Annotated in this window: 113 protein-coding genes, 1 tRNA gene and 1 pseudogene (2 of these 115 cut by a window edge); 61 read left to right on the top strand and 54 right to left on the bottom strand. The window is 58.6% G+C overall.

What is annotated here, in order from left to right; genetic code table 11:
* The 3 genes from CLU84_RS08460 to CLU84_RS22165 all read right to left on the bottom strand — a co-directional run.
* On the bottom strand, positions 1-95 hold the 5' end (the start) of the coding sequence (locus CLU84_RS08460) for an FAD-dependent monooxygenase (protein ID WP_099736816.1). The gene continues 1,603 nt to the left of window position 1, outside the view; 95 of the gene's 1,698 nt are visible here — the first part of the coding sequence; it begins with the start codon at positions 93-95; its stop codon lies beyond the left edge, outside the window.
* A 185-nt stretch (positions 96-280) separates the two neighbouring features.
* Positions 281-1,180 (bottom strand): LuxR C-terminal-related transcriptional regulator, encoded by a 900-nt coding sequence (locus tag CLU84_RS08455; RefSeq protein ID WP_099736815.1) that lies wholly within the window; start codon positions 1,178-1,180, stop codon positions 281-283.
* A gap of 133 nt (positions 1,181-1,313) precedes the next feature.
* Positions 1,314-1,481, bottom strand: coding sequence for a hypothetical protein (locus CLU84_RS22165; RefSeq protein WP_199173707.1), 168 nt, complete (start codon positions 1,479-1,481; stop codon positions 1,314-1,316).
* Positions 1,482-1,670: 189 nt separating this feature from the next.
* Here CLU84_RS22165 and CLU84_RS08450 point away from each other — a divergent pair, with 189 nt between their 5' ends.
* On the top strand, positions 1,671-2,276 hold the full coding sequence (locus tag CLU84_RS08450; RefSeq protein ID WP_099737945.1) for a YigZ family protein: 606 nt from the start codon (positions 1,671-1,673) through the stop codon (positions 2,274-2,276).
* Positions 2,277-2,324: 48 nt separating this feature from the next.
* On the opposite strand, the gene CLU84_RS08445 is transcribed toward CLU84_RS08450, so the two are convergent.
* The gene (locus CLU84_RS08445; protein WP_099736814.1) at positions 2,325-2,831 is read right to left on the bottom strand and encodes a DUF6882 domain-containing protein; all 507 of its coding nucleotides are present in this window, start codon (positions 2,829-2,831) and stop codon (positions 2,325-2,327) included.
* 212 nt (positions 2,832-3,043) lie between these two features.
* On the opposite strand from CLU84_RS08445, the gene CLU84_RS08440 reads away from it, so the two are divergent.
* The 5 genes from CLU84_RS08440 (at position 3,044) to CLU84_RS08420 (ending at position 6,944) form a co-directional block, all read left to right on the top strand.
* The gene (locus CLU84_RS08440) at positions 3,044-4,186 is read left to right on the top strand and encodes a winged helix-turn-helix domain-containing protein (RefSeq protein ID WP_199173706.1); all 1,143 of its coding nucleotides are present in this window, start codon (positions 3,044-3,046) and stop codon (positions 4,184-4,186) included.
* Between the two features lie 189 nt (positions 4,187-4,375).
* Positions 4,376-4,957, top strand: coding sequence for a peroxidase-related enzyme (locus tag CLU84_RS08435; RefSeq protein ID WP_099736813.1), 582 nt, complete (start codon positions 4,376-4,378; stop codon positions 4,955-4,957).
* 195 nt (positions 4,958-5,152) lie between these two features.
* A complete protein-coding gene (locus CLU84_RS08430; protein ID WP_233209975.1) occupies positions 5,153-5,638 on the top strand; it encodes a YceI family protein in 486 nt (161 codons plus the stop codon).
* The gene (locus tag CLU84_RS08425; RefSeq protein ID WP_099736811.1) at positions 5,635-6,357 is read left to right on the top strand and encodes a YceI family protein; all 723 of its coding nucleotides are present in this window, start codon (positions 5,635-5,637) and stop codon (positions 6,355-6,357) included. Before CLU84_RS08430 ends, CLU84_RS08425 begins: the two co-directional genes overlap by 4 nt.
* Positions 6,354-6,944: an SRPBCC family protein gene (locus CLU84_RS08420; protein ID WP_233209974.1), complete on the top strand. Its 591-nt coding sequence runs from the start codon at positions 6,354-6,356 to the stop codon at positions 6,942-6,944. The genes CLU84_RS08425 and CLU84_RS08420 overlap by 4 nt, the downstream gene beginning before the upstream one ends.
* A 37-nt stretch (positions 6,945-6,981) precedes the next feature.
* On the opposite strand, the gene CLU84_RS08415 is transcribed toward CLU84_RS08420, so the two are convergent.
* From CLU84_RS08415 to CLU84_RS08400, 4 genes are all read right to left on the bottom strand, one after another.
* Complete coding sequence (locus CLU84_RS08415; protein ID WP_099736810.1) at positions 6,982-8,307, bottom strand: sigma-54 dependent transcriptional regulator; 1,326 nt, start codon at positions 8,305-8,307, stop codon at positions 6,982-6,984.
* A 12-nt stretch (positions 8,308-8,319) separates the two neighbouring features.
* Complete coding sequence (locus CLU84_RS08410) at positions 8,320-10,191, bottom strand: ATP-binding protein (protein ID WP_233209973.1); 1,872 nt, start codon at positions 10,189-10,191, stop codon at positions 8,320-8,322.
* 83 nt (positions 10,192-10,274) lie between these two features.
* Positions 10,275-11,558, bottom strand: coding sequence for a dicarboxylate/amino acid:cation symporter (locus CLU84_RS08405; protein WP_099736808.1), 1,284 nt, complete (start codon positions 11,556-11,558; stop codon positions 10,275-10,277).
* A gap of 329 nt (positions 11,559-11,887) precedes the next feature.
* Positions 11,888-12,322, bottom strand: coding sequence for a thioesterase family protein (locus CLU84_RS08400; protein WP_099736807.1), 435 nt, complete (start codon positions 12,320-12,322; stop codon positions 11,888-11,890).
* 260 nt (positions 12,323-12,582) lie between these two features.
* On the opposite strand from CLU84_RS08400, the gene CLU84_RS08395 reads away from it, so the two are divergent.
* The 10 genes from CLU84_RS08395 to CLU84_RS08350 all read left to right on the top strand — a co-directional run bounded on the left by CLU84_RS08395 (position 12,583) and on the right by CLU84_RS08350 (position 25,540).
* Positions 12,583-14,286: an electron transfer flavoprotein-ubiquinone oxidoreductase gene (locus CLU84_RS08395; RefSeq protein WP_099736806.1), complete on the top strand. Its 1,704-nt coding sequence runs from the start codon at positions 12,583-12,585 to the stop codon at positions 14,284-14,286.
* 514 nt (positions 14,287-14,800) lie between these two features.
* Entirely contained in the window at positions 14,801-15,769 is a 969-nt protein-coding gene (locus tag CLU84_RS08390; protein WP_099736805.1) for an ABC transporter substrate-binding protein, read from the top strand.
* Between the two features lie 121 nt (positions 15,770-15,890).
* Complete coding sequence (locus tag CLU84_RS08385; protein WP_099736804.1) at positions 15,891-16,775, top strand: ABC transporter permease; 885 nt, start codon at positions 15,891-15,893, stop codon at positions 16,773-16,775.
* Between the two features lie 24 nt (positions 16,776-16,799).
* Positions 16,800-17,594 carry an ABC transporter ATP-binding protein gene (locus CLU84_RS08380; RefSeq protein WP_099736803.1) on the top strand — a complete coding sequence of 265 codons (795 nt, stop codon included), beginning with the start codon at positions 16,800-16,802 and terminating at the stop codon, positions 17,592-17,594.
* A 538-nt stretch (positions 17,595-18,132) separates the two neighbouring features.
* The gene (locus CLU84_RS08375; protein WP_099736802.1) at positions 18,133-19,608 is read left to right on the top strand and encodes an amino acid permease; all 1,476 of its coding nucleotides are present in this window, start codon (positions 18,133-18,135) and stop codon (positions 19,606-19,608) included.
* A 177-nt stretch (positions 19,609-19,785) separates the two neighbouring features.
* On the top strand, positions 19,786-21,159 hold the full coding sequence (locus CLU84_RS08370) for a DUF1329 domain-containing protein (RefSeq protein WP_099736801.1): 1,374 nt from the start codon (positions 19,786-19,788) through the stop codon (positions 21,157-21,159).
* 147 nt (positions 21,160-21,306) lie between these two features.
* The gene (locus tag CLU84_RS08365; RefSeq protein ID WP_099737942.1) at positions 21,307-22,983 is read left to right on the top strand and encodes a SulP family inorganic anion transporter; all 1,677 of its coding nucleotides are present in this window, start codon (positions 21,307-21,309) and stop codon (positions 22,981-22,983) included.
* 79 nt (positions 22,984-23,062) lie between these two features.
* A complete protein-coding gene (locus CLU84_RS08360; RefSeq protein ID WP_099736800.1) occupies positions 23,063-23,860 on the top strand; it encodes a GGDEF domain-containing protein in 798 nt (265 codons plus the stop codon).
* Between the two features lie 4 nt (positions 23,861-23,864).
* Entirely contained in the window at positions 23,865-24,716 is an 852-nt protein-coding gene (locus CLU84_RS08355) for a MinD/ParA family protein (RefSeq protein ID WP_099736799.1), read from the top strand.
* A gap of 50 nt (positions 24,717-24,766) precedes the next feature.
* The gene (locus CLU84_RS08350; RefSeq protein WP_099736798.1) at positions 24,767-25,540 is read left to right on the top strand and encodes a sulfurtransferase; all 774 of its coding nucleotides are present in this window, start codon (positions 24,767-24,769) and stop codon (positions 25,538-25,540) included.
* A 137-nt stretch (positions 25,541-25,677) separates the two neighbouring features.
* Here the strand turns inward: CLU84_RS08350 and CLU84_RS08345 are convergent, their stop codons facing one another.
* The 3 genes from CLU84_RS08345 to CLU84_RS08335 form a co-directional block, all read right to left on the bottom strand.
* Entirely contained in the window at positions 25,678-26,232 is a 555-nt protein-coding gene (locus tag CLU84_RS08345; RefSeq protein ID WP_099736797.1) for a flavodoxin family protein, read from the bottom strand.
* Positions 26,233-26,402: 170 nt separating this feature from the next.
* Positions 26,403-26,810, bottom strand: a complete 408-nt coding sequence (locus CLU84_RS08340) for a DoxX family protein (protein WP_099737941.1) — start codon at positions 26,808-26,810, stop codon at positions 26,403-26,405.
* Between the two features lie 61 nt (positions 26,811-26,871).
* Positions 26,872-27,573 (bottom strand): pirin family protein, encoded by a 702-nt coding sequence (locus CLU84_RS08335; RefSeq protein ID WP_099736796.1) that lies wholly within the window; start codon positions 27,571-27,573, stop codon positions 26,872-26,874.
* Between the two features lie 123 nt (positions 27,574-27,696).
* Between CLU84_RS08335 and CLU84_RS08330 the strand changes: the two genes are divergently transcribed.
* The 4 genes from CLU84_RS08330 to trmB all read left to right on the top strand — a co-directional run bounded on the left by CLU84_RS08330 (position 27,697) and on the right by trmB (position 31,755).
* Positions 27,697-28,635 carry a LysR family transcriptional regulator gene (locus CLU84_RS08330; protein WP_099736795.1) on the top strand — a complete coding sequence of 313 codons (939 nt, stop codon included), beginning with the start codon at positions 27,697-27,699 and terminating at the stop codon, positions 28,633-28,635.
* Between the two features lie 133 nt (positions 28,636-28,768).
* Complete coding sequence (locus tag CLU84_RS08325; RefSeq protein ID WP_099736794.1) at positions 28,769-29,881, top strand: NAD(P)/FAD-dependent oxidoreductase; 1,113 nt, start codon at positions 28,769-28,771, stop codon at positions 29,879-29,881.
* Between the two features lie 33 nt (positions 29,882-29,914).
* Entirely contained in the window at positions 29,915-30,979 is a 1,065-nt protein-coding gene (gluQRS, locus tag CLU84_RS08320) for a tRNA glutamyl-Q(34) synthetase GluQRS (RefSeq protein ID WP_099736793.1), read from the top strand.
* A gap of 29 nt (positions 30,980-31,008) precedes the next feature.
* Positions 31,009-31,755: a tRNA (guanosine(46)-N7)-methyltransferase TrmB gene (gene trmB, locus CLU84_RS08315; protein ID WP_099736792.1), complete on the top strand. Its 747-nt coding sequence runs from the start codon at positions 31,009-31,011 to the stop codon at positions 31,753-31,755.
* A 206-nt stretch (positions 31,756-31,961) separates the two neighbouring features.
* Here the strand turns inward: trmB and alaS are convergent, their stop codons facing one another.
* The gene (alaS, locus tag CLU84_RS08310; protein ID WP_099736791.1) at positions 31,962-34,586 is read right to left on the bottom strand and encodes an alanine--tRNA ligase; all 2,625 of its coding nucleotides are present in this window, start codon (positions 34,584-34,586) and stop codon (positions 31,962-31,964) included.
* Between the two features lie 209 nt (positions 34,587-34,795).
* Between alaS and CLU84_RS08305 the strand changes: the two genes are divergently transcribed.
* Positions 34,796-35,089, top strand: a complete 294-nt coding sequence (locus CLU84_RS08305) for a hypothetical protein (protein ID WP_099736790.1) — start codon at positions 34,796-34,798, stop codon at positions 35,087-35,089.
* A gap of 72 nt (positions 35,090-35,161) precedes the next feature.
* Here the strand turns inward: CLU84_RS08305 and smpB are convergent, their stop codons facing one another.
* Positions 35,162-35,635 carry an SsrA-binding protein SmpB gene (smpB, locus tag CLU84_RS08300; protein ID WP_099736789.1) on the bottom strand — a complete coding sequence of 158 codons (474 nt, stop codon included), beginning with the start codon at positions 35,633-35,635 and terminating at the stop codon, positions 35,162-35,164.
* A gap of 159 nt (positions 35,636-35,794) precedes the next feature.
* Between smpB and CLU84_RS08295 the strand changes: the two genes are divergently transcribed.
* Both CLU84_RS08295 and CLU84_RS08290 read left to right on the top strand, forming a co-directional pair.
* Positions 35,795-36,247 carry a type II toxin-antitoxin system RatA family toxin gene (locus CLU84_RS08295; protein ID WP_099736788.1) on the top strand — a complete coding sequence of 151 codons (453 nt, stop codon included), beginning with the start codon at positions 35,795-35,797 and terminating at the stop codon, positions 36,245-36,247.
* A complete protein-coding gene (locus tag CLU84_RS08290) occupies positions 36,240-36,593 on the top strand; it encodes an RnfH family protein (protein ID WP_099736787.1) in 354 nt (117 codons plus the stop codon). Before CLU84_RS08295 ends, CLU84_RS08290 begins: the two co-directional genes overlap by 8 nt.
* A 62-nt stretch (positions 36,594-36,655) precedes the next feature.
* Here CLU84_RS08290 and CLU84_RS08285 read toward each other — a convergent pair whose 3' ends face one another.
* Entirely contained in the window at positions 36,656-37,174 is a 519-nt protein-coding gene (locus CLU84_RS08285) for a DUF4124 domain-containing protein (protein WP_099736786.1), read from the bottom strand.
* A 98-nt stretch (positions 37,175-37,272) separates the two neighbouring features.
* On the opposite strand from CLU84_RS08285, the gene guaB reads away from it, so the two are divergent.
* The 11 genes from guaB (at position 37,273) to CLU84_RS08230 (ending at position 46,689) form a co-directional block, all read left to right on the top strand.
* Positions 37,273-38,748 (top strand): IMP dehydrogenase, encoded by a 1,476-nt coding sequence (gene guaB, locus CLU84_RS08280; RefSeq protein ID WP_099736785.1) that lies wholly within the window; start codon positions 37,273-37,275, stop codon positions 38,746-38,748.
* 68 nt (positions 38,749-38,816) lie between these two features.
* Complete coding sequence (locus CLU84_RS08275; RefSeq protein WP_099736784.1) at positions 38,817-39,269, top strand: DIP1984 family protein; 453 nt, start codon at positions 38,817-38,819, stop codon at positions 39,267-39,269.
* A gap of 291 nt (positions 39,270-39,560) precedes the next feature.
* Positions 39,561-39,821, top strand: coding sequence for a type II toxin-antitoxin system Phd/YefM family antitoxin (locus CLU84_RS08270; RefSeq protein WP_099736783.1), 261 nt, complete (start codon positions 39,561-39,563; stop codon positions 39,819-39,821).
* On the top strand, positions 39,818-40,258 hold the full coding sequence (locus tag CLU84_RS08265) for a type II toxin-antitoxin system VapC family toxin (RefSeq protein ID WP_099736782.1): 441 nt from the start codon (positions 39,818-39,820) through the stop codon (positions 40,256-40,258). The genes CLU84_RS08270 and CLU84_RS08265 overlap by 4 nt, the downstream gene beginning before the upstream one ends.
* A 32-nt stretch (positions 40,259-40,290) precedes the next feature.
* The gene (gene guaA / locus CLU84_RS08260; RefSeq protein ID WP_099736781.1) at positions 40,291-41,907 is read left to right on the top strand and encodes a glutamine-hydrolyzing GMP synthase; all 1,617 of its coding nucleotides are present in this window, start codon (positions 40,291-40,293) and stop codon (positions 41,905-41,907) included.
* Positions 41,908-42,217: 310 nt separating this feature from the next.
* Entirely contained in the window at positions 42,218-43,447 is a 1,230-nt protein-coding gene (locus tag CLU84_RS08255) for a site-specific integrase (RefSeq protein ID WP_099737940.1), read from the top strand.
* Between the two features lie 223 nt (positions 43,448-43,670).
* Positions 43,671-43,979, top strand: a complete 309-nt coding sequence (locus tag CLU84_RS08250; RefSeq protein ID WP_099736780.1) for a hypothetical protein — start codon at positions 43,671-43,673, stop codon at positions 43,977-43,979.
* 97 nt (positions 43,980-44,076) lie between these two features.
* Positions 44,077-44,481 carry a DNA breaking-rejoining protein gene (locus CLU84_RS08245; protein ID WP_099736779.1) on the top strand — a complete coding sequence of 135 codons (405 nt, stop codon included), beginning with the start codon at positions 44,077-44,079 and terminating at the stop codon, positions 44,479-44,481.
* 116 nt (positions 44,482-44,597) lie between these two features.
* Entirely contained in the window at positions 44,598-45,251 is a 654-nt protein-coding gene (locus tag CLU84_RS08240) for an FABP family protein (protein WP_099736778.1), read from the top strand.
* 160 nt (positions 45,252-45,411) lie between these two features.
* Positions 45,412-45,723, top strand: a complete 312-nt coding sequence (locus CLU84_RS08235) for a hypothetical protein (RefSeq protein ID WP_099736777.1) — start codon at positions 45,412-45,414, stop codon at positions 45,721-45,723.
* Positions 45,724-46,008: 285 nt separating this feature from the next.
* A complete protein-coding gene (locus CLU84_RS08230; protein ID WP_099736776.1) occupies positions 46,009-46,689 on the top strand; it encodes a hypothetical protein in 681 nt (226 codons plus the stop codon).
* 402 nt (positions 46,690-47,091) lie between these two features.
* Here CLU84_RS08230 and CLU84_RS21845 read toward each other — a convergent pair whose 3' ends face one another.
* Positions 47,092-47,421 carry a hypothetical protein gene (locus CLU84_RS21845; protein ID WP_144445430.1) on the bottom strand — a complete coding sequence of 110 codons (330 nt, stop codon included), beginning with the start codon at positions 47,419-47,421 and terminating at the stop codon, positions 47,092-47,094.
* Positions 47,422-48,346: 925 nt separating this feature from the next.
* Complete coding sequence (locus CLU84_RS08215) at positions 48,347-48,880, bottom strand: Arc family DNA-binding protein (protein WP_099736774.1); 534 nt, start codon at positions 48,878-48,880, stop codon at positions 48,347-48,349.
* Positions 48,881-48,980: 100 nt separating this feature from the next.
* On the opposite strand from CLU84_RS08215, the gene CLU84_RS08210 reads away from it, so the two are divergent.
* From CLU84_RS08210 to CLU84_RS08185, 5 genes are all read left to right on the top strand, one after another.
* Positions 48,981-49,151 (top strand): Arc family DNA-binding protein, encoded by a 171-nt coding sequence (locus tag CLU84_RS08210; protein WP_099736773.1) that lies wholly within the window; start codon positions 48,981-48,983, stop codon positions 49,149-49,151.
* A 76-nt stretch (positions 49,152-49,227) separates the two neighbouring features.
* Positions 49,228-50,250: a KilA-N domain-containing protein gene (locus CLU84_RS22160; protein WP_199173705.1), complete on the top strand. Its 1,023-nt coding sequence runs from the start codon at positions 49,228-49,230 to the stop codon at positions 50,248-50,250.
* A gap of 183 nt (positions 50,251-50,433) precedes the next feature.
* Positions 50,434-50,892, top strand: a complete 459-nt coding sequence (locus tag CLU84_RS08195; protein WP_099736772.1) for a universal stress protein — start codon at positions 50,434-50,436, stop codon at positions 50,890-50,892.
* Positions 50,893-51,125: 233 nt separating this feature from the next.
* Entirely contained in the window at positions 51,126-51,575 is a 450-nt protein-coding gene (locus tag CLU84_RS08190) for a universal stress protein (RefSeq protein WP_099736771.1), read from the top strand.
* Positions 51,576-51,681: 106 nt separating this feature from the next.
* A complete protein-coding gene (locus CLU84_RS08185) occupies positions 51,682-52,131 on the top strand; it encodes a universal stress protein (RefSeq protein ID WP_099736770.1) in 450 nt (149 codons plus the stop codon).
* Between the two features lie 9 nt (positions 52,132-52,140).
* Here CLU84_RS08185 and CLU84_RS22015 read toward each other — a convergent pair whose 3' ends face one another.
* From CLU84_RS22015 to CLU84_RS08145, 9 genes are all read right to left on the bottom strand, one after another.
* Positions 52,141-52,293, bottom strand: a complete 153-nt coding sequence (locus CLU84_RS22015; RefSeq protein ID WP_158235174.1) for a hypothetical protein — start codon at positions 52,291-52,293, stop codon at positions 52,141-52,143.
* 89 nt (positions 52,294-52,382) lie between these two features.
* Positions 52,383-52,895, bottom strand: a complete 513-nt coding sequence (locus CLU84_RS08180) for a hypothetical protein (protein WP_099736769.1) — start codon at positions 52,893-52,895, stop codon at positions 52,383-52,385.
* Positions 52,892-53,362, bottom strand: coding sequence for a lysozyme (locus tag CLU84_RS08175; RefSeq protein ID WP_099736768.1), 471 nt, complete (start codon positions 53,360-53,362; stop codon positions 52,892-52,894). The genes CLU84_RS08180 and CLU84_RS08175 overlap by 4 nt, the downstream gene beginning before the upstream one ends.
* Positions 53,359-53,655: a hypothetical protein gene (locus CLU84_RS08170; RefSeq protein WP_099736767.1), complete on the bottom strand. Its 297-nt coding sequence runs from the start codon at positions 53,653-53,655 to the stop codon at positions 53,359-53,361. Before CLU84_RS08170 ends, CLU84_RS08175 begins: the two co-directional genes overlap by 4 nt.
* 37 nt (positions 53,656-53,692) lie before the next feature.
* The gene (locus CLU84_RS08165; protein WP_099736766.1) at positions 53,693-53,929 is read right to left on the bottom strand and encodes a hypothetical protein; all 237 of its coding nucleotides are present in this window, start codon (positions 53,927-53,929) and stop codon (positions 53,693-53,695) included.
* The gene (locus CLU84_RS08160; RefSeq protein ID WP_099736765.1) at positions 53,926-56,217 is read right to left on the bottom strand and encodes a hypothetical protein; all 2,292 of its coding nucleotides are present in this window, start codon (positions 56,215-56,217) and stop codon (positions 53,926-53,928) included. The genes CLU84_RS08165 and CLU84_RS08160 overlap by 4 nt, the downstream gene beginning before the upstream one ends.
* A 22-nt stretch (positions 56,218-56,239) precedes the next feature.
* Positions 56,240-59,035 (bottom strand): phage tail tape measure protein, encoded by a 2,796-nt coding sequence (locus CLU84_RS08155; RefSeq protein ID WP_099736764.1) that lies wholly within the window; start codon positions 59,033-59,035, stop codon positions 56,240-56,242.
* Complete coding sequence (locus tag CLU84_RS22350; protein ID WP_233209972.1) at positions 59,032-60,636, bottom strand: phage portal protein; 1,605 nt, start codon at positions 60,634-60,636, stop codon at positions 59,032-59,034. Before CLU84_RS22350 ends, CLU84_RS08155 begins: the two co-directional genes overlap by 4 nt.
* 2 nt (positions 60,637-60,638) lie before the next feature.
* Positions 60,639-60,881, bottom strand: coding sequence for a hypothetical protein (locus CLU84_RS08145; protein WP_099736763.1), 243 nt, complete (start codon positions 60,879-60,881; stop codon positions 60,639-60,641).
* Between the two features lie 86 nt (positions 60,882-60,967).
* On the opposite strand from CLU84_RS08145, the gene CLU84_RS08140 reads away from it, so the two are divergent.
* Complete coding sequence (locus tag CLU84_RS08140) at positions 60,968-61,546, top strand: hypothetical protein (RefSeq protein ID WP_144445429.1); 579 nt, start codon at positions 60,968-60,970, stop codon at positions 61,544-61,546.
* On the opposite strand, the gene CLU84_RS08135 is transcribed toward CLU84_RS08140, so the two are convergent.
* The 3 genes from CLU84_RS08135 to CLU84_RS21840 form a co-directional block, all read right to left on the bottom strand.
* Positions 61,547-62,332 (bottom strand): Rha family transcriptional regulator, encoded by a 786-nt coding sequence (locus tag CLU84_RS08135; protein ID WP_099736761.1) that lies wholly within the window; start codon positions 62,330-62,332, stop codon positions 61,547-61,549.
* A 322-nt stretch (positions 62,333-62,654) separates the two neighbouring features.
* Complete coding sequence (locus CLU84_RS08130) at positions 62,655-63,224, bottom strand: hypothetical protein (protein WP_233209971.1); 570 nt, start codon at positions 63,222-63,224, stop codon at positions 62,655-62,657.
* On the bottom strand, positions 63,215-63,850 hold the full coding sequence (locus tag CLU84_RS21840) for a hypothetical protein (RefSeq protein ID WP_144445428.1): 636 nt from the start codon (positions 63,848-63,850) through the stop codon (positions 63,215-63,217). The genes CLU84_RS08130 and CLU84_RS21840 overlap by 10 nt, the downstream gene beginning before the upstream one ends.
* A 205-nt stretch (positions 63,851-64,055) precedes the next feature.
* Here CLU84_RS21840 and CLU84_RS08120 point away from each other — a divergent pair, with 205 nt between their 5' ends.
* The 4 genes from CLU84_RS08120 (at position 64,056) to CLU84_RS08105 (ending at position 66,034) form a co-directional block, all read left to right on the top strand.
* The gene (locus CLU84_RS08120; RefSeq protein ID WP_099736759.1) at positions 64,056-64,250 is read left to right on the top strand and encodes a hypothetical protein; all 195 of its coding nucleotides are present in this window, start codon (positions 64,056-64,058) and stop codon (positions 64,248-64,250) included.
* A 68-nt stretch (positions 64,251-64,318) separates the two neighbouring features.
* Positions 64,319-64,666, top strand: coding sequence for a PRC-barrel domain-containing protein (locus CLU84_RS08115; RefSeq protein ID WP_099736758.1), 348 nt, complete (start codon positions 64,319-64,321; stop codon positions 64,664-64,666).
* 931 nt (positions 64,667-65,597) lie between these two features.
* Positions 65,598-65,777, top strand: coding sequence for a hypothetical protein (locus tag CLU84_RS08110; RefSeq protein WP_099736757.1), 180 nt, complete (start codon positions 65,598-65,600; stop codon positions 65,775-65,777).
* Positions 65,778-65,839: 62 nt separating this feature from the next.
* Entirely contained in the window at positions 65,840-66,034 is a 195-nt protein-coding gene (locus tag CLU84_RS08105; RefSeq protein WP_099736756.1) for a hypothetical protein, read from the top strand.
* Between the two features lie 778 nt (positions 66,035-66,812).
* Here CLU84_RS08105 and CLU84_RS22345 read toward each other — a convergent pair.
* Entirely contained in the window at positions 66,813-67,463 is a 651-nt protein-coding gene (locus CLU84_RS22345; RefSeq protein ID WP_233209970.1) for a DUF4145 domain-containing protein, read from the bottom strand.
* Here CLU84_RS22345 and CLU84_RS08085 point away from each other — a divergent pair.
* The 3 genes from CLU84_RS08085 to CLU84_RS08075 all read left to right on the top strand — a co-directional run bounded on the left by CLU84_RS08085 (position 67,462) and on the right by CLU84_RS08075 (position 70,146).
* A complete protein-coding gene (locus tag CLU84_RS08085; protein WP_144445427.1) occupies positions 67,462-67,683 on the top strand; it encodes a hypothetical protein in 222 nt (73 codons plus the stop codon). The genes CLU84_RS22345 and CLU84_RS08085 overlap by 2 nt on opposite strands.
* Before the next feature lie 73 nt (positions 67,684-67,756).
* Positions 67,757-69,067, top strand: a complete 1,311-nt coding sequence (locus CLU84_RS08080) for a tetratricopeptide repeat protein (RefSeq protein ID WP_099736752.1) — start codon at positions 67,757-67,759, stop codon at positions 69,065-69,067.
* Positions 69,068-69,429: 362 nt separating this feature from the next.
* Positions 69,430-70,146, top strand: a complete 717-nt coding sequence (locus tag CLU84_RS08075) for a Bro-N domain-containing protein (RefSeq protein WP_099736751.1) — start codon at positions 69,430-69,432, stop codon at positions 70,144-70,146.
* Between the two features lie 218 nt (positions 70,147-70,364).
* Here the strand turns inward: CLU84_RS08075 and CLU84_RS08070 are convergent, their stop codons facing one another.
* The 3 genes from CLU84_RS08070 to CLU84_RS08060 form a co-directional block, all read right to left on the bottom strand.
* A complete protein-coding gene (locus CLU84_RS08070) occupies positions 70,365-70,616 on the bottom strand; it encodes an RNA-binding protein (RefSeq protein WP_099736750.1) in 252 nt (83 codons plus the stop codon).
* Positions 70,617-70,677: 61 nt separating this feature from the next.
* Entirely contained in the window at positions 70,678-70,938 is a 261-nt protein-coding gene (infA, locus tag CLU84_RS08065; RefSeq protein WP_099736749.1) for a translation initiation factor IF-1, read from the bottom strand.
* Positions 70,939-70,969: 31 nt separating this feature from the next.
* Positions 70,970-71,188, bottom strand: a complete 219-nt coding sequence (locus CLU84_RS08060) for a hypothetical protein (RefSeq protein WP_099736748.1) — start codon at positions 71,186-71,188, stop codon at positions 70,970-70,972.
* A 676-nt stretch (positions 71,189-71,864) separates the two neighbouring features.
* Between CLU84_RS08060 and CLU84_RS08050 the strand changes: the two genes are divergently transcribed.
* The 3 genes from CLU84_RS08050 to CLU84_RS08040 all read left to right on the top strand — a co-directional run bounded on the left by CLU84_RS08050 (position 71,865) and on the right by CLU84_RS08040 (position 73,310).
* The gene (locus tag CLU84_RS08050) at positions 71,865-72,194 is read left to right on the top strand and encodes a hypothetical protein (RefSeq protein ID WP_099736746.1); all 330 of its coding nucleotides are present in this window, start codon (positions 71,865-71,867) and stop codon (positions 72,192-72,194) included.
* A gap of 272 nt (positions 72,195-72,466) precedes the next feature.
* Positions 72,467-72,721 carry an AlpA family transcriptional regulator gene (locus CLU84_RS08045; RefSeq protein WP_099736745.1) on the top strand — a complete coding sequence of 85 codons (255 nt, stop codon included), beginning with the start codon at positions 72,467-72,469 and terminating at the stop codon, positions 72,719-72,721.
* 286 nt (positions 72,722-73,007) lie between these two features.
* Positions 73,008-73,310, top strand: a complete 303-nt coding sequence (locus tag CLU84_RS08040; RefSeq protein WP_099736744.1) for a hypothetical protein — start codon at positions 73,008-73,010, stop codon at positions 73,308-73,310.
* Between the two features lie 130 nt (positions 73,311-73,440).
* Here the strand turns inward: CLU84_RS08040 and CLU84_RS08035 are convergent, their stop codons facing one another.
* The 3 genes from CLU84_RS08035 to CLU84_RS08030 form a co-directional block, all read right to left on the bottom strand.
* Positions 73,441-73,641, bottom strand: a complete 201-nt coding sequence (locus CLU84_RS08035; protein ID WP_144445426.1) for a hypothetical protein — start codon at positions 73,639-73,641, stop codon at positions 73,441-73,443.
* Positions 73,642-73,713: 72 nt separating this feature from the next.
* Positions 73,714-73,941, bottom strand: a complete 228-nt coding sequence (locus tag CLU84_RS21835; RefSeq protein WP_144445425.1) for a hypothetical protein — start codon at positions 73,939-73,941, stop codon at positions 73,714-73,716.
* Positions 73,914-73,987 (bottom strand) — tRNA-Gly (locus tag CLU84_RS08030). Before CLU84_RS08030 ends, CLU84_RS21835 begins: the two co-directional genes overlap by 28 nt.
* 491 nt (positions 73,988-74,478) lie before the next feature.
* Between CLU84_RS08030 and CLU84_RS08025 the strand changes: the two genes are divergently transcribed.
* Both CLU84_RS08025 and cyoE read left to right on the top strand, forming a co-directional pair.
* A complete protein-coding gene (locus CLU84_RS08025) occupies positions 74,479-75,657 on the top strand; it encodes a heme A synthase (RefSeq protein WP_099736742.1) in 1,179 nt (392 codons plus the stop codon).
* Positions 75,658-75,682: 25 nt separating this feature from the next.
* Complete coding sequence (gene cyoE, locus CLU84_RS08020; RefSeq protein ID WP_099736741.1) at positions 75,683-76,588, top strand: heme o synthase; 906 nt, start codon at positions 75,683-75,685, stop codon at positions 76,586-76,588.
* Positions 76,589-76,786: 198 nt separating this feature from the next.
* Here cyoE and CLU84_RS08015 read toward each other — a convergent pair whose 3' ends face one another.
* From CLU84_RS08015 to CLU84_RS08000, 4 genes are all read right to left on the bottom strand, one after another.
* Positions 76,787-77,764, bottom strand: a complete 978-nt coding sequence (locus tag CLU84_RS08015; protein ID WP_099736740.1) for a c-type cytochrome — start codon at positions 77,762-77,764, stop codon at positions 76,787-76,789.
* A gap of 16 nt (positions 77,765-77,780) precedes the next feature.
* A complete protein-coding gene (locus CLU84_RS08010) occupies positions 77,781-78,506 on the bottom strand; it encodes a c-type cytochrome (protein ID WP_099737937.1) in 726 nt (241 codons plus the stop codon).
* Positions 78,507-78,685: 179 nt separating this feature from the next.
* A complete protein-coding gene (locus CLU84_RS08005) occupies positions 78,686-80,536 on the bottom strand; it encodes an ATP-binding protein (protein ID WP_099736739.1) in 1,851 nt (616 codons plus the stop codon).
* Positions 80,536-81,207 carry a response regulator gene (locus CLU84_RS08000; protein WP_099736738.1) on the bottom strand — a complete coding sequence of 224 codons (672 nt, stop codon included), beginning with the start codon at positions 81,205-81,207 and terminating at the stop codon, positions 80,536-80,538. Before CLU84_RS08000 ends, CLU84_RS08005 begins: the two co-directional genes overlap by 1 nt.
* Positions 81,208-81,389: 182 nt before the next feature.
* Between CLU84_RS08000 and CLU84_RS07995 the strand changes: the two genes are divergently transcribed.
* From CLU84_RS07995 to CLU84_RS07985, 3 genes are all read left to right on the top strand, one after another.
* Positions 81,390-82,817: a prolipoprotein diacylglyceryl transferase family protein gene (locus CLU84_RS07995; RefSeq protein ID WP_099736737.1), complete on the top strand. Its 1,428-nt coding sequence runs from the start codon at positions 81,390-81,392 to the stop codon at positions 82,815-82,817.
* Between the two features lie 21 nt (positions 82,818-82,838).
* Entirely contained in the window at positions 82,839-83,723 is an 885-nt protein-coding gene (dsbG, locus tag CLU84_RS07990; RefSeq protein WP_233209969.1) for a thiol:disulfide interchange protein DsbG, read from the top strand.
* Positions 83,724-83,800: 77 nt separating this feature from the next.
* A complete protein-coding gene (locus CLU84_RS07985; RefSeq protein WP_099736736.1) occupies positions 83,801-84,151 on the top strand; it encodes a hypothetical protein in 351 nt (116 codons plus the stop codon).
* Positions 84,152-84,321: 170 nt separating this feature from the next.
* Here the strand turns inward: CLU84_RS07985 and CLU84_RS07980 are convergent, their stop codons facing one another.
* From CLU84_RS07980 to CLU84_RS07955, 6 genes and pseudogenes are all read right to left on the bottom strand, one after another.
* The gene (locus tag CLU84_RS07980) at positions 84,322-85,371 is read right to left on the bottom strand and encodes a patatin-like phospholipase family protein (RefSeq protein ID WP_099736735.1); all 1,050 of its coding nucleotides are present in this window, start codon (positions 85,369-85,371) and stop codon (positions 84,322-84,324) included.
* 28 nt (positions 85,372-85,399) lie between these two features.
* Positions 85,400-87,531 (bottom strand): annotated as a pseudogene (gene ligA, locus CLU84_RS07975) (NAD-dependent DNA ligase LigA).
* A gap of 61 nt (positions 87,532-87,592) precedes the next feature.
* On the bottom strand, positions 87,593-88,951 hold the full coding sequence (locus tag CLU84_RS07970) for a cell division protein FtsZ (protein WP_099736734.1): 1,359 nt from the start codon (positions 88,949-88,951) through the stop codon (positions 87,593-87,595).
* Between the two features lie 37 nt (positions 88,952-88,988).
* Entirely contained in the window at positions 88,989-92,516 is a 3,528-nt protein-coding gene (smc, locus tag CLU84_RS07965) for a chromosome segregation protein SMC (RefSeq protein ID WP_099736733.1), read from the bottom strand.
* 254 nt (positions 92,517-92,770) lie between these two features.
* A complete protein-coding gene (locus CLU84_RS07960) occupies positions 92,771-93,100 on the bottom strand; it encodes a YnfA family protein (RefSeq protein ID WP_099736732.1) in 330 nt (109 codons plus the stop codon).
* 49 nt (positions 93,101-93,149) lie between these two features.
* On the bottom strand, positions 93,150-96,278 hold the full coding sequence (locus CLU84_RS07955) for an EAL domain-containing protein (protein WP_099737935.1): 3,129 nt from the start codon (positions 96,276-96,278) through the stop codon (positions 93,150-93,152).
* 305 nt (positions 96,279-96,583) lie between these two features.
* On the opposite strand from CLU84_RS07955, the gene CLU84_RS21830 reads away from it, so the two are divergent.
* Complete coding sequence (locus CLU84_RS21830; protein ID WP_144445424.1) at positions 96,584-96,811, top strand: hypothetical protein; 228 nt, start codon at positions 96,584-96,586, stop codon at positions 96,809-96,811.
* Between the two features lie 14 nt (positions 96,812-96,825).
* Entirely contained in the window at positions 96,826-97,326 is a 501-nt protein-coding gene (locus tag CLU84_RS07950) for a flavodoxin family protein (protein ID WP_099736731.1), read from the top strand.
* Positions 97,327-97,448: 122 nt separating this feature from the next.
* Here the strand turns inward: CLU84_RS07950 and CLU84_RS07945 are convergent, their stop codons facing one another.
* The 3 genes from CLU84_RS07945 to CLU84_RS07935 form a co-directional block, all read right to left on the bottom strand.
* Positions 97,449-97,781 (bottom strand): hypothetical protein, encoded by a 333-nt coding sequence (locus CLU84_RS07945; RefSeq protein ID WP_099736730.1) that lies wholly within the window; start codon positions 97,779-97,781, stop codon positions 97,449-97,451.
* A 30-nt stretch (positions 97,782-97,811) separates the two neighbouring features.
* The gene (locus CLU84_RS07940) at positions 97,812-98,357 is read right to left on the bottom strand and encodes a hypothetical protein (RefSeq protein WP_233209967.1); all 546 of its coding nucleotides are present in this window, start codon (positions 98,355-98,357) and stop codon (positions 97,812-97,814) included.
* 256 nt (positions 98,358-98,613) lie between these two features.
* On the bottom strand, positions 98,614-99,276 hold the full coding sequence (locus CLU84_RS07935) for a hypothetical protein (protein WP_233209966.1): 663 nt from the start codon (positions 99,274-99,276) through the stop codon (positions 98,614-98,616).
* Between the two features lie 701 nt (positions 99,277-99,977).
* Here CLU84_RS07935 and CLU84_RS07930 point away from each other — a divergent pair.
* The 3 genes from CLU84_RS07930 (at position 99,978) to CLU84_RS07920 (ending at position 102,496) form a co-directional block, all read left to right on the top strand.
* Complete coding sequence (locus CLU84_RS07930) at positions 99,978-100,742, top strand: response regulator transcription factor (RefSeq protein ID WP_233209965.1); 765 nt, start codon at positions 99,978-99,980, stop codon at positions 100,740-100,742.
* A gap of 228 nt (positions 100,743-100,970) precedes the next feature.
* Positions 100,971-101,669 carry a sensor histidine kinase gene (locus tag CLU84_RS07925; protein WP_233209964.1) on the top strand — a complete coding sequence of 233 codons (699 nt, stop codon included), beginning with the start codon at positions 100,971-100,973 and terminating at the stop codon, positions 101,667-101,669.
* 188 nt (positions 101,670-101,857) lie between these two features.
* Positions 101,858-102,496: a TetR/AcrR family transcriptional regulator gene (locus tag CLU84_RS07920; protein ID WP_099736726.1), complete on the top strand. Its 639-nt coding sequence runs from the start codon at positions 101,858-101,860 to the stop codon at positions 102,494-102,496.
* Positions 102,497-102,607: 111 nt separating this feature from the next.
* On the opposite strand, the gene CLU84_RS07915 is transcribed toward CLU84_RS07920, so the two are convergent.
* The 5 genes from CLU84_RS07915 to CLU84_RS07895 form a co-directional block, all read right to left on the bottom strand.
* Positions 102,608-104,032, bottom strand: a complete 1,425-nt coding sequence (locus tag CLU84_RS07915; RefSeq protein ID WP_369826817.1) for an efflux transporter outer membrane subunit — start codon at positions 104,030-104,032, stop codon at positions 102,608-102,610.
* Between the two features lie 11 nt (positions 104,033-104,043).
* Complete coding sequence (locus tag CLU84_RS07910; protein ID WP_099736724.1) at positions 104,044-107,208, bottom strand: efflux RND transporter permease subunit; 3,165 nt, start codon at positions 107,206-107,208, stop codon at positions 104,044-104,046.
* A gap of 15 nt (positions 107,209-107,223) precedes the next feature.
* On the bottom strand, positions 107,224-108,534 hold the full coding sequence (locus tag CLU84_RS07905) for an efflux RND transporter periplasmic adaptor subunit (protein ID WP_099736723.1): 1,311 nt from the start codon (positions 108,532-108,534) through the stop codon (positions 107,224-107,226).
* A gap of 285 nt (positions 108,535-108,819) precedes the next feature.
* Positions 108,820-110,268 (bottom strand): MFS transporter, encoded by a 1,449-nt coding sequence (locus CLU84_RS07900; RefSeq protein ID WP_099736722.1) that lies wholly within the window; start codon positions 110,266-110,268, stop codon positions 108,820-108,822.
* Positions 110,261-111,466 (bottom strand): multidrug effflux MFS transporter, encoded by a 1,206-nt coding sequence (locus tag CLU84_RS07895; protein ID WP_099736721.1) that lies wholly within the window; start codon positions 111,464-111,466, stop codon positions 110,261-110,263. The genes CLU84_RS07900 and CLU84_RS07895 overlap by 8 nt, the downstream gene beginning before the upstream one ends.
* A 196-nt stretch (positions 111,467-111,662) precedes the next feature.
* Between CLU84_RS07895 and CLU84_RS07890 the strand changes: the two genes are divergently transcribed.
* Positions 111,663-112,265: a DUF1566 domain-containing protein gene (locus CLU84_RS07890; RefSeq protein ID WP_233209963.1), complete on the top strand. Its 603-nt coding sequence runs from the start codon at positions 111,663-111,665 to the stop codon at positions 112,263-112,265.
* Between the two features lie 46 nt (positions 112,266-112,311).
* On the opposite strand, the gene CLU84_RS07885 is transcribed toward CLU84_RS07890, so the two are convergent.
* A protein-coding gene (locus tag CLU84_RS07885) for an SDR family oxidoreductase (protein WP_099736720.1) crosses the window boundary here: on the bottom strand, positions 112,312-112,362 show its 3' end. The gene runs 855 nt beyond the window's last position; only the last 51 of its 906 coding nucleotides appear in the window; its start codon lies off the right edge, out of view; it ends in the stop codon at positions 112,312-112,314.

The raw sequence follows: 112,362 nt of genomic DNA, 5'->3' as shown, positions 1-112,362 counted from the left end.
TTCTGCTCACCCGGATGCTGGGACGCCAGCCATGGTTGATGAACCTGGTACTGGTAGTAGATAGAGCGACGTGGCTTTGCGTAAGGCTGATGCATTTTTTTGTCTCCGGGGGCGCTGTTTTGATCCGACCAGTGCACTCGGCACCCAAGTCACTGGCTTTGAGCTGCAGTGTAGAAAAGCGCCGGACCGCCCATGTCACCAAATGAGGACAAGTTCTTGCATTCGCGTAGCTTCAAGCCAAATCAGCCTCTAGCCCTTGAGGAATAAGCGCAGGCAGCTATCAAAACTGAAAATCTACGGCTTCCGCCGGCTCCATCAGCAAGGCAAATAGCTCTCGCTGGCCTTGTACGCCCAGCTTGGCGCAAACCCGCTTTACGTAGGTGCGTGCACTGCTGACGGTAATGCCCAGCCGCTGTGCCAGCGCCTCTGCATCAAGCCCCTGCGCCAGCGCCCTGACAACATCCAGGTCTCGCGGCGTCAATTGCTCAAAGCGCCGCTGCAGCCGGGCCAGCACGAGCCCGACCAAATCATCCTGCAGCGTCTGCCCTGCGTAATGCAGCCGCATGGCCTGCATGACCAGCGGCGCAAAGGCTTCAATCTGTGCAATGGCGGCAGCATCAAAGCGGCCATGCTCCTCACCCCGGTACAGGTTCACGGAGAGCCAGCGCGCGTTTTCCTGCAGCATCAGCAGCGACAGCCGCTCGGCAATGTGCGGCTGGGTGTAGCAAACATGGCGGTATTCAGGGTGCTGCACGTCTTCCGGGGCTTGCCTGTGCAGCCAGACACGAGGCTTGGCATACGGGTCTTTGGCCAACCGCGCCAGCTCGGTTTTCATAATGCGCTGCGAGCCATCCAGCGGGTAAAAGCGCTCGCTATAGTCCTGCGAAATCATGGGCAGCGCGCCTGTTCGCGCCCTGTCGCCCATGCCCACCACGCGCGGCCGCGCCATGCCTTGAAATGAAAAAATGGTGCATTGCGCCAGCGGCACCTGGCGGCCGAGCAGATGCAATATCTGTTCCGCCACCGCATCGCTGCTGCCACCGCTCAAGCTGCTGCGCCCCACCTTCTCCATCATCGCCGTCACATCGGCCAGTGCCACGGGCAGCACCGCCGTCTGCGCAACGGCGGGCAGCAGCATCCAATGGGAAGGATCAGAAAACGGTGTGGTCGAGGCAGTCATGTGCGAAAAACGGGGACAAGCGGTGATTTTGACTGCGGAAACTGGTGCGTGGCCGCAGATGCAAAAAACCGGCTGTCCTTGCAAGGATCAGCCGGTTTGCCGAGGTTAAATCAGTTCAGATGAGTTCTGTGGCTTACCACTCGCCTACATTGCGTATGCGTTGCAGCAGGTCCCACTCATCTTCAGGCGTGCTGGCCTGTAGAGGCTGAGCCTCCATCAGCTCCTGCGCCAGGGGCGGAGGGGTGAAATGCTCATGGCCAAAAGTGTGTTCGCTCAGGGTCTGTGGCTGGGGAATGTTCATGACCGCCTCCTTTGCAAGTAGCTTAATCATGGGCGCTGCGCCAGCTTGTAGGAACCGGATTAACACCACTGTCGATCAAACCCCACAAGCCGCGTCGTCGTGTCATTAAAGCGTCATGACTGAAGCAATCAAGCAAACTGCTTTGTATCGGCAAGCGACCCAATCTTTGCGGTTATGCTGCCGCACGCTATGCCCCAGACTCTTCGTGCCCCCGTCTCCAGTGAACTGATCATCAAGAAAAGCCGTTTCATCGGCTGTGTGCAACCGATGACGGACCGGGCCAGCGCGCAGGCTGTGGTCGATGCGCTGTGGTGCCAGCACCCGGGCGCCGCCCATGTCTGCTGGGCCTTGCTGGCGGGCGGGCAGTCCGCTGCGGTGGATGACGGCGAACCCAGCGGAACAGCTGGCCGCCCCATGCTGGATGTGCTGCGCCATCAGGACCTTGAAGGCGTGCTGGCCACCGTGGTGCGCTACTTTGGCGGCGTCAAACTGGGCGCTGGCGGGCTGGTGCGTGCCTATACCGATGCGGTGGCGCAAGCGCTGCTGCAGGCCGAAAAAGTCACCATTCAGCGCATGCAGATATTGCAGTGCACAGCGCCCTATCAGCTGGAGGGGCTGATTCGCCGCATGGTGGATGCTGCGGAAGGTGCCGAGCTGCTGCAGGTCGATCACGGCAGCCTAGTCACCTTCAAGATGCAGATGCCGCAATCGGCTGCAGACGCCTTTGTCAGCGCGCTCAACGAAAGCGGTCAGGGGCGTATTGGATGGATCAAGCCAGACGAGCTTGAAGATTGACGCCAAGCCTGTAACCCACCTTGCCCCCACTCCTGCTTCAAGCGAGTCTTAGTTCGCCAGTGAGGACTGATCAACCGCCGCCTGCAAATGCAGCAGCGTGAAATACAGCGTCACATCGCCTTGCTGATCAATAAAAGTGCCCACGGCGCGCTGCAGGCGGGCGGCGATGCACAGGCATTCCAGAGCCTCGGGGCGACCGCCGGGAATACGGGCCGTCGTCAGCAGCGACAGATGGTTTTCACGCCCAAAGTCGTGAACCACCTCCAACGCCTCGCCATGCTGGCGGGGAATCCCCTCATTGGCCCAGCTCCAGACAAAGCTGCCCTCTTCCTCGCTGCTAGTACCTACTAGGCAGATAGTGGCGATCACCTCGTGCAACGGGCCTTGCAGCTCCAGCAGGGCGCGGTCCAGGTCCCAGCGGTACTGGGGGTTCGCCTGCAGACCGAATTGCTGGGGCCATTCGGCATTGCGGGCCTGCATCATTTCAACGGCCTCGCGGCTCCAGGCGGCCCAGTCAGTGGTCTGTCCTGCTGAAGGTTTTCCTTGTTCGCTCATCACATATCCCCTGCTGTCAATAGGCAGCATTGTCGGGCAAGTGCGCCTGCCATGAAGCCTGCCTCTGCGTTTCTACCCACGTCATTCGGACGATTCAGCGCCCGCAACGGCAGCCCGATAAATACGCAGGCTTTTGGGGCACGATTTCACAGGATTGCACAAATAACTGTATTTATATACAGTTAAATGCTTTCAGCTAACCCAACCCTGCCGTGCCCCACCCTATTGCGCTCACTTTTTTACAGCAGCTGGCGCTTTCGCAGCAAGGGCTGGGGGCTCAATATGCCTTTGGTAGCGGGCTGGATGGCACGCTGCACGCCATCGCGCATCTGGGCTATGTGCAGATTGACACCCTGTCCGTCATCGAACGTGCCCACCACCATGTGCTCTGGAGCCGGGTGCCCGGCTATGCCCCTGAGCATCTCAACCAACTCTGCGCGCAGGGGCAGATTTTTGAATACTGGTTCCATGCTGCCGCCTACCTGCCCATGCGCGACTACCGCTTCGCCTTGCCGCGCATGCAGTCCTTCAGGCGTGGTGAGAGCCCGTATTACAAAAGCGTTGAGCCCAGTCTGATGGCCGAGATTCTGGCCCGCGTGAGCGGTGAAGGTGAGCTGCGCAGCCGCGACCTCAAAGACCGCAGCCAAGGCGCATGGTGGAACCAGGGCCCGGGCCGCCGCGCACTGGACAAGCTCTTCATGCAGGGCGATGTCATGATCCGCGAGCGCAAAGGCATGGAAAAAGTCTATGTGCTGCCCGAGCAATTGCTGCCAGCCGATACAGACTTGAGCGAGCCCAGCGCACAAGAAATGGCAGCCCATCTGCTGGAACAAGCCATGCGCGCGCATGGCGTGGTGACCTGGGCGCAACTCGTGCACCTGCGCACAGGCAAAGCACTGCGCGCCGCCATGCGTGAATTGCTGGATGCTCAGGTTGCAGCAGGCCAGCTGATAAGCCTCGCTGATTCGGCGCAGCCTGACACCTATCTTCAGCCCTCTGCACTGGCACCCAGCAGCAGTCGTAAACCGGCCGACAAGGTGCAGCTGCTCTCACCTTTCGACAATGCGGTCATTCACCGTGATCGCTTGCAGCAGCTGTTTGGCTTTAACTACCGGCTGGAGAGCTACACGCCCGCAGAAAAGCGCATCTACGGCTACTTTTGCCTGCCTATCCTGTGGCGCGGGCGGTTTGTGGGCCGAGTGGACTGCAAGGCCAACCGCTCAGCCGGGCGGCTGGTGGTGCTGAGTCTGCATCTGGAAAATGGCATCAAGGCAAATACTCAATTTTCAGAGCAACTGACGCAGACACTGCAACAGCTGGCGCAGTTTTGCGGCTGCAATCAGGTTCAGCAATAAGCGCCGCCAAGCCTTCGACTAGCACCTCTGCGCTGAAGGAAATACTCTCAATTCAATAGCTGCTTGCGCTTTACATATAAGGGCTAGCAGTCAAAAACAATCAGATTGCAGCATCTGCAACACAAACGACAGCTTTGGAGTACTCACTCATGCCATGCTTGGCGCATCACAGCCAAGGAGAGAGACACCATGAAACAGCGCTACCCCTTTCCCGATCTGAACAGCCTGCCCCAGGACATCCAGCAGCGCATTACCGAGGTGCAGCAAAAATCCGGCTTTGTGCCCAATGTGTTCCTGGCCTTTGCCCGACGCCCCGCCGAATGGCGCGCCTTCTTTGCCTATCACGATGCCTTGATGCTCAAGGAAGAAGGCAGCCTGACCAAGGGCGAGCGCGAGATGATCGTCACCACCACCAGCGCTGCCAACCAGTGCCTGTATTGCGTGGTGGCCCATGGCGCCATCTTGCGCATCTACGAGAAAAAGCCGCTGATTGCCGACCAGGTCGCCGTCAACTACCGCAAAGCCGACATCAGTCCCCGCGAGCGCGCCATGCTGGACTTTGCGATGAAGGTCTGCCAGCGCAGCCAGGAAATCGACGACGCCGACTATGAAGCTCTCTATCCCCACGGCTTTGATGACGAGGATATCTGGGACATCGCCGCCATCACGGCTTTCTTCGGCCTCTCCAACCGCATGGCCAGTTTTGCGGGCATGACACCCAACCCCGAGTTCTATCTGATGGGGCGTGTTCCGCGCGAGAAAAAAGCCTGAGAAAACAAGCAGTCCTGCATGGCAAGTCACTGATGCAGCTTGCATCGACTTGCGGCATCATCTCCTCCATAGCAGCGTGTTATTCAGACTCAGGCTGTCCTTTGGAGATACATCGAGATGCGAAAAACTGCTTTCTGCCTCGCTGGACTAGGGGCCGCGTTCTGCCTGACAAGCGCTAGTGCCGCCGAATGGCAGATGGACTCCAGTGCAAGCAACCGTCTGGAATTCACGGCCAGCTTCGAAAAAGCGCCGGTCACCGGGGTCTTCAAAGACTTCGAGGTGCGCTTTGGCTTCGACCCCATGAAGCCTGCCGGCAACCACCTGGACGTCATCATTCGCACAAGCAGTGCGGATATGGCCAACCCGGACATCAACCAGGCCATTGCAGGCATGGAATGGTTCGACTTCATGCGCTACCGTCAGGCGGAATTCCGTGCCAGCGACATACGGCGCGGGCCAGGCGAGGCCAGTTATCTGGCGCGCGGCGCACTCTCGCTCAAAGGCGTGCAGCAACCGCAGGAGTTCGCTTTTACCTGGAACCCCGCTGACGGCAAGATGGTGGGAGAGTTCGTTACCCAACGCTCGATCTTTGGCATAGGCACAGGCGAGTGGAAGAACACCGATATCGTGGGTGACGCGGTGAAAGTGAAATTTCGCATCCGACTGAGACCTCTGCCATGAAATGCCACCGACATCTGATTGCGGCCCTGGTGGCGCTGATCGCGGCCTGCTCCCAGCCTGCGCAAGAGCCAGTGTCGCTATCGGCGAGTGACTCATCACCGACGGATTTCCCCGCCGCTGCCTATGCAGAGGCTGCCGCCCGGGGCCAGCGCGTGCTGCAGATCGATCCCGCGCATTCGCTGCTTGCCATCACCGTGCGTCGCGGCGGCACTCTGGCCAGACTGGGGCACGACCATGTGGTTGCCAGCCATACGCTGCAAGGCTATGTGTCGCCGGAGCTGGGCCGAGCCGATCTCTACATCGCACTGGACCAGTTAACCGTTGACGAGCCGGCTTTGCGTGCTCAGGCTGGCTTCGACACCCAGCCCAGCGCCGCCGATATCGCCGCCACCCGCGCCAATATGCTGGGCAAGGTACTGCAGACCTCACAGTTTCCATTGGCACGCATCCAAGTCAGAACGCCCCCCAACGCGAGTGGAGAGGTGATGCTTGCGCTGGATCTCACCCTTCGCGGTGTCACACGCAGCTTGAGCGTACCGGCACGAATCAAAGACGAGCGCGACGGATTGCATATCGCTGGCGAGCTGAGCTTTGATCAATCGAGCTTTGGTATCGCGCCCTTCTCCATCCTTGGCGGCGCGATTCAGGTACAGGACAAGCTTGATTTGCGCTTCGAGGTGCAAGCCAGCAAACGTCAGCCACGGAAGTCCCCATCATGATGCTCAGCCCCCTGATCGCTCGCTGGACATTTCTCGGCCTGATGTGCAGCAGCCTGAGCGCCTTGGCGCAAGAGCTGAGCATCGAAACCTCAGAGCAGCATGAAGCCTTCACGGTGAACGCCACAGCCACCATGCCAGTCCGCCTAGCCACGGTCTGGAGCGTGATTTCCGACTACGACCACCTGGCCGACTTCGTACCCGGCATGCACAGCTCGCGGGTGCTGGAGCGCAGCGGCAACCAGGTACTGCTGGAGCAGACCGGAAGCCTGGGATTTCTTTTCTTTCAGCAGCCCATAGCGGTCAAGCTGGCCGTGACCGAATCGCCGCCTGAACGCATCGTCGCCCATGCGGTGGGCGGCAACCTCAAGCAAATGGATGGCCGCTACACCCTGGAAGCAATGCCCGAAGGCAAAGTCCGGCTGTCGTACAGCGCCAGCCTGCTGCCCGATTTTTCCGTCCCCCCGGTCATCGGCAGGCTGGCGGTGCGTCAGGTGCTGGCGCGACAGTTCAGGGCGCTGGTTCAGGAAATCCTGCGACGCGATGCCATGCATCTCTCGCCAGCCACCGAAGAAGCTCAAAAACAATAGCTGTAACCCATTGACAGTATTGCGCCCGAGACATATTTCACTTCAAGTTGTACTTGCGTATCTTGTCGTGCAGCGTGGTCTTGGGCGTGTTCAGCGCCGCTGCTGTACGACTCAGGTTTCCAGCATTAGCGCGCAGGGCTTCGGCGATCAGGGCGCGCTCTATGGATTCAACGGTGGCGGAGAGTGAGCTCTGCGAGTCAGGGGCAGCCGCCGCCTCGCCCAGTCCCATCTCTATACCCAGCGTCATGCGCTCAGCCATGTTGCGCAGCTCGCGCACGTTGCCCGGCCAGTCATGGGCCATCAGCGTCTGCAGGCGCTGCGGAGTCAGCTCAGCCACGGGCCTTTGGTGGCGTGCAGCGGCTTGCAGGGCAAAATATTCAAACAGGCGGGGAATGTCTTCGCGGCGCTCGCGCAGCGTGGGGAGTGTGACGGTGACGACGTTGAGGCGGTAATACAGATCGGCGCGAAACAGCCCTTGTCGACTGAGTTCGAGCAAATCGACCTTGGTGGCGGCGATGACCCGGCAATCCACCGCAATGCTGGCGTTGGAACCCAGCCGCTCCAGTACGCGCTCTTGCAGCACGCGCAGCAGCTTGATCTGCATGGCCATGGGCATGCTCTCGATTTCGTCGAGAAACAGCGTGCCGCCGCTGGCATATTCGATCTTGCCAATGCGTTTTTTGCCTGCGCCGGTAAAGGCACCGGCTTCGCTGCCGAACATTTCGCTATCGAAGAGGGTCTCGGGCAGGCCACCGCAGTTGATGGCGACAAAGTTGCCACTCTTGCGCCTACTGGCTTCATGCAGGCTGCGCGCCACGCGCTCTTTGCCGGTACCGGTTTCGCCCCAGACCAGCACATCGGCCTCGCTGGCCGCCAGGCTCTGCACCGTGCGCCGCAGCTGCTGCATGGGCAGGGATTGACCCAGCAACTGGTGCTGCACGACCTCTCGGTTTTGCAGTTGCTGGCGCAGGCTGCGCACTTCCAGCACCAGTCGGCGGCGCTCCAGTGCACGGCCCACGGTCTTGACGAGACGCTCGGGGGCAAAGGGCTTTTCCAGAAAATCGGCGGCACCATCCTTCATGGCCTGCACGGCCATGGAAATATCGCCATGGCCGGTGATGAGTATCACCGGCAGCTCGTCATCCATGGCACGGATGACGCCAAGCAATTCCAGCCCGCTCATCTGCGGCAGGCGGATGTCGCTGACCACCACGCCCGCGAAACCCGCTGACAAGCGCTGCTGCGCCAGCTCGGCCGTACCTACGCAGCTGCACTCCATGCCCTCCAGCCGCAAGGTCTGCTCGCAGGCCATGGCGACATCGGCATCGTCTTCAACGATCAGGACTTGGAGGGTGTGGTTCATGGGCTGCGGCAATCAGGAGAGCGGCAGAGTATCCACTAACGGCAGGCTCAGCGTAAAGATGGCCCCGCCTTCGGGATGGTTGCCGCCCGTCAGGCTGCCGCCACTGGCCCGCGCAATATCGGCTGACAGTGACAGGCCCAGCCCCAGCCCCTGACTTTCGGGCTTGGTCGTGAAAAACGGCTCGAACAGATGGGTCAGCACCTGCTCGCTTAGGCCTGGGCCATGGTCGCGCACCGTAATCTGCGCCCAGTCACCGGTCTGCAGGCAGGCTATCTCGATAAGGGGGTGGCTGCTGCCCTGCATGGCATCCAGCGCATTGCCAATCAGGTTGACCAGTACTTGCTGCACGCGATTCGCGTCACAGCGGGCCCGCAAACCCGGCACCGAAGGCTGGCGGAGCACCGCAGCACCAGTGCGAGCAATGCGCGGCTCAAGCAGGGCCAGAGCCCCGTCAATCACCGCCTCCAGATCGACAGACTGGGGCTGACCCACGGATTTGCGCGCAAAGTTGCGCAGCTGGCCGGTCATCTGGCCCATGCGGTCGGCCAGATCGGCCATGCGCTGCAGATTGCTTTGCACCATCTCGGGCTGGCCACGTTCCAGAAAGCGCTGGCTGTTGCCAGCCAGTGCCCGCAGGGCCGCCAGAGGCTGGTTGAGTTCATGCGCCACCTCGGTTGAAAGCTGCCCAATCACGGCCAGCTTGCCCGCCTGCACCAGCTCATCTTGCGCAGCGCGCAGCGTGGCTTCGGCCTGAATGCGCTCTGCCACTTCTTGCTGCAGCGACTGGTTGGCGGTTTGCAGATCGGTGGTGCGCTGCTGCACCTTGTGCTCCAGCGCCTCGTTGGCCTGCTTCAGCGCCTGTTGCGCCGCCAGTTGCTCACGCACATGCTTGCGGCGCTGGTAAAGCAAGGCCGCCAGCAGCAAAGCCAAGGCAATGAGCACCCCCGCAACCCAGGCGCGGCTGGTCGCAAGCTGCAGTGCTGCGGTCAGTGGCGATAGCACGGTGATCTGCCATGGCGTGCCCGCCAGCGGACGCGACTGGATCAGAAAGCGCCCTGTGCGCTGGTCTGCGGCTGCACCCTTGGCCGCCCCAATGCGCACTTGCTTAAAGGCGTCGTCGCTACTCAAAGGCTTCAAGGTTTGCCAGCCCAGCGGGTTCAGGCTCAGGCGGTTATATTTTTGCGAGGCTTCCAGCGCGCTGCGCCGCTCTTCATCCAGCGGCTGCAAGGTGGAAAAGCGCCAAGCCGGCACGTTGCTGAGAATGACCACGCTGTTTTCATCGCTGACCAGCACCGGAGACTCCACGCTGGCCCAGGACTCTTCAAGCTGCGCCAGCCCGACCTTGACCACAACCACACCCTGCTGGGCGCCCTGCCCCAGCGTACTGGTGAGGTAGTAGCCCGGCTCGCCGCGCGTGGTGCCAATGCCGAAGTAACGGCCACGCCCCTCGCGCAATGCCTGCTGTACATAGGGCCTGAAGCTTAGATCTTCACCCACATAGCTGTCGGCACGCTGCCAGTTGCTGGCAGCCAGCACATGGCCATCGTGCCCAATCAGATAGACGGTCAGCGTGCCCGCGCGGCGGTTGATTTCTTGCAGATAGAGATTGGCGCGGGATTGCAGCAGCGCATCGCCGGGCGACTGCAGCAGAGCCTTGACCTCGGGCTGCAGCGCCGCCACATCGGGCAAAAAGGCGAATTTGTCGATTTCTCGCTGCAGGCTGGCCACATAGCGGTCAAGCCGGTTGTTGCCTGCGGTGGTCACGGTCTCCAGCCCCGCTCGCACAAAGGCCTGATACCCCAGCCAGCCGCCCAGGCTGCTTGCCGCCAGCCAGAGCAGGAGCAGCAGGCTGGCGCGCAGGCGAGGTGGCAAAAAAGCTAGCATGGTGCGAGCCATGGTAGCAGCGCCCTGCGCTATCTGGCACCTGAGGCAGCTATCCCAGCACCAGCGCACAGGGCGAATCAGGCTCAGGCGTGGCTGGCTTGCGCCAGAGGCTGCGCAGCGCCATCCGACGCAGGCTCATCGCCCTCATCACCTTCCCACTTGGCGACCACTGCAGTGGCAATGGCGTTGCCCAGCACATTGGTCAGCGTGCGGCCCATATCCAGGAAGTGGTCGATACCCAGAATCAGCAAAATGCCGGCTTCCGGTAAACCGAACATGGGCAAAACAGCCGCCACCACCACCAGCGATGCGCGCGGCACACCCGCAATCCCCTTGCTGGAGATCATCAGCACCGCGAGCATGGTGAACTGCGCGGCCAGCGACATCTCAATGCCATAGGCCTGAGAAATAAAGATGGCCAGGAAGGTGGTGTAAATCATCGAGCCATCAAGATTGAACGAGTAGCCCAGCGGCAGCACAAAGCCGGTGATACGGGGCTTGATGCCGAATTTTTCCAGCTGCTCCATGAGCTTGGGCAGGGTCGACTCACTGCTGGCAGTGAAAAAGCCCACCAGCACCGGGCCGCGAATCAGGGACAGCAGGCGGAACACGTCCTTGCCCAGCACCAGATAACCGGCGCCAATCAGCAGCAGCCACAGTGCGGCCAGGGCAATGTAGAAACCCAGCAGGAACTTGCCGAACACCATCAGCATGCCCAGACCATGGGTGGCGATAGTGCCTGCCACCGAGCCAAACACGCCCAGGGGTGCAAAGCGCATCACGTACTCAGTCACGCGCAGCATGACGTGCGAGGTTTCTTCCATCAGGTCCACCAGCATGTGCTTTTTCTGGTGGTTCAGGTAACCCAGAGCAATGCCGAAGAACAGCGCAAACACGAGGATTTGCAGCACTTCATTGGCCGCCATGGCTTCAAAAATGTTCTTGGGGAAGACGTGGGTGATGAAATCCTTGAAGTTCAAGGCCGAAGTCTTGAGCCCCAGCCCCTCGGCGCTGGTCGGTAATTCCACATGCAGGCCATAGCCGGGCTTGAGCACATTGGCAAAAAACAGGCCCAGAAACAGCGAGCACACGGACGCGCCGATAAACCAGCCTAAAGCACGACCGCCCACTCGGCCCACGGACTGGGCGTCGCCCATATTGGCAAGGCCAGCCACCAGCGTGGCGAACACCAGAGGCGCAATGATCATCTTGATCATGCGCAAAAATACATCGGTGAGTATGCCTAGATAGCCGGCGATCTCTTTGGCAGCCTCGGGGCTCGCAGCATTGGCGTGGACCAGATAGCCCACCACAACGCCCAGGACCATTGCCAGCAAAACCATGATGGTCAGGCGATTGGATTTCATTCTTGGATTCTTGGTATGTGTTGTCTTCACTGCTGGCAGAAGCCCGGCCCTGAAAGCGGCTGACGCGCCCCGTTCAAGTCCGAAGTTCTGCTAGCGACAACAGGAGCTGGCCGCTTGCCGGGCTGAATCCTTATCAGCCGTACAAGCGCCCACACTCTTGTCATCTCACAACCGCGCACGCGCGGCCTGGCTGTCTTAAAGCACATACCGTGCCAATGAAATATTGCCTGCTAAACCTTTGATTTAATTATTTTCAGCATACTTTTTTGCATAACCTTGACCGAATTTCCGAACATGCCAACGTCAATCATCCGGATTTCCGAACAGCCTTAGCCGCTGACCTTGCTGCGAATCCAGTTCGGCAAATCCGTCGCTTTCTGTTTTGAAAAGTCCACCCAGATCACCGTACCGCCGCCTGCTGCGCAGATCACACCGGGCTGGGCCACCCGCTCCATCGTGGCCCAGGTTTCAAACGTGGTGCGAGCAGGATCACTCACGAACATTTTGAGAAGCACCTCGTCCGGATAGGCGAGTTGCTGATAAAAATTGCAGAAAGCGTTGACGACTACCGGGCCTTGACCCTGTCCTTCCCGGTTCAGTCCTGGCTTGAGGCCAAAGCCGCTCATCCAGTCAATACGCGCCGTCTCCAGGTAGCGAAAGTACTGGGCATTGTTCACGTGGCCCATGGCATCCATATCGCCCCAGCGCACGCCAAAGCGTGTTTCATAGACCCGCGTTTTTTGCTCGGGCAGCTCAATTCTCATGACTCTGGCACTCCTCAATGGCGGTATTGGCAGGCGGCTCATAGTCACCCTGCTCTAGTTTCTTTGGGGGATGGCGCCCACCGGGGCGAGCACTAGCCTATGGACTTTGCCGCAATACAGATTGATACGCTGTCACCTTCTCTGCACGGCCATGGGAAGTGCTCAGCATAGAATCGCCCGCATCGCGGTATTTGTGACAGGACATAAGCAAAGCCGCGCAAGTTAGTTTTCCCATTCAATATTCAAGCGAGACTATCCCGATGACGAACGATGAAATCCTGGCCCAATACGGCCCGCGCGAGGCCATGGAATATGACGTGGTGGTGGTTGGTGGAGGCCCCGGCGGCCTAGCCACCGCCATCCGCCTCAAGCAGTTGGCGGCTGAAAAAGGTCAGGATGTTTCGGTTGTCGTTCTGGAAAAAGGCTCCGAGCCCGGCGCGCACACACTATCGGGTGCCATCATGGACCCCCGTGCCCTGACCGAGCTGATTCCCGACTGGAAGGCCAAGGGCGCCCCCCTGAATCAGCCCGTGACCGAGGACGCCATGGTGTTCCTGGGCGAGAAGGCATCGCTGCGCACGCCCAACTGGCTGCTGCCCAAGTGCTTCCACAACGAAGGCAACTATATTGTTCGCCTGGGCTTTGTCACCAAGTGGCTGGCTGAACAGGCTGAAGCGCTGGGCGTGGAAATCTTCCCCGGCTTCACCGCCGCTGAAGTGCTCTACAACGAAGACGGCTCTGTCAAGGGCGTGGCCACCGGCAATATGGGCATCAGCAAGGAAGGCGAGCCCACGGGCGACTTCCAGCTGGGCATGGAGCTGCACGGCAAGTACACGATTTTTGCCGAAGGCGCACGCGGCCATCTGGGCAAACAGATCATCGCCAAGTACTCGCTGGACGCCAATCGTGACCCGCAGACTTACGGTCTGGGCATTAAGGAACTGTGGGAAATCGACCCCGCCCGCCATAAGCCCGGCATGGTGGTGCACACCGCTGGCTGGCCCATGAAGAGCGACACCTACGGCGGCGCCTTCCTGTACCACCTGGAAGACAATCTGGTCACGCTGGGCTTCATCACGGGTCTGGATTACTCCAACCCTTATCTGTCTCCTTTCGAGGAAATGCAGCGCTGGAAGACCCACCCCAACATCCGCTACTACCTGGAAGGCGACGAAGCCAAGGGCATCAAGCCTGGCAAGCGCATCTCCTACGGTGCCCGCGCCATCACGGCCGGCGGTATCTCCAGCCTGCCCCGCTTCGTGTTCCCCGGTGGCGCACTGGTGGGCTGTGAAGCGGGTTTTCTCAACGTCAGCCGTATCAAGGGCAGCCACGCTGCCATCAAGACGGGCATGCTGGCCGCTGAAGCCGCGTATGCCGCGCTGGTGGCGGGTCGTCAGCACGACGAACTCAACTCCTACACTCATGCGTTTGAAAACAGCTGGCTGTATGAAGAGCTGTGGAAGGCGCGTAACTTCAAGGCCTGGTTCAAGAAGGGCCTGACCACCGCTTCGATCATGAACGGCCTGGAGCAATTTGTGCTGCGCGGCAACATCCCATGGACGCTGCACCGCAACAAGCCCGACCATGCTTACCTGAAGCCCGCTGCCGAATGCACCCCCATCGAGTACCCCAAACCCGATGGCAAGCTGACCTTTGACCGCCTCTCCAGCGTGTTCATCAGCAACACCAACCATGCGGAAAACCAGCCAGCGCACTTGACGCTCAAGGACGCAAGCGTCCCCGTCAACGTGAATCTGACCAAGTTTGCCGGCCCCGAGCAGCGTTACTGCCCCGCTGGCGTGTACGAGTTTGTGGAAGATGTGGCCGACGCTGGCAAGCAGCGCCTGCAGATCAACGCCCAGAACTGCGTGCACTGCAAGACCTGCGATATCAAGGACCCGACCCAGAACATCGTCTGGGTGACACCGGAAGGCGGCGGCGGCCCTAACTATTCGGGCATGTAAGCCGCTCTGAATTTCATCAAAAAAGCCTGCACGGGTCATCCCGTGCAGGCTTTTTTGTGGCTAAAACAGGGTTCAGAGCAGATCAACAACGAATTTACATGCGCCAAGGCACTGGCCTGCCAAAGTTTTACATTCAGCCAAAACCGTAGCACTCGCTGCTTGCTGCGGCGATGAAGGCACTGCTGCGCAATCCTCAAATCCAGACCTTCCGCGCAGATTTCAGCAGCCAGGCCACCTTCAGCGCAGGAAAAATGCAGCAAATGAAGCCATAAAAGGCACAGGCGACGCAATATTGCGCGCCTTTCAACTTCATTACCGCACTCTTAATCTAATCATTTAGTGCTTTGCGCAGCTTTCATGCCATTTTTTCGCAATCCACGTATAGGGATAAACAGGGTTATCGCAAGCGAGAAGACAGGCAGGTCAGTGAAGTAGACTTTCCCGCGAGGCGCTGTGTCTTCAAGCACTGCTGCCTTAATTCATCTGAAACTTACAACAAACGCTGGAGATACACATGAAGCAGCTGTCCTTGGCACGCATGGGCGCACTGGCCCTGGCAATTTCCGCCATGACGGGCGCCTACGCCGCCGACACCAAGTCCGTGGCCGTGACCGCCATTGTTGAGCACCCTGCTCTGGATGCAGTGCGTGACGGCGTCAAGGACGCCCTGAAGGCCGCCGGCTACGAAGACGGCAAGACCCTGAAGTGGCAATACCAGAGCGCTCAAGGCAACACCGGCACGGCCGCCCAGATCGCCCGCAAGTTTGTGGGTGACAAGCCGGATGCCATCGTTGCCATCGCCACGCCTTCCGCTCAGGCCGTGATCGCTTCGACAAAGACGGTGCCCGTGGTGTTCTCCGCCGTGACCGACCCCGTAGCCGCCAAGCTGGTGCCTAGCTGGGAAGCTTCCAAGAACAACGTCACCGGCGTGTCCGACCTGCTGGCTCTGGACAAGCAGATGGACCTGGTCAAGCAGGTCGTGCCCAATGCCAAGCGCATCGGCATGGTCTACAACCCCGGTGAAGCCAACTCCGCCGTGGTCGTGAAGGAGCTCCAGGCTCTGCTGCCCAAGCTGGGCTGGACACTGGTGACTGCCGCAGCGCCCCGCTCGGTGGACGTTTCCAGCGCAGCCCGCTCGCTGGTTGGCAAGGTCGATGTGATCTATACCAACACCGACAACAACGTGGTGTCGGCCTACGAGTCGCTGGTCAAGGTCGGCCAGGACGCCAAGATTCCTCTGGTGGCTTCGGACACTGACTCCGTCAAGCGCGGTGCTGTGGCGGCCTACGGCATCAACTACCGCGACCTGGGCGAGCAAACCGGCCGCATGGTCGTGCGTATTCTGAAGGGCGAGAAGGCTGGCGACATCAAGCCTGAAGTCTCCACCAAGATGGAACTGTTCGTGAACCCCGGCGCTGCTGAAAAGCAAGGCGTGAAGCTGTCTGACGCTCTGGTCAAGGCTGCAGCCACCGTGGTCAAGTAAATCCCGGTCTGTGACTTGCGCTGCAGCCACCATGGCTTGCAGTGCCAGCACAGCGGCAGGTGCCGTGGCGACATGGCCCTGCCGATTTTTTTAGACGTCTGCCGCGCCTGTCGCTTTCTTTATGTCTTTATTTTCCATTCTCGGTGCCATTGAAATTGGCCTGATCTTCAGCCTGGTGGCGCTGGGCGTCTTCATCTCTTTCCGGTTGCTGCGCTTCCCCGATCTGACGGTCGATGGCAGCTTCCCGCTGGGTGGTGCCGTCTGCGCCATTCTGATTTCCACGGGCACCAACCCCTGGCTGGCCACGCTGGCCGGTACGGCTGCGGGCGCTGTGGCAGGCTTCATTACGGGCTGGCTCAACGTCAAGCTCAAAATCATGGACCTGCTGGCCTCCATCCTGATGATGATTGGCCTGTACTCGATCAACCTGCGCGTCATGGGCGGCCCCAATGTGCCGCTGATCAATGAGCCCACGCTGTTCACCATGCTGCAGCCCGAGAGCATTGAAGACTATGTGATGCGCCCCATCATCTTGCTGGGCTTTGTCATCGTGGCCAAGCTGGCACTGGACTGGTTCTTTGCCACCGAGCGTGGCCTGGCCATTCGCTCCACGGGCTCTAACGCCCGCATGGCACGCGCGCAGGGCGTCAACACCGGTGCCATGATTTTGCTGGGCATGGCGATCTCCAACGGCCTCGTCGGACTGGCTGGCGCGCTGTTTGTACAGACACAGGGCGGCTCTGACATCTCCATGGGCATCGGCACCATCGTGATTGGTCTGGCTGCAGTGATCGTGGGCGAAACCATTCTGCCTTCGCGCAAGATCATCTGGGCGACGCTCGCCGTGGTGATTGGCGCCGTGGTCTACCGCTTCTTCATCGCCGCCGCGCTCAATATCGACGCGATTGGCCTGAAGGCACAGGACTTGAACTTGGTGACGGCGGTGCTGGTCACCATCGCTCTGATCATTCCGCAAATCAAGAAAAAGCTGAGCAAGCGTAAATAAAGAAGAAGGACTGCGGAGAACACCATGCTGAACGCACAAAACCTCGAACTCACCTTCAACCCCGGCACGCCGATTGAGACGCGCGCCCTGCGCGGCCTGTCGCTGTCCATTCCTGATGGCCAGTTTGTCACCGTCATCGGCTCCAATGGCGCGGGCAAGTCCACATTTTTGAACTGCGTCTCTGGCGACCAGAGCGTGGACAAAGGCAAGATTGAAATCGCCGGCATCGACATGACGCGCATGCCCGTCTGGTCCCGCTCCAAGCAGGTCGCCCGCGTGTTTCAGGACCCTATGGCCGGTACTTGCGAAGACCTGTCCATCGAAGAAAACATGGCGCTGGCGCATGAGCGTGGCAACTTTCGCGGCCTGTCCAAGGCCGTAAAGGCCGCCAACCGCGATCTATACCGCGAACGCCTGTCCACGCTGGGCCTGGGCCTCGAAAATCGCCTGTCCGACCGCATCGGCCTGCTGTCTGGCGGCCAGCGCCAGGCCGTGAGCCTGCTGATGGCTGCGCTGCAGCCCTCGCGCATTCTGCTGCTCGATGAGCACACGGCCGCGCTGGACCCGCGCACCGCAGACTTTGTGCTGCGACTGACCGACCGCATCGTGCAGGAAACCAAACTGACCACCATGATGGTCACGCACAGCATGCGTCAGGCGCTGGATGTGGGCACGCGCACCGTCATGCTGCACCAGGGCAATGTGGTGCTGGATGTGAGCGGCGAAGAGCGCGCCAAGATGGATGTGCCTGACCTGCTGCACATGTTCGAGAAGGTTCGCGGCGAAAAGCTGTCGGATGATGCATTGCTGCTGAGCTGACCGAACAGCGGATCGCAATTCACCGCAATCCATTTGCTATCAAAACAGAAGCTGCTAGCGCTTTATCCATAAGCGCTAGCAGCTTTTTCATTCAAAACCGACAATTATTGCCCGGTGATAAAGTTAATTTAACTTTATAAATTGACGAAATGACTAACAAATCAGCCTAAACATCAACATTCAAGAACTTCAGCAGCCAAAGACCCGCCCAACAAAGACTACGAATTGACGAAGGTTTAAGGATATTTGAGAAAACCGCTAAATTCTCAGTTATTCGATAAAAATCAATAACTTAGGAATTCAAACAAGTGGCAAACACCAACATCCCCCGCGCCTGCTGCACAGTGCAGGCGCAAATCGCTCACAATCGGCACCCTGTCGGCAGCCTCTGAGGACGATGCATGTCATCGCGCATCACGCTGACCGCGTTGATATCCGGGTCAACCGGGCATCACAACGCCACTCAAAACATGAAGCAACGGCTTGTACGCAAGCCACTTTCCACCTGCTTCGTGCGCTGCAAAAATCAGAATCTCTCATGAGCGATAGCCAAGCAAAAACTGACAACGGTGGTTTGCACCGTTCCCTCAAGGCCCGCCATATGTCGATGATCGCCATCGGCGGCTCCATCGGCACAGGGCTCTTCGTGGCCTCCGGTGCCACCATCTCGCAAGCCGGCCCTGGCGGCGCCCTGCTGGCCTATATGGTCGTCGGCCTGATGGTCTACTTTTTGATGACCAGTCTGGGCGAAATGGCCGCGCACATGCCCGTGTCCGGCTCGTTTGCCACCTATGGTGCCAAGTATGTGGACGAAGGCTTTGGCTTCGCCCTGGGCTGGAACTACTGGTACAACTGGGCCGTGACCATTGCGGTCGATCTGGTGGCCGCACAGCTGGTCATGGCCTACTGGTTCCCCGGCACCAACGGCATGCTCTGGAGCGCCCTGTTTCTGGCGCTGATGTTTGGACTCAACGCTCTCTCAGCCAAAGGCTTTGGCGAGTCAGAGTTCTGGTTCGCTGCCATCAAGGTCACTACGGTACTGGTCTTCATCGGCATTGGTGTGCTGATGATTTTTGGCATTTTGCAAGGCGGTGCGCCCGAGGGTTTCTGGGGCAATGTCGCCAACTTCACCGCCGGTGATGCGCCTTTTGCAGGCGGCTTTGCCGCACTGATTGGCGTAGCCATGGTGGTGGGCTTTTCGTTTCAGGGCACCGAGCTGATCGGTATCGCCGCAGGCGAATCGGAAGACCCGAGCAAGAACGTGCCCAAGGCCGTGCGCAAGGTGTTCTGGCGCATTTTGCTGTTCTACGTTTTCGCCATTCTCATCATCGGCCTGCTGATTCCATACACCGACCCCAAGCTGCTGCGCAACGATCTGGGCGACATTGCTGTCAGCCCCTTCACCCTGGTTTTCGAACGTGCAGGTCTGCTGGGCGCTGCTGCCGTGATGAATGCCGTGGTGCTGACTTCTGTGCTGTCCGCCGGTAACTCGGGCATGTATGCCTCGACCCGCATGCTGTACGCCATGGCAACACAAGGCATGGCACCCAAGCTGTTTGCCAGAGTGAATTCTCGCGGCGTGCCTGTGATGGCTCTGATTGCCACCACGCTGATCGCCGCCATGTGCTTCTTCACCAATGTCTTCAGCCCCGAAGTGGTCTATATCTGGCTGCTGAACCTGTCAGGCATGTGCGGCTTTGTGGCCTGGCTGGGCATTGCGATCAGCCACTACCGCTTCCGCAAGGGCTGCGAAGCACAGAACTTCGACTTGAACCAGCTGCCCTACAAGGCGGCGGCCTTCCCTTTCGGCCCCATCTTTGCCTTTGTGCTGTGCCTGGTCATCACGCTGGGCCAGAACTATGAAAACCTGATCAAGGACCAGATCGACTGGATCGGCGCCATCGCCACCTATATCGGCCTGCCTTTGTTCCTGGCCATCTGGTTTGGCTACAAGTGGGTCAAGGGCACCAAGATCGTCAAATACGAAGAGATGGATCTGCGCGGCTCGGATTAATTTTCAGCCCGCTCTTTCTTCAAAAGGCAGCTCCGGCAACGGCGCTGCCTTTTTTATTGACACAGATATGAACCTTTTGATTAGTCTTATCAGACGATTCATGACATGACAAATATCCCTAGAATTGATCCATCACAGGCAACGACCTGCATGGATTTTTAGAGGGGGAAGAGAGCGATGCAAGATAAAAAAATGAGCGCAGCCCTGATGCTTTGCATGGGTTTGATGGCCGGAGCCGCCTTTGCCAAGGTGCCCGCCGCAGAAGCCGACAAGCTGGGCAAGGAGCTGACCTGCACCGGTGCCATCAAGGCCGGCAATGCGGATGGCAGCATTCCCGCCTTTACCGGAAAAATTCTGGGCGTGCCGCCCGGCGTGAAGTTCACCAAGTCGGTGGGCAAGTTCCAGCCTGATATCTACGCCAATGAAAAGCCTGTCGTAGAAATCACGGCGGCCAATATGGCCCAGTACGCGGACAAGCTCAGCGACGGCCAAAAGGCCCTGCTCAAGCGCTTCCCCACCACCATGCGCATCCCCGTTTATCCGGGTCACCGCGACTTTCGCTATGACGACGAAATCTGCGCGGTGATCAAGCGCAACGCACTGGAAGCCGAAGTCGTCAATGAAGGCAATGGCGTCAAGGGCTTCATGGGTGCACTGCCCTTCCCCATTCCCAAGACTGGCCTTGAGCTGTTCTGGAACAACCTGATCCCCAGCCGTGCCAGCACCGAAGAGGTGGAGCGTGACATGGCTCTGGTGGGTGCAGGGGGCGATATTGCCTGGGGCCGCACCAGCTACATTCAGCTCAGCCGCTATGACTCCAAGGAAAATCTGGGCAAGCCCAACGATGGCAAATACGCGTATGTGACCAACTTCTCGATGCTGCCCGAGCGCGAGAAAGGGGGCGTGATTCTGTCGATTGAGCCCATGAACTTCGGCACAGACAAGCGTCTGGCCTGGGCCTATGACCCCGGCACACGCCGCGTGCGCCAGCTGCCCGAGTTCGGCTATGACCAGCCCTCCCCCGGCACCAGTGGCAAGGCCACCATCGACTCAGAGCGCCTGTTCAACGGCGGCTCCGAGCGCTATGAGTGGTCCATGCAAGGCAAGCGCGAGATGTACATCCCTGCGAATACCTTCCGTATCAACCAGCAAATCAAGTACGCTGACCTACTCAAGCCCGGTCACCCCAATCCGGCCTACACCCGCTACGAGCTGCGCCGCGTCTGGGTGCTGGAAGGCAAGCTCAAGCCCGGCTACCGCCATGTTTACTCCAAGCGCGTGATGTTCATTGATGAGGACACAGGCCACGCCGTCTCGGGTGACTTCTACGATGCACGCGGCCAGCTGTGGCAGCACGGCGAGATCAACTACTACTATGCCTACGACATTAAGAAGTGGCATGCAGGCACCTCGTTCTACTACGACTTGAATGCGGGCTCTTATGTCAGCATGAATCTGGTGCAGGAACGCCCCAAGGCTCCGATTCTGGGCAAGGACAACCTCAAGCCCAGCCAGTACACCCCCGAAGCGATTCGCAATCTGGGTAACTAAAAATAGACCGGTGGATCAACCACTGCGCGCACCACACCGAAAGGTGGGAAGAGAGGCCTTGAGCCTCTCTTTTTTTAATCTCATCAAAACAATCAGCGGCTAAGCTTCAGGGGTCTTTCGTGATTTCATTCGCGGACAATGACCCCCATGCAATCTTTGGCCCGCTGGCTCCCTTTTCTCAATTGGCCCAAACCCACATCCGCCCTGCTGCGCGGTGAATTCTGGGCGGGCCTGACTGTCGGTCTGATGCTGCTGCCGCAAGGCGTGGCCTATGCAGCGCTGGCCGGCATGCCGCTGATTACGGGCATTTACGCCTCCATCATTCCGGCGGCCATTGCCGTGCTGTTCAGCCCCTCGCCCCGTTTGGGCGTGGGTCCCACCGCTCTCAGCGCGCTGCTGATTGGTGCATCGCTGACAGGTATGGCCGAACCCGGCTCCACCCAATGGGTGGCTCTGGCGGCATGGATGGCCATTCTTTCGGGCCTGCTGCAGTGGAGCCTTGGCATGGTGCGCGCGGGCTGGCTGCTCAACCTCGTCACCTCGCCCGTGCTGGCGGGCTTTACGCAAGCGGCGGCTTTGCTGATTCTGGCCTCACAGCTACCCACGCTGCTGGGCATGCGCTCGGACTGGAGCACGGTCTGGCATTCACCCTCGATTTATCTGTTCAGCGGGCAATCTATCGCCTATGGCCTGTGCAGCATGGCCTTGCTGATGCTGGCCAAAAAATGGCGACCTGCTTTCCCCTCGGCCATTTTCATCATCGGGCTGACCGGCCTCATCAGTTGGGCAACAGGCTTTGCCGATGGCGGTGGCTCCGTCATCGGCCACCTGCCAGCTGGTCTGCCGCACTTTCAGTGGCCGGGCATACTGGAATGGGAGCAGTTTGCCGGACTCATCATGCCGGTTCTGGTCATTTCTCTGGTCAGCTTTCTGGAGACCGCCTCCAGTGCGCAGGTCGAGCACCAACAGGCAGGTACGCGCTGGAATGAAAATCAGGATTTGATTGCACAGGGGCTGTCCAAAATCAGTGCAGGCCTGTTTGGCAGCTTTGCCACCAGCGCTTCATTCTCGCGCTCGGCCGTCAACCTGCTGGCCGGCGCCAAGACGGGCTATGCCAATGTCTTTTCCATTTTGCTGGTCATTGTGGTGGTGCTCTGGTTCATTCCATGGCTGTACCACGTGCCCCAGTCGGCGCTGGCAGCCATTGTGATCACGGCGGTGCTCAATCTGGTCAAGCCCAGTGCCATTCTCAAGCTGTTCAAAATTTCAAGAGTCGAGGCCTGCATCAGCGTCGCTACGCTGGTGCTGACCATTGTCACCGCGCCGCGCATGTACTGGGGCGTGTTCGCCGGCATCATGCTCAGCCAGGCCTATTACCTCTACCAGCACCTGCATCCACGCATTATTGAGGTCGGCCTGCACCCCGATGGCAGCCTGCGCAGCCGCCAGCTCTGGCAGTTGCCGGTGCTCGCACCCCAGCTCATCGCCCTGCGCATGGATGCCGATCTGGACTTTGCCACCGCCACCGCGCTGGAGCGCTATGCCGCCGACGCCTTGCAGCAGTCCCCCCAGACCCAGGACCTGGCGCTGCTGATGCAATCCATCAACAGTATCGACATTACGGGTGTGGAAACTTTTGCCAGACTGGAGCGGCTCGTCGCTCTACGCGGCGGCTTGCTGCATGTGGTGGGACTGAAGCTGCCCGCAGAGCAACGCCTTCAGCGCGCAGGCCTGCTGGGCAGAAAAGGCAGTCCTGTGAGGCTGTACCGAACTGATGCCGAGTTTTTGCAAAGCCTTGGCAATTTCCCCACAAAGCTGACCTAAATCAACGCTACGGATAAACCTGCAGTTACAGAAAATCAAGGCGCACTGCTACACTAATAGCCATCATTGATAGCAAGTTGTGACCTCATCCGCACCTCATCAATCCGTGTTTCTGCGTGATCTGCGCCTTGCCACCGCCCATAATCTGGTGACACGCACAGGCGGCGACGAGATTCGCCTGCCCACGGACACTCCTACCCATTACCTGCAAGCACTGATTGACGGTCTGTGCGAGCTGTCTTTGCGCGACCCCCTCACGGGGCTTGCTAACCGCCGCCACTTCCGCACCGTCATCGAGCGTGAGATGGACCGCGTGGCACGCTCCGGCGAAACGGCTCTGCTGCTCATGCTGGACATTGATCACTTCAAGCAGATCAATGACACGCATGGCCACATCGCGGGCGACATGGTGCTGCAGTCTGTGGCGCAGACCCTTTCCGAAGGCATACGCCCCATGGACACGCTGTCCCGCTATGGCGGCGAAGAATTTGCCATTGTTCTGCCTGCCTGCCCCGCCCATCAGGGCCATGCAGTGGCTGAACGCCTGCGCCAGACCATTGAGTCCACGCCCGTCCGCATCTCCTCCGGCCAGGACCTGCACATGACTGTGAGCATTGGCGGTGTCTACGCCCAGCAATGGATTCGCAGCACGACCCAGCTATGGACAGAACGTGCCGACCGGCAGCTGTATCTGGCCAAATCAGCAGGCCGCAACTGCGTATTCATGGAAGATCCACCCGACAGTACCGTGAGTGCCGAGGAAAAAAGCCTGCTTTTCAGCCCTTTGCCTGCCGCCACCTTCGAGGAAAATGGCTCAGAGCACAACACAGCACCAGACGTATACACCGACGCCGAGCGCCAGGTCATAACGCCTTGAGACGATGGATACCTTGGTCACACTCCCCACACTGCCCGCACATATTTCCATGGAAGATGCATTACGGGCACCCAGCCGATCCAAACTGGCCCACATCATCGCTGTCACCAGTGGCAAAGGCGGTGTAGGCAAAACATTTGTTTCCGCCAACCTGGCTGCAGCCCTCACGCGCCACGGCTTCAATGTACTGGTGCTGGATGCAGACCTGGGCCTTGCCAACCTGGATGTGGTGCTCAACCTCTACCCCAAGGTCACGCTGCACGACGTATTCACGGGTCGTGCCTCGCTGGATGAAGCCATTCTGACCACCTCCGGCGGCTACTCCGTACTGCTGGCAGGCTCTGGAATGATCGAATACTCGCGCCTTACGCCCGAGATTCGCGCCCAGTTCATGCGCACCATAGAGACGCTGCGCCCCCGCTACGACATCATCTTGCTCGACACCGGTGCTGGCATCTCTGATGTCGTGCTGTTCTCGGTCTCCTTAGCCACCGAAGTGCTGGTCGTGGCCACGCCCGAGCCCACCTCGCTGACCGATGCCTACGCCGCCATCAAGGTTTTGGCGCTGCAGCAAAAGCGCCAGCAGGTGCGGCTGGTTATCAACCAGGCCCAGCGCCCCGGCGATGGCCGGGCCATTACCAGCCAGCTGCAACAGGTGCTCAACCGCTTTGTGACCACCGAGTCAGGCGAGCCGCTGCAGCTCACTCACTGGGGCGATATTCCGGTCGATTCTGCCGTGCGCGAAGCCGTGATGCGCCGGCAGCTGCTGCTGCAATCCATGCCCGGAGCACCCGCTTCTCTCGCAGTGGCACAGCTGTCCAATAAAATCAAGACAGCACTGACGGCCCCGGTCTGAGCTGCGTCACCCTCGACACAGCCGCCGAGCGGCCGCACCCGGATACCGACGTGGCCGACATACTCAACATTTCCTGCTACAAATTCACCCCCCTGCCCGATGCTGCTCAGCTACGCGAGACGCTGCATGAGCGCGCCCAAGCCCTGAACCTCAAAGGTACGGTGCTGCTGGCCGAAGAGGGCATCAACTTCTTTCTGGCTGGCCCGGCCGAAGCCGTCCACAGCTTTGTCGATGCACTGCGCCAGGATGAGCGCTTTGCCGACCTCGCACCTAAGGAAAGCTGGTCCGAGACCGTGCCGTTTCGCAAGATGCTGGTCAAGGTCAAGAATGAAATCATTCGCATGGACCACCCTACCATTCGTCCCGCTAATGGCCGCGCCCCATCGGTTGCTCCTGCCACGCTGCGCCGCTGGCTGGAGCAAGGCCACGACGACGATGGCCGCGAAGTGGTAACGCTGGACACTCGCAACGACTACGAAGTGGACGAAGGCGCGTTTGCCGGCACCGTGGACTGGCGCCTGACCAAGTTCACAGAATTCCCCCCGGCCCTGCGCGAGCACAAGGCCGAATTTGCTGGAAAAACCGTAGTCAGCTACTGCACGGGTGGCATTCGCTGCGAAAAAGCCGCCATTCTGATGCGCGATGAAGGTCTTGAAAACGTCTACCAGCTAGAAGGCGGCATCCTCAAATACTTCGAGGAAACCGATGGAAAGTTCTACGACGGCGGCTGCTTTGTCTTCGACGGCCGCGACTCGCTGAGCACCGATCTGGCGCGAACTGATCTGGTGCACCCTCGCCCCATCAAAAAACATCTGATGGAATAAGAGTCACGAGCACTCCGCAATCCACTATCAAAAACAAAGCAGCCAGCGCCTGTTCATACTCAGCTTCAGAGCTATTTCGCTCTGAAGCTCTTGCATGATAGGCGCTGGCCGCTTTGAATTAAATAGCGGATTAAAGCTTACTTGGCCCAGCGTGCAGCCGACTTGGCGACGCGGTCGCCAAACTGGCGTGCGGTTTCCAGATCACCCGCCGCCATTTCACCGGCCGATGCATCGGAAGGTGATTGCGCCATGGCACCGCTGAAGCTGCCCATCCAGTTCAAATCGTTGCGTTGCGCCGCCTTGGTGTTCGATGGCAACAGACCCAGACCCACCCACACGCCGCCATGCTGCATGGACAAATGGTAGAAATAATCCAGCGTTACCTGCTTGTCGCCCTGCACGCTGGCACTGTTGGTGAAACCGGCGAACAGCTTGTCCTTCCAGGCCTGCACAAACCAGGCCTTGGACGAGGCATCGGCAAACTTCTTGAACTGCCAGCTCGGTGCGCCCATATAGGTAGGTGCACCGAACACGATGGCGTCTGCCGCTGCCAGCAGCTCCCAGCCACCTTCAGGCAGATTGCCGTCGGCATCAATGGCCAGCAGTTGCGCGCCAGCGCCCTGCGCCACGGATTGCGCCATGCGCTGGGTATGGCCGTAGCCCGAGTGGTAGACCACAACGATATTGCTCATGATTTTTACTTTCTTACTCGCTTGAACTGGCGCGGGCATACCACCCTTCGCCGTAAATCTGTCTGCAACAAGGCCCGCCGGATTTTCACCCGACAGGCCTTGTTTACCTTGCGCAATAGCGTATCAAATTTATAGCTGCTTGCGCTCTCTGCATATGGGCTACAAGCTATTTATGCCTTGCGGCCATCCACGCTCCAGGCACCTGCACCATGGGCTGCATAGCCCAGCAAACCGCCGACGACGGCAATGTTCTTCCAGAACAGCAGCTGCTGCATCATGGCCGCCTCGGCGGGAACGCCCCAGAAGTTGTGGAAAAAGAAGCTGGCCACCAGCGTGAAGAAGCCCAGAATCAAAGCCGCCCAGCGGGTATGCCAACCCAGCAAGATGGCCAGGCCACCGGCAATTTCAATTACCAGCCCCAGACCGACAGCGACTGTCGGCATGGGCATGCCCACCGACGTGGCATAGCCCACGGCGCCGCCAAAGCCACTGATTTTTTGAATGCCAGCCGGCAAAAACAGCAAGGCAATCAGAATACGGCCTACGAGATCCAGCGGGTTCTTCAGTTGATTCAGCATTTCAAACTCCATTTCTTACGGCTCTGGGCCGCATTGATTTACTTTTGCACAAGCCCTGTGATCAGGGTTCCAGATCAAACACCAGAACTTCCGCAGCCCGGCCATTGGCAAGGCGCAGTTGCTCCTCATTTTCAATAAGCGCAGCGTCACCGCCTGTCAGGGTTTGTCCATTCACATCCAACTCCCCGCGAATCAGGTGTACATAGGTCTTGCGACCAGCGGGCAAAGCCATGTCGGCAGATTCAGCGCCGTCAAACAGACCAGCGAACAGTCGGGCATCCGCATTCATGGACACCGAGCCCTCTGCCCCGTCAGGCGAAGCCACCAGACATAGACGGCCGCGCTTTTCAGCGTCACTGAACGCTTTTTGCGCATAACCGGGCTCAACACCATTGCGGGCGGGCAGCAGCCAGATCTGCAAAAAGTGCGTGGTCTTGTCTTGGGCGTAGTTCTGCTCGCTATGCACCACACCCGTGCCTGCGCTCATGCGCTGCACTTCGCCGGGCAAAATGGGTTTTTCATGCCCCATGCTGTCTTTGTGCGAGAGCGCACCTTCGAGCACATAGCTGATGATTTCCATGTCGCGGTGGCCGTGAGCGCCAAAGCCGGTGCCGGGGGCAATGCGGTCTTCATTGATCACCCGCAGGTTGCCGAAGCCCATATACCGTGGATCGTGATAGCCGGCAAACGAAAAGCTGTGATAGGACTTCAGCCAGCCGTGGTCGGCATAGCCGCGTTCCTGGGATTTGCGCAGAGTCATCATGGTGCGTTCCTTTCGTTCAGATGGTTCGGTTTCTGTATGGCTCAACTGTAGAAGTTGCCGCCCGCGCTGTGGCTGAAGCCTGTTGATGGCATCATTCAAACTCTTTGAACCCTCTACCACCCCATGCCCAGCTCCCGCGATGTGCTCACCCCCGACAGCCTGGCCATGCTGCAGGCCATTGCTGAAACCGGCAGTTTTGCCGCTGCCGCCCGCTCTCTGGGTCTGGTGCCCAGTGCGCTGACGTACCGGGTGCGGCAGATTGAAGATGCGCTGGATGTGCTACTGTTTGACCGCAGCTCGCGCCATGCACAGGCCACCGAGGCCGGTCAGACCCTGCTGCACGAGGGCGCGCGCCTGCTACAGGAGATTGATGCCGTGGCCCACCGCGTCAAACGCGTGGCCACCGGCTGGGAGCCACAGCTGACCCTTGTGATTGATGGGGCCGTGGCTCGCACACCCATCTTTGAGCTGGTCGAAGCCTTCTACGCCCTCAACCCGCCCACCAGCCTCAAGCTGAAAGACGCCATTCTCAACGGCACGCTGGAGGTGTTGACCAGCGGCCAGGCCGATCTGGCCATTGGCGTGGCAGTCAACACCAGCAATGTCTCAGAGCTACAGACGCGCGAGCTGGGCGAAGTGGACTTTGTCTTTGCCATGGCCCCGCACCACCCGCTGGCCCAGTACGATGAACCGCTGTCTGATGAAGTGCTGCTGCAGCACCGCATGATTGCCGTGGCAGATTCTGGCGTGCGCAGCAAGACCAGCTACGGCCTTGTCAGCGGGCAGGATGTGCTGACGGTGGACAGCATGCACGCCAAGGTCGAGGCCCAGGTGCGCGGCATTGGCGCAGGTTTTTTGCCGCGCGGCATGGTGCAGACCTATCTCGATGCGGGCCTGCTCATCACGCGCCAGGTGCAGCGCGCAAGCCGCAATCTGCGCCTGCATTACGCCTGGCAGGGTGCCGCTCACCGCACGCCCGGCCGCGCCCTGCAATGGTGGCTGGAACAGCTGGAAAGCCCCACCACGCGCAAGGCGCTTATGGAAAACCATCACCGCCAATAAGTGCTGACTTGCTTGCAGCCCCGGCGCGCCGATGTAGAGTGAATTGCGATGCAACAATTCAGCAAAAGCAGCACTTGCTATCTTTAAAGTAGCTGCTACGCTAGAAGTCAAACGGTGTTGAAAAGGCTTTTACATGAACGCTTCCCGTACTCCTGCTTCCGCAACGGCCTCCGCTTCTTCTTCAACCACCTCCCGGCCTCGGCGCATCGCCGTCATCGGCGCGGGTATTGCAGGTCTGGCATGCGCCCGCACGCTGCTACAAGCCGGGCACGAGGTCCATGTCTACGAGCGCCTGACACAGGCCGGTGGGCGCATGCGATCGGTCAGCGGCCCTTATGGTAGCTTTGACATCGGAGCACAGTTCTTCACCGTGCGCGACCCGCGCTTTCAGAAAGTGCTGGACACCACTCCCGGCAATCTGCGCGCCTGGAGCCTGAACAACATACAGACGCGCAACGCCCATGGCCGCCGCATCGACAAACTGACCCCCGTGCGTGAGACCCATTGGGTCGGCATACCTGACATGCAATCTCTGCCACTGGCATGGGCCACACCGCTGTGGGAAGCCGGGAAGCTGCATCTTGGCCAGTCTGTCCGGGCCATGAGCCACCATATCGCCAACGGCAAAGGCCAAAGCCACCACCAGTGGTCTTTGATGCTGGACACCGAAGACCACGGCCCGCAAATTGCCGATGGCTTTGACTGCGTGGTGCTGGCTGTGCCCGCCCCAGTGGCCGTGCAACTGCTGCAGACCGCCCCGCAAGGCGCGGCGCTGGCCAGATCACTGGCCACCGTAGAAATGGCACCTTGCTGGGCCATGACTCTCTCTTACCCCATGGCCGCACAAGCGGGCCTGAGCACGCTGGGCCCGCAGTGGAATGCCTCGCGCAGCACACATGAGCGTATTTCATGGGTGGCCCGCGAATCGTCCAAGCCCGGCCGCGCACAAACCGAGCGCTGGACGATTCACGCCAACCCGCTGTGGTCTAACGAGCACCGCCATGACGACGCCACGCGCGTGCTCTCCAAGCTGCAAAAGGCCTTTGGCGAAATCACGGGCATTCGCGTCGCTCCCCGCCATGCCAGCGTCTACCTCTGGCAGAACGCTCAGACGCTGGCCCCGCTGGGCCAGTCCTTTGCCTATGACCGATCGGCTGGCCTGGCCCTGTGCGGCGACTGGTGCACAGGCGCGCGGGTGGAAGACGCTTTTATCTCCGGTCTGGAAATGGCTCTGGCACTGGTTTGAGAGCCGCATGAGGGGCGTAAGATTGCGTCCCTCATGACTTCGGCCACAGCTCCCACTTTCCCCTCTCAAAGCGCCTCTTCTTCAGGGCGCTATATTGGCAGATTTGCGCCATCCCCCACCGGCCCGCTGCATGCGGGCTCGCTGGTCGCAGCACTGGCCAGCTGGCTAGATGCCCGTGCGCATCAGGGCTGCTGGCTGATTCGCATTGAAGACATAGACCCGCCACGCTGCCAGGTCGGTGCCGATCAGGAAATTTTGCGCCAGCTGGCCACCTGCGGTCTGCATTCCGATGCGCCTGTGGTCTGGCAGTCGCAGCGCCATGCGCTATACGAGCAAGCACTGCAGCAGCTACAAAATCACCAGCTGGCCTACCCCTGCGGCTGCACGCGTAAAGACATTGAGGCCGCTTGGCAAGCTCAGGGGCTCACGCACGAGCGCCATGTAGAACGCCCCTACCCCGGCACCTGTCGCAACGGCCTGCATGGCAAACCTGCCAGAGCCTGGCGCTTTGCGCTTGAGAAGCAGATTGCTGATTTACATAAAAATAGGCCTCTAGTCCTTTCACATCAAGCGCAAGAAGCTACGCAAACCATAGCAATCGGCCAGCAGCAACTCGAATGCCATGCTCCCGTGCTGCACTGGCTTGATCGCAGGCTCGGTGCCCAGCAGCAAAATGTGCAGACCAGCGTGGGCGACTTTGTGCTGCGCCGGGCCGATGGGCTCTGGGCATATCAATTGGCCGTCGTCGTGGACGATGCAGAGCAAGGCATCACCGACGTTGTGCGCGGCGAAGACCTGACGGATAACACGCCGCGCCAGTTGCTGCTGCAGCAGGCGCTGGGCCTGCCCCAGCCGCGCTATCTGCACACACCGCTGGTGCGCATGGAAAGCGGCGAAAAGCTCTCCAAACAACATGGTGCGCCTGCGGTCGATGTCAGCCAGCCCTTGCGCGCCTTGAGCGACGCTGCCATGCAGCTAGGCCTGCCACAAGCGCCCATGACCACATCCCTCCATGACGAAAGCCCCGCAAGCGCCTTGCCTTTGGCACTGAGCTTCTGGGTCAACTGCTGGCGTCAAACCTACAATATTGCCCCGTGACTTCATCTATTCCAACCCCTACCTCCGATATGGCCGAAAACGTGCCCGCCGCTGACGCTTCTGCAGCACCAGCGCCCAAAGACCAGGGCCAGGCGCCTGAGGGCGTGGCCTACCCCAAGGTCATCAAAAGCTTTGTGCGCCGCGCCGGCCGCACCACCACTGGTCAAGCCAAGGCTTTTGAAGACCTGGGCCCGCGCTTTTTGCTGCAATACCAGCAAGCCCCTCTGGACGCCGCTGCCGCTTATGGCCGCGATGGCAAGCTGATTCTTGAAATCGGCTTTGGCATGGGTGAAGCCACAGCCCATATCGCCCGCGTGCGCCCCGACGACAACTTCCTGTGCTGCGAAGTGCACGAACCCGGCGTGGGCGCGCTGCTCAAGCGCATTGGCGAGCAAGATATCTCGAACATCCGCATCCTGCAGCACGACGCCGTGGAAGTCATAGACAACATGCTGCCCGAAGCATCGATTGATGGCGTGCACATCTTTTTCCCCGACCCCTGGCACAAGAAGAAGCACAACAAGCGCCGCCTGATCCAGAGCCCACTGATCGCCAAGCTGGCCGCCCGTATCAAGCCCGGTGGCTATATCCACTGCGCTACCGACTGGGAGCCCTATGCGGTGCAGATTCTGGAAGTGCTGAGCGCCGAGTCCACACTGCAAAACACGGCCGAAGCCTATGCTGAAAAGCCAGACTACCGCCCACTGACCAAGTTTGAGAACCGCGGCATTCGCCTGGGTCATGGCGTCTGGGATCTGGTGTTCAAGAAGAAGTAACCCCCTGAGGCGCTTTGCGCCTTCCCCCTTTCTCTACGCGCTGCGCGCTATGGAAGGGGGACAACATCATCGCTGCGGGGCGGCCCTTGCTCGATGTTGCTGGTTGAGGCTCGCTGCGGCATATTGCATGCTGGGCATAAAAACGCTCCTCATTGAGGAGCGTTTTGCTTTGGGGCAAGGCAGTTTCGCTGCCTTTTCCATCGCGCTTACAGGCGCTCTGTCACCCAGGCTTGCACGCTGGCCAGCGCTGCGGGCACGGCCGCTGCGTCTGTACCACCGGCCATGGCCATATCAGGCTTGCCGCCGCCCTTGCCGCCCACTTGCTGGGCCACAAAGTTCACCAGCTCACCGGCCTTGACCTTGGCGGTTTCAGCCTTGGTCACGCCTGCGGCCAGTTGCACCTTGTCGCCATCCACCGCAGCCAGCACGATCACGGCAGCACCCAGCTTGTCTTTAAGCTTGTCCATGGTGTCGCGCAGGGTCTTGGCGTCAGCGCCTTCCAGCTTGGCAGCCAGAACCTTCACGCCGTTGATCACGGCCGCTTGTGTCGCCAGTTCGTCGCCTTGGTTGGAAGCCAGCTTGCCCTTGAGCGCAGCGATTTCCTTTTCCAGCGCCTTGATCTGATCCAGAGCGCCGCCAATGCGGTTGTTCAGCTCGGCTGCAGGTGCCTTGAAGGCTGCAGCAGCCTGATCCACAGTGGATTCCAGCGACTGCAGATAGGCCAGCGCGTTGATGCCGGTGATGGCTTCAATACGGCGCACGCCAGCGGCCACGCCAGATTCGCCCACCACCTTGAACAGGCCAATGTCGCCCGTGCGGTGCACGTGGGTGCCGCCGCACAGTTCACGGCTGGAGCCGATGTCGAGCACGCGCACGGTTTCGCCGTACTTTTCGCCGAACAGCATCATGGCACCGGTCTGCTGAGCGCTTTCGATGTCCATCACGCGGGCTTCAGTGCTGGTGTTGGCCAGAATTTCAGCGTTCACGCGGGCTTCAATTTCGAGGATCTGCTCTGCGGTGACGGGGTTGTTGTGCGCAAAGTCAAAACGGGTGCGGTCAGCGTTGACCAGCGAGCCCTTTTGCTGCACATGGCTGCCCAGCACTTCGCGCAGGGCTTTGTGCATGATGTGGGTGACCGAGTGGTTGCGCATGACGGCAGCGCGCACGGCGGTGTCCACTTGCGCCTCAACGGCATCGCCCACCTTCAGGCTGCCAGACTCCAGCTGGCCGTGGTGGCCGAATACATCAGCCTTGATCTTGAGTGTGTCTTCCACCGCAAAGCGCGCAGCGCCAGCCGTGATCACACCCTGGTCACCCACCTGACCGCCGGACTCAGCGTAGAAAGGAGTGGTGTCCAGCACGACTACGCCGTTCTGGCCAGCCTTCAGCTCGTTCACGCTTACACCATCTGCGTACAGCGCTACGATTTTTGCAGCTTCAGCCAGCTTTTCGTAGCCTACAAAGATGTTGGCATCGCCCGTGTATTCCAGCGCGCGGTCCATCTTGAACTTGCCGGCAGCACGGGCCGTGCTCTTCTGGTGCTCCATGGCGGCCTTGAAACCGGCCTCGTCCACACTCACGCCACGCTCACGCGCCACGTCGTTGGACAGGTCGAGCGGGAAGCCGTAGGTGTCGTGCAGCTTGAAGGCCACATCGCCGGGCAGCACTTTGACGTCGCCCGCCAGTGCGCTGTCCAGAATTTCCATGCCGTTGGCCAGAGTCTCGAAGAAGCGCTCTTCTTCAGCCTTGAGCACGCTGGTGATATGCGCTTCTTGCTCCTTGAGCTTGGGGTATGCATCGCCCATTTGCACGACCAGGTCTGCCACCATTTTGTGGAAGAACGGGGTCTTCTGGCCCAGCTTGTAGCCGTGGCGAATCGCGCGGCGAATAATGCGGCGCTGCACATAACCACGGCCTTCGTTGGAAGGGATCACGCCGTCAGCCACCAGGAAGGAGGTTGCGCGAATGTGGTCGGCAATCACCTTGAGCGATGGGGTGCTCAGGTCTTCAATGTGCGTCTCGCGGCCAGCGGCCTTGATCAAGGCCTGGAACAGGTCGATCTCATAGTTGCTGTGCACGTGCTGCAGGATGGCAGCCAGACGCTCCAGACCCATGCCGGTGTCCACGCAAGGTGCGGGCAGCTTGACGATGGAGCCGTCTTCCTTCATGTCGAACTGCATGAACACGTGGTTCCAGATCTCGATGAAGCGGTCGCCGTCTTCATCGGGCGAGCCGGGAGGGCCGCCGGCAATGTGTGCGCCGTGGTCGTAGAAGATTTCCGAGCAAGGACCGCATGGGCCGGTGTCGGCCATCATCCAGAAGTTGTCGCTCTTGTACTTGCCACCCTTGTTGTCGGCAATGCGGATGATGCGCTCTGCAGGCAGACCGATAACGTTCTTCCAGATGTCATAGGCTTCATCGTCTTCGTAGTAGACGGTGGCCAGCAGCTTTTCAGCAGGCAGGCCGAAGACCTTGGTCAACAACTCCCAGCCCCACTCGATCGACTCTTTCTTGAAGTAATCGCCAAAGGACCAGTTGCCCAGCATTTCAAAGAAAGTGTGGTGACGCGCGGTGTAACCCACGTTTTCCAGATCGTTGTGCTTGCCGCCAGCGCGCAGGCAGGCCTGCACCGACGTGGCGCGGTTGTAGGGGCGCTTGTCCGTGCCGAGGAACACGTCCTTGAACTGCACCATGCCCGAGTTGGTGAACATCAGCGTCGGGTCATTGCCGGGAACCAGCGAGCTGGACGCGACAACGGCGTGGCCCTTGGAAGCGTAAAAATCCAGGAACGTCTTGCGGATGTCCGCTACGGAAAAAGTGGGTGTGCTCATGGTGTTTTGTATGAAGACGCCTGCATGACGCCTGCGATCAGTACGGCCCGGTGCAACTTTTCAAGTGCTGCACGCACAGGCAAATCAGCCGAACATTATAGGTTTGCGACTACAGTCCCGCGCGACGGTGTGCCGTTATGGCAAATCAGCACTTTTCATGCGCTGCATTAATCCCGCCATCATCGGCTTGCGGATAATCAGTCCTTCATATGAGCGATACACCCCAAACCGAAGCCGGCAAGCCCGCCGCCCCCGCCAAAAACCGCATTGTGGTCTGGATGATTGCCCTGCCCGTCGTCATTTTTGGCGCACTGATGCTGGTCGGCCAGTTCATGGATGATCCAGAAAGCACACAGCGCTGGACGGACAACGAAACCATCAAAATCTGCTGGAAGCAGACGGCCAAGCCTGAGGCGGAGCGCAAGACGAATGAATTCAAGTCCTCACAGGACTGCGAACGACTCGAATTTGATTTCAAGACTCGCTACGGCGCAAACCCCTGAACGGGGAGACGATGAAATCGCGAAGGTGATCATCGCCCGACCTCATCCGGTTGAGCAGGCGCTGATATTTCATCAACGGTTGCGGCTCTTCAAGGCGCGCTCAACCTCGCGCTTGCCTTCGCGATCCTTGATCACATCCCGCTTGTCGTGCTCTGCCTTGCCCTTGGCAAGCGCAATGTCGCACTTCACATAACCATTTTTCCAGTGCAGGTTGATGGGCACCAGCGTGTAGCCTTTTTGCTCCACTTTAATGGTCAAGCGCTCGATATCCGCTTTTTTGAGCAGCAGCTTTTTAATGCGAGCGCTATCTGGATTGACGTGAGTCGATGCCGTTTTAAGCGGATTGATCTGGCAGCCCAGCAGGTACATCTCTCCCTCTTTGATGAGGACATAGCCGTCGGTCAGCTGAACCTTGCCTTCGCGCAAGGCCTTCACTTCCCAGCCGTGCAGGACAACTCCTGCCTCGTGACGTTCCTCGAAGAAATAGTTGAATGCTGCTTTTTTATTGTCGGCAATGCGCGACGATGTTTCTGGTTTCTTGGCCATGGAATATTAGTTGCAGGCAGACCGGAGATGAAAGCTCTCCCTACAATACTGGATTGCCGTCTCGCCTCTGAGCGATGATTTTAGTTTCGCATGGACTCACTGAGGACATTGGCGACCGCCAATTCCCTGCTCTTGCACCATGCTGATTGTTCTTTGTTCATGAAAAACGTCAACAAGTCCGTCCTGATCTGGTACAGCCCCGAAGAAATGTTTGCCCTCGTGACGGACGTGGCCCACTATGCCGATTTTCTGCCCTGGTGCGATCATGCCAAGGTTGTGGAACAGGACTCCACAGGCATGACCGCCGAGGTCGGCATCTCGTTCAGCGGACTACGCAAATCTTTTGTGACGCGCAACACGAACAGTACCATGGACAGCGGTGGCAAACAGGTTGCCATGCGACTGGTCAAAGGTCCTTTCTCCCGTCTTGAAGGCCAGTGGCGCTTTCACCCCGTCGGCGACGGCTCCCAGCGCGCCTGCAAGGTAGAGCTGCAACTGGACTACGGTTTCGACAACGCCGCAGTCGCCGCCATCATCGGCCCCGTGTTCGATCGCATCGCTGGCTCCATGGTCGACGCGTTCATCAAACGCGCCGAGCAAGTCTATGGCTGAGCTGGCCCATTTGCAGATCACCATCTGCACATCCCCCAAAGCAGGCACCACGCATGAAGCCAGCCTGCAACTGCCTGCGGGCAGCACTGTGGCACAAGCCTTGGCTGAAGCCGCCAAATTGCCTGAGCTGGCAGTAAACCTTGATCAACTCGCCCCGGCCATGATCGGCATCTGGGGAAAGACCGCGCGTGCCGAACAATTGCTGAAACACGGCGACCGCCTTGAAATCTACCGCCCTCTGACAGTGGACCCCAAAGTTGCGCGCCGTGAACGCTTTGCACGCCAAGGTGCACGCAGCAGCGGTCTTTTCAAGCGTCAGAGGCCCGGAGCCAAGGCTGGGTATTAGGTAATAGCTACAAAAAAAGAAGCGCCTTCAACAGGCGCTTCTTGCATTGCATCTCTCGAAACTTACTGATCGCTCTCTGGCGCGGGCCCGCATTCAGAAGCGATCACAGAATCAGCACGCTTGACCTCAGTTTCACGCGATGCTTCATCCATGAACCCACGTTCGCCATTCGCATTGACGTTTGAAAGCATGCGCCCCGACGTCAGCGTCGCCTTGGCCTGCTTGGCACGGTTGCAGTTCTCAACGCGTGCCTTTTGCTTTTTGACTTTTTCTGCTTGAGCCTTGGCCGCTTCCTGCTCTTCCTGTTTGCGCTTTTGCTCTTCAAGGCCCTTGTCTACGCCTTTATCGGCCGCAGGCTTGGCAAGCACTGATGGAGCAGGTGCCGCTTCAGCTGCAGCAGTCGCTTTAGACAAAGATGCACCACTGGGGCTGCGAAGCACATTCTTGGCAGGAATTTCGGCGGGTGGCGCCCTGTCGCTGAACACTTTGCGACCCTGTCCATCAATCCATTGCCACTGGGCCATAGCGGAAACCGAGCAGCAGCTAATGGCAGCAAACAAAGCGATCTTGGTGATATTCATGGAGTCAATAAGTCTTGGGCAGTGGTTAGGGGTTCTGGGCCACGAGCCTGCATTGTGCGGCAAGTCACAGCTACAATCTTTCTTTTGGAGCCTTCACAATGCGCCTTCTCGGAAAAGCACTGACCTTCGACGACGTTCTGCTCGTCCCAGCCTACTCCGAAGTCCTGCCCAAGGACGTTACTCTCGCCACCCAATTCACTCGCAATATTCGCCTGAACCTGCCCCTGGTGTCTGCCGCCATGGACACGGTGACGGAAGCTCGCCTGGCCATTGCCATTGCGCAAGAAGGCGGTATTGGCGTGATCCACAAGAACATGACAGCCGAGCAACAAGCCGCTGAAGTGTCCAAGGTCAAGCGCCACGAATCCGGTGTAGTGCACGACCCCGTAGTCATCACCCCCGAACACACTGTGCTGCAAGTATTGCAGCTGTCTGAAGAGCGCGGTATCTCGGGCTTTCCCGTGTGTGACGGCGGCAAGGTGGTTGGCATTGTGACCAGCCGCGACGTGCGCTTTGAAACGCGCTACGACGTCAAGGTCAGCCAGATCATGACACCCCGCGAGAAGCTGATTACCGTCAATGAAAAAGACGGCACCACGCCCGCTGAAGCCAAGGCGCTGCTTAACAAGCACAAGCTCGAACGTATTCTGGTGGTGAACGATGCCTTTGAACTCAAGGGCCTGATCACCGTCAAGGACATCAACAAGCAAACCACCTTCCCCAACGCTGCGCGCGATGCCGCTGGCCGCCTGCGCGTAGCCGCTGCTGTCGGCGTGGGCGCTGGCACCGAGGAACGTGTGGACCTGCTGGTCAAGGCCGGCGTGGATGCGCTGGTGGTGGACACTGCCCACGGTCACAGCAAGGGCGTGATTGATCGCGTGCGCTGGGTCAAGCAAAACTACCCACAAGTAGACGTGATCGGCGGCAACATTGCCACCGGCGCTGCAGCTCTGGCTCTGGTCGAAGCAGGCGCTGACGCCGTCAAGGTCGGTATCGGCCCAGGCTCGATATGCACCACCCGTATCGTGGCCGGTGTAGGCGTGCCCCAGATCATGGCCATCGATGGCGTGGCTCAAGCCCTGAAGGGCACGGGCGTGCCCCTGATCGGTGACGGCGGCATCCGCTTCTCCGGCGACATCTCCAAGGCTCTGGCCGCTGGCGCATCCACCATCATGATGGGCGGCATGTTCGCAGGCACCGAAGAAGCTCCCGGTGAAGTGATTCTGTACCAGGGCCGTTCGTACAAGAGCTACCGCGGCATGGGCTCCATCGGTGCCATGCAGCAAGGCTCCGCCGACCGCTACTTCCAGGAATCGTCCACCGGCAACCCCAATGCCGACAAGCTGGTTCCCGAAGGCATCGAAGGCCGCGTGCCCTACAAAGGCTCCATGGTTTCCATCGTGTACCAAATGGCTGGCGGCGTGCGCGCCTCCATGGGCTACTGCGGTTGCGCAACGATTGCCGAAATGAACGAGAAGGCCGAGTTTGTGGAAATCACTTCCGCCGGCATCCGTGAATCTCACGTGCATGATGTGCAGATCACCAAGGAAGCGCCTAACTACCGCGCTGACTGATTGATCGGTTGACAAGTCATAGCAGGGTCGGCATTGCCTACCCTGCTATTGTTTTTTAAGGAGGCACAATGAAACTTGCCGAAGCCTTGTTGCTCAGAGCCGATCTGAATAAAAAGCTGGCCTCGCTGCGCGAGCGCATCAACCGCAATGCCATCGTGCAAGAGGGCGAAACGCCCAAGGAAAAAGTGGAAGACTTGCTGGCCGAAGCAACGTCAGCGCTTGAAGAACAGCAAAAACTGGTGCGCACCATCAACACCGCCAACGAATCCACCCGACTGGCAGATGGCCGCCTGCTTGCCGATGTACTAGCACTGCGCGATACCTTGATTGCGCGGCATTCACTGTTGACCGCCACCATCGCGGCCACCCACAAAGACGTAGACCGCTACAGCCAGCGCGAAATCAAATGGATTGCCCAAATCGATGTAGCCAACCTGCAAAAGCAGGCCGATGATTTGTCGCGCAAGATTCGCGAAGTGAATGTTACCGTTCAAGCGGCCAACTGGCAGATCGAGATTTAGATTGAGTTTTTGAGCGCTGCGGGCGAGTGCAAAGACCTCGGTGAGGCCAGGAGGTCGAAAACAAGCTGGTCTCTCATGTAAAGCGTGGCGGGCAACGCTGGTGCTAAAACCACCTGACTATTCAGCCCCTTACTGCTTACTACATACCTGTCAGACCTTACCCCGCACTACCTTGCACTGACGCAGCGCTCACCTTACCCACAACATTTTGACCAGAATTTTTATTTCTAGTCAGAGTGTTAAAATCTGGTCTGATTCAAATATCGGCCCAGACTTTTCAATTTCCACTCCATGCAATCCGTCGGCATCTACGAAGCGAAAACACGGTTCTCCGCCCTGATCGAAATGGTCGAGCAAGGCGAGGAAGTGCGCATCACGCGTCACGGCAAAGAAGTCGTGCGCATGCTGCCCGTACGCCGCAAGCCCGTCATTACCGATGAGCAGATCGCCCGCGAGTTAGAACAGATTTCGGCTCTACAGAAGACAGTCAAAGCGCAAGCAGCTACTGATTCCGTAGCAAGTCTGCGTCACACCGGCCGGTGTCAGGCATGAGCGCCAGCGCTTTCATTCTTGATGCATCCGTCACCGCTGCCTGGCTGCTGCCTGATGACGCTAGCGTTCACACCCAGCGCCTCTACACCCGCATCCGCCGCGATGAAGTGGATCCTCATTCCCCCAACGTCTGGCAGTGGGAATGCGGCAACCTGATTGCCTCGGGCGTGAATAATGGCCGCATCCCGCAAAGCTCGGTTGAAGGCCTGTGGGGCGTACTGGAAGCCATTCGCCACCGCGTAGAGCTGCACGACCTGGCCCCCGCCCAGCACAAAGCGGTGCTGGATGTAGCACTGGTCACCGGCCTGCCCACCTACGACGCCGCTTATCTGTGGCTGGCGCAGTCGCTGCGCCTGCCCTTAGCCACTTTCGACTCAGCCCAGATGGCTGCTGCCCGCAAAAGCGGCGTGCAGTTGCTGGCACCGGAAAATTTCTGATCCCTTTTGTCACCCTCTTGCCCTTGAATACCATGCAACACGACAAGATTCTCATTCTGGACTTCGGCTCGCAAGTCACCCAACTGATTGCCCGCCGCGTGCGCGAAGCCAATGTGTACTGCGAAGTGCATCCCTGCGATGTGAGCAGCGACTGGGTGCGCGAATTCGCCGCCGACGGCAAGCTCAAGGGCATTATCCTGTCCGGCAGCCACGCTTCGGTCTACGAAGTGGACGACCGCGCGCCTGACGCCGTGTTCGAGCTGAACCTGCCCGTGCTGGGCATTTGCTACGGTATGCAGACCATGGCCACCCAGCTGGGCGGCAAGGTCGAAGGCTCCAACACCCGCGAATTCGGCTACGCAGAAGTGCGCGCCCATGGCCACACCAAGCTGCTGGAAGGTATTGAAGACTTCGCGACGGCTGAAGGTCACGGCATGCTCAAGGTCTGGATGAGCCACGGCGACAAGGTCACCGAGCTGCCACCCGGCTTCAAGGTCATGGCATCCACACCATCGTGCCCCATCGCCGGCATGGCCGACGAAGCACGCAGCTACTACGCCGTGCAGTTCCACCCCGAAGTCACGCACACTGTGCAGGGCGCAGCCATGCTCAACCGCTTTGTCAAAGACATCTGCGGCACGCAAGCCGACTGGATCATGGGTGACTACATCGAAGAAGCCGTTGCCAAGATCCGCGAGCAAGTGGGTGACGAAGAAGTGATTCTGGGCCTGTCCGGTGGCGTGGATTCCTCCGTCGCAGCGGCGCTGATCCACCGCGCCATTGGCGACCAGCTGACCTGCGTGTTCGTCGATCACGGCCTGCTGCGCCTGAACGAAGGCGATGCGGTCATGGATATGTTTGAAGGCAAGCTGCACGCCAAGGTCATCCGCGTCGATGCTGCCGACCTGTTCCTGGGCAAGCTGGCCGGCGTGAACGAGCCCGAAGCCAAGCGCAAGATCATCGGCGGCCTGTTTGTCGATGTGTTCAAGGCCGAAGCCTCCAAGCTCAAGGCGGCCAACGCCGGCAGCAAGGGCGCAACCTTCCTGGCCCAGGGCACGATTTACCCCGACGTGATCGAATCCGGCGGTGCTAAATCCAAGAAAGCTGTGGTCATCAAGAGCCACCACAACGTGGGTGGCCTGCCTGAGCAACTGGGCCTGAAGCTGCTGGAACCCCTGCGCGACTTGTTCAAGGACGAAGTGCGCGAACTGGGTGTGGCCCTGGGCCTGCCCCGTGGCATGGTCTACCGCCACCCCTTCCCCGGCCCAGGCCTGGGCGTGCGCATTCTGGGTGAAGTGAAGAAGGAATACGCCGACCTGCTGCGCCGTGCCGACGCCATCTTCATCGAAGAGCTGAACAACTGGATCGACGAAGCCACTGGCAAGAGCTGGTACGAACTGACCAGCCAGGCGTTCACCGTGTTCCTGCCCGTCAAGAGCGTGGGCGTGATGGGCGACGGCCGCACCTACGACTACGTCGTGGCACTGCGCGCCGTGGTCACCAGCGACTTCATGACTGCCGACTGGGCTGAGCTGCCTTACGGCCTGCTCAAGAAGGTGTCCGGCCGCATCATCAACGAAGTACGAGGCATCAACCGCGTAACTTACGATGTGAGCACCAAGCCTCCAGCGACCATCGAGTGGGAATAAAAGCACGTCGCGAAGCAACTCGCGACCTTTAGACTTTTTTCTCATGTAAGCCCGCGATTTCGCGGGCTTTTTTCATTTTGGTTGGGCTTTATCCGGAACTAGCCGGTCGCATGGAGTCGACGAGATTTATTGGTACTTTGCATGGTACGGCACCGGCCTCATACCATCCGCCTCACCGATACCATTCAATCGCTTTATCAGGAGCGCATGGTACGGAATTCATCTAAGTCATTGATTTCAATGAAGATACCATGCCTGAAAATGGACTTTTTTTGCGCATGGTATCGCCAGCATGAAAAGAGGCCATCCCGTGCTCACCGACACCAAAATCCGCTCACTCAAAGCCACCGGCAAGCTCTACAAAGTCACCGACCGCGATGGCCTCTATGTGGCCGTAACCCCAAGCGGCACAATAAGTTTCCGCTACAACTATAAGATCAACAATCGCCAGGAAACGCTCACCATCGGCGCGTATGGTATCGGCGGAATCACGCTTGCCGAGGCACGCGCCAAACAGCTGCTCGCCAAGAAGCTGGTTCAAGAGGGTGTGAGCCCGGCGCGTGAAAAGATTCGCACCAAAGCCCGAGAGGTGTCGGCCGGCACCTTGGGCGAATGGGGCATCAAATGGCTCAAGGGCCACAAGATGGCAGACAGCACCCGCGACATGCGCCGATCTGTCTATGAGCGCGAGGTGCAGACACGCTTTGGCAAGCTCCAGCTACGCGAGATCTCGGGCGAAGACGTGCGCAGCATGGCCGATGCCATCGTGGCCCGTGGCGCACCAGCCACCGCCATCCACGCACGCGAGATCATTCTGATGATCTTTCGCTACGCCATCGAGCGCGGCCAGAAGGTCAGCAACCCTGCCGAAGAAGTCGCACCCAGCACCATTGCCACCTTCGAGCCCAAAGACCGCGCCCTCTCCAAAGAAGAAATCGGGCTGTTCTACCGCGGCCTTGAGAAAGTAGGCACCACGCCCAGCATTCGCGCGGCCTGCAAACTGCTGCTGCTGACCTTGCTGCGCAAAGGCGAGCTCACCAATGCCAAATGGGCGGATGTGAACTTCACCGACGGCACGCTCACCATTCCAGCAGCAAGAATGAAGGCCCGCCGCCCTCACATCGTCTTTTTGGCCCAGCAGGCCATTGACCTGCTGACAGCGCTCAAAATGTTTGCCGGCGGCTCGGACTATGTCTTCCCCAGCCGCTACGAAACCCACAGGCCCATGAGTTCAGCCACGCTGAACCGCGTCATGACCCTGTGCTGGGAATACGCGCAAAAAGACGGCCACGCGCTTGCCAAATTCGGCCCGCACGACTTGCGGCGCACCGGCTCCACCATCCTGCATGAAGCTGGCTACAACTCCGACTGGATTGAGAAAACCCTCGCCCACGAGCAAAAAGGCGTTCGCGCCGTCTACAACAAGGCCGAATACCGCGATCAACGCAAAGCCATGCTGCAAGACTGGGCCAACATGATCGACAGCTGGACCTCCCCCTCTCCAAGCCCCCACATTTATCAAAACGCTCTTCATAGATAAGTTGTTCGTGTGTTCACAACATCACCAAAAGATGACAGCTGCACCGACAAATTGACTTCTTTGCACTTCATGCAAGCGCACTCCAGCCGTATCAAGCAAGGAAATGGGCAAGCCGTGAGCGTCTACACACCATGCAACTCAATTGATACAACATCGCTCAAATGCAAAAGAATGTGAGCTCGCAGGTTCTGCGGCAAGTGGTTCTGCAACAGGGAGCGTCATCATGAGAAGCATCAACCCCGCCGCCAAGAACGCCAACCGCGCGTTCGTTCGCCTGCATACCTATGTCGCCAAAGTGCAAGACTGGGATCTCTTCACCCAGTCCTACCGCGTCGTACTCAACACTAACGGCAGTGAAGACTTAACGCTCTTCATCGTCCAGGTTTTTGACAAAAACGGCCAGCCCGCTGCACTGGGGTCAAAGATCCCTAACCAGATTACGTTTTCTTACCGCAAGGCCCCCGTCATGTCGGTATGGACAGAGTTTTTTAACGACGGAAAATTCAACTGGCGCAATGTCTCCTGCCGCTAGGGCGCAGCGACGGGATATGGTGGTCCGGCTGTCGGCATAGACACCCGCCGCCGCGCCAAGGGGCGCCATCCTGTCCAACACAACCAGGAGATGTTGCATGACCCGCTTCCAACCGATGCTTGCAACTGCTGCCCTGCTCAGTCTCTTGACCCTGCACCTCAGCAGCATCTCAATGGCACAGGTCGCCTTCACCAGGCCGGGCGACTACACCAGCTCCTACAGCGGCCAGGTCACTGGAAATGGCGTCGTGCAATACGGGCTTGAAACGCGGCCCTTCCAGCGCATCATCGTCACATTCAACACCAACAACCCATCCAGCCGGATGAACGTCCTCAAGGGCGGCAGTGCCGAGTCGCTGTGTCACGGCTCGGCTGATAGCAACACCTGCACCTTCCTCGTCGAACGGGGCACCAGCTACCGCGTGATGATCTACCTCACGCGTGAAGCCGCCCAGCGCGGCGAAAGCGCACGCTTTACGCTCACCACCGAAGAGAGCACCTGACGAGCGGCAGATCCTGCAGCAGCGCACCCTGACAGCTTGATAGCTGTCAAGCTCGCCTCAGCCAACGGCTTGTAAACTGGGCCGCACCAGATTCAACGAGAAAGCCCGTTCAAGCTATGGAAAACTACCCCAAAGACATTTACACAGAGCCCGAGCCCGATGTGAACACCCTGGCCAACCTCGGCCCCTTCACCGGCATGGCCGGCATCTGGACCGGCAAACGCGGGCTGGACATCAACCCCAAGGCCGACGGCCCGGAAAAGCAGGCCTTCATCGAGCACATGGAATGCCAGCCCATCGATGCCCAGACCAACGGCCCCCAGCTCTTCTACGGCCTGCGCTACCACACGCGCATCGTCAAACCCGATGACCCCGAAACCTTTCACGACCAGGTCGGCTACTGGCTGTGGGAGCCCGCCACCGGCAACATCATCCAGACACTGACCATTCCGCGTGGGCAAACCGCCATGGCCACGGGCAAAACCACGGCGGACGCCACCACCTTTACCCTCAAAGCCGTACGTGGCTCTACCGTGAACGGCATCTCAAGCAACCCGTTTCTGGAGTACGCGTTCAGAACCGATGCCTACACCATCACCGTCACCAAAAACCCAGACGGCACCTGGTCGTATGAGCAGGAAACAACGCTGACCATCCCCGGCCAGAGCGAGCCCTTTGCCCACACTGACCGCAACACCCTGCACAAGATCGGCGAACCCACACCCAACCCCACGGCCCAAGCTGCCGAAGCATCGGCCAGCGCCATATAACCGACACAGCCTACAGCGCGGCCCCTAAGCCCTATCCCCTCACGGCCAAGACCCCTACGCTTGTTACACAAACTGTTCGGTACAAAGAAGTTGCGATTGCAAAAATGTGTCAATCGATCGATCTCCACCGAATCTTTTCGAACAAGCAGGAGTCTTGATCATGAATAAACCCAACCTCACGAGCAGAAATCCCAATCGGGCTTACGTGCGCTTGCACAGCTACGTGATCAAGCAGCATCACCTGTGGGATGACTTCGCCAGCGCGTACTGCGTGATTCTGAACTCAAGCGGCAGTGAAGAGGCCAAGCAATACGGAGTGCAAGTTCTTGACCGGATAGGCAGACCCGCCGCCCTGGGCAACAAAATCCCCAACCAGATCACCTTCTCTTCGCGCAAAGCACCTGCCATGGCAGTCTGGACAGAGAGCTTTAACGACGGCAAATTCAGCTGGCGCAATGTGTCTTGCCGCTAAGGCAAAACACAGCATAGGCATGCGACGGCCCAGAACCCTCTGAAGGCTGGCCCCAGCAAAAAGGCAACGCATTCAACCGCGTTGCCTTTTTGGCTTAGTCAATCCATATTCCGGTTTTTTCTCTGGCGATGTCCAACAATCTACTTGTAACTGGATTTACAGATAACGCTCGGCAGGCATTTTCAGCTTGCCTTGGCGGTGGGTCCAACTCGCACAACTACCCATATTGCCGCTGACACAACGTTACGGTAGCCTGCGGGCTCCACTATTGCTCAGGAGCCTGCCATGTCCCGTCGTTTGGTTCTTTCCGCCAGCACCGCCATTGCGGCTGTTGCTTTGGTCGTTGGTTGCGGCACCATGGGGTCATCGGGCGGCAACCCCATGAGCTTCTTCATCACCAGCACCAACCCCGGCAAGGGCGGCGACCTCGGTAGCCTGGCCGGCGCTGACCGCTACTGCCAATCGCTGGCCGCAAGCGTGGGGGCAGGCAACAAAACCTGGCGCGCCTACCTGAGCAATGCGGCCCTGAACGGACAGCCGGCTGTGAATGCGCGCGACCGCATCGGCAACGGACCATGGCGCAACGCCAAGGGCGTGGTCATAGCCACCAACGTGGCCGACCTGCACAGCGCCAATGCCAAGGTCGGCAAAGACACCTCGCTGACTGAGAAGGGCGAGATCGTCTCGGGCTTTGGCGATGAGGTCAACCGCCACGACATCCTCACCGGCTCGCGCCCTGACGGCACCGTGGCCGTGCCCGAGCCCGGCAAGGACACCACCTGCGGCAACTGGACCAAGAGCGATGGAGGCTCTGCCATCGTGGGCCACCACGACCACAAGGGCACCAACCCCGACCCTGTGGCCAACGCCTCGTGGAACTCATCGCACGGCACGCGCGGCTGCAGCATCGACCAGCTCCAACAAAGCGGCAGCGCAGGGCTGATGTACTGCTTTGCTGCCAACTGACCTAGAGGAAAGCGCGGGCCTCGGCCCGCTTAGTTTCGAGCAGGGCTTCCCTGCCCTGCCTGAACACGGGATATAGGTCACCACGATCATCGGTCACACCGCACGGGATATCGCTACTCAATTTGGCGACAAACACCCAGGAGGTACCTGGTCGACCACACTGACCATTCCTGCCCAGAGGAAACCCTTTGCCCATACAGACCGCAGACCATGCACAAAATCGACGATCCCACGTCCGCCTCCCGCAGCAAGGGCTGCCAGTTGAAATCTGATTAGAGCGTATTCCGGTTGAACTGCCCGCCTGTGCCGGTTACGGCTGACTAGGCTTCTGGTAGTGACCGGTTGAATCCACAGCCAATTCCAGACATTGAGTCGATAGGTGTAGATGTCGATGCCTTGGTTTTAAGGCCACTTAGTTTTGCCAAATGATGTTCGAACTTGGTTGCACGTATCTGGACTTCGCCCTTCAGTTTGAGCTTTCGAATTGTCCATCACCCCCTGAACAAAAATAGGAAGAAGAACCTTCTGATCTTCTGAACCCGGCGGAAATACCTTGTCCATCCAAGCACCAACCCTCTCCATTGGCTTTTTGACCTCGATCCCACAACCTATTGCACGACCAAGAAGAACAGCATAGGTTGTCATTTTGTCAATATTCGCGTTTGCACTTACCTCCCCACTAACAAGGACGAAGAAAAGAGCAAATCCGGGAAGAATTTTTTTTGAATACAAGGTTTTCCCCTAAAAATTACCGAGTGATCTTAAGCAACACATCATCAAGATTCCCCTGAGGGAGCGTTAGCTTAAAAAACACTTCCGCCTGCGGCTGCTTTTTGCACTTATATAACTGCTCAGGGTCGAGCTCCAACAGCCTCAGTCAGCAAAAAGTGGCCGATGACCATAAGAGACAGCGGTCACTCCAATATGAATCAAGCGACGGCGAAATCATCGCTTGAATAAAATGTTAAGTCCCGATGCTTACTTCATTTGGAGACTATCGATCGTATTTAAACTTGACGTTGTAATTTATGTATGCGTTAAGACCGTCACCAGATTGAGCAAGTTGTTTCATTTTTTCAACATGGCTCTGCCCAGCGACGCCGTAACTATAGGTGTATGGTCTAGCTGTACCATCAAACCAAACAGTTATGGAGGCAGATGAAATCTCGTAGCCAATAACGCCAGAATCGTTATTTATATCTGCATATCTTTGCATTGCTATTTCCTTTTTTTGATTGAAAAGACTGATGAAACATAGCGATACACATACTATAAGCTGCAAACCGAATATGTCTATATGCAATGCATGCGCATGTTTATGGCTTTGAGGAATCCGCGACATACGGTGCAAAAATAGATTGAATTTTTTTCCCGATGAGGGTCGGGTTTCGTGGATATGAATGCCTGTTTTTCAGCTTTTGTTGAACGACTGCTCAGGGTCGCTGCAGCCGCTGGTCGACTCAAGCATGAAGGTCACTTCCGAGCGGTATGGAGGTCAACGATGGCTGCACCCGCAATTAGCGATAAAAATGGCAATATAGTTCTTTACATTGCCGATTAGGGCTAGAAGCGTTACTTACTCAAATAAAAAGGCCCGCATTTCGCGGGCTTTTTTTGCAGCAAAAGTCAGTCACCTGTGACTGATCATGTGCATGAATTAATGATCACTAGCTTTTTTTGAAGCCTGATCTTTAAAGCGTACATCAACCGATGCGCTAACAGACTGAACATCGCGAAGCTCCTTGAGTCCATTCAATTTTCGATCAAAGTGGACTCGACCGATCTGCTCCTCAAGTTGGGCAATTTCTGCACTTAGCTCGTTCATTTTTACCTGCAATTCAGAGCACTTTTCGCTGGCGTCTTCCTGCGCATCCTTATCGCCGGAACCTAGTGCCTTCTGAAGCACGGCGTAAGCACTGCTGAATTGCAGTTTGGCAGTATCCATGCGGTAGTTGGCTCGCTGCAGCTCATAGTTCAGCGTGCCCAACTGCTGCAAAGACTCCAGCTCTTGCACCGTACGTGACAGATCTACCGCCGGGCTGGCGGCAGTTTTGGAGAACGTGCCTTCCAGTCGAGCAATGATTTCTGCATGCAGGCTTCGCGCACCGAGTTTGGCCGACTCTTCGAGCTGTGCACGAAGCTCATCGGGCATGCGAAGCGGATACGGGGTGGTACGCGGTTTTTCTTCCATCGCTCAATTGTGGCAGCAAAGTGACTCATCTCAACGAGTCCTATTGACTCCATCAACCCCATGGAGTCAAATGGAGTCCACCTCAACCAAAGGAAATCCCATGAAAGAACACAAAGCAATTGCTCCGACTCCGGTACGCCTTCCCGAGGAGCTTAAGCAGTGGCTCAAGCACAAGGCTGTTGACAATTTCCGATCCTTGAACAGCGAGATCGCGTCACGGCTAGAGGCAAGTCGCAAAGCCGAAGAGGCCAATCATGAAAAGCAGGCCTGAAAAAGGTGAAGCCCCGACGGCGGCAACCGGCAGGGCTTCGAGTGAAGTGTCCCAAAGCATCAACAAAGGAACAATCTTGTCAAATTCTACAGCACTGTCCGTTGCAGGCACCAAGGTTCGACTTGCCGATGACCTGTACTCTCTCAACGACTTGCACAAAGCCGCAGGCGGAGAAGCCAAGCATCAACCCGCGTTATTCATGCGTCTGGAGCAAACGCAAGCGCTCATTCATGAAATCGGAAACTCTACAGATTTGCAGAGTTTCAAAACCAAGGAAGGCCGCAACGGAGGCACCTATGCCTGCAAGGAACTGGTCATCGCCTACGCAGCGTGGATCAGCGCAGCATTCCAGCTCAAAGTCATTCGCGTGTTCCTAGATGCTGTGCAGCCCGCAGCACCTGCAATCGACTACACCCGTCTAAACCCGACTCAAAAGCAAGACCTGCGCGAGATTGTTCAGGCTATTGTCGATGCCGGTATTCAGAAGCATGGCGAGACCTGGGCACGCTTTCAAAAGAAATTTCGAGTCAACAAGTACGAGGAGCTACCAGCCAGCCGCTACGAGGAAGCGCGCAGCTATCTGATCAGCAAACTGCCTATGGGTTATGAAGGCCAAGTTGTGGAAACGACTTCAACGCTTGAGCTTTCGGATCCGAAGCGCATGGAGCTTGCTTTCGCCACTGCATGCGAGGCGTCCGCCCTGGTGCAGCGCACGGTATTCAACGCGATGATGCAAGGTGATGCGGAAGAGTGGCAGCACAGCCGCTATTTGCTGAACCTGAACTACGACAGCCAGGGCCGCCCCACCCTGCCCCATGCCCAGCCGATTGCGACGGATCAGATGGTGGTCTCCTTCAACAGCCTGCCGCAGCGCATTGCCGACGGCGAGATCATCGGCGCGACCGATGCCCAGCTGGCCACGCTGGCAACGGCCTGCACCCAGCGGCTGACCCAGCGCGCCCAGCACCGCGAAAAGCAGGTGACGCTGCCGCTGTACCCCAGTAATCCCCCCGGCAAGCGCCCTGCTTCTGCCCCATCCCTTTCAGCCAAGCAGCCCCCTGCACCCGATGAAGGCACTCTGCGCATGCTGTTCCGGTAGTCTGCTTTTGATAGCTGTCAGCGCTTGATGGTCAAGGGCTGACAGCTGTTTTGGCTGCATACGCAGAATTTGCGTCTTTATGCCAATCGCGATTCGCTGCCATGATGGGCAGTTCCGCCGCCAGTCAGAGGGGGCTGGGGCTTTTGCCACAACAGATGCGCGACCGCGCAGGGAGAGAGACCGTTGTTCAAACACATTTTGATTCCGACAGATGGCTCCAAGTTGTCCGAAGCGGCCGTACGCGCGGGGATTGAGCTGGCCGGCGAGAAGGCCGCCAAGTTGACGGTGCTGTATGTGATGCCGGATTACCGTGCGTTGATCTATGGGTCGCGCTCGATGACCGCTTATGACACGACCGAGCTGACGAAAAATGCCAACGCCGAAGCAGATGCCGTGCTGAAATTTGCCGAGGAGCTGGCTGGCGCGCGCGGGCTGGCGATTCAGAGCGTGCGCACCACTAGTCCTTCGGTGGCCGAGGCCATCATCCTGCAGGCGCAGGAAGGCGGGTGCGATCTGATCTGCATGGCTTCGCACGGTCGCAAGGGGCTCAGCGGCATTTTGCTGGGCAGCGAAACCCAGAAGGTGCTGACCAACAGCAGCATCCCGGTGCTGGTGCACCGCGCAGACCCCGTCAGCGGCTGACAGCAGGTGGCGCATGGCGTTCAGCGCATGTTTTGATAGCTACAAGCGCTTGATGGGTATGGGCTTGAGGCCATTTTTTCTTGAACTTCAAGATTTTGATTTCCATCAAGAAACCGCCTGAATACTTACTTCGGGGTGTTGCATTAGCCGCCCCGGGGTGTGAGTATGGGTGAGGCAATCGTTCGGATTGACTGGCAACTACACACACGCGCAGACGCGCAAGGAGGCTGTATATGTTCAAGCACATTTTGATTCCTACGGATGGCTCGAAGCTCTCGGAGGCTGCACTGCGCGCAGGCCTGCAACTGGCCAAGGAACAAGGTGCACAAGTGACGGCGCTGTATGTGATGCCGGATTACGCCACCATGATCTACGGCTCTGAGGCCCTGATGGCCTACAACGCAACAGAAATGACCAAAAGCGCCGAGAAGGAAGCCGACAAGGTACTCAAGGTCGCGACCGATATTGCCGCAGCCGAAGGCGTGATTTGCAAGACGGTGCGGGCGACGGATTTCTCCGTCAACCAGGCCATCATCAAGACCGCGCAGGACAGCAACTGCGACCTGATCTGCATGGCATCGCACGGCCGCAAGGGCATTGCCGGCATTTTGCTGGGCAGCGAAACCCAGCGCGTGCTGGTCAACAGCCGCATTCCGGTGCTGGTGCACCGCCCGGTGGTGTAAGGCGGGTTTCGGGGTGTTGCATTCGCCGCAGCGGAGTGTGAGTATGAGGCGGCAATGGTTCTGATTCATTGACAACCACAGGCGCTGGCGCGCAAGGAGGCTGAATATGTTCAAGCACATTTTGATTCCTACAGACGGCTCGAAACTCTCTGAGGCCGCGCTGCACGCGGGCCTGCAACTGGCCAAGGAGCAAGGCGCCGAAGTGACGGTGCTGTATGTGATGCCGGATTATTCCGCCTTGATGTATGCCAGCGAGGGGATGGTGACTTACAACCCCAGCGAGCTACGCAAAGACGCCGAAAAAACGGCCGACAAGGTGCTGCAGGCGGTGCAGGACATGGCCAAGGCCGAGGGCGTGGAGTGCAAGACGGCAAGGACCATGAACTTCTCGGTGCACCAGGCCATCATCCAGCAAGCCAAGGACAGCAATTGCGACCTGATCTGCATGGCTTCGCACGGACGCAAGGGCATTGCCGGGATTCTGCTGGGCAGCGAAACACAGCGCGTGCTGGTGAACAGCAGCATTCCGGTGCTGGTGCACCGGCCTGTGGTGTAGGGCGGCGCTTCACCACCAGCGGATAGCCAGCAGCAGGCCCGCCAGCCCTGCGGAAGTGATGCCCAGTGCGACCTGCACGTAGGCCACAGCAATACGGCGGGCAAAGCGGTCGGCCGCGGCTGCGTCCAAAGGTGCGGTGACGGTCACTTTGAAAAACATCATCAACGCTCTGATTCTTGGTCTTGCAAGGGTTGGGAAAGAAAGCCTCAGGCGGTCGTAACGCTTGGGGCTTTCGCCTTTTCTGGGTGAGCTCAATGGCTGGCCAGCAACTGCCTGTCCACCTGCACCTGCCCCATCAGGGCGTTAACCTGGGCGTCTCTGCGCTCGACCAATCCGACAAGCTGGCCAACCACGCCCGCGCCTTCGCCAGCAAGGGCTGCGAGTCGCTGGTGTTGATCTGCGAGACTTCTGCAGGCAGCGGCGTCACCGGCAAGCTGGGCGTTGCGAGTAGCGGCACTGCGGATGTCGTGCTGCAGGCCTGCAATGCGGGAAGCGTCAGCAGCGCGAGCAGTTTCCAGCACTGCCAGTTTTTGTGTGTAGTCATGGGTGTTGTCCTGTTGGGCCGCGCCATGCCCAAGCACGGCAGACGCTTTCTTTTCTGTAGCTGCTAGCGCTTGTTGTGCTTGGGATTGAGCCTGTTTTGATTGAGAAACCTCAACCTTGGCCAGCTCCAGCTGAGCGTTGGCCAGCCTGAGCGACTGCAGGGCCAGCAGCCCCGCAAGGGCCAAGGCCAGCCACGGCCAGAGACGGGATGCGCCTGTCATGCCAGCCCCGCCTCACACAATTGGCGCTCTGCCGCGCGACGTTTGATGAGGCCGGGCAACTGCTTGCCACCGGCATAGGTCCAGCGCGATAGCTCGGCACACGCGCCATCGATGTCGCCCGCATTGGCCTTGCGCACCAGGGTGCTGCCGCAAAACGCACCCTCGCCCACGTTAAAAGCAAAGCTCACAAAGGCGGCGCGTTGGCCATCGGTCAAGGGCTGACGAATGCAATCCAGCGCATCGGCATGCTTGGCCAAGTCTTTGTAGAGTATTTCCTCGCACTGCTGGCGGGTGTAGGTCTGGCCCATCTTGAGCTCGGGACCGGTATGGCCGGTGCATGCCGTGACGATGCCCACCGGATCGGGGTAGCTGCGCAGCACGGTGCCTTCGTACTTCTGCACCAGCGGCACAGCCAAAGCAAAGGCAGCGCCACCGATGGCGGCCAAGAGTTTTTCTTTCCAGTTCATCGGCTTGCTCCTCCCTTGATAGCCGTCCAGAAACCTACACAGGCGCCGCCCAGCATGACGATGGCCGCCAGCGGCTTGGCCACCTTGCCCACCCAGTTCAGCACCTTGAAGGCACCTTTCATGGCGGTAAAAAATTCCAGTAGATCCGCCAGCTGCTGCTTGAGCTCATAGAGCTCCTGCGTCGCAGCCTTCAGATCGCGCTCGATGGCGGCCATGCGCTCACTCCCTTTGTCGAATCGTTCATTGATCTGCTGGTGCGATACCACCGGCAACTCATCCCCGTAGTCATCCATTCCCTCTCCTTTCGTATGTCGCTTTCCTATTTCGTTTTCAGACTTCGATCAGCACATAGGGCATGGCGGGCGCGGGGCCGGTGATGGCGCCGCCTTGCGCATAGACGCGCACGCCATTAGCCGTGCCCAGCGGGTTGCGCACACGCAGCAGGCCTGCGGCACCTTCAAGGGCGACCAGCGCGGTGCCGTCGGCAAACACGGCGCTGATCTGCCCGGTCATGACGGGGTCATCAGGCAGCAGAGCCTTGAGGCGCTTGTAAAGGTTGGTGCTCATGCGGCGACCCTTTCGACGGTGACTTGCTGGCGCACGCGGGGCATAGCGGCAGTGACGCTGACACCGCGCACCAGGCCGCGCCAGGTGCCGTCGGTATCTGCAACCTCCAGCAGCTGGCCGGGGTTCAAGATGCCGGGGTTGGTGCCGCCGGTAAGCACAGGCATGCTGATGCTGTGCTGCAGCTTGTTGCCGCTGGCCGCCAGCGCCCAGCTGCCGCGCATGCGGGCTGCGTCGGCATTGGTGATGAGGTCGTCCTGAATCTGCGGAGCCAGCTTGTCGCGCGCGCTGAGGCTGCGAACCACATGGCCGAGCACGCCCCCCACGCTGCCGCCCGCAACATAGACGGCGTTGTATTCGGCACGCGGATCTGGCCGCAGTTCGTCGGTCACGATGACGGCCGCAGGCATTTGCACATCGGGCACGGCCGCACCCCATTCCCACGGCAGCACCGGGTAGCGCGGCGCAACGATGAGCTGCTCTGCCGTGCGGTGGCTGCGCACCACGGCATTGACCGACTCGGCCATGCGCAGCACGGCCTGCAGGGGCGTGCCCTGAAAACTCCACGCGCCGGCAGGCACCTGCCAGTCCGGGATCTGCCAATCCAGACCTACCCCGCTGAACTCCAACGTGCTCACCGCCAGCTGCTGCGCCGTGGCCACCGAGGTGGAAAGCCAAGACTGCTTGGGCATATACGGATTGCCCAGCATGGCCGTAACGCTGATGCCCTGCACCGCTACGCGGCGGCGATCAAAGGAACGGCTGCGCGCAGTGCTGGTGACCGCAAAGACAAACTGCATTCCATCAATACCGACCTGCAGACGCTGCGGCAGTCCGCCCACAGGCGCGAGCTGGTCCAGCAAATGCTCAGGCCCGTTGGCCGACAGGCTCCAGCAATAGCTGTCATCGTCTGCAGAAATAGTGACGTCAGTGAGCACAACAGGCTCAAGGCTTGGCAGCAAATGCGCAGTGAGATGGTGGACTTGCATATAGACGGGCAACAGGGGAATGAAGAACTGGGGCTGCGGCTCAGGCCCAATGGACCTGCAGCACATGAACAGCAGATTTGCCGATACCGCCCAGGAGCGGCAGAACAGCAATGGGATGGGGCCACCCACCAGTTGCTCATAGCAGCCGGGCTTTTCAGGCTCGGGAGGCTTGGGCACCGACTTTCCCGCTGGTGGCTTCATGGCCTGCTGGTAGCGAGCCAAGTAAGCCGTGTAAAGCGGCACCGCTGAACCAGCTCCATCAGTGACGAGGTGCTGCAGCCCCATCGCATCCTGAGCCACGGCCTCCAGCAGCAAGCGACGGTCGCGCAGGCTTTCCTCATACCGCACTACCCAACCCGCACGCACGGGCGTGGCATCCTGGACATTGGCCTGCAGAGCCACGCGCACACCTTGCGACTCTTGCCAGTTGACCTGCATGGTTGCGCCAGGCAGAGGCCACGCCTTCTGAAACCGCCCCTGCAGGGCCACCCCTTGCCGCTGGCCGTCCTGCCAGGCCACGCCGAACTGCTCCTGCAAAGGCTTGGCGTCTTGCGCGGTCGACGTCCATCCAGAGGGCAACGCATCACCGCTGCGGTAACTGTTGAGATCGCCTGCGTAATACGAACACCCCGCGTAGTTGTTGCCACTAGCAGCGGTCGGTGAGTTATGCGGGAACAGTACGGCAAAGAAGCCCCGAGAATCTCCGGCGAGCATCCAGTAGTTACCGGCACCTCCCGACGAAACCCGCTTGTGCCAGTAATACCCGCCTGCCACAGTCAGCGGTGCCACCGCAACACCTGTGTCCACATCAGTCATGGACTCATACATTTGCACGCGGGCATACAGGGCATTGCTGTCATCGACCCGGTAGTAAGTACGAGTCGAAGCTGGATCAGTCTGTCGATACACCGCCTTGTTGGTGCCGGTAAAAACCTTCTCCCAGCCCAGCGGTGCCATCTTGAAACTGATGGAGCCTGTGACCGAACCATCGGGCAAAGCGGTCTTGAACTCCACCCAGCCGCTGGCAACGGCAGTGACCTTCTGCTCACCACTTAGCGCGGCAGGCGAAGCGCCTGCCACCAAAATGACGGTATGGGCCTCGGCAGCGCTCTTGCCGCTGGCAAAGTTCAAGCGGCAAACGCCGTTGCTGATGACCGCCGAATCCACGGCCTTGGTTCCCCAGCCTGTGACCAGGAAAGCGTCAAGTGCGGAGATCAGTGAGCCCGCCGCGCCGTTGATAGCGGGCGCTCCGGCCATGGAGCTGTATGCGTGTTTGACGCCGGTGTCTACGATGGATGCCATATCTCTCTCCAGAGTTCGGAAATCAGTTTGTCTGCGGGCGGTTCACATCACCGCGCGCCAGGATAGAAAAGCTGTGCTCGATGCCGGTTTCCGGCCCCGGCTGGATGGTGCGCACCACCCAGAACGGGTAGATGGCCCCCACGGTGTTGATGCGCAGAATGTTTCCGATCGCCCAGCCACTGCCCCAGCCCAGCGGATCGATCGTGAAATAAGGCTTGCCCGTGGCCGGGTTGACGGGCGAGCAAATCGTGTTGATATCGCCGATGGCGATCACACCCACATGCTCGCCAATCACCCGAAACTGCGTGGTAGTGGTGAACTGCAGCACCCAGCGCTCGGTGCTGCCGCCGGCATTGGTGATTGCTATGGGCGAGACGCTCTGGTCGTACTTGGCTGCAATCCCTGGCCCATTGGGGGCATCGGCCCAGACGTTATCAATCCAGGTCTGCTGCTCAAAGGCCAGACTCACGCGGGCACGCCGGTCGCTGGCCTGCAAGGCGCTGGAGACATAGGTGCAGTCCTTGGGATAGTCATGGGTCAGCGCCCGGTTAAAGGTGATCTCGCCGGAGATCTGCACATCTGTGGCCGTGGCCATGTCTTCGATACGGTCCTCGATGGTGACCGGCATGGTCATGGCGGACACGTCGGTAAAAGTGACCTGCCCGGCCTCCAGGTCCACGGAAAAACCTGCATTCAGGGTCTTGCCATTGGCATCGCGCACCACCACGCGGGACAGGCGCACACGGGCCAGGTTGATGGTCTGGCCGTTGCTCGCCACCAACTGGCTGCTGGTCTTGGTGTGACCCACCACGCACAGAGTGCCGGGCCGGAAGATAGGCACCTTGCCATCGCTGGGCAGGCGCACCGGGTCGATGCCGATGATGTCGGCATTCATGGGCAGATAGGCATAGGCCACCGCCGCATAGCGCAAGGCGCTGGCCACAATGGGCTGAGGTTTAAAGATCTTGCCGTCCGGCTGGACGTTGGCGGCGTCGTACCAGGGCTCAGTCTCATTGCCAGCGGCCACGACCAGAGCCCCAAAGCCCAGACGCACCAAGCCGGTTTCGTAGTCCACAGTGCCGACCACACCGGGAGCTGAGATGGTGCCGTCAATGCCAGCGGTGACGTTCTGCGAGCCACCCGAGGCACGGGGAATCTGCACCGTAAGGGAGCCAGGACGCAGAGGAGCAGCAGCCGTTCTGAACACATAGGCACTGGAAATCGCATCACCCAATGTGGTGATGCAAGCCGCACGGCGCAGCGAGTTGGCATTGCCCGCCGTCCAGGATGTGAGTGCCACCCGGCCCGTGGCGTAGTTCAGAGTGCCTCGATTTACAAATCCCGCAGCCGTCAGCACCCGCAGCACACCCCTGCCGTCATCGCTCCAGGGCTGACCGCTGGCAGGCATCAGCAGGACCGAACCCGGCACCACCGGAGCCTGCACGCCCGTGACCAGGTCAAACTCAGGCGCAAACGTGACCTGCAGCGTGCGGCGGGTCGCGCTTCCCGTGGTGCGAAACCGGATCTTGACGTAGCCGCTCTCATCGTTAGGGTAGATCGAGGGAGCGCTCAGGTAATCGATGCCCTCATAGTTCAGGCGGTACTTGGCGACCTCTCCAGAAAAGCCCCCGCCGCTGACCTGGCTGGACGAGTAAACCGGCTTGGGAATCTTGATCGTGACATCGGGGTTGAAGTCCACCGCGCCCGTCGCATAGGTCACGGTGCCTACCTGTGCGCCATTGAGCATCAGCTTGCCCGCCCCGTCATCGCGGGCGATCTGGGTGGGGTCGACCAGCGTCACCCCCATCTCGGTGAGCTGCTCGCGCGTGTAAGTGCCCAGCACGGCCTGATCGGTCAGCCCCCCAAAAGTGACAGACGCCAGGCCGCTGCGCAGCATGGCCACGCCCGCCATCACCTTGGAGGCAACCTGTGCAAACGCCGCGCCCAGGCCGTAGATGGCAGTCAGCACGCCATTGACCCCGGCCGTCATCACGCCCCAGGCCAACTGCACCGTGTTGCCGGCATTGGTGGCGTATTGGCCGATGCGCTGCAGCGTCTCGCCCGTTTCGCTGGCAAAGACCTGCAGGCGCAACACCACGACGTCAAAGTTGACGTTGGCTGCAAACGCGCGGAAGAACTTCAGGCCGTTCTCGAAGGCCGTCGCAAGGGTCTGACCGAAGCGCTCCACCAGGCCGTTATCGACCGCCTTGCGCAGTGCGCCGGTCAGCTCGTCCACGCCTTTGCGCACCACTGGCAGCACGGGCTTGCCCAGCACCTGGGTCACGGTCTCCCACATGCTGCTCAGGCCCTTGAGAGAGCCATTGAGGTTGTCGGCCATGGTCTTGGCCGTGGCTTCGGCACTGCCGCCCGCCTCCCGCAACTTGCCCGTCAGTTCGTCCAACGCACCCATGCCTTGGTTGAGCAAGGCGCGCAGCGCGGGCCCGGCCTCCAAGCCCACCGCATTGATGGCACGCTCGCCGTCTTTGCCCTTGGCTGCCAGCTGGTGCAGAGCTTCTTCAAAATTGGTGGTGACGATGCCGGCAGCGCCCAGTTCCTTGCGGAAGCTGGAGAGCGGGTTGGCAAACTGACTCATGATGGAGTTCAGCGCCGTGCCCGCGCGGCTGGCGTCAATGCCCGCATCGGCAAACTTGCCGATGATGGCGACGGTGCTCTCCAGACTCACGCCCAGGGTATTGGCAACCGGTGCGGCATAGCTCAGGGCCTGGGCCAGGCCTTCCACGCTGGTATTGGTCGCGTTGGCGCCCTTGGCCAGCACATCAGCCAGGTGCGGGTAGGGTCGATTCATCTGGCGGCTCATGGCGCATCCTTTTTCGGGGCTGCGCCCTCTTCCTTGTCGCCAGTGCTGTCGGCGGTGTTGGCAATCCAGGTGGTGGCCATGGGGCTGACCAAGCCCAGCTCGGCACGGCGCTCGGCTTCAATCTTTTGCTGGTGCAGCACCTCTTCCCAGTCCAGGCCTTGCTCTGCGCATTCCTGCTCCAGGGTGGAAACGCCAATCTCCAGCCGCAGCTTGGCCGCGGTGATTTCCTTCACCGGGTCCACCCAGCCCTTGCCGCCAAACACAAAGCGGCAGCGGGTATAGGCATAGCGGTTGGCGTAAAAACCGGGCGCATCAATCACGCCAGCGTTCACCGCCTCTTCCAACCACAGCTCAAAAATGGGCTTGAGCCAGGTAGTGGTCAGCCAGCGGCGGCGGCCGTGAAAGTAGCGCCATGCCTCCAGCAGCGCAGCGCGGGCGCTGCTGTAGTTCACTTTGCTGAAGTCTTTGGCAAACAGCTCATAAGGCAGGTTCATGCCTGCGGCAATGCGCCGCTCCACCGACTGCATGAAAGCCTCAAACGCCACATTGGGGCGGCCTGGCGTAAACGACTGCAGGCGCGCGCCCACGGGCAGCGGAATCACCGCCCCGGCCTGCAGCTTGCCAATGCTGCGCGACTGCTTGACGGAGTCCTTCCACGCATCGCGCGGCTGGTCACCAAACAAGGCGGCAGATGATTCCTGGTCCAGATCCGACTCCAGAAACGCCGCCACCAGCGAATTGGCCAGGCTGGCCTGCAGCTCGTTCTGGGCGTACTTGCCCGCCATATGAAACTCGCGCATCACGGCGCTGACGATGGGCTTGCCCCGGCTCTGGCCCGTGCGCTCTTTGGAATGCAGATGCACCACACGGCGGCGGCCCCAGGGCGTGAAGGCAGGCACACGCTCCCACCGGTTCAGGTCCATAGCTTCATCGCCGCGCAAATACAGCGCATCGCCCGGGTGCGCCGCCTGAAAGTGATAGGCAATGGGCGCGCCCTCGCGGTCAAACTCCACACCCCGGCGAATGCTGGCAATACCCTGCAGGTGGGGCGGCGTTTCCAGCCGGTCAGCCTCAATCACGCTGATGCGCGTAGCCCAGGGGCTGTCTGGCCGGGGCAACCATTTGGGAATGGCCACCGCATCGCCGTTGACCATCTCGCCGCCCAAGGCCAGCACCGTCAGGCCCAGCAAATCCAGCGTGCGCGCGGCATCGCAATCCGTCGTGTCGGCCCAGCTGCGAAAGTGCGCCTCCACCTTGTTGCCCCACTCGCGGGCTTGCTCGGGGGTCCAGCCCAGCAGGCGGTAATCGGGCAAGGCCGACAAGCGCAGCACCGCGCCCACCACGTTATCGCGGTGGGTTTGAATGCCGCCGGCCATCAGCCCGTCATTGCGCACCAGGTCTCGGCTGCGGCTGGTCAGGGTATCGAGTTCGGGCAGCAAGTCTGCATCGGCGCTGCCGGCAAACGGCTGCCAGTCACGCAGGGCCAGATCGGTGTGCGATGCACCCTGGTGGGCAGACATGGCTGCGCCGCCCTTCAATGGCGCTGCGCCCAACGACGTGCGGCTGCGGCTTTGCCGATGCATGCGTGTATTGCGGCCCATGCTTACACCAGGTAGATGGGCTTGCGCGCTGGCTGGCCGGTACGGCGCAGCAACTCGGCGTTGATGTCGTCAATGGCGCGACGCAGCTGCGTCGTGTCGGCATTGAACTGCACGGAGCGCGCGCCCACCCCATCGGTGCTGTGGCTGGCCTGCGTGGGGCCGGTCAGGCGCGCATCGATGGCGGCCAGATAACTGTCGCGCCGGGCGGCGAGCTGTTCGGTGGTGAGGTGGCTGTAGAGACCCATGCGCCAAGCTTCTCAGCGCAGCGCGGACATTTACAGAGGACAGATGTCACCAAATTATGTCCGCCCCATTTTGGTCTTATGCAGCAATGACATTAGCAATCAAATTGATAGCAGAAATGGAAAGCGACGGCTATACCAGTAACATTCGCTCAATCAAAAAATCAATGGAGGGAGAAATGTCGGGCTGGATTTCCATAGCTGTTAGCGTTTTTTTTAGTGCGTCAGCATTGCTCATCACATTAGCCAAACTCAAAGAAGACGAGCGCGAGCGGGTTCTACAGAACCTTGGTCGCTGGAGTCTCAAAACCAAGCGAATCCTAAAAGCATCTTTCTATGTGATCGGATTGTTGAACTCCGTCATTGGCTTAGTCATCGTTCTTGTTCTTACATCCTCTCCCGACGTCACTCGTAAAGATTTAGGTGCAGCTGCATTGCACGCTTTTGCCATTCTTTTACTGCTCGGTGACCTGATCGGCACTCAAATCTTCAATCGATTAGATAAGCAAGCGGAGGAAATCCAAGAGCTCAAAGCTCAGCTAAAGCTATGGCAGCAGACTCCGCTTCATCTAGCTTCAGTAGTCGAACTAGAAACAACTACCCCAACAGATTCAGCAAAAAATGCCGCCAGCCCTTGTATTGAAAGCGCTAGCAGCTATCAAAACTGATTACTTGAAGGTCATCATCAGCGTGCCGGATGGCAGGCTGGCGGCGGGCTTCTTGGTGGGATAGACGGGTTGAGTCACCTGCTTTTCACGGTGCTGGGCGCGTTGGGTGAGGCGCTGGGTGCAGGCTGTGGCCAGGGTGGCGAGCTGGGCGTCAGTGGCGGAGAGGATCTCGCCGCTGGCGATGCGCTCGGGCAGCGCGTTGAAGGAGACGATCATCTGGTCGTCGGCTATGGGTTGGGCATGGGGCACGCTGGGCTGACCTTCGCGGTCGTAGCCCAGGTTGAGCAGGTAGCGGGCGTGGCGCCAGTCGGTGTTGTCTGCGGCCATCACGGCATCGAACACGGCCTGCGTGACCTGCGCCGCCGCCTGGGTGGCCAGACGCTGAGCGAGCTGAATGCGCTGCGGGTCTTGCGCGGGCTTTTGCAGCTCAGCCTCCATGCGATTGAAGGCTGCAAGGTAGGCAACTTTCCATGCTGCGGCTTCTTTGCCGATGAACCCCATCACCAAGAACACAAAACCATCGCGGGTGATGAGATAGGCCGGGTCTTTGCGGGTACGACCCATACCAAGGTCGGTGCTGATTTGTATCGGCACAAAGTTGCGCTGATAGAAATCATCCTCCACCACACCACTCAAATTTCGGATGGCTCGCAGTACAGCCTTGTGCTGCTTTCCGAAGTGCGCGGAGATTTGGTTGCTGGTGGTAGTGACCATACCGTCGTGAATCGAAAGCTCGGGTTGAGCAGATACGACGATAGAAGACGAAGCAGTAGAAATGCCAGCCATGACAGGCTCCTTGATGACAGGTTTTCAACCCATCACCCAGGCCGCCAAGCAAAGGTGATGGACCGTGCAGGGTTGGCGGACCGGACCAAGGAGCCGGCACACCCTTGCGGGTGTCCCCACACGGCCCACCGTAAAACGGAGCCATGCGCGCGCAGGCATGCTCATAAAAGCAAAAAGCCGCAAACCATAGATTGATGGCGCGGCTGCTGCGCCTTGGTTGACCGGGCCGCCAAGCCCAGATCACGCTTACGGGCGTGACTTCCGTATTATAACGCGTTATTCGAAGATTTCCATGCATTGGTCTTCGCTAAACACGCAATCCTTAAAACATATTTAATTGCTCATTCTTCAAAGAAGATACTTTTTCTGATAACCGAATTTTATCTTCTGCCTTCTTCTTTGCATGATCAGACATTAATCCGATCAAATCTTCTAAGTGCTCTATTGAACTTACATTTTTGAAAATCTTATCTTTGTTAACAAAGACTACAGACTTTTTCTTTGCACTTAACAACTCAATTACGTTGCTTAAAGTCCCTGTGCTTTTTGTGTCCCATATCATTAATCCAAAGTCAGCCGTTTCCGCCATTTTTACATCTTTTGCTGTAAAGAAGGCTCGAGAACCTTCCTTATGCAGCGTGGAAACCGGCTCTACAGACCAGGAACCAGAATTATTTCGTGGAACCTCTCCGCTGCAAAAAACAGTTACAGCCTTTGCATTCAATTCGGAAAGGTAATTTTGGACGGATGAGTCAACTCCGTCAGCATCACCGACAAGAACTTCGAAGCCCTGATCAACAATATTTGCGATACGTTCCTTAACCTTCGGGTCCAGATTTTTAATCGTGATTGATCCTGCGATAAAAACCTTTGTCGTCATAACTACTTCCATGTAAGAGCTGCCACATAAATATCTGCAATTTTTGGATGACGACGAAGGGCTGTGCATGCAGCATGCATGGAAGCACCTGAATCATATAAATCATCAACCAAAAGCACGTCCCAACGGCCTTGCCCTGGGATTACGTCATAGATATTAAGGCTATTCCCAATTGCCTCGAGTTTTTGCTCCCTCGTTTCCAGATTTTTAAGCGACTGTCCTGTAGCTTCCTTAAGAAGTAAGTTCTCGAAAACCGGAAGGTCACATAGTCGCCCTACTTCACGCGCAACTTCTGTTACCGGCTGACACTTACGCACATTCGAAGCGGGCAGACCCCTCCTCCCTGGCCACATCCGTTGGACAAGAAGGAAATGCGATGTGTGAGCCAGCTGCACTGAACCAGCGAGCAGCACATGCAGCCACGGCAGCAGGTGATAAACCGTGCAACGGCGGCACTTGCGCACGGCGAGGCGAATGCGGCCAAGAGCAAGAACGGCAACGCCGGTTGGAATCCCGGCACCGCCCTCCCCGAGCGCATCGGGGCCAAACCAGAGCACCTTGGCATCAGGGTGCTGCGGTTTGATCTCCTCATGAATGGCAACGACCAGAGGCCTCAATGGGTCTAGAACCCATGCCATCCTGCTTCGATTTATGCTGGATCTTGTGAGCAATATCGAGAGTTCCGCCTCAAACGTAAGCCAAATGCTACGTAATGGTGGCTAATTCACATTTTTCAGGCTTGTGCCCCCTTCTCCTACAGAAAGGTTTTTCCTGATGCGGTGACCATGCAATCACAGCAAGCCAAACCGGTTTGCTGGTCACCAACCTGAAGGAGTGAAGGACATGACGCAACAAGCTAACCAGCAGCAGAATCCCAACCAGCAGGACAAGCAGCAACAGCAGCAGCAAAGCCCCGGTCAACGCCAGCCAGGCCAAAACACCAACCAGCCCGGTCAGCAGCAACAGCAGACCCCGGGCCAGCAGAAAAACCCGGCTCAGCAGCAGCCCGGGCAGCCACAAAAAGCACAGCAGCGCTGAAAGTGCGCGCCCCAGCGCTTGCCAAGCGCTCCGGGGTTGTTTTGAACCACGCATAGAAAGGAGCAGGAATGCACTTAGCCTCACCTGTCATCTCATCCGATCGTGTCAACGGCACCAACGTTTACAACCCCAACGGCGACAAGCTGGGGTCCATCGACTCACTGATGATCGACAAGCTCACGGGCAAGGTTCGATACGCAGTGATGGAATTCGGCGGATTTCTGGGCATCGGCACAGACCTTTACCCTCTGCCATGGGACACACTCAAATACGACCCCGACAAAGGCGGGTACGTAGTCTCAGTCACCAAAGAACGGCTTGAAAACGCCCCTCGCTACGAGGGAAGCACATTGCCCGAATACACCGACGAATACGGCCGCCGGGTCTACGACCACTACGGTGTGCCCTATATCTAAATCCGGCGCGCAGCCGCACAGGCATTAGCGCCCAACGTTAAGAAGAACCGCAGGCCGGTGAAAGCCGGCCGCTATCCAGTTGGAGTTCAGCCCACCTCACGGTAGGCTTTTTTTTGCACGGAGATTTCCCCATGTAGCCCCCCGGCCCCGCAGGCCTTAAGCGCGACCTCTCCCCGCAGGGTCAAGCGAGGCCATCCGGTGTGATCGTTCTCGGCACAGGGTATTGCTCAAAATCCCATCCCGAAATACGCTTTACCCATACCGCAGTGCACACGCTGTGAGCTGCGGTTGGAGCGCTCACACCCGATGGTGACGACTCCCATCACTTTTAGCCGAGCCTGGGATGTCCTTTCCCTCCCTCTGATTCCCCAGGCAGCCGCAAGGCAACGGCCTTTACACCCCAGCCCACCCGCTAACGCCGGTGGGCTTTTTCTTTGCCCTCAGACACGCAGTGCAACCACGCAACACATGGCATCAAAGCCTGTTGACGCCCTGTACAGGCAAAATCTAAACTACTGTACAAATGCACAGCACTGATCAAAATAACAGTAGAATTTGCAGCAACAAGTCGCTACAGACCTGTGCCCACACCCGCAGGGCCGAAGCGGGGCCATCAAGAAAGAGTGCAAGCCGGGTGTGGACCGTGGCAATCCAATGCCGCCACCGACAGACCGAAAGCCGGGCCCTGCACTCTTCCTTGATGGCGCTGCCGCCCAGCAGCCCCCATTTTTTCCGCCAGAGCGCGAAGCGCATTCACTCCGCCCCTTCGTTGGTTTCGCCTGCTCGCAAGAGCACTGGCCCTTTTTATTCGCCCCGCCCGTCCAGCGGGCCTGCTTCTCGCCTCAAGGAGATTTCATGCTGTACAGCACCGTTCCTCAGCCAGTTGATGAAGACCTCGTGCAGCGCCTGCGCGAGAAGGGAGGCCTGTGAAATGGCCACACATCCCCACCGTCCTGCTCACGCTGCTGCTGACTGCTCTGCTCTTGCTCGCCCCGGCGCTGGAGCAAAGCTACTGATCGCCGCCCAGTGGAGCCTCACCTTTCTCGGCCTCTTTTGCCTCATCGGTGTGGCCGTTCTGATGGCGCTCACCCCTGATGCATGGCCCATGTAACCGGGTCCGCTCAACTTTGATAGCTACTCACGCTTTATTCATAAGCGCTACGGAGTTAAATCATGACAAAAATTCTTGAATCTCTAGTCCTGATCGTCGCAATCTGCCTGGGACTGGCCTGGCTGGCCAGCCCTTCTGCACAGGCCGATGAGCCCTCTTTCCCCGTAACGACACAGCGCGATGCATTTGTATGCCCAGGCATGCATGCCGAATGGCTAGATGACAAAACCGTGCAGTGCCTGAAGGAAGCCCCCTAAGGCGTTACGCATGGAATCGCCGCTTGCCAGTTCGTTGCGCAAAATTGGCTCTTCCGTCTTATTCACGACGCCAGCCAAGTCCTCCAGAAGTATCGTCCCCGCCGGACCACATCGGCATCTTGCCAGGGCCCTCATACGCCCCGCGCCCCCACTCAGAACGCATATCGCTGTGCCCCATAGGCTGCTGATATCCGCCTCCACTAGCCTGACGCCCTGAGTCTCGCCCCGGCATCATCGAGCACCCCGCCAGCGCGCTTGCGGCCGCCGCAATTAAAAGTAGAACCTTCATGGCAACTCCTTGAAAAGTGGAGTTTTTCAGGCTATTCCTGCTGCCTGTGCCCGCTGTAAGCTCTTGTGGAATAAGGACTTTCCTACCCTGTTCGTATGCCAGCCCGCCTTCTGCGGGCTTTTTTCATAGCAAAGGAATATTGATGACTGCCACCTCAGACCGTGAGGAACTGGCGCGTCTGGCGGGCATCAGTTGATACCTCCCCTTCTTCTGCAAAGAAACTCTAGATCTCCGCTCATCCATGAACAGCCCATACCCCATCGACACAGTGCTGTGCGAGCTGCAGCACCGCGACCGCCAGCGAAGCAAGTTGCTACGCGCTATGGAAAGCAAAGCAGCTACCGCCAGCCCAGCAAGCCTCTCGATAGCAAACTACTTTCAAACGCAGCTAGAACAGGCGCAGCGCGCTCACAAGTTCAGAAGCCACCACCCATACAAAAGCCCGCAAGGTTCCAGAACCGCCGGGCTTTTTTGATCAGCAAGGAGTACTTACGCCACTGTGGCCGCAGCCGCCTGACGCCGAGCACGCACCCCATCGATCTGCTGAGGCAAGGTGTACAGATAGGTCAGCAGAAAATACGTCAAGTGATGCATCTGCTCGGCCATCTCTTCAGTGGCATCCTCAAGGCCATGCAGAGCCTCGTTGCCGTCAAGCCGTAACTCATGCGCCCACGCCTGAAGGGCTGGGGTAATACGGTGCTCCGCAGCCAGCTTGTCGATTCGCTTTTCCAGCATCCTCGCCTCAATGTCAGGCGCAAATTCTTTCAGCGCGATCTCTAGACAACGCCGATAGCTACCGCACGCAGCATTCCAATGCTTGGCATTGCGGATTTTCAAAGCCTCCATGAAATTCTTGGCAACCCTCTCGGGCAATGACTCAGGAATATTCAGAGACTGCTTCGAAGGCCAAACCCCCAGTGAAGTGAAGCCGCGATCGTTCAGCAGATTGCCCTGCGTTGCCAATACGTAATTAGCTTGCGCCGCTCCTGTACGGAACGATGCCAGCACAGGCTCATCGCATCCGGCACATAAAGCCACCACAGAAGTTTTACCGGGCATCAGATGCCCCACCGCCTGCATGACGCTAAACGTCATGTTTTCCGCCCCGCAATGCGGGCACTGCATTACCAAAACTGCCATGAACACCCTCAATTCAATCGTGACCGACGACAACGCCATTTCGGATGTGCTGAATTCTGATGGCGGATTCAAGTTGCAGCAACTGGTGGACTTGTACCGCACGGCACCCGACAGAGATGCTTTTATCTGCACCCTGTGCATGCGGTTGCTGCTGGAGCATCAACAGCGCGTTTTAAGACCTCTCCCTGCAACAACTGGACAAAGCCAAACCGCGAACTGAAAGATTTCAGCGCTAGGTCGTGCTTACAATTGTTTCAAACCACTGAGACAACATTGCTGCCTACCCAGTTCACATGATCGCGCGAAAAATCTTCCTACTTCTTGGCCTTTGCCTTGCGTTCGTCGCCTCGGCATCCGAACCCAGCCAGCCGGCAACTCAGACAGATATTCAGCAGGTTCAACAGCAAATTCAGGTGCTGGACAAAGAGCTCACCGTCCTCAAAGAAGTAACGGCCAACCGTCTTGACTCACAGGACAAGCGTGTTGGAGACCTTGGCCTTTGGACAAGCCAGCAAGCCAATCACATGTCTTCTATAGCCAATGCTTCGACATTGCTAGGAATTTTTATAGCCATAATTTCTATCCTTGCTGGATTGGCAGTGTTTTTCACGACCAAGCACCATGCAATAGAAGAAGCTAAAAAGCATGCGGAGATAGAAGCCAGAAACTGGTTTTCCCAAAACAATTCTGGACTAATGACTCAGATTGAAAAATTAAAAAATTTAGCATCTGAGCACGAAAGATATGCTGATCTATTCAGAGACCTCCTGGATAAAGCAAGCCAAAAAATTCTCATCAGCAAAGACTTAGAAAACTCTGATCCTGCCACGTTAGAAGCGCTAGCTGCAGTGACCAATGCAAGCCGAGCTTTGAATGCAAAGCCTGAGGATCAATTCACAGCTGATGACCATTATGTGCGGGGTCTTGAAGATTTCGCTAGTAAACGCTTTGAATCCGCTCTAATCAGCTTTCAGAAAGCTCTTGATAAGGCTGCCACAGAGAACATTTCACCCGATAGACACGCAAATATTATCAGCGCCTGTGCGATTGCTTTATGTGAGCTAGAGCGCTTTCAAGAAGCAATTCCTTTGTATGACATGATTGACCAACTTTATGGCACTGAATCCACACCTACCGTGCGTGCACAAGTTGCAAAAGCGCTCTATAACAAAAGCGTAGCTTTGGATCGATTACATCGCTCAGAAGATAAGATCAGAGTTACTGACCTTATCGATCAACGCTATAGCAATGACCCTGATCCAGCTGTACGCAAGCATGCCGCTACCACACTTTTCAACAAAGGCGTTGATTTAGGTAAATTGAGCCGCAACATAGAAGAGATCCAAACCTACGACTTAATCGTTGACCGCTATGGCCAAGACGAAAGCTTTGAATTGCGCAAGCTGGTGGCAGAAGCTCTACTTTATAAAGGCCTCACACTAAGTGAATTGGATCGACAGGAAGAAGCCATGAAAACCTATAAGCAAGTCATTCAGCGATATGCAGGAGACAGCAATCCAGAGGTAGAGAAGCTTGTAGAGCGCGCCCAACGGCTGCTTAACAAGCTTCGAGGCGATAACGAGCCGGAAGCAGAGCCAGCTTAAACACTTCAATCTCACCAGCCCGCACACGCGGGCTTTTTTGTGTCTGGGCGCTGCGCATCGCCAACGAAGCTCCACAAAAAAGTATCACCTTTGTGTACACTCCATACCGTCACGCCAGTAAAGCGTGATCGGGATTGGCGTCCTGAAACAATTTCCTGCGGTGACAACAAAGCCGCACCCGAATCGCAGTCGTGCGGCTTTGTCGTCTGTGGCCCCAGTTTTATGGTGGCTCGGAGGGGGAGCCGCGAGGCTCGCCGGTTTGTCCGCAGGATTGTCCGGTACGCCAACCTCTTCGAGTCACCGCCCTTTGGTTGGCGTCAAAGGCGGTGGTTGTAGCAAAAGCACAATCTACGGAGGCCGCAATGGCTGACATCACCCCCTTTAACTTCGGCGTTTTTCCCGTTCGCGTTATCAGTCACGACAATCAGCAATGGTTCGCAGCCGCTGATGTTTGTGCAGCTCTAGGCATCAAAAACCACCGCGACTCGCTGATGCATCTTGATGAAGACGAAAAGGGTGTCGTTTCAAGCGACACCCTTGGTGGCCTTCAAAACATCAGCGTCGTTAACGAATCCGGCCTCTACGCCCTTGTCCTGCGCAGCCGCAAGCCCGAGGCGCGCAAGTTTGCCAAGTGGGTGACCAGCGAGGTGCTGCCCAGCATTCGCCAGACCGGCGGCTATGCCAAACAGCCCGACACCCGCCGCACGGAGCACGCGCGCCAGCTGGCCCACGCGGCCACGCTACAGGTTTATCAGGCCGTGTTTGATGCCGCAATGCAGGGTGACGAACCTGCTCACTTCACCCGCCTGCTACTGTCTTTCACCCAAGGGCCGGGCGATGCACTCGCCCCTTATGTGAAGCCGATGGAGGCCGGTGCCATGCTGATGACGCTGCCCCAGCTGACCCAGGCCATTCGCACGGATTTGATGCTGAGCGATGCCACGCTGGCCAGACTGGCTGCGGCCTGCACCCAGCGCATGGCCGAGCGCACCGAATATGAAGCACGCAGGCGCGAAAGCGGCGCGCCAACTGCTGCGCAAAGCCAGCCAGCGCAACAAGGCCGTTTGCAGCTGCGGTAACGCGGAACAGCTTTATCAATTTCATAGCTGCTAGCGCTTGATACATAAGCGCTAGCGCCCTATTTCATTCAAAACCCCGCCCGCCCAGCCACGCCGCGCGGGCTTTTTGGTGTCTGTGATGCTTTCCTCAAAAAGCGGTCAGCAGCATGTAGCGATTCCCAAAAAGAAAAAGCCCACGCTTTTGGCGTGGGCCGCTTCCTCTTAGAGGTCGAAGAAGCTTATTTGCGTGGACGGGCCAGGGCCACTCCCAGAGCGCGGCCGCCGAGCGGCTGGTCATGCAGCGTTTCGATAGCCTTTTGTGCCTGCTCCGGATTGCTCATTTCCACGAAGCCGAAGCCGCGCGAGCGTCCAGTTTCACGGTCCATGATGATGTCAGCAGCGACGACATCGCCGCAGCTGCCGAAATGTGTGCGCAGGGCATCACCGTCAACGTTGTAGCTGAGATTGGTCACATAAAGATTGGATTGCATAGTGTTCTTTCAAAGGTTGCTCAGGCATTTCAGCGATGAGCGGGTAATTAGTTGAGCGGGCTTAGCGGCGGCGCTTGAAGGCCGGTGCCGCGCCAGTGCGAGGAGCAAGATGACGGAAAGTCACTCGCCCTTTGTTGAGGTCGTAGGGAGACATTTCTACGGTCACTTTGTCGCCAGCCAGCACGCGGATGCGGTGCTTGCGCATCTTTCCGCCGCTGTAGGCAATGAGCTGATGGCCGTTTTCCAGAGTTATGCGAAAGCGCGAATCTGGCAGGACTTCATCAACGCGACCGGGCATCTCGATTAGTTCTTCTTTAGCCAAAGTGTCTCCTTTGAATAAAAGCAATAGGCATTCAGTTCAAGCTTTGGCTCATCACCATGTTTCGCCCTTCAGTCAGGGCGTAGTTGGAGGCGAGCGATTCGTTAGAGAACTGAGGGATGAATCGAATGACGCGGTCATAAGTGCCACGTCGAATGGAAACGGCAGCCAGGAACTGGCCGCTGGAAATGGGTTGTGTCAGAGGTGTGACCACATAGCGGCCGATCTGCTCTGTAATATTTTTTTGCAGCATGAATACGGACAGCCGCACGCTGAGGCGTGATAGCCGTCAAATGAAAGAGAGAGAGATGAGTGCCCGCGCCAGAAACTGGGGGGACTGCGCAGACCCATAAAAATGTTCAGGGTCTGGGAGAGTTCGCAGGAGGGGGAGTGACGACCGCGTGCTTTGCGTGAAAGAGCGGTTACCGGCGGCCAAGGGGCGGCATAGGTGTCAGACAGACGCTGTCGGGGCGAACAACCTGAACAGCGAGTCCAATGAGTATAGGTGAAAGGAAAGACCTTTGGTTTTCAATCTTAGAACATCGCCGAAGGATGTCGCCCTGAGGCGAGACACCTCCTCGCACCCTGAAAAAGAAATCGATAGACCCTTCTGCAGCAACCATGTACCGTGGGACAACTGTCTGTCAATTTACTGAGATCCTTGCCAATGAGCAAAATAAAAAAATCAACCGTCCACCATACCGTGGAGGCCAAGCGTTGGGAGCTCAGCCGGGAGAAAGAACGCATCACCTATCCTCCCGATCATGCCGGCCCTATCCAGATGGACTGGCGCAAACGCGAGAATTACTCAGCCAGTGACCTGAACTATCGCGGACGAAATAAGACTCCGTAGAAGTAGACACCCCACTCAACCCCAGCCCGCCCGGCCTACGCCGCGCGGGTTTTTTTATGCCCAATCAGGAGCCAACATGCGCCACACAGGAACGCTTTACCTCAGCAAAACCGCGCCGCAAGCCAGCATGGCCCGATGCGGCGCTTTTCAGTTGCAAATGCTGCTTTATGACCGGCTGGGCACCCACCACATCGAGCCATGGCGCGTGACGTGGACAGGCCGCAGCGCCCAGCGCTTTTGGCTGGAGCACGCGGCAACGCTCAAGCCCGGCGCGGCCGTGGTGGTGGAGCTGGAGCGTGCGCAGATCCACACCCTGCATTGCCGCCCGCCCCGCAGCGAACTGCTGGCAACGGTGGTGAGCTGCGCTCTGGTCCCAGCCCGTAGCCGGGAACTGAGCAACGTTTAGCTACACCTGAGCAGGCAGACCTACCCTTTTCAAATCTCCTGTGGCTAGCACTGCCTAGCGCACTGCAATCTGGCCATGCCGCTGCCGACCAGGTCGTCCAAGCATCCGGGCACACAGAGCCATCACCACGCCAGCTTGGACGGATACGCGTCTTTATTTTTATCCGTCGGATCAGTCAATCCCTAAAGCGCTGCGAAAAACTTTCGCAAACACACAACCATTTCACCCAAGCCCGCCATCGCCATGAGCGGGCTTTTTTACTGGAGAGCACTATGAAATTGATAGACCGCAAGGCGCTTTGCGCTAAAGTTCCTTTGTCTGATCGCTGGATTCTGAAACTGGAATCCATTGGCCGGTTTCCCAAACGCATCGTGCTTTCGCCACGTCGCGTGGCATGGGATGAAGCCGAGATCGATGCCTGGATCGAGTCCCGACGCCAGGCGAATGAAAAGGCCGCTGCGCCTCTCGCCAGTGCATCTATTCGCATGGCATCTGGGATGGTATCTACAGCCATCGCCGAGCTGTAAGCCGCGCCGCATAAGGCTTTCAAGAGCTTGTTAACCATCGAGTGGGAGAGTCTAAGAGTTTCAGCGCCCTGCTCACTTTTCCCAAGCAAGCTCGTGATCTGACGGGATTTTATGCCTGCACGGTTTCATGACAGCGCCAACTCTTAGCGGGTCAGCAAAAGCGCCTACATTTTTTTCAGCTTCTTGCTTGATACAAATCTGCTCAGGCTGCAAAAAAATGTCAAAAGCCAAGTTTGATTTCACTCCGCTTCATCTCTCTGCAAAGACATTCCCAGGAGGGCACAACATGAAAAAGCCCAGCATCAAGAGCACGAACCGAGCTTATGTGCGCCTGCATACCTATGTAACGAAACGCCAGGACTGGGAAGAGTTCGTCAAAACCTATCGGGTCGTTCTCGACTCCAACGGCAGCGAAGAACTCAGCAACTGCTTTGTGAAGGTCTATACCAAGATGGGGGAATTAGCGGCGCTTGGGCCCAATATTCCAAACCAGATCACTTTCTCCTTGCGCAAGGAGCCACCAATGTCTATTTGGACTGAGTTTTTCAACGACGGAAAATTCAACTGGCGCAATGTGTCTTGCCGCTAGAAAAAGTAAAAGGCAAGTCGCGTGCTGTTTCAGGCATTGGCCTCTCATAAGCGACAGGCAATCAACTGGTGACACAACCCCAGTGGGCATTGAAATCACTGTGCAGCGAACGCGCGGCTCAGCGCTGCTTCTATTTAGTGACGACCATGACCACCACCGCCCGGACGGCTCCCGCCACCATATGGCCTGTTGCCTCCTTGGCCGGGCCGATGGCTGCCATGCATGCCGTGACCAGGATGGGGTCTGTGTGCTGGCGGACGATGCACATGCCCAGGCCGATACGAGGGACCGTAGTAATACGCGCCGCTATAAGGCTGATAAATGTAGCCATAGCTATACCCGGGACCTGTTGCATAGCAGCCCGACAAAAGCAACACAAGCGCAGATACTCCAAGCAGCTTCTTCATGCATGAAGTATGAATGAATCAACAAATTGCGTGTATTCAAGAAGTACACCAGTGCTCAGCGCTGCGCTGCCGAGCAGCTGATAGGCATTGATATCGAAGCGATATTGAGCCGGTACAGCTGGAGAGGTTTGTTGCTTACCCAGCAATTTTTTTTGAAAAAGCAAGGTCTCATAAGACCTTGCTTTATTTGGAAATCTGGAGCGGGCGATGGGGATCGAACCCACGTTATTTGCTTGGGAAGCAAAAGTCCTGCCATTGAACGACGCCCGCATTGTAGGCAAGGCTACGTAAGGTAGTTGCCGCTGACTGCAATCACGGTAGCTAGCCGTGAATCAGTTACTAATCGTACAGCAAGCCTGAAACACTGGCGTCGCAAAACAGCCGTGCTGCTCACTTTTTAACACCGTAATTTCCCGCAAATGCGGCCTGCGCTGCTTGCGTTCCACGGCTTTATTAGGGGCACTGAAAGATATGCTGCATTGCCACAAATCACACGGGTAAAATTGTGCGGGATCAAAGAGCCTGCATTCAGCGACTGTTTCAGTCATCTCGCAACGGGCAACGCCGTTGCTCGCCAGACTCGACACCAAGTCATGCAGGTTTTATCCCATGCAGCGCTTGGCCTGGATCTTCAATACTTTCTGAAAACACAAACAAACCTTAGCCCGCGCCTGCTCCACCATGCTGATCTGCTTTTGCAATTTCGACTTGCCTGCTGACCACTTCAGAGGGGCCAGTGTGCCGATGCACGGGGACCGCACGTGACTGAACAGCAGTTGTATGACCTGGCTCCGGCGCTGGAGTTGATGGCGTTTGGCCTGGTTCTGGCACTCGGCCCGCTGTGCTGGGTGTGGTGGCGTAATCGCGGCACGGGGCCTAGCAAGCGGCTGCAGGCGCTTTGTGTGCTGACGCTGTTTCTGACTTTTGATCTGGTGTTGTTTGGTGCCTTCACGCGTTTGACGGATTCCGGTCTGGGCTGCCCTGACTGGCCCGGCTGCTACGGCAGCTCAAGCCCTCTTGCGGCCCATGCACAGATTTCCGAGGCGCAAGCCGCCATGCCGACTGGCCCTGTCACCCACGGCAAAGCCTGGGTGGAGATGATTCACCGCTATCTGGCGACCACCGTGGGCGTGCTCATCATTGCGATGACCGTGTTGTCTTGGAAGCAAGCCCGAGCCGCTCGTCATGCAGGCCAACCCGAAGCCGCACAGGGTGCCTTGAACCCCTGGTGGCCAACAGTGACACTGGTCTGGGTCTGCATACAAGGCGCTTTTGGCGCGCTGACAGTGACGATGAAGCTGTTTCCGGCCATTGTCACGCTGCACCTGCTGGGCGGAACAGGCCTGCTGGCATTACTGGCTATTCCGGCTTCGGCCTTGAGCATGAAGCAAGCGGGCCAGACACCGGCCTTCATTGCCAAGGGCTTACGTACCGCGCTCTGGCTGTGCCTAGCTTTGCTGGTGATTCAGGTCAGTCTGGGCGGCTGGGTCAGCACCAATTACGCCGTGCTGGCATGCACGACCTTCCCCAACTGCCAGGGAAGCTGGTGGCCTGCCATGAATTTTGGCGAGGCGCTGCAGATCTGGCGCCCGCTGGGTCTGCTCAAAGATGGCAGCAACATCAGCTTTGAAGCGCTTACCGCCATTCACTACACCCACCGCCTGGCGGCTTATGTGGTGGTGGCAGCCCTTGCGGGCCTGTGGTGGGCAATGCGCCGCGCACTGGCACTGGCCAAGCAGCGCCGCCTGCTGGGCTTTTTTGTAGTGCTACAAGTTTTAACGGGTCTGTCCAACGTGGTCTTGGACTGGCCCCTGGTTGCGGCCGTGCTTCACACTGGTGGAGCCGCGGCCCTGGTAACGATTGTGGTCTGGAGTCTGGCTGTGACGCGCACTGATGCCGTTACCGCCACCCGACCTGAAATGACGCGCCGCCCTGCCTGAGGCATAGCGCACAAAGAGTGATTGCATGAGTCAAAGTGAAGCCTTGTTGGACAACACCTCGCGAGTCAGCCAGTTCTATGCGCTGACCAAGCCGCGCGTGGTGCAACTGATTGTTTTTTGCGCGCTGATCGGCATGGTGCTGGCCGTTCCCGGCTGGCCGACTGCCGCCCAATGGGTGCATATGGGTGTGGCCTGCATCGGCATCTGGCTGGTGGCCGCTGCCGCTGCCGCCTTTAACTGCCTGGTAGAGCGCCATATTGATGCCAAGATGAAGCGCACCGCCTGGCGCCCCACAGCGCGTGGCGAGTTGTCCAGCCAGCAGGCACTGGCCTTCTCGGCCATTCTTTGCATGCTTGGAGCGACGATTCTCTGGGTCTGGACCAATTCGCTGACCATGTGGCTGACACTGGCCACCTTTGTCGGCTACGCCGTGATCTACACCGTGGTGCTCAAGCCTGCAACGCCGCAAAACATTGTGATTGGCGGTGCATCGGGCGCGATGCCTCCTGTGCTGGGCTGGGCCGCGATGACCGGCAATGTGGGCCCCGAGGCGCTGATTCTGTTCCTCATCATCTTCCTGTGGACCCCGCCGCACTTCTGGGCGCTGGCCCTGTACCGGGTGGAAGACTACCGCCAGTCCGGCCTGCCCATGCTGCCCGTGACCCATGGCAGCGAATACACGCGCCTGCAGATTCTGCTCTACACCGTGGTGCTGTTTGCCGCAGGTCTGCTGCCCTTTATGTATGGCATGAGCAGCTGGCTGTATCTGTTTGCCGCCGTGGTTCTGGGCGCTGGTTTTATAGGCTACGCCGTGGCTCTGTACCGCAACTATTCGGATGAGCTGTCGCGCCGTACCTTCCGCTTTTCACTGATTCACCTGAGCCTGCTTTTTCTGGCTCTGCTCGTCGATCATTACTTATTCATGGCTTGAGCTTTTTAGCCATGCACCTGAAGAAGCCCGGTTCGCCGGGCTTTTTTACGTCTAGCGAATTCAATCACTATCAAAAGATGAGCTGCTTGCGCTTGAAGGTATTGCGCTAGAGGCCTGAAAATCCTGAAACAAAAAAAGCCAGCTCTTATGCAGAGCTGGCCTTGGGTTCATATCCGGCAAACCCGATCAAGCGCCTGATTACAGACCCTTGAGCACCTTGCCATTCACTTCCTTGCCGTACATGGAGAACTTGCCATGGTGCTGTTCAGCTGTGGCCTGCAAGTTGCCATTGAAGCGGGGGTCTTGACCTCGTTCCTGGCTGTTGATGAAGGTTGCCACGTCCCAGGCTTCCTGATCGCTCAGCGTCGCATTGCCGTAGGGCATGTTGTTCTTGATGAAGTTGGCAGCCTTGTCGATGTCGTGCATGCCAGCGCCCCAGTTATAGGAATCCTTGCCCCACAGCGGCGGGAACACGGCGACATCGCCGACAAACTGGCCCTTGCCGTCCGCGCTGTGGCACAGCGCGCACTTGGCTTCATAAACCTTGGCACCGGCTTCGTACGTGGGCTTTTCCTGGGGCTCGCCCGCCTTTTTAAAGCCTGCACCGGGCAGCTTTTCGCCAGTGGGGGCCTTTTGAGCCATCCAGTAAGCGTAAGACTCCAGCGCCACCAGCACGTCATGGCCGTCATCCGGTGCTTTGCCATTCATGGAGTACATGAAGCAGCCACGCACGCGTTCGGCAAAGGTGTCTACGTGGTCGGTCTTCTTGCGATAGGCCGGGTACATGGGGTATGCGCCCCACATGGGAGCAGCGCCCTTGAGGCGACCGGCATCCAGGTGGCAGTTGGTGCAGCTCAGGGGGTTGCCCGAGAAGCCCACGGCATTGGTAGGCGTGCGTGTGAAGATGGCTTCGCCACGGCGAATCCACTCACCCATGGGGCCTTCAGGCATGTCTGTTTCGCCTGGGGGAGTGAACGCTCCGGGCTTGGCCACCACGGCCACAGCCTTGGCATCTGCCGCAGGCGCAGCAACCTTGGCAGGCTCCTCAGCCTTTTTGGGGCTGCTCACGCTCATGCCATACCAGAGCGCACCGCCCAGGCCAGCGAACATGCACGCCACCACGGCGTATTCAGCAAGATTGGAGCTTTTGGAAGCCGTTTTTTGTTGTTCCGACATAGTCAACTCCCGAGGCTTAAGGTTTGGCGGGTGCTGCAGGCGCAGCAGCGGCTGGATTATGCAGACGCTGGTAGTACGCAGCGACAGCCTTGACGTCATCCGCCGACAGCTTCTTGGCAACAGCGCCCATCAGGCCCAGAGGGCCGGCTTCGCGCTGGCCCTTGTTCCAGGCGTCGATCTGGCTCTGCATATAGTCGGCAGACAGGTGACCAATGGCCGGGAAATCCTTGCCCACACCCACGCCACCGGGGCCATGGCACTGTGCGCAGGCAGGAATGCCATCAGCCCAGCGACCGCGCTCGACCAGCCATGCGCCGCTATCGTCATTCTTGCCAGGCAAAGCACCGCGCACCGCCTTGATGGGCAATGGCAGGGTGGCGTAATAAGCCGCTACGTCAGCGCGCTCTTGCTCGCTCAAGGCCTTGGCCATGGAGGCCATGACGGCAGATTGACGTGCACCTGCGGCCAGCTGGTTCAGCTGGCGCTCCAGATAGCCGGGGTGCTGACCTGCCAGCGCGGGAAAGCCGGCCTGACCTTCTCCCTTGGCGCCGTGGCAAGTGGCACAGGCGGCTGCGCCACCTGCGGAGCCGGACTGTGCAATCTTTGCGCCAGCCGTGGCATTGCCATTCAATGCGGCCTTGGCGGCGGCAGGTTCTTGCGCCCAGGCGCTAGTCGCCATCAGCATGGAAATGCCAACAGCCACCCACGACCGGGGCAGAGTCTTAGTGTTCAAGCGATTCATCTTGGGAATGGAGTTGTACGCCGCGCCCACCAGACCCACATCAGGCTGGTGCAAGCGCCGACGTCTGGACGGTGATGTCAAGGACGTAGAAGCCCATGACAGCAAGCGCATACCCCGAAGATACTTATATAAGATTAAGAGCCAATTAATGCTTGGAACAATCGGCTACAAATCCGGTCTCAGGGTGTATCCATACCCTTATCAAGCCCTGCATTGCAGGCCACGACCGGCAGGTAAAGCCGCACCACCAGCCCTGTTGGAGCTGCAGATGCAGCAGATGGCATAGAGGCACCAGAAAACCAGTCGCTCGCATCACCTTGCTGCAGCCACTGCGCCAGTGGCTGCAGCTCCAGGACACCACCGCTGCACTGGGCAATGCGCTGAACAATGGCCAGCCCCAGCCCGCTGCCATGCGCCTGATGCTGCTTGCGCCAGAAGCGCTGTGTGGCTAGGGCGCAATCCTCGCGGCTCAAACCCGGTCCTTGATCGAGCACGATGAATTCCACATATCCCGCAATGCGCGCAGGCCTTGGCAAAGCCGTATCCGCTAAGCCATCAGCATCTACCGGCAGTTGCTTGAAAGAACGCTTGAGATGCTTGAGATAGCGCATACCCAACGACACGGGGAAATCCGCCTGATCCTGCCCCGCCACCTGCCCATAGCGCAAGGCATTTTCGATCAGATTGCGCAGTGCCGAAATCAGCAGAGGCTGGGGCACAACCACCCGCAAATCCTCCAGCCGAGCGTCGCCCTGCACCTGCCCTGGCAGCCAGCGCAGACGCTGCTGACCCGAGGGAATGGCCGTAGCGGCCAGACTCCAGGCTTTCTCCAGCGCCTCCCAGGCGCAGGCAGGCTCAGAGCCGCAGACCATGCGACCTGTGTCGCTGCCTTCATCGGCCTCGTCACCCGCAGGTTGGCAATCGAGTCGCGCCAGCAGCAGCAACTGCTCCAGCGTGTGCTGCAAATGCACCACGCCCTCACCTGCCTGTTCCAGCGCATCATGGGTCATCTGCCATTGCATGGTCTGCGCGCCCACGCTGGCCACGGCCATCTGAGCAACTTGCACATGGGTCTTAACCGCCGTCAGCGGCGTGCGTAGCTCATGGGCGGCATCATCCGTCCAGCGGCGCTCGCGCTCCAGCGCGCTGTGCACGCGCTGCAGCAAATGATTAATGGTCTGCACCAGCGGCGCCAGTTCTTTGACCTGACGGCCTTGCGCCACGGGCGAATCATCGCCGGGCGGGCGCAGGCTGAGTTCTTGGCGCAGCGACTCCAGTGGCCGCAGGCCCCGCGTCACCCCCCACCACATCAGCACCATGCTGGCCAGCAGCGCCAGCAAAAAGGGCAGGATTATGGTGTAGGCAAAGCCGTAGATCAGCCCCTCGCGCACATCAATGCGGTCAGCCGTGGCAATGCGCACACCGTGATCTTCCAGCACATAGGTGCGCCACGGGCGCCCTCCTTTGATGACGGTAGAAAAGCCCAGCGGCAGCGGTGCCTGAAAGCTGGGCGCACCGGCCGTGCGAGCCAGTACCTGCGAATCATCGGGTTCGGCCGCTTCCGGCATCTGCACGGGCTGCGCCTTGTCTCCAAGCTTATCTCCGGCCCTGTCTCCAGCATGACCACCCACATTGCTGCGCGGCAACGCCAGCGGAGACGCCGGAATCAGCGCCGCAGGCATTGCCGTGCCATCTTCCGTATGAACCGTCTCAGTATTAGGTGCTTCAGTACTGATAGCTGCTGGCGAAGGTGCTGTATGCACTTCACTGCGAATCATGCTGACCTCACAGGCCACGCCATCCCGCGCGACCACGTTGAGCATGGGCCCCCAGTCTTCAGGGCTGGCGTTTTGCGGTTTGAACTGGTGGACGATGCCCGCCACCATGCGGGCCGATGCAATCAGTCTGTCATCCAGCACCGAGCGCAGCTCGTGGCGCATGCCGGTAAACATCCAGGTAGCGACACCGCCCCAGAGCGTACACAGCGCCAGACACAGCCAGACCAGCAGTCGAACCCGCAAACTACGCATCAGTTACCGCCTTGAATGCGCCCCAGGCGAAAGCCCACGCCGCGCACCGTCTCCACAATGTCCGTACCCAGCTTGCGGCGCAGATGATGCACATGCACATTCACGGCATTGCTCTCCACATCAAGACTGTAGCCATAGAGGCTGTCGCGCAGTTGCTCCAGATTGAGCACGCGGCCCGGCGACTGCAGCAGCGCCCGCAGCAAAGCCCATTCGCGGCGCGACAAATCGACCGCCTGCCCCTCACGCACAGCCTGCCCGGCAGCCAGATCGACCTTGACATCGCCCAGCACAATCCAGTCCACAGACCGGCCCGCCGCACGGCGCAGCAGCGCATGCAGGCGTGCAGCCAGCTCATGCAGATCAAAGGGTTTGACCAAATAATCGTCTGCACCCGTTTGCAGACCTTCAATGCGCTGACCCACCGCATCGCGTGCGGTCAGTACCAGCACGGGCAGCTCAAGGCCCTGACTGCGCCAGCGCGCCAGCAGGTGCAGGCCGTCCTCGTCGGGCAGGCCCAGGTCCAGCACACACACATCAAAGTGCGATGATTTGATGGCCGCATCTGCCTGACTGGCGCAGCCCACCACATCGACACCAAAGCCCTGTAACTGCAGGCCCGCCTTGACCCCGCTGGCGACCAAAGCGTTATCTTCCACTAACAGCACATGCATCGTCGTCACCACGAAACTCTGGCTAGCAGCACCTCTTGAGGTGAGTAAGCGCAAGTTACGTGCCTATTCGTCAAAAGTGATCAGCATCGCAGATTTAGGTTTTCCCAGCGTTAACCGCGACTTAATCCCTTGCGCCCAAGATTACCGGCTTATTCACTCTGTCTTTCAATGTTCACCCGCTCATGCGTCCACGCCTTTCCGCCGCCACCGCCCTGCTTTCAGCTCTGTTGCTGACCGGGGCTGCTGCATTGGCTCAGCCTTTGAGCATTCCTAGCCTCAATAGCCAGGCAGACAGCGCGCAGACCGATGTTTTGAATGCGGAGCAGGCTTTCATCCTTTTGCCACCTGCGCTCAGCGCTATCAAAACCGAAGATAAAACAGAAGACAAGCAGCTCACCCTCAACTGGCAGATTGCGCCCGGCTACTACCTTTACCGCGATCAGATTCGCATCAGCGATGCGCAGGGCCAGAGCCTGAATGCCAACATTCCACAAGGCGAAGCACTGACGGATGCCTTTTTTGGCCAGGTGCAGGTTTTTCACCAACAGCTCACAGTGCAGGCAGCCTTGCCTACCCGAGCAGAACAATGGCCGCTGCAGCTGCAATGGCAGGGCTGCGCGGAAATTGGCGTGTGCTACCAGCCGCAGCAAGCCAGCGTGACTGCGCAGCAACTGCGCTTGAGCTTGGATACCGAACCCGAAAACATGGCCCCCGCCAGCGCCCCACCGCAATCCGCCACACATTGGCTGGCTCTGCCCCCTAGCGTTTTGCTAGGCCCGGTCGCCCTGCCCACCATGGCGCTGATTGTGTTTATGGCCTTGTTTGCCAGCCAGTGGTGGGCCAGACGCCAGCAACTGCGCAGTGGCCAGCCGGTGGAATCGGCCCTGCTGCAGGCCACGATTGCCGGTTTGCTGGGCGCGCGACTGGCCTATGTGGCGCAGTGGTGGCCCGAGTACTGGGGTGAAAGCACGGCCGATCACCTGAGTGGCCTGCTGCGCATGCTCGATATCCGCGATGGCGGCTGGAATCTCTGGGCCGGCGTGCTTGCCGCCCTACTCTGGGCACTGTGGCGCACCCGCAAGCAAGCCGCTTTGCGCCGCGGCAGCTTGCAGGCGCTGGCTTTGGGCGCTCTGATAGTGATAGCTGGATACACAATGCGTACCTGGCCTGCCACTCAAAACATGGCCTTGCCCAGCACGCCTTTTGTGAATGCCGCCGCGCAGACCCTGGATTTGAGCAGTTACAAAGGTCAGCCCCTGGTCATCAACCTCTGGGCCAGCTGGTGCCCGCCCTGCAAACGCGAGATGCCGGTGCTGGCGCAGGCCCAGAAAGAGCACCCCGGCGTGCGCTTTATCTGGATCAATCAGGGCGAAGACGCTACCAAAGTCATGCGCTACTTGCAGACCATGCCCTTGCCAGCCGCCCAGGTGCTGCTGGACCCGCAGCAGCTCGCCAGCCAGCACTGGCAGCAGCGCGGTCTGCCCTCGACGTATTTTTATGACGCCAGCGGGCAGCTCAAAGGCATGCGCATGGGCGAGCTATCTCGCGCCAGCCTTGCCGAGCAGCTACGAGTCATAGCGCCCCGCGAACATAGCCCTGATAAGCAATAACTAAAAACGGAGATTTTTATCGTGCCCCGCCAGTTGCCCAGCTTCCTGTCCAAGCTTCGCCAGTCATCCCCCCTGCTGATTCCTATTGCCGCAGCCGCTGCCGCCACGCTGGTCGCCGTGGCCTATGCACATGACGCCATCGCCTCGACGAAGACGAGCGATAAACCAGAGATCACCAGCACCGCGGGCGAGCTGCCTTCGGCGCACTTTCTGGCCGAGCAAGGCCTGACCATCGCCGGCCCCATGCCATCTGCCGGTGGTCTCAAGGCATGGGCGGCCTACCGCGACCAGCAGCCCATTCCCATCTACCGCCTGCCCGACGGCAAGCACTGGGTGATAGGCACAGTCATTGATGCGCAGGGCAAGGACGTCAACGCCAAGACATTGCAGAGCGCCGTGCAAAAGCCCATGGGCCAGCAACTGTGGAGTGATCTGGAGGGCACGCACTGGATTGGCGACGGCAAGCCCGACGCACCGCAGATTGCCTATGTCTTCACCGACCCCAACTGCCCCTACTGCAACCAGCTGTGGCGCGACGCGCGGCCTATGGTGCAATCAGGCCAGCTGCAGCTGCGCCATATTCTGGTGGGCATACTGCGCCCCAGCAGCCAGGGCAAGGCCGCCGCCATTCTGGCCGCGAAATCCCCCGAGCAAGCACTGGCCAGCCATGCGCTGGCCTATGCCGATGCCAGCGGCAAGAACCCCGACACACTGGGCATTGCGCCCCTGCAACGCATTCCCCTGTCTGCCCGTGATGCGCTGGTCAACAATGTCTCACTGATGAACAGCATGGGTCTGCGCGCCACACCCGCAACCATCTGGAAAAACGCACAGGGACTGGTACAGACGCGCACCGGCATGCCGCCCGGGCTGCTGAACAGTGTGATGGGCACAACCGCACCATAAGAGCCAAAAAGGCCTGTAGCCCATACTCAAAAAGCGCTAGAAGCTATCATCCCAGTAGCAAACTCTGACTGCACACCATGAGCCAACCCGACTGGAATTCCCTGCTTCCTGCCCTACACCCCGACACCCGCGTGGTGCTGCATGCCCCCACTCCGCAAGCACTGGCGCGTGCACGCGGCAACTTCAAGAATTTGACGGCAGCCCACCCTGCGCTGCAGATCTGGATCGTGGTCAACGCTCAGGCCGTGCAAGCCGTGCTCGACCAGCCCGATGACATGGGCCCTGCCCTGGCGCATGTTCTGCTGTGCCCCAACACACTGAAGAACAACGGAGTCACCGCACCCGAGAACATTCAGGTACTGCCCATGGGCGCCGTGGAAGCCATTGCCTGCATGCAGCAAGCAGGCTGGACCTATATCCGCAGCTAACGCCTCTACTTTTAACGGCTCGCAAGGCATTAACCTTGAGCTCCCCATGCCTTATCTGCTGCGCGAATCGCTGCGCTTTCCTACCGACAACATCGGCGAGTAATTCTGTATCTTGAACATAAAAAAGACGCCTTGAAAGCGTCTTTTTTATGCTCAGGAGCAAGACTGCTCTACAGCCCCCAGCCTTTGAGCGCAGGCAGCACCAGCTGCGTCGCTGCATAGCCCTCGTCGATGGACTCGCGCCCACGGTGAAAATCCATCAGCCCGACATGCGAGAGGCGCGGCGCAATCAGCACTTCGGCCGGGTCGCCCGCCATACGGCTGCGCGTAATGCGCATCTGCATGATGTTGACGCTGGCCATCACCACATTGAGCAGCGAGGGAATGCGCGGTGAATCGTCTTCTTCCGCCTCGCTCTCGTCCTTACGGCCCATACGCATGACTGACGATGACATGGTCTTCACACTGGTCATACTGCTCTTCCACTTGCCCGACCAGCCCGCAGGGGAAGCATGGGCGGCCAGCGCCTCAGGAATTTGCCCAAGCGGCAGCGGCGGCTCATCGTCTTCGTCAAGCTGCGTCTGCGACGCCCTGACCTCGCGGGCATGAATCTTGAGATCGGTCTCACTCATGTCCACGGGCTTTATGTGCTTGCGCATGATGTCAGCGTTCAGATCGACAGCAATCACAATGTCAGCCCCCATGGCCCGCGCCAGCGACACAGGCACAGGGTTGACCAGCCCGCCATCAACCAGCAAACGCCCATCGTGTGTGGAGGGCGTAAACAAGCCGGGCAGAGCGATGGAGGCGCGCACTGCCTCTGCAATCGAGCCTTTGCGCAACCAGACCTCGGCACCTGTCTGCAGGTCGGTGGCCACGCAGCCAAACGGAGCGCCCAGCTCTTCCATGGTTTCCTGCACAAAGTTCTCGCGCCAGAAGTCGATGATCTTCTCGCCCTTGAGCAGACCACCGCCCAGGTTGAAATCCATGAAGCCGAACACCTTGCGCTTTCCAAGGCCCAGCACCCAGCTCTCAAACGCATCCACCTCGCCCGCTGCATAGGTTGCGCCGACCAGCGAGCCTATGGATGTGCCGCAGATGATGTCAGGGCTGATTCCGGCCTCGCGCAGCGCATGCAGCACACCAAAATGCGCCCAGCCACGGGCCGAGCCACTGCCCAATGCCAGACCCACAACCGGTTTGCGTCGCAATTTATTCATGCTTGCTTTCTACCGCACTCAGCGCTTTTCAAGATGACACAGGCTTCTCGCCTGCCAGCAGCGCCAGCATGCCTGCCTCATCCAGCACGGGCACGCCCAGCTCTTCGGCCTTGGCCAGCTTGCTGCCCGCCTCAGCACCGGCCACCACATAGCTGGTCTTTTTGCTGACTGAGCCAGAGACCTTGGCACCTGCCGCTTCCAGCATATCTTTGGCGGTATCGCGGCCCAGCGTGGGCAAGGTGCCGGTCAGCACCACTGTCAGTCCCGCCAGAATCTGCGGCGCTTTTTCAGCAGGCGCGCCCTCTTCCCAGTTCACACCGCAGGCGCGCAGCTGCTCCACCACTTCGCGGTTATGGGGCTGGGCAAAAAAGGTGTGAATGCTGTCGGCCACCACAGGGCCCACGTCTTTGACTTGCAGAAGCGCTTCAACGCTGGCGTCCATGATGGCGTCAAGCGTGCCGAAATGCTTGGCCAGATCTCTGGCCGTGGATTCGCCCACATTGCGAATCCCCAGGCCAAACAGAAAACGCTGCAGCGTCGTGCGCTTGGATTTTTCCAGTGCATCCAGCACGTTCTGGGCCGATTTGACCGCCATGCGATCCAGCGCCGCCAGCGACGTCAGGCCCAGCTTGTAGAGGTCAGGCAGCACGCGCACCACCTGCGCATCGACGAGCTGATCGACCAGCTTGCCGCCAAGGCCTTCAATGTCCATGGCACGGCGGTGAGCGAAGTGCAGGATGGCCTCTTTGCGCTGCGCAGCACAGAACAGGCCGCCCGTGCAGCGGTGGTTGGCCTCGCCTTTTTCACGCACCACTTCACTGCCGCAGATGGGGCAAGTCTTGGGCATGCGGAAGTTGGGTACGTAAACCGGACGAACGCCAGGCACCCTGCCAGCCACCTCGGGAATCACATCGCCGGCGCGGCGCACGATGACCATATCGCCCACGCGCACGCCTTTTTTGCGGATATCGAACAGGTTAGACAGCGTGGCATTGGTTACCACCACTCCGCCGACTTGCACGGGTGCCAGACGCGCCACGGGGGTGAGCTTGCCGGTGCGGCCCACTTGCACGTCGATGGCTTCCATCAACGTAGGCATCTCTTGCGCCGGGTATTTGTGGGCCACGGCCCAGCGCGGCTCGCGCGACTTAAAGCCCAGCTGGCGCTGCAAGGCTAGGCTGTTGACCTTGTAGACCACGCCATCAATCTCATAGGGCAGATTGGCGCGTTCAGCACCGATGCGCTGGTGAAACGCTACCAATTCAGAAGCACCCACCGCAATACAGACCTGCGGTGCAACCGGAAATCCCCATGATTTCAGCGTCTGCAGCATGGCGTAGTGGGTGCCAAAGTCCGGGCCGCCCTGCTCGGGGGGGTGATCTCCCCCAAGCCATAGGCAAAGAATGAGAGCGGGCGCTGCGCTGCAATATTCGAGTCCAGCTGGCGTACCGATCCCGCTGCCGCATTGCGCGGGTTGGCAAAGGTCTTGGCCCCGGCAGCCTGCTGCCGTGCGTTGAGCTTGTCCAGATCGGCCTTGGCCATATGCACCTCGCCACGCACCTCCACCACGGGCGGCACATTCTGGTCAGCGGGCAGGCACAGCGGAATCTGGCGAATGGTGCGAATGTTGTGAGTCACATCCTCGCCCACCTCCCCGTCACCACGCGTGGTGGCCTGCACCAGCAAGCCGTTTTCATAGCGCAGGTTCATGGCCAGACCGTCGAACTTGGGCTCGGCCACATATTCCACAGCAGGGTCGAACTCTGTCAGTTCCAACTCTTTGCGAACGCGCTGGTCGAAAGCGATGGCACCTGTGGCCTCGTTATCGGTTTCGGTCTGAATGCTGAGCATGGGCACGGCATGGCGCACGGGCGCCAGCCCATCGAGCACCGCACCAATCACGCGCTGTGTGGGCGAGTCAGGGGTGATGAGTTCCGGGTAGACACCTTCCAGCGCCTGCAACTGCTGATAGACGCGGTCGTACTCGCCATCAGGCACCGTGGGCGCATCCTGCACATAGTATTCGTGCGCCCATTGGTTAAGCTGAGCGCGCAGCTGCGCCACCTTGGCGAGCACGCTTTCAGGAATTCCTGTTTTCTTAGCTGCCGGCGCTTTTGAATCCTGAGGTTCAGCGGAAAAAAGGTCTAAATTCTCGGTCATACGCATCCCGCTGCAATTCAAGGTCTGAGATGAAAAAGGCCAACATCGTTGGCCTTGTTATTTAGCTGAAAAGCCTTCTGGCGAGAAGCGATCCTGCTGACAGTTCACGGCTGTCGAGCTTGTCGTAGAGCAGCTCCAGGTCATGCTGAATCGGGTCCAGCGCGGACACAGGCAGCAGGTAGCCGTTCTGGTCGCACAGTACGCCGTCCATGGTCTGGCACAGCTGCTCGGCCACCTGGCGCAGTCGCACAAACGGCTGCTGGCCGCGCGGCACCTGGGCGACGTCAAGGCTCAGCAAAAATTCACGCACTACGGACTGATCGAGGTCATCGCCCATGGCGGCCTGCGGGTCGTAGCTGAGTACCAACACGGGAGGCAGGCCATGAATAGGCGACTGCAGCAGCATGCGGCCGGGCATGGGCGTCGTGACAAAGCCCAGACGCTGTGCGTTTTGCTGCACATAGCCAGCGCTCCACGAGGCCTGACGGGCGCGCAGCATGAAGCTCAGCTGCGCATCGTGCTCGCTGGCGAACTGGTCCAGCTCACGGCCGCGAGAGACTTCATTGAGCATATTAGGCACATCAACCATGGCACCCAGTGCATCGGCAAAGCGCTGAATCTTGGTGACAAATTCCGAAAATTCAATCTCATTGAGCGAGCCTGTGCGGTTGGCCAGTTGCACACCGGCCTGAAAGCCCAGATAGCGCTGACCGGCCTGCAAAGGCTCCCACTGTTTGCTGTCCTGATTCATGCCTTCAATGGCAAACGGCTTGTTGCCCGCACGGCGTGTGCTGGGCTGGGCCTGCAGCGCCACTTCACCGGGCACCATCTGCGCCACGGTGATGGGAGTGATCGCGTCGATCAGCTCATCGAGATGGCCACGGCGCTCTACCGACGATGCAGGCGGAATGGAAACGGACAAAGACTCAGCGGTCAGCACCGGCTCCACTGGGTCGGCCTTGAGTGGCTTGGGCGCAGGCGCGGCCTGAGTCGTGACTGCGGCAATCTCGGCATCGGTGCGCTGGGCGGTGACCTCGCCTTCTGGCTCAATCTGATCAGACGCATGTTGAGCCAGAGCTTCCTGGCGCTGGGCTTCTTCATGCGCTTCGCGGGCCACCAAGCGAGCCAGCTCCGCATCGGCTTCGGCAAAGCGGCCACCCGGCTCGGGCATCTGTACGGGGTCGGAGCCGGGAATGGCCTGACCAAAGTCGCCCAGCACGGGCTCACTTTGGTACTTGGTCAGATCGGCACCATGGCCAACGGTGTTCATACCAGGCTCATAGCGCTGCGGATCGGCGCTTTCCTCGACGGGCTCTGCGCGCTTGGGCGCATTGCGGCGCGCAGACCAGGAGTTGTAGGCAACGATCAGAGCCAAGAGCACCACACCCAGAACAGCCAGACTGATTTGCAAATTACTCATGTGAGAAAACAGTTCTTCAAAAAAGTGGCAACCAAGCTCAGGATAGCTCAGCCATGGACAGTGCGGACTCCATGTCCACTGCAACAATTCGTGAAACACCCTGCTCCTGCATGGTCACGCCGATCAACTGCTCCGCCATTTCCATGGCAATCTTGTTGTGGCTGATGAACAGGAACTGTGTGCTCTTGCTCATGCTGTGGACCAGCTTGGCATAGCGTTCGGTATTGGCATCGTCCAGCGGCGCGTCCACCTCATCGAGCAAACAGAAAGGCGCAGGGTTGAGCTGAAAAATGGCAAACACCAGCGCGATCGCCGTGAGCGCCTTCTCCCCGCCCGAGAGCAGGTGAATCGTCTGGTTCTTCTTGCCGGGAGGCTGGGCAATCACCTGCACGCCGGCATCCAGAATTTCATCGCCGGTAATCACCAGCTTGGCCTGCCCCCCGCCAAACAGCTCGGGGAACATGCGGCCAAAGTGCTGGTTAACGATGTCAAACGTGCCGGTCAGCAGATCACGCGTTTCGGCGTCAATCTTGCGGATGGCGTCTTCCAGCGTCTGCATGGCCTGGGTCAGGTCGTCCATCTGCGCATCAAGGAAGGTCTTGCGCTCTCGGGCCAGCGTCAGCTCATCGAGCGCAGCCAAGTTGACGGCGCCCAGAGCGGCAATTTCGCGGTGCAGGCGGTCAATTTCACCCTGCAAGCCGTGCATACGCACATTGCCCTCGGCGATGGACTGCGAGACGGCGGCCAGATCGGCATTGGCTTCGGTCAGCAGATTGCTGTACTGCTCAAGACCCAGACGCGCGGCCTGCTCCTTGAGCTGAAATTCGGTAATGCGCTGGCGCAGAGGGTCCAGCGCTTTTTCAAGGCTCTGGCGGCGCTCATCGCTGGCGCGCAGCTTGTTGGTCAGGTCTTCATATTCGCTGCGGCGCTGGGCCACGTCTTTTTCGCGCTGCATTTTCAAGTCCAGCGCATCCTGCAGGCCACCTTGGGCCGCGGCATCGGTCAGGCGCGTCAGCTCGTCTTGTGCCCGCTTCTGCTCTTCGGCCAGCGACTTGGCTTGCTGACTGGCCGTCTCAATGGTGCGCGACAGCTCACCTCGACGGGCATGCAAAGTGCGCTGTGAGAAGGTGGCTTCCTGGGATTGACGCTCCAGCGTGCGCAGTTGCTCGCGTGATTCGTTCAGGCGGCGCTCGGCTTCGAGCACGCGGTCGCCCAGCTGGGCGTGGCGCTCCTGGCTATCGGCCAGCTGCATGTCCAGCTCTTCAAAGCGGCCTTCGGCAGAAATCTTGCGCTCTTCGATATCGGAGAGCTGGACCTCGACCTCGGACAGATCGGAAGAGATTTGGGCATTGCGCGCACGGGCTTGTTCGGCCAGTTGCGACAGGCGCAGGGTCTCGACCTGCAGCTCATGCGCACGGCCTTGCGACTCAGTGGCTTCGCGGCGAGCGGCTATCAGACGCTGCGAGGCATCGGCATAGGCGCTTTCGGCCCGCACCAGTGCCGAGCGCGACTCGTCTGCAATCAGCACCTGGGCGCGTACTTCTTTTTCGAGATGCTCAATTTCCTGCGCGCGTGCCAAGAGGCCCGACTGCTCGGAGTCCTGCGCATAAAACGTCACGCTGTGCGCAGTCACGGCGTGGCCCGTGGGCACATAAATGGTTTCACCGGCCTGCAGCTCAGCGCGCTTGGCCAGCGCTTCATCGAGTGAGGGTGCGGTGTAGCAGCCCGAGAGCCAGTCCACCAAGACGGCGCGCAGACCGGCGTCGTTGATCTTGAGCAGATCGCTCAGACGGGCAAAGCGAGCCGTGGACGATGCTCCAGCTGCTTGTGCGGTGCTGAAAAAAGCCAGACGGGCTGGCGGTGCATCTTGCCCACCCGAGCCCAAAAAGCCGCGCACCATATCAAGGCGGCCGACTTCCAAAGCCCCAAGGCGCTCGCGCAGTGCGGCTTCCAGCGCATTTTCCCAGCCAGATTCAATGGCGATGCGGCTCCACAGGCCCTGCATGCCTTCAAGGCCATGCTTGGCCAACCAAGGCTGGAGTTTGCCGTCGGTCTTGACTTTTTCCTGCAACGCCTTGAGCGCTTCCAGCCGCGCCGACAGGTCAGAGTGGCGGCTGCTTTCGGCATTCACGGTTTGCTGGCGAGTGCGGCGGTCTTCGTCCAGCTGGGGCACGCTGTCTTGCAGCTCGTTGAGCACGGCATCGGCCATCTCGGCCAATTCCTGCGCTTCAGCCAGTTGCGTCTGCAAATTGCTCAAGCGCGCTTCGTCGGGCGTTTCCAGCGCATTGCGGTCGGCGCGCAAGCGCTCGTAACGGGTTTCAAACTGACGGCGCTGCTCATCCAGGCTGCGCTGCTCGGCGGCCAGCACCTGAATTTGCTGCTGCACCTGCACAACAGAGCCGCGCTGGTCCGAGTCGGCCTTTTGCGCATTGCGCAGCGCATCTTCCAGGTCGGGCAGGCGGATGCTTTGCTCTTCGAGCTGAGCGGCCAGCATTTCGGCCTGCTCTTCGGCATCCATGCCTGCACCTTCGATGTTCTCAATCTCGCCCTGAGCCTCTTCGCTGCGGCTGCTCCACAGCAGCAATTGCTCGGCCAGCTGCTGCAGGCGTTGCTGCACGCGCTGGCGGCCTTCGACCACGTAACGAATTTCGGCTTCCAGCTTGCCGACTTCGGCCGTGGCTTCGTATAGCTTGCTTTGCGACTGGTTGACCTGATCGCTGGCGTCGTAATGCGACTGGCGCAGGGTTTCGAGTCCGCTCTCGTTGTTGCGGATATCGGCCATGCGCTCTTCCAGCTCATTGACGACCTTGAGACCTTCAACACGCACGCGGTCTTGCTCACCCTCGGCTTCGGCACGCTTCATAAACCACAGCTGCTGCTGCTTGAGCGTGACCTGGGCGTTCAGGCCGTTGTATTTGGCCGCAACTTCGGCCTGCTTTTCCAATTTATCGAGATTGGCGTTGAGCTCGCGCAGAATGTCTTCCACACGGGTGAGGTTCTCGGTCGTGGCCGAGAGGCGGTTTTCCGTCTCACGTCGGCGCTCCTTGTATTTGGAAACCCCGGCCGCTTCTTCGAGGAACAGACGCAGCTCTTCCGGGCGCGACTCGATGATGCGGCTGATCGTGCCCTGGCCAATGATGGCGTAGGCGCGCGGGCCAAGCCCGGTGCCCAGAAACACGTCCTGAACGTCTCGTCGACGCACGGGCTGGTTATTGATGAAGTAGCTGCTGTTGCCGTCACGCGTGAGAACGCGCTTGACAGCAATTTCGCCAAACTGCCCCCACTGACCGCCGGCACGGTGATCGCTGTTGTCGAACGACAGCTCAACACTGGCGCGACTCGACGGCTTACGGTGCGTTGTGCCGTTGAAGATCACGTCCTGCATGGACTCGCCACGCAGCTCGCTGGCCTTGCTCTCGCCCAGCACCCAGCGCACCGCATCCATGATGTTGGATTTGCCGCAACCGTTAGGGCCCACCACGCCGACCATCTGCCCGGGCAGAACGAAATTGGTGGGCTCGGCAAAGGATTTGAAGCCGGAGAGCTTGATGGTATTCAGGCGCACGGTGTCAGGGTCGGTCTAGAGGCTGGCCTGTGAAGGCTTTGTGTGGGGGAAAGCAGAAACGCAAAAACCGGTTGCGCAGACGAAAGCCTTGAGAAACCCAAGCCTTGCGTGCAACCGATAACAGCAGGAATCATAACGCGCCCTGCCCTATGGTCAGCCAAGATTGGGGCAAACACACAAACCATAGCAGCCTGTGCTTGATTGGCATGGGCTTGACGCAGTTTTGATTCGTATTTTAATTTAATCCGTCACTCTCAGCCGCGCGGCTGAAATGCAATGAGGCCCGCGCCCAGCAGGCAGACGGCCACGCCGCCCATATCCCAGACACTGGGCTTGATGCCATCCACCAGCCAAAGCCACACCAGTGCCGCACTGATGTAAATGCCGCCATATGCCGCATAGATGCGCCCCGAGGCCGAGGGGTGCAAGGTCAGCAGCCAGACAAACAGCACCAGACTGGCTGCGGCAGGGAGCAGTAGCCAGGCGCTACAGCCTTGCTTGAGCCAGAGCCAGGGCAAATAGCAGCCCACAATTTCGGCAACAGCAGTCAAGGCGAATAGCAGCAGGGTCTTGATATCAGGCACGCAAATCTCTCATCAGGCAAAGCCAGCATTGTGTCTGCATTGCCACGGCCTAGCGCAAAGAGGCGGGGCTGAGTGCCGGTGCCAATGCCCTCGGCACATTGCCGAAGGTCACCAGTCGCTCAAATTCGGCTACTTCCACAGGCGGGCTCATCAAAAATCCCTGCCAGGCGTAGCAGCGCATCTCTTCCAGACAGCGGCACTGTGCCTGCGTTTCCACGCCTTCAGCGATGACATGCAGACCCAGGCTCTTGGCCAGCCCCACGATGGTCCGGGCGATGACCCCGTCGTTAGGGTCGGTCAGCACATCGCGCACAAAGCTGCGGTCGATCTTGAGCTGATCAAGCGGCAGACGTTTGAGGTAGTACAGGGACGAGTAGCCCGTACCAAAATCATCCAGCGCAAAGCTGATGCCGTACGACTTCAGGCGGTTCATTTTGGCGATGGTGTCATCCATATCGGAGAGCAGCATGCCTTCGGTCAGCTCCAGCTTGAGGAACTTGGCATTGGCCCCATGCTCGGCCAGCGCCTTGAGCACCTGCTCGACAAAGCCACTCTGATGAAACTGCTTGGGGCTGACATTCACAGCGAGCACCAGCTGGCTATAACGCGGGTGTCTGGCCCATTTCGCCAACTGTTTGCACGCAGCTTGCAGCACCCACTCGCCCAGCGGCAAGATGACGCCGGTTTCCTCTGCCAGAGGAATGAACTGTGCCGGTGGCACAAAGCCTTTTTCTGGGTGCTTCCAGCGCAGTAGGCCTTCGGCACCAATCACTTTGCCCATTTCTACCTGAGGTTGGTAGTAAAGCTCAAACTCTCCCGCTTCCAGCCCGGCGCGCATGTCATGCTCCATGGAGCGGCGCTCTTGCAGAGCGGATTGCAGCAACGGGTCAAAAAAGCAGCTGAGGTTGCGGCCCAGATTCTTGGCTTGGTACATGGCCATTTCGGCGCGCCGCTGTACTTCTTCAGATGTCAGCGCCTGCTCGCCAAACAGGCTAAGGCCCATGCTCACCGTGATGGAGTGCGTCACGCCCCCTGTCACCATCGGCTCGCGCAGCCGGGTTAGCCATTGATTGGCTTCCTTCTCCAGCCGGGCAGCGGCGGCAACAGAGTCCCCGCCCAGATTTTCAATCAGCAATGCAAAATCATCGCCGCCCTGACGTGCAATCGTGGCCCCCGGGGGCAGCAAGCCCAGAATACGCTGGCTCAGCGCCTGCAGCAGCAAGTCGCCCTGCTCAAGACCATAGGTCTCGTTAAAGGCCTTAAAGTTATCAATATCCAGCAGCACGACACCGCCGAAATGCGCTTTGCGCTGCGCAATAACCAGCGCATGCTGCAGTCGATCCGCCAGCAGGCGGCGGTTGGGCAGAGCGGTGAGCGCATCGTAGAAGGCTAGGCGCTTGACTTCCTGCTCGGCTGCAATGCGCTGACTCTGGTCCTGCATCACCATCAGGCAGCCGTCGTTTTGCAGTACTGCGCTAACCGCCACGGTGCGGCGCTCACCATCCACGCCTGTCAGAACCAGCTGCTGAGCAGCAATCATGCTGGCTGCTGAATGGATAAAGATCTCTTCCCATTCCGTGCCATCATCCGCAACCCGAACGGCCTGCTGTGCCTTCAGCAGCTGGCTGGCCTGGGCTTTGGCAGACTCCCAGCGCTGAACCACGCGCTCACGCTCCGCCGCGTCGGGGAACATGCATTCCCACCATTGCAAGGTGGTGATACCGGGTTTTCCGCCATGGCCCGCCAGGCGCAGGAATTCTTCATTCCAGTAAACAAGGCGACCGCTCAGGTCTTCCATGACCACCCCCACAGGCAGCCTCTGCATCAGGTTGCGCAGCTGCTTGTGGCCCAAGCGCTCCATTTGCTCCAGCCGCTTGCGCTCGCTGATGTCGTTCACCAGTAGCTGCAAACGTTTGGTCTCTTGCCGGCCCGTCAAAAAAGCGTTGAGCTCAACCCAGACTGGCGACCCATCCTTGGCACGCAGGCAGAATTCTGCAGCATTGTGCTGAAACTGCTGCAGATCAAGGCCTTCCAGCAGTTGTGCACAACGTGCCTGGTCTTCAGGCATTACCAGATCCAGCGCATTGCAATGATGAATTTCATGGGCCTCGTAACCCAGCATGCGACAGAGATGCTGATTGACCTTGAGCACGCTGCGCGTCTCGACATCCATTTCAATCACGCCCATGGCGGCCTGCTCGCACATGGCATGAAAGCGTGCATCGCTCTCGTGGCGGGCCTGCGCGCTGACTTTGATGCGCTTGCGCCAACTCCAACGGCTCTGCAACCAGCCCGAAACCCCGGCGGCCAGCGCCAGACCAACAAGTACACCGGCAGCCAGTATCAGCCAGGGCAGTATTTTTTCCAGCTTGTGCTGACTGCTGAGCGCGGGCTTGAACTGCAACGCCCAGACCCTGTCATTCACCTGTATCTGCCGCTCCAGCGGCTTGATCAAATCAAACTCCTGCTGGCGTTCAGACGCCTCCCATAATTTTCCAGTAAACAGTGTCTGTGAAGGCTGGCCAAGCGTATCCACCTTCTGCAAGAGATCCCTGCCCCCCACTACAAAAGGTTTTTTGGGCAACGCTGCAGGACTCACATCCAGCAGGCGCATGGCGACTTGCGGGTAGAGATTGCTTGGCACCACCCCTCTGATCAGATCATCCAATCTGATACTGGCGTTCACCGTACCCATCAGTTGCTGCGCACCGCCAGAGCGGACATCGGCAACGGAGCGCAAAGGCATGCGCAAAATCACCCCATCCGGGCTACCCGGAAGCTGCAAAAAGCGAAATGGCGCGGACATGGACATCTGGCGTGAATGCCAGGCCGCCATCAAAGAATGAAAAGCCTCGGCAGGCTGGCGCGCGTTGGTTCCAACCAGCGCCTCATTGCCCACTAATGGCCAGACATAAGCAACCTCAAACGCCTGCGAACCCTGCTCAAGGTTGACATGTTTGTCCTCGACCATGGTCCGGGTAAGGCTCAGAGCTTGCAGGCCCACCAACCAGCTTTGGCTGAGCTGGGCATGCGCATGCTGGGCAAACACCTGCTGGTTCAGCACCTCAATACCGCTCACATCTTCTGCCAGCCTTGTCAGCAGCTGAACATAGTCAGCCAATCGCTGCTCCAGCAAGCGCGTCGCCATATCAGCGCTGAACTGCAGCCGCTTCTCCATGCGCAATTCATGCTGGTGGTGCAAAACCCAGGCTCCCAGCGCACCGCCAGAAACCCCCAGCGCCAATGCCAGCAGAGCCAGCCAGCGGCGGCCTGCCTTTATCGTCGGTTGAGTCGCAAATGGGGACATGCCAAAAACACAAGAGTCCTGAGTTATGAAGTTGCTACAGACACGCTCTGAAACACGCTTGCGGTCTCCGCGGCGACAACAAAGCTTTGTCATGGTTTGTAAGAATACTCCTACAAACCACAGAGAATTTGTGCCAAGTGAATACCCTGAGTGATTCGATATTCAGGTTTTCACACATGTTTCAAATCATAGGTAAAACCACATGCAGCGAGTGCAAAGCGCTGCAAAATCAAGAGCACATCAAACCTGAAAAAATTGATAAACGTCAATATTTTTCAATGCTTAGTCACTTTTTTAGCCTCAATAAAGCAGTATCAGATCGTCTGTTGAAAACAACAACTACAGAGAGCCAATATATTTCAGTAGGTTATTACACTGCAAATTTGCTTGATAGGCTCCTCTGATCAGACCATCCGTTATGCCTCTACGCCCTGCTTTACTGATCGTCTACCACACTCATACTGGCGGAACTCGCCAGATGGCTGAGGCAGCATGTGCGGGCGCCCGGCGTGAAGAGTCTGTCGATGTGCACTTGCTTCATGCGAGCCAGGCGGGTGCGCAGGACTTGCTGAGCGCCCAAGGCTACCTGTTTGCCACACCTGAGAATCTGGCGGCGATCAGCGGCTTGATGAAGGACTTTTTTGATCGCAGCTACTACGGCGTACTCGATCAAATTCAGGGTCACCCCTATGCCAGCCTGATCTGTGCGGGCAGCGACGGCCGAAACGCCGCCAGACAGATAGAGCGCATTGCCACAGGTTGGCGTCTGAAGGCTGTGGCTGAACCCCTCATCATCTGCACCTATGCGCAGACACCCGAGGCCATCCTCGCGCCCAAACATATTGATCCGGCCGACTTGCAGCGCTGCGAGGAACTGGGCCAATCATTGGCGGCGGGGCTAGCCCTGGGAATTTTCTGAGGATGAAGCAGCAAAAAAGAAATCCCGCCCAACACTAAATGTTTGCGGGAAATCCTTGCCTGCAAGCTACCGCTCATCAGCCGCAGGCATGCCTCATGCCTTGTTGCGAGGGATTACAGAATCTACTCCTCAACCGGAATAAAAAACAGATACTCACCGGGCCCCATTTGCGGGGTGATCACGTAGCCTTCACAACTGCCGTTCTTACACTTTACGGGGATGGCCCGTGGCCAGATAGTTGCAGCGGTCGGGTAGCCTGGCAGGTACTGAGGCACATGCCATACACCGTAGTTGCCTACGGGCTGAGCCTGCTCCTCACCCCCGGCACCTTGCTCGCCACTGCCAAAAATCTGACGTTGAATGCTCAATGGCACATTGGCAACGACAGGAGCTGATGCAGACCATACAGGAATGCAGCCAGCGACTGCCGCGACAAAAACGAGAGCCTTATACATAGCAGCCTCCTGAATTCTGTTCAGCGCCCATCAGTTTGGGTAGAGCGCCGAAGGCTGTAGTTCCGATACTTGACCAACCGGAGTGCTGGAAGCCGTCTGCTGCTCTGGCGGCATAGCTGCGCTACCTTCGGCAGAGGCATTTACACCGTAGTTGCTACGGCGCTCATCCGCCGTCATGGATTGAGGGCATTTCGAGCCCGTGATTTCCAGTGCGACACGCGCTGCTGGGTCCATGCAATCCATGGCCAGAGATGCAGCCTTCATACCTTTGTTCCAGAGTTCTCGACTCATTTTCAGGCGCTTGCAATGATCGTCTGACCAAGTCGTGCCAAAGCTCACACCGAAGCCAGGGCCGTTAGCACTGCCGCTGCTGCTGCCCATACAGGTGTCATTGCTGGTTGTCAGGTTTGGACCATTGACGCTGGGCACGTTCTTCATGGTGTACGACCCCGTGTACTCCACAATGTTCTTAGACGTTCCACCAATGTTGCTGTTGATGTTCTGGGTTGTCGTCCCAGACGTCGTAATGTTTTGGTCTGAGCGACTATCCACGGTCTGAGTAGATCGACTGTCCATGGTTGATGCAGACCGAGACTCCACCGCCGGACTTGCTGCAGGCGTAATGAACGTGATCGATTGATTTTGCTGGGCCCCAACGGAAGATGAGGACGAGGAGCTTTGCGCGCTGCTATCGGCATTCTGCGCAACGCTACACAAAGGAACACAAAGGCTTAATAAAGCTATTGAGACTTTCATGCTTTTTCTCCTTTGACACCGAGTCTTGCCTTGAGCAGCAAGACCCGGGGACAAGCATAACTAGGGTGGATAACTATCAGAAAGCGAGGGAACCCGATCCGGCTCCTGCACTACCGCCAGTGCCGCCACCGTTAGAGAAGCCGCCGGCATTACCCAGAGCACCGCCACTGGTGTTGACGTGTCCGACCGAACTAGCACCGGAGGTGTTGTTGGTCCAAGTGCCGCCAGGGCCGGAAATGGCTCCCGAGGTGGCACCGTAGTTGGATTGCGTACCTGCCGTGCTGCTGACTGCCGCAATACCGCCGCCAGGGCCTGCATAAGTGCCTGCGGCATTGTTGGTGTGCGAATTTGCCTGACCGGCTGCACCGCCCACTACAGCGGCACCGCCAGGTGCACTAGCGCCGTAACCGGCAGCTGCGCCCGAATGCGCGTTGGCACTGGTGACGCCGCCGCCTGCAGCTACGCCGTTTCCGGACGTTGCAGCCAGGCTTTGCACAGAACCTGTGGTTGTAGCGCTACCGCCGACGGCTGCACCGCCGATAGCAGTATGGCCAATGTTGCCTGCTCCACCAGTAGCACCTGCGGTTGCATTAGCAGCCGAAGTAGCACTATTGAAACTCAAGGCACTTCCGTTGCCTGCACTCGCAGCATTTGACGACGTAGCCGATCCGGCACTGGACGACGTGTTCGTTGCAGCAATGCTACTGCTGCTAACAGCAGCAGATGCAACACCAGCCAAAGCGACGACAGCCATTGCAATCAGAGATTTTTTCATGATAGACCCTTTGATTAGCCAGTTCCCAGAACACTGAGAGAGTTGAGGCAACAGAGCTGTTGCATCTCACTGCAACACCTCCCATAAACCGTCTGCAACTTTTGAAATGTCTTAAGTTCCGTTTCAAAACTTGCTTTCGGTCAGCGCCAGTTTCAGCACAGGTGAAAAAATCAGGAATACCTTGATCGAAAGAATTTTTTTCAATCTTTGAAGACTGCTAAATAAACCTCTACAGCCTTTGATAGGCGGCATCTTCATGCTATGCAGTTTGCATTTTTAGATGCTTGAATAGGTAAAGTATAAAAATGTAAATTTCTTATCTTTAAGAAATCAGATTTAATAAACTTCCCACATCAATATCAAAAAATCCACTTTCCTCAATGCAGAGAAAAATAAAAATCTCTCAGCCTTTTAAGACTAGTCAATATTTTCTTCAAAGGTTCAATAAATCGCAACTGAATATAATTCGATAGATAAATTAAATAATTTAACTAAAAATAATAAATCAATAGTATTTTTAAATACCAAATACCTATATTTGAAGTGATTTTTTGTAATTTTGGTAAAAAAAACATTGAATTAACAATTTTTATAGATTTTTAAAATTTCATAATTTAATTTCCAAAACAGGTCATGAATTTCTACTTTTCAGCAGGGAGTGAACCATGTCGGCTGTTCAAACATCTTTTTGCCCTGCATCCTTCAGTGGAACAGGAGACTCCGCACTCCCTGCAAACACACATATGTGGCCCATGCACATGGTGGGGCAGCAAAGCCAGCCTGTGCGAGTCTTCGTGGTCGACGATGACAGCCACATCCGCAGAGTGATTGCCCAGGAGCTCATGGGTGACTCTCGAACCTTGCTCGTGGGACAGGCCTCCAGTTTGAGAGAAGCGCGCAAAAACATCCCGCTTCAGGACTTCGATGTGCTAATCGTGGACTTGAACCTTGGCGACGGAGAAGGCCTGGAGCTGCTCGATCTTGTCCACCAGACCCGCCCGCATGTGCTGAGCATTGTGGTGTCGGTGACGGAGCGTGATGACAAGGTTTTTCAGGCTTTTGAAAAAGGTGCTGTGGGATACTTGTTAAAAAACTCCTGGTTTGGAGACTATTCGCAAGCGGTTCTGCAAGTTGCGAATGGCGGTGCATCCATCACGCCATCGCTGGCCAAAAAAATGCTTTCCCGCCTAGAGAAAACCCACCCCTCAAGCATGCCAGCTTCAAATTATTTGGAAGAAGAAAAACTCTCCGAAAGAGAAATTGAAATATTGAAGCTGATTGCCTGCGGGTATAGTTCGCCGGAGATAGCAAGCTACTTAAAAATAAGCACGCTCACCGTTTCAACACATGTAAAAAATATGTATAGAAAGTTGCAAGCCAAAACAAGAGCCCATGCAGTCAGAGCAGCCTCTTTGCGAGGACTGATATAAAAATACTCAGATAGGCTCGCCAGAGCCGAATCAGCTCAGCCGTCAATCAGCCATTTTGAGGTTGATATGGAATCTCTACGCAGCCTTGGATGCAGGTCTGCAGCTAATATGCTGCAGACCTGCATAATACTATGCTGGTGTTTCATTATCTCTATCCGAGATAAAAATTGGTTTATCTTTATCAGCATTTTTGCTGCATTAACCGGCTTGGTGATGGCATTGCGCTATATGCCCAGAATCTATCGTGTCATCAAAGCCAAAATGCGCTTGAGCGTACACCCCTCCAAAGAGGTGCAGGAGGAAAGAAAGCGCATCGCCTCTGACCTGCACGACACACTGGGCAGTCAGCTGGTGCAGGCCTTGACCTTGATGGATGGACAAGCGCTTGCCGAAGGCAGCCCCATCAAAGAGGTACTTGAGCGGTCGTTGCTGGATTTGCGCCTTATTGTGGACTCCATGGACGCGCAAGACGACAGTCTCACCATGCGTCTGGCTCGGCTGCGCCACAGGCTGAACCCGGTGCTGCAACGCAAAGGTCTGGCACTGCACTGGCAGCTTTGCGATCCTGAACTAGGTATCGGTCGACACACCAGCCGTACCCTACCCAAAGGCCGCGTTGCGAATCAAATTCTGGCCGTGGTGCAGACTAGCCTCAGCAATGCGCTGGAGCACGCGCATGCGAGTGACATCTGGGTCACTCTGGAGCCTTACGAGAGCGATGACCCCGAATGTTTTGGCTGGGACTGGTGCCTCAGCGTTGAAGACAACGGCAAAGGCTTTGATCTTCGTGCCGTTCTTAGCGATGTATCCCAATCCGGCCACGGCGTCATCAACATGTTCAAGCGTATGCGCGAAATTGGGGGGGATCTGCACATTCACCCAAGGCAAGGGGGCGGCACACAGGTGGTGATGCGCTGGCGAGCCTGAACTATGGCTTCTCCCCAGTAAACTAATTTGACGAATGTGCCATCATTGGGTGAGTGCCGTATATCAAAATGATCTCTGGCCAAGCAGGGTAAGGCGTTCTTCTTTTCGTTCAGTCTTGCCAAGCTCAGTCAGCGCCTCGCGGCCATATCGAACAAGCCCAGAAGCTCTATATCAAGTTCTCTCGCGCCATGACTCAACTAGACCTCGACCGCCCCAAGCGCACACCGCGCGGCCCCAGCCCACAAAAGACTCAGGCGACGCGCCGTACCATCGTCGCAGCAGCCTTTGAGGAATTTCTGGAACATGGCTATGCGCGTGGTACCACCGCATCGGTCGCGCAGCGCGCAGGTCTATCTAAAGTCACCCTTTTTCGCTACTTTGATAGCAAAGATGCCTTATTTGAAGCGGTGATACAGACCCATATAGCCTCTGCAGCTGTAGCCTTGCAATCCAGCCCCATGCTTGAGCATGAATCTGTAGGTGAATATCTGCTTCGTACAGTGGGCGCAGCCGCAGAGGTCATTGACAGCAGTGGCCGCTCTGCGACTGCGCGACTGGTTATCGCTGAAGGACTGGAATTTCCGCTTCTGGCGCAAATGTATCGCCGCTATGTGAACGATGCCCTGCTGGAGCATTTCAGCAGGCTCGCCCAACTGGCCGCTGAACGCGGGGAGCTTAAGGCCCCTGAACTGATTGAGCACCCGGCTTTGCTGCTCGCCCCCCTCTGGATGGCCATGATGAACAACACGGTCATTCACCCCGAAGTACCGATGAATGCCAAGACCCTGTTTGAACTCCAGGTCGCTTTGCTGTTCAAGATGCCCTGAATCTGAATTTCACACAAAATCAGCTCCAACCGCTTACTGATAAAGCGCTAGGTGCTATCAAAAAAGCCGCAGTCTTTCGAACTGCGGCTTTTTTTAGAGCGCGCACAAAGATCAGCTTTGCTGCGCAGCCTCCTCGCCGCCCAGCGTCTTCCACAAGGTCACGCGGTTGAGTTGCTCAGCCAGGCGCAGGCCAATCAAGGTCTGCTGCGCGGTGTAGAGGCTGCGTTGTGCATCCAGCACAGACAAGTAGTTATCCACGCCAGCCTTGAAGCGGGCGTTCGACAAATCAAACGCTTTTTGCGTATTGGCCACCATGCTGGTCTGGGCTGACAGGCGCTCATCCCACTGGGCGCGGTCTGCCAGAACGTCAGCCACTTCTCTGAAAGCCGTCTGCACGGACTTCTCGTACTGGTTCAGTGCGATACGCTGATTGCTCTCGGCCACCTGCACATTGGCACGGTTACGGCCAGCATCAAAGATGGGCAGACGCACCAGCGGAATAAAGCTCCAGGTGCTATTGCTGTTACCAAACAGGCGATCCAGATCACTGCTGCCCGTACCTATGCTGCCCGTCAGCGTGATGCTGGGGAACATGGCCGCCCGTGCAGCACCAATATTGGCATTCATGGCTTGCAGATTACGCTCAGCCGCCTGCACATCCGGGCGCTTGAGCAGCACGTTAGATGGCAGAGGCACGGGCACGGCCTTCAGCGCCGCCGTATCTGCGTCATTCATCAGAGTCTGCGCTGTGGGCAGCAACGGAGCCGGCACAGGGCCACCGACCAGCAGTTGCAGCGCATTGCGGTCTCTGTCCACCTGCGAGGTATAGCTGGCCACATCGCCTCGCGCCGTATCTACCGTGGTCTGGTTCTGGGCCAGAACCAGACCCGATGTAGAGCCCAGCTCATACATCTTGCGTGTCAGCTCGAAGGCCTTGATGCGGCTGTCCAGCGTGTCTTTTGCCAGTTGCAGGCGAGCCTGATCGGCAGCCAGCGTCAGCCAGGCATTGCTCACATCAGCCACCAGGCTGATCTGCACATTGCGCTGGTTTTCCTGGCTCAGCAAAAACTGCTGCAGCGATGCTTCGCTGAGGTTGCGAATCCGCCCCCACAGGTCCAGCTCATAGCTGGCAAAACCCAGCTGGGCTGTGTATTGCTCATTAATAGTGCTGCGCCCAGTCGTCGTCAAATCCGCCGCGCTGCGCGTGCGGTTGCCCTGCGCCTGAGCCGTAATGCCCGGCAGCAGATCAGCCCGCGTGATGCCGTATTGGGCGCGTGCTTTCTCTATGCTCCCAATCGCCACGCGCAGATCGCGGTTGTTGCTCAGCGCCAGCGCCACCACATCGCGCAGCTGGGGTGACTGCAGCCATTGCAGGGCTTGCGCCTGCTGCAAAGCGGCTTCGCTGGCCTGCACCGGCGCGGCGTTGGCCGAAACGGTTTCAGGCACGGGCAGATCGGGCGTTTTGTAGACAGGCGCGAGATTGCAACCGGCCAGCAGCGCTGCCGCACAGGCAGCAGCGACAGCAGAAATATTCATTCTCAGGCGCCTCATGCTGCGCTCTCCTTGGTTGTTGCTTCGTCGTCAGTGCGCAGGCGGCTCTTGAACCAGCTGCGAATCAGCAGGAAGAACACCGGCACCAGGAAGATGCCCAGCACCGTCGATGCCACCATGCCGCCCAGCACGGCTGTGCCGATGGCATTACGGCCACCTGCGCCAGCACCGGTGCCAATGGCCAGCGGAATCACGCCAAAGCCAAAGGCCAACGATGTCATCAAGATGGGGCGCAGGCGCAGGCGCACGGCTTCCACCGTGGCGTTGAACACGCTCTTGCCCTGCTCTTGCAGCTGCACCGCAAACTCGACAATCAGAATCGCGTTTTTGGATGCCAGCCCCACCGTGGTCAACAGACCCACCTGGAAGTACACGTCATTAGTCAAGCCCCGCGTATAGGTGGCCAGCAGCGCGCCCACCACGCCCAGAGGCACGGCCAGCATGACGGACAGCGGCACCGTCCAGCTTTCATAGAGTGCTGCCAGGCACAGGAACACGAACAGAATCGAGATGGCATACAGCATGGGAGCCTGAGCCCCCGACTGGCGCTCTTGCAGTGATGCACCCGTCCACTCATAGCCAATGCCTTGCGGCAGAGTTTTGAGAATGTCTTCGACCACCTTCATGGCCACACCCGAGCTGACGCCCGGCGCTGCGCTGCCGATGAATTCATAGGTAGGCGCGCCGTTGTAGCGCATCAGCTGGGGCGAGCCATAGGCCCAGTACGTGCGTGAGAAGGCGCTGAAAGGCACCATCTCGCCACTTTTGTTGCGTACCGTCCACTTGGCAATGTCCTGCGGCAACATGCGATGCGGTGCATCGCCCTGAATGTAGACACGCTTGACACGGCCGTTGTTCAAAAAATCGTTCACATAAGTGCCGCCCATGGCGCTGGAAAGCACGCTGTTGATGTCTGTGTACGACAGGCCCAACGCTGCCGCCTTGAGGTCGTCGATATCCAGGCGCAACTCAGCAGCGTCTTCCAGGTTGGTGGTACGTACCGATGTCAGCTCAGGACTCTTGCGGGCAGCATCTTCCACCTGTTTGCTGGCAGCCAACAAAGCATCGTGCCCAATGCCGTTGATGTCCTTGAGCATGAAATTGAAACCCGCATTCGCACCCAGGCCCCGCACGGCAGGCGGGTTCATCACAAACACACGGGCATCGCGAATGGAAGCCAGCTCCTTGGTTGCGCGGTGGGCCACGGCAATCGAAGACTGAGAAGACAAGGTGCGCTCGGCCCAGGGCTTCAAGCGCACAAAACCGCGTGCCGAACTCTGGTCACCATTAAGACCGGAGACCTGGTTGAAGCTGGTAACTTCCGGCTGCTTGAGCAGGTAGTTGCGCACCTCGTCCAGCACCTGCTGCAAGCGCGCATCCGAGGCGCCCGAGGGCAGATTCACGCTGACATAGACAAAGCCCTGATCTTCGTCAGGCAGGAACGAGGTAGGAAGTCGCGCCATCAGCAGCCAGACGGCCGCGCAGATGGCCAGAAACACCAGCATCATCCGCTTTGAGCGGCGCAGCATATAGGCCACCGAGCCCTGATAGCGCGAGGCCGTGAGATCAAAGCTGTGGTTAAACCAGTTGAAGAATTTGTCGCTCAGCCCCAGCGGGCCTGAGCGTACGGGGCGCGCATGACCTTCACCGCCATGGTGCTCGGGGGCCTTGAGCAAGGTGGCGCACAGCGCCGGCGTCAAGGTCAGCGCCACAAACACCGAAAGCGCCATCGCCGCGACGATGGTGATGGAGAATTGGCGATAGATCACGCCCGTAGAGCCGCCGAAGAAGGCCATGGGAATGAACACAGCAGACAGCGTCACGCCAATACCTACCAGCGCGGGCGTGATTTCCGTCATGGACTGGCGCGTGGCCTCCTTGGGCGACTTGCCCGTTTCGTGCATCACGCGCTCGACGTTCTCGACCACCACAATCGCATCATCCACCAGCAAGCCAATGGCCAGCACCATGCCAAACATGGTCAGTGTGTTGATGGAGTAACCGGCAATCGACAGCACGCCAAACGTACCCAGCAACACCACGGGCACGGCAATGGCCGGAATCAGGGTGGCGCGGAAGTTCTGCAGGAAGATGAACATCACGATCACCACCAGCACCATGGCCTCGCCCAAAGCGCTGACCACTTCATGAATCGATGCACGCACAAAAGGCGTGGAGTCCGAACTTACAAAATAATCAATTTGGTTGGGGAAAAAGGGTTTGAGTTCAGCCAGCTTGGCCGCCACCGCATCGGCCACCTGCATGGCATTGGCACCGTCAGCCAGAATCACGCCCATACCCGCGCCGGGCATGCCGTTGAGCTTGGCCTGAATATTCAAATTGTCTGCCGCCAGCTCTACACGCGCCACATCGCCCATCGTCACCACAGAGCCATCGGTGGCCGACTTGAGCACGATGTCGCGAAACTGCTCAGGCGTCTGCAGCTTGGTGCGCGCCGTAATAGTCGCGTTCAGCTGCTGGTTTTGCACGGCAGGCAAAGCGCCAAGCTGACCGGCAGAGACCTGGGCATTTTGCGAGTTGAGCGCGCTGACCAGATCAGAAGGGATCAGCGCGTACTTCTCCATCTTGGCGGGGTCCATCCAGATGCGCATGGCATAGGGGGAGCCAAAGACGTTGATGTCGCCCACGCCTTCCAGACGGCCGATCACATCGATCAGATTGCTGTTCAGATAGTCGCCAATGGCTACATCGGTCACCGATGGGTCCAGCGAGTAGAAGCTGTAAGTGACCAGAAAATCCTGGCCACCCTTGTTCACGAACACGCCCCGGCTTTTCACGGCATCGGGCAGGCGGTTCATCGCGGCCTGCAGCTTGTTTTGCACCTGCACCTGAGCCACGTCGATATTCGTGCCCGGCGCAAAGGTCAACGTGGTGCGCGAGCGGCCCGACGCATCACTGGTCGAGCTCATATAGAGCATGTTGTCGATGCCCTTGATCTGCTGCTCGATGATCTGCGTGACCGAGTTTTCCACGGTCTCGGCCGAAGCACCTGTGTATTGCGACGAGATCGTCACGCGCGGCGGTGCAATGTCGGGGTACTGCTCCAGCGGCAGCGAAGAGATAGACAACGCGCCCGCCAGCATGATGACGATGGCAATGACCCACGCAAAAATGGGCCGGTTGATAAAGAACTGAGCCATGACTGCTGTCCCGCCTTACTTGGCTTGCGCCTTGGCGGCAGGAGCATCGGCTGCGCCCTGCACAGGCGGCTCGCCGCGTACGCTCTTGCGCTCGGCATTCGCCTTCATGTCCACCTCTTCGGGCTTGACCTTGTCACCGGCCTTGGTGCGCTGAAAGCCGTCCACCATCACACGCTCGCCCGCTTTCAGGCCGCTCTTGACCAGCCAGTACGCACCCACGGCGCGGTCCAGTTGCACTTCACGCTTTACCACCGCATCGCCTTCGGTCAGCACCATCACATTGGGCTTGCCGGCCAGGTCACGCGTCACGCTTTGCTGGGGCAGCAGCAGCGCATCAGGGGCCAGTGCCGTGGGCAGCAAGGCTTTCACATACATGCCCGGCATCAGCAGGCCATCGGGGTTGGGCACTTCAGCGCGCAGCGTCAAGGTGCCGGTGGTGTCGTTAACGATCACGCCCGCAAACGCCAGCTTGCCTTGCTGGGCATAGTCACTGCCGTCGTCAAACTGAATGCGCACGGGGACCTTGTCGCCATCCACCTTCTGGTAACGGCCGGACTCCAGATCACGCTTGAGCTGCATCAGGTCATTGCTAGATTGGGTGAAGTCCACATACATGGGGTCCAGCTGCACGATGGTGGTGAGCGCAGTCGCCTGATTGGCCGTCACCAGTGCACCGGGCGTGACGGCAGACAAGGTGATGCGGCCACCAATGGGCGCCTCAATGCGGCTGTATTTGAGGTTGATGCGCGCAGTATCCAGATTGGCCTTGGCCACCGCCACATCGGATGCCGACTGCGCCGCAGCCGCCTGGCTTTCATCAAACGCTTGCTTGCTGATGGCATCAATCTTCACCAGCTCCGCATTGCGGCGAGCCGTTGCGGCCAGCGTGCGCTGGCTGGCCTCGGCCTTGGCCACGGCAGCAATGGCGCTGGCTTCCGTTGCCTTTAATGAGGCAGGGTCAATCTGATACAGAGGCTGGCCCTGCTTGACCACAGCACCTTCGGTAAACAAGCGCTTTTGAATGATGCCCGAGACCTGGGGGCGCACCTCAGCGGTCATAAAGGCCTTGGTGCGGCCAGGCAGGCTGGCATCCAGCTGCTGGCTTTGCGGCTGCAAGGTCACCACGCCGACCTTGGGCTCCGTCTTAGGCGGGCCTTTTTGTTCATCTGCGGGCTTGGAACAAGCGGCCAGTGCACCGGCAATCAGCACGGCCCCCAGCGCCAGCGCCCATCTAGGGCGGTGAGAACTCAGCGGGCTGGCACTGGGCAGATAAGAAAAATGCGCCTTGCGGCGCGGGCTCAGTGAAGCGTGCTGGTCAATCGTCATACTTGTCTATCGTGCGGTCTGATCTAAAGAACTTATCAACATTGTGCGCCGTCAATATGAATCAAATGTAAAGCAGGCGACCTAACAACGACATGGAGCTAATACGCGTACCCCTGGCCGCTGCTGAAAACGCCATGCAGCGCTTGATATTTGACTCGTCAATATAAATGGCGGCGGCTACTCGTACGTCATCTCAACGGACTAGAGAGCCGCCCCAAGTTTGCTACCAGATCAATAGCTGCTAGCGCTTTACACCAAAGAGTTATCGCTATTTTTGAATCAAAATCAGTGTTTATGAGCACCTGCTGCGGCCGGAGCCTTGCCCACGCGCATCATGCTGAACACACCGGCCAGTGCGGCAAAGCCCCCGGCAATCGCCAGAGCCAGTGTTTCAGCACTGCCGCCATGCCCGCCAGAGATTGCAAAAATCGTGGCCAGCACCACCGCACCCAATGTCTGACCCGTCATGCGGGCAGAGCTGAGCATGCCGCCAGCCGCTCCGCTGCGCGACATGGGGGCCGAGGTGACGATGGTGTGATTATTGGGCGACTGGTAAAGCGCAAAACCGCTACCCGCCAGCACCATGCGCCAGACCATGTCCCAGTGCACCACATCTACCGGCATGGCGGCCAGCAACCACAGGCCTGTGGCAAACATGGCCATGCCAATGCCGCCCAGCAGCCCATCGGGGTACTTGCCAATCAGCCGCCCGGCCACGGGGGCGGTGAGCATGGTGGCCAGCGGCCAGGCCGTGATCAGCATGCCTGCCTCAATGGGAGACAGACCTCGTGCCTCCAGCAGCAAAAATGGCAGGGCCAGGTACGACAGCATCTGCGCACAAAAGGCCGAGACCGAGCCGCACATGGACAGCCTGAACACCGGAATTCGCATCAAATCCACCGGAAACAGCGGTGCTGTCTTGTGCCACTGGCGGCGCAGGTAGACATAACCCACCGCCACACCCGCACCCAACAGCCACCAGCCGGAAGGCATGAACGAGCTGCCCGCTGCATTTTCTTGCCCCATGCGCACGCCAAGCTGCTCGCCCCCCAGAAAGAGTAGCGTAAACATCAGAATATTGAGTACCACATCCAGCAGCGCAATTGACTCGCTTTGGCTGTTCACCACAGGATTGGCGGGCAAGGCCTTGCGGCCCATCCACAGCGTTAGCAAGCCCAGCGGCACGTTGATGGCAAAAAGCCAGGGCCAGCTGGCCACCGACAAAATGCCCGCAGCCACCGTAGGTCCGGCCATGGAAGACGTGGCCACCACCAGCGAGTTAATCGCCATGCCCCGCCCCAGCATGGCGCGCGGATAAGTCAGGCGCACCAGTGCAGCGTTCACGCTCATCACGCCGGCAGCGCCAATCCCTTGAAACACCCGGGCAGCAATCAGCGTGCTCAGTGAATTGGCCAGCGTGGCGGCCACGGAGGCGATCACGAACACCACCATGCCCATCAGGTAAATGCGCCGGTAGCCCATGCGTTCACCCAAGGCAGCCAGAGGCAACAGCAGCACCAGCCCGGCCAGCTGATAGGCGTTGACCACCCACAGCGTAAGTGCAGAGCTGGCTTGCAGCTCGCGGGCAATGGCAGGCAAGGCCAGGTTGACGATGCTGCTGTCCAGCACTGACAGCGTGAGGCCCAGAATAATGACCAGCATGGCGCGGCCACGCACACCATCTGGCAAGCCGTCGTAAGGCTTGGTGCCTGCTTTAGTAGCGCTATCAGTCATGCGCTACTCGTACCCCAGCAGTCCTGCCCAATGTGATCCAAGTCAGCGCCACGCCAACCAGAGCGCCAAGTGCCATGCCTGTCACCATGGGCAGGGGCTTGCCGTTGGAGAAGTGACCCACGATCTGCATGGCCGCCGCGCCGCTGAGCATCTGCAGCGTGCCCAGCAAAGCCGATGCCGTGCCGGCAATCTCGCCATGCTCTTCCAGCGCCAGCACCGAAGTCGTGGGAATCACCAGCCCCATGAAAGCGCTGGCAATGAAATACAGCACGATCAGCACTATCAACTGCTCGCCGCCCATCACGTAGTACATCAGCAAAGCCACCATGGTCACGCCCGATGCCGACGCCGCGGCCTTGACCACATTGACCAGACCAAAGCGTTGACCCAGTCGCCCCGTCAGCTGCGACGCGCCAATAAAGGCGATGGAATTGAGCGCAAACGCCATGCTGTACTCGGTGGAGGACAGACCGTAGTAATTGATCAGTACAAAGGGCGAGCCCGCCAGATAGACAAAAAAGCCCGCCATGGCGCAGCCGCCAAGAAATACCAGGCCCATGTAATGCCAGTCGCGCAGCAGGCGCAGATAAGCCTTCAACGCACCGCCCAGACTGCTGTCCAGTCGTGCCTCAGCGGTGCGGGTCTCTTCAACACCGCGCCAGGTCGCGATCAAGCCCAGCACGGCCGCGGCAGCCACCACCCAGAACACCGCACGCCAGCCAGCCACGGCAATCACGCCGCTGCCGACCAGGGGCGCCAGAATCGGCGAGACGCTGAACACCAGCATCAGCAAAGACATCATGCGAGCCGCGGCATGGCCCGTGTGCAGATCGCGCACCACTGCACGCGGCACAGCCATGCAGGCGGCAGCGCCCAGACCCTGCACAAAACGAAAGGCCACCAGCGTCTCAATATTGGGAGCCAGCGCACAGCCCACACTGGCGGCGGCAAACACGGTCAGGCCAAAGTACAGCGGCGGCTTGCGGCCCACCATGTCGGAGACCGGGCCGTAAAGCAGCTGACCCACACCGATGGAAAGAAAAAACGCGGTCAGGCTGGCTTGCACCGCCCCCACCTCGGCACCCAGGCTGCTGCCAATTTGAGGCAGTGCGGGCAAATACATATCAATGGCGAACGGCCCGATGGCCGATAACAGGCCCAGAATCAAGACCAGACGCAGGGAAACAGAAGCTTGCATAGGGAGGCAATTGTCGTGGTAACTTGATTTTTGTGCTGAGCGCTGTTTTCTTGGGGCGGCTAGCTCTGACTCTAGAAAGCCACTTGGGTCTGGCTCAAAGTCTGAGCAATAGCGCCGCTTTCATGGCCGTCATCAGACCAACGCCGACGCCCGATCTGCGCACAATCAGGCATCTACTTCACCCTCTGCTGTCGCCGTGCTCACAACTGTTTTCGCTCCTGTGATTCTTCTTGGCCTGCTCAGCAGTCTGAGCAACGCCGCCATCGCGCAATATTCAGCGCCCACGCCTGCGCCCTCTGCTTTTCAGATTGCTGCCGACGGAAAATCCGTGATCGACACCCGCGCCAAGCTGGCCTGGGCCCGCTGCGCTGAGGGTATGGACTGGAATGGCAAGGCCTGCACCGGCAACGCCGAGGTCTTCAACTACAAACAAGCCCAGACCCATGCAGCCGAGCGTAGCAAGGCCGAAGATCAGCGCTGGCGTCTGCCCCGTGTCAACGAGCTCAAACGTCTGCTGGACCGCAGCAGCAAACCGCAGGGCCTGAACCCCGCCCTCTTCCCCAGCGCCCCGCGCGACTGGCACTGGACGGGCACGGCCTCCGTCAACTCGGCGCGGGTGAATAGCTACAACTACAGCCAGGTGGACCGGTCCAACAACCTCTCCAGCCTGTCCGCCCAGCAGGCATGGGCCGTCAACACCGAAACACTACAGGCCACGCCCGATATGGGCAAGGGCAATGCCTTGCTGCTCAGACTGGTACGTCCCGCGACTGAAGCCGAACTCAAACCGGCACCATGAAAAAAGCCTTGCTGATAAGGCAAGGCTTTTTGTTTTCAGTGCTTGATCAAGCGGCCCGCAATGCCGCCTTGAGGCTCACGCCCAGCTCCGGCTTGTG

The sequence above is a fragment of the Comamonas sp. 26 genome, from assembly GCF_002754475.1.
Classification (GTDB): Bacteria; Pseudomonadota; Gammaproteobacteria; order Burkholderiales; family Burkholderiaceae_C; genus Comamonas.
Note: the sequence above shows the minus strand (reverse complement) of the source record. Positions and strands in the feature narration are given on the sequence as shown.

What these genes read in the sequence shown, in the direction of transcription:
- CLU84_RS08455 (WP_099736815.1), bottom strand. Translation starts at nt 1,180, where the DNA reads ATGACTGCCTCGACCACACCGTTTTCTGATCCTTCCCATTGGATGCTG.
- CLU84_RS22165 (WP_199173707.1), bottom strand. Translation starts at nt 1,481, where the DNA reads ATGAACATTCCCCAGCCACAGACCCTGAGCGAACACACTTTTGGCCAT.
- CLU84_RS08450 (WP_099737945.1), top strand. Translation starts at nt 1,671, where the DNA reads ATGCCCCAGACTCTTCGTGCCCCCGTCTCCAGTGAACTGATCATCAAG.
- CLU84_RS08445 (WP_099736814.1), bottom strand. Translation starts at nt 2,831, where the DNA reads ATGAGCGAACAAGGAAAACCTTCAGCAGGACAGACCACTGACTGGGCC.
- CLU84_RS08435 (WP_099736813.1), top strand. Translation starts at nt 4,376, where the DNA reads ATGAAACAGCGCTACCCCTTTCCCGATCTGAACAGCCTGCCCCAGGAC.
- CLU84_RS08430 (WP_233209975.1), top strand. Translation starts at nt 5,153, where the DNA reads ATGGACTCCAGTGCAAGCAACCGTCTGGAATTCACGGCCAGCTTCGAA.
- CLU84_RS08425 (WP_099736811.1), top strand. Translation starts at nt 5,635, where the DNA reads ATGAAATGCCACCGACATCTGATTGCGGCCCTGGTGGCGCTGATCGCG.
- CLU84_RS08420 (WP_233209974.1), top strand. Translation starts at nt 6,354, where the DNA reads ATGATGCTCAGCCCCCTGATCGCTCGCTGGACATTTCTCGGCCTGATG.
- CLU84_RS08415 (WP_099736810.1), bottom strand. Translation starts at nt 8,307, where the DNA reads ATGAACCACACCCTCCAAGTCCTGATCGTTGAAGACGATGCCGATGTC.
- CLU84_RS08410 (WP_233209973.1), bottom strand. Translation starts at nt 10,191, where the DNA reads ATGCTAGCTTTTTTGCCACCTCGCCTGCGCGCCAGCCTGCTGCTCCTG.
- CLU84_RS08405 (WP_099736808.1), bottom strand. Translation starts at nt 11,558, where the DNA reads ATGAAATCCAATCGCCTGACCATCATGGTTTTGCTGGCAATGGTCCTG.
- CLU84_RS08400 (WP_099736807.1), bottom strand. Translation starts at nt 12,322, where the DNA reads ATGAGAATTGAGCTGCCCGAGCAAAAAACGCGGGTCTATGAAACACGC.
- CLU84_RS08395 (WP_099736806.1), top strand. Translation starts at nt 12,583, where the DNA reads ATGACGAACGATGAAATCCTGGCCCAATACGGCCCGCGCGAGGCCATG.
- CLU84_RS08390 (WP_099736805.1), top strand. Translation starts at nt 14,801, where the DNA reads ATGAAGCAGCTGTCCTTGGCACGCATGGGCGCACTGGCCCTGGCAATT.
- CLU84_RS08385 (WP_099736804.1), top strand. Translation starts at nt 15,891, where the DNA reads ATGTCTTTATTTTCCATTCTCGGTGCCATTGAAATTGGCCTGATCTTC.
- CLU84_RS08380 (WP_099736803.1), top strand. Translation starts at nt 16,800, where the DNA reads ATGCTGAACGCACAAAACCTCGAACTCACCTTCAACCCCGGCACGCCG.
- CLU84_RS08375 (WP_099736802.1), top strand. Translation starts at nt 18,133, where the DNA reads ATGAGCGATAGCCAAGCAAAAACTGACAACGGTGGTTTGCACCGTTCC.
- CLU84_RS08370 (WP_099736801.1), top strand. Translation starts at nt 19,786, where the DNA reads ATGCAAGATAAAAAAATGAGCGCAGCCCTGATGCTTTGCATGGGTTTG.
- CLU84_RS08365 (WP_099737942.1), top strand. Translation starts at nt 21,307, where the DNA reads ATGCAATCTTTGGCCCGCTGGCTCCCTTTTCTCAATTGGCCCAAACCC.
- CLU84_RS08355 (WP_099736799.1), top strand. Translation starts at nt 23,865, where the DNA reads ATGGATACCTTGGTCACACTCCCCACACTGCCCGCACATATTTCCATG.
- CLU84_RS08345 (WP_099736797.1), bottom strand. Translation starts at nt 26,232, where the DNA reads ATGAGCAATATCGTTGTGGTCTACCACTCGGGCTACGGCCATACCCAG.
- CLU84_RS08340 (WP_099737941.1), bottom strand. Translation starts at nt 26,810, where the DNA reads ATGCTGAATCAACTGAAGAACCCGCTGGATCTCGTAGGCCGTATTCTG.
- CLU84_RS08335 (WP_099736796.1), bottom strand. Translation starts at nt 27,573, where the DNA reads ATGATGACTCTGCGCAAATCCCAGGAACGCGGCTATGCCGACCACGGC.
- CLU84_RS08330 (WP_099736795.1), top strand. Translation starts at nt 27,697, where the DNA reads ATGCCCAGCTCCCGCGATGTGCTCACCCCCGACAGCCTGGCCATGCTG.
- CLU84_RS08325 (WP_099736794.1), top strand. Translation starts at nt 28,769, where the DNA reads ATGAACGCTTCCCGTACTCCTGCTTCCGCAACGGCCTCCGCTTCTTCT.
- gluQRS (WP_099736793.1), top strand. Translation starts at nt 29,915, where the DNA reads ATGACTTCGGCCACAGCTCCCACTTTCCCCTCTCAAAGCGCCTCTTCT.
- trmB (WP_099736792.1), top strand. Translation starts at nt 31,009, where the DNA reads ATGGCCGAAAACGTGCCCGCCGCTGACGCTTCTGCAGCACCAGCGCCC.
- alaS (WP_099736791.1), bottom strand. Translation starts at nt 34,586, where the DNA reads ATGAGCACACCCACTTTTTCCGTAGCGGACATCCGCAAGACGTTCCTG.
- CLU84_RS08305 (WP_099736790.1), top strand. Translation starts at nt 34,796, where the DNA reads ATGAGCGATACACCCCAAACCGAAGCCGGCAAGCCCGCCGCCCCCGCC.
- smpB (WP_099736789.1), bottom strand. Translation starts at nt 35,635, where the DNA reads ATGGCCAAGAAACCAGAAACATCGTCGCGCATTGCCGACAATAAAAAA.
- CLU84_RS08295 (WP_099736788.1), top strand. Translation starts at nt 35,795, where the DNA reads ATGAAAAACGTCAACAAGTCCGTCCTGATCTGGTACAGCCCCGAAGAA.
- CLU84_RS08290 (WP_099736787.1), top strand. Translation starts at nt 36,240, where the DNA reads ATGGCTGAGCTGGCCCATTTGCAGATCACCATCTGCACATCCCCCAAA.
- CLU84_RS08285 (WP_099736786.1), bottom strand. Translation starts at nt 37,174, where the DNA reads ATGAATATCACCAAGATCGCTTTGTTTGCTGCCATTAGCTGCTGCTCG.
- guaB (WP_099736785.1), top strand. Translation starts at nt 37,273, where the DNA reads ATGCGCCTTCTCGGAAAAGCACTGACCTTCGACGACGTTCTGCTCGTC.
- CLU84_RS08275 (WP_099736784.1), top strand. Translation starts at nt 38,817, where the DNA reads ATGAAACTTGCCGAAGCCTTGTTGCTCAGAGCCGATCTGAATAAAAAG.
- CLU84_RS08270 (WP_099736783.1), top strand. Translation starts at nt 39,561, where the DNA reads ATGCAATCCGTCGGCATCTACGAAGCGAAAACACGGTTCTCCGCCCTG.
- CLU84_RS08265 (WP_099736782.1), top strand. Translation starts at nt 39,818, where the DNA reads ATGAGCGCCAGCGCTTTCATTCTTGATGCATCCGTCACCGCTGCCTGG.
- guaA (WP_099736781.1), top strand. Translation starts at nt 40,291, where the DNA reads ATGCAACACGACAAGATTCTCATTCTGGACTTCGGCTCGCAAGTCACC.
- CLU84_RS08250 (WP_099736780.1), top strand. Translation starts at nt 43,671, where the DNA reads ATGAGAAGCATCAACCCCGCCGCCAAGAACGCCAACCGCGCGTTCGTT.
- CLU84_RS08245 (WP_099736779.1), top strand. Translation starts at nt 44,077, where the DNA reads ATGACCCGCTTCCAACCGATGCTTGCAACTGCTGCCCTGCTCAGTCTC.
- CLU84_RS08240 (WP_099736778.1), top strand. Translation starts at nt 44,598, where the DNA reads ATGGAAAACTACCCCAAAGACATTTACACAGAGCCCGAGCCCGATGTG.
- CLU84_RS08235 (WP_099736777.1), top strand. Translation starts at nt 45,412, where the DNA reads ATGAATAAACCCAACCTCACGAGCAGAAATCCCAATCGGGCTTACGTG.
- CLU84_RS08230 (WP_099736776.1), top strand. Translation starts at nt 46,009, where the DNA reads ATGTCCCGTCGTTTGGTTCTTTCCGCCAGCACCGCCATTGCGGCTGTT.
- CLU84_RS08215 (WP_099736774.1), bottom strand. Translation starts at nt 48,880, where the DNA reads ATGGAAGAAAAACCGCGTACCACCCCGTATCCGCTTCGCATGCCCGAT.
- CLU84_RS08210 (WP_099736773.1), top strand. Translation starts at nt 48,981, where the DNA reads ATGAAAGAACACAAAGCAATTGCTCCGACTCCGGTACGCCTTCCCGAG.
- CLU84_RS08190 (WP_099736771.1), top strand. Translation starts at nt 51,126, where the DNA reads ATGTTCAAGCACATTTTGATTCCTACGGATGGCTCGAAGCTCTCGGAG.
- CLU84_RS08185 (WP_099736770.1), top strand. Translation starts at nt 51,682, where the DNA reads ATGTTCAAGCACATTTTGATTCCTACAGACGGCTCGAAACTCTCTGAG.
- CLU84_RS22015 (WP_158235174.1), bottom strand. Translation starts at nt 52,293, where the DNA reads ATGATGTTTTTCAAAGTGACCGTCACCGCACCTTTGGACGCAGCCGCG.
- CLU84_RS08180 (WP_099736769.1), bottom strand. Translation starts at nt 52,895, where the DNA reads ATGACAGGCGCATCCCGTCTCTGGCCGTGGCTGGCCTTGGCCCTTGCG.
- CLU84_RS08175 (WP_099736768.1), bottom strand. Translation starts at nt 53,362, where the DNA reads ATGAACTGGAAAGAAAAACTCTTGGCCGCCATCGGTGGCGCTGCCTTT.
- CLU84_RS08170 (WP_099736767.1), bottom strand. Translation starts at nt 53,655, where the DNA reads ATGGATGACTACGGGGATGAGTTGCCGGTGGTATCGCACCAGCAGATC.
- CLU84_RS08165 (WP_099736766.1), bottom strand. Translation starts at nt 53,929, where the DNA reads ATGAGCACCAACCTTTACAAGCGCCTCAAGGCTCTGCTGCCTGATGAC.
- CLU84_RS08160 (WP_099736765.1), bottom strand. Translation starts at nt 56,217, where the DNA reads ATGGCATCCATCGTAGACACCGGCGTCAAACACGCATACAGCTCCATG.
- CLU84_RS08155 (WP_099736764.1), bottom strand. Translation starts at nt 59,035, where the DNA reads ATGAGCCGCCAGATGAATCGACCCTACCCGCACCTGGCTGATGTGCTG.
- CLU84_RS22350 (WP_233209972.1), bottom strand. Translation starts at nt 60,636, where the DNA reads ATGGGCCGCAATACACGCATGCATCGGCAAAGCCGCAGCCGCACGTCG.
- CLU84_RS08145 (WP_099736763.1), bottom strand. Translation starts at nt 60,881, where the DNA reads ATGGGTCTCTACAGCCACCTCACCACCGAACAGCTCGCCGCCCGGCGC.
- CLU84_RS08140 (WP_144445429.1), top strand. Translation starts at nt 60,968, where the DNA reads ATGACATTAGCAATCAAATTGATAGCAGAAATGGAAAGCGACGGCTAT.
- CLU84_RS08135 (WP_099736761.1), bottom strand. Translation starts at nt 62,332, where the DNA reads ATGGCTGGCATTTCTACTGCTTCGTCTTCTATCGTCGTATCTGCTCAA.
- CLU84_RS08130 (WP_233209971.1), bottom strand. Translation starts at nt 63,224, where the DNA reads ATGGAAGTAGTTATGACGACAAAGGTTTTTATCGCAGGATCAATCACG.
- CLU84_RS21840 (WP_144445428.1), bottom strand. Translation starts at nt 63,850, where the DNA reads ATGGCATGGGTTCTAGACCCATTGAGGCCTCTGGTCGTTGCCATTCAT.
- CLU84_RS08120 (WP_099736759.1), top strand. Translation starts at nt 64,056, where the DNA reads ATGACGCAACAAGCTAACCAGCAGCAGAATCCCAACCAGCAGGACAAG.
- CLU84_RS08115 (WP_099736758.1), top strand. Translation starts at nt 64,319, where the DNA reads ATGCACTTAGCCTCACCTGTCATCTCATCCGATCGTGTCAACGGCACC.
- CLU84_RS08110 (WP_099736757.1), top strand. Translation starts at nt 65,598, where the DNA reads ATGGCCACACATCCCCACCGTCCTGCTCACGCTGCTGCTGACTGCTCT.
- CLU84_RS08105 (WP_099736756.1), top strand. Translation starts at nt 65,840, where the DNA reads ATGACAAAAATTCTTGAATCTCTAGTCCTGATCGTCGCAATCTGCCTG.
- CLU84_RS08085 (WP_144445427.1), top strand. Translation starts at nt 67,462, where the DNA reads ATGAACACCCTCAATTCAATCGTGACCGACGACAACGCCATTTCGGAT.
- CLU84_RS22345 (WP_233209970.1), bottom strand. Translation starts at nt 67,463, where the DNA reads ATGGCAGTTTTGGTAATGCAGTGCCCGCATTGCGGGGCGGAAAACATG.
- CLU84_RS08080 (WP_099736752.1), top strand. Translation starts at nt 67,757, where the DNA reads ATGATCGCGCGAAAAATCTTCCTACTTCTTGGCCTTTGCCTTGCGTTC.
- CLU84_RS08075 (WP_099736751.1), top strand. Translation starts at nt 69,430, where the DNA reads ATGGCTGACATCACCCCCTTTAACTTCGGCGTTTTTCCCGTTCGCGTT.
- CLU84_RS08070 (WP_099736750.1), bottom strand. Translation starts at nt 70,616, where the DNA reads ATGCAATCCAATCTTTATGTGACCAATCTCAGCTACAACGTTGACGGT.
- CLU84_RS08060 (WP_099736748.1), bottom strand. Translation starts at nt 71,188, where the DNA reads ATGCTGCAAAAAAATATTACAGAGCAGATCGGCCGCTATGTGGTCACA.
- CLU84_RS08050 (WP_099736746.1), top strand. Translation starts at nt 71,865, where the DNA reads ATGCGCCACACAGGAACGCTTTACCTCAGCAAAACCGCGCCGCAAGCC.
- CLU84_RS08045 (WP_099736745.1), top strand. Translation starts at nt 72,467, where the DNA reads ATGAAATTGATAGACCGCAAGGCGCTTTGCGCTAAAGTTCCTTTGTCT.
- CLU84_RS08040 (WP_099736744.1), top strand. Translation starts at nt 73,008, where the DNA reads ATGAAAAAGCCCAGCATCAAGAGCACGAACCGAGCTTATGTGCGCCTG.
- CLU84_RS08035 (WP_144445426.1), bottom strand. Translation starts at nt 73,641, where the DNA reads ATGGCTACATTTATCAGCCTTATAGCGGCGCGTATTACTACGGTCCCT.
- cyoE (WP_099736741.1), top strand. Translation starts at nt 75,683, where the DNA reads ATGAGTCAAAGTGAAGCCTTGTTGGACAACACCTCGCGAGTCAGCCAG.
- CLU84_RS08015 (WP_099736740.1), bottom strand. Translation starts at nt 77,764, where the DNA reads ATGTCGGAACAACAAAAAACGGCTTCCAAAAGCTCCAATCTTGCTGAA.
- CLU84_RS08010 (WP_099737937.1), bottom strand. Translation starts at nt 78,506, where the DNA reads ATGAATCGCTTGAACACTAAGACTCTGCCCCGGTCGTGGGTGGCTGTT.
- CLU84_RS08005 (WP_099736739.1), bottom strand. Translation starts at nt 80,536, where the DNA reads ATGCGTAGTTTGCGGGTTCGACTGCTGGTCTGGCTGTGTCTGGCGCTG.
- CLU84_RS08000 (WP_099736738.1), bottom strand. Translation starts at nt 81,207, where the DNA reads ATGCATGTGCTGTTAGTGGAAGATAACGCTTTGGTCGCCAGCGGGGTC.
- CLU84_RS07995 (WP_099736737.1), top strand. Translation starts at nt 81,390, where the DNA reads ATGCGTCCACGCCTTTCCGCCGCCACCGCCCTGCTTTCAGCTCTGTTG.
- CLU84_RS07985 (WP_099736736.1), top strand. Translation starts at nt 83,801, where the DNA reads ATGAGCCAACCCGACTGGAATTCCCTGCTTCCTGCCCTACACCCCGAC.
- CLU84_RS07980 (WP_099736735.1), bottom strand. Translation starts at nt 85,371, where the DNA reads ATGAATAAATTGCGACGCAAACCGGTTGTGGGTCTGGCATTGGGCAGT.
- CLU84_RS07970 (WP_099736734.1), bottom strand. Translation starts at nt 88,951, where the DNA reads ATGAGTAATTTGCAAATCAGTCTGGCTGTTCTGGGTGTGGTGCTCTTG.
- CLU84_RS07955 (WP_099737935.1), bottom strand. Translation starts at nt 96,278, where the DNA reads ATGGAGAAGCGGCTGCAGTTCAGCGCTGATATGGCGACGCGCTTGCTG.
- CLU84_RS21830 (WP_144445424.1), top strand. Translation starts at nt 96,584, where the DNA reads ATGTTTCAAATCATAGGTAAAACCACATGCAGCGAGTGCAAAGCGCTG.
- CLU84_RS07950 (WP_099736731.1), top strand. Translation starts at nt 96,826, where the DNA reads ATGCCTCTACGCCCTGCTTTACTGATCGTCTACCACACTCATACTGGC.
- CLU84_RS07945 (WP_099736730.1), bottom strand. Translation starts at nt 97,781, where the DNA reads ATGTATAAGGCTCTCGTTTTTGTCGCGGCAGTCGCTGGCTGCATTCCT.
- CLU84_RS07940 (WP_233209967.1), bottom strand. Translation starts at nt 98,357, where the DNA reads ATGGACAGTCGATCTACTCAGACCGTGGATAGTCGCTCAGACCAAAAC.
- CLU84_RS07930 (WP_233209965.1), top strand. Translation starts at nt 99,978, where the DNA reads ATGTCGGCTGTTCAAACATCTTTTTGCCCTGCATCCTTCAGTGGAACA.
- CLU84_RS07925 (WP_233209964.1), top strand. Translation starts at nt 100,971, where the DNA reads ATGCCCAGAATCTATCGTGTCATCAAAGCCAAAATGCGCTTGAGCGTA.
- CLU84_RS07920 (WP_099736726.1), top strand. Translation starts at nt 101,858, where the DNA reads ATGACTCAACTAGACCTCGACCGCCCCAAGCGCACACCGCGCGGCCCC.
- CLU84_RS07915 (WP_369826817.1), bottom strand. Translation starts at nt 104,032, where the DNA reads ATGAATATTTCTGCTGTCGCTGCTGCCTGTGCGGCAGCGCTGCTGGCC.
- CLU84_RS07910 (WP_099736724.1), bottom strand. Translation starts at nt 107,208, where the DNA reads ATGGCTCAGTTCTTTATCAACCGGCCCATTTTTGCGTGGGTCATTGCC.
- CLU84_RS07905 (WP_099736723.1), bottom strand. Translation starts at nt 108,534, where the DNA reads ATGACGATTGACCAGCACGCTTCACTGAGCCCGCGCCGCAAGGCGCAT.
- CLU84_RS07900 (WP_099736722.1), bottom strand. Translation starts at nt 110,268, where the DNA reads ATGACTGATAGCGCTACTAAAGCAGGCACCAAGCCTTACGACGGCTTG.
- CLU84_RS07895 (WP_099736721.1), bottom strand. Translation starts at nt 111,466, where the DNA reads ATGCAAGCTTCTGTTTCCCTGCGTCTGGTCTTGATTCTGGGCCTGTTA.